The organism is Dyadobacter sp. HNCC25DJ186, assembly GCF_056895235.1.
Genome location: NZ_JBXHAS010000004.1, coordinates 115,344 through 230,686, shown reverse-complemented (window position 1 = coordinate 230,686; position 115,343 = coordinate 115,344). Strand labels below are relative to the sequence as shown.

At 41.0% G+C, this 115,343-nt stretch carries 111 protein-coding genes (1 of these 111 only partly in view); 71 read left to right on the top strand and 40 right to left on the bottom strand.

Annotation, left to right across the window (positions count from 1 at the left end; all coding sequences use genetic code 11):
* Positions 1-162: 162 nt before the first annotated feature.
* Together AC1XUO_RS14800 and AC1XUO_RS14795 are read left to right on the top strand one after the other, a co-directional pair.
* Positions 163-714, top strand: a complete 552-nt coding sequence (locus AC1XUO_RS14800) for a GNAT family N-acetyltransferase (RefSeq protein ID WP_483330567.1) — start codon at positions 163-165, stop codon at positions 712-714.
* 87 nt (positions 715-801) lie between these two features.
* The gene (locus tag AC1XUO_RS14795; RefSeq protein WP_483330566.1) at positions 802-2,073 is read left to right on the top strand and encodes an acyltransferase family protein; all 1,272 of its coding nucleotides are present in this window, start codon (positions 802-804) and stop codon (positions 2,071-2,073) included.
* 106 nt (positions 2,074-2,179) lie between these two features.
* Here AC1XUO_RS14795 and AC1XUO_RS14790 read toward each other — a convergent pair whose 3' ends face one another.
* Entirely contained in the window at positions 2,180-3,040 is an 861-nt protein-coding gene (locus tag AC1XUO_RS14790; protein WP_483330565.1) for a pirin family protein, read from the bottom strand.
* A 56-nt stretch (positions 3,041-3,096) separates the two neighbouring features.
* Between AC1XUO_RS14790 and AC1XUO_RS14785 the strand changes: the two genes are divergently transcribed.
* On the top strand, positions 3,097-3,315 hold the full coding sequence (locus tag AC1XUO_RS14785; RefSeq protein WP_483330564.1) for a hypothetical protein: 219 nt from the start codon (positions 3,097-3,099) through the stop codon (positions 3,313-3,315).
* 14 nt (positions 3,316-3,329) lie between these two features.
* Here the strand turns inward: AC1XUO_RS14785 and AC1XUO_RS14780 are convergent, their stop codons facing one another.
* On the bottom strand, positions 3,330-4,175 hold the full coding sequence (locus AC1XUO_RS14780) for a sugar phosphate isomerase/epimerase family protein (protein WP_483330563.1): 846 nt from the start codon (positions 4,173-4,175) through the stop codon (positions 3,330-3,332).
* Between the two features lie 153 nt (positions 4,176-4,328).
* On the opposite strand from AC1XUO_RS14780, the gene AC1XUO_RS14775 reads away from it, so the two are divergent.
* Positions 4,329-5,189 (top strand): AraC family transcriptional regulator, encoded by an 861-nt coding sequence (locus AC1XUO_RS14775; RefSeq protein WP_483330562.1) that lies wholly within the window; start codon positions 4,329-4,331, stop codon positions 5,187-5,189.
* Between the two features lie 37 nt (positions 5,190-5,226).
* On the opposite strand, the gene AC1XUO_RS14770 is transcribed toward AC1XUO_RS14775, so the two are convergent.
* The 7 genes from AC1XUO_RS14770 to uxuA all read right to left on the bottom strand — a co-directional run bounded on the left by AC1XUO_RS14770 (position 5,227) and on the right by uxuA (position 16,191).
* Positions 5,227-7,035, bottom strand: coding sequence for a hypothetical protein (locus AC1XUO_RS14770; RefSeq protein ID WP_483330561.1), 1,809 nt, complete (start codon positions 7,033-7,035; stop codon positions 5,227-5,229).
* Positions 7,032-9,842 (bottom strand): DEAD/DEAH box helicase, encoded by a 2,811-nt coding sequence (locus AC1XUO_RS14765; RefSeq protein ID WP_483330560.1) that lies wholly within the window; start codon positions 9,840-9,842, stop codon positions 7,032-7,034. The genes AC1XUO_RS14770 and AC1XUO_RS14765 overlap by 4 nt, the downstream gene beginning before the upstream one ends.
* Before the next feature lie 68 nt (positions 9,843-9,910).
* Positions 9,911-11,587 (bottom strand): N-acyl-D-amino-acid deacylase family protein, encoded by a 1,677-nt coding sequence (locus AC1XUO_RS14760; RefSeq protein WP_483330559.1) that lies wholly within the window; start codon positions 11,585-11,587, stop codon positions 9,911-9,913.
* Between the two features lie 147 nt (positions 11,588-11,734).
* A complete protein-coding gene (locus tag AC1XUO_RS14755; protein ID WP_483330558.1) occupies positions 11,735-13,171 on the bottom strand; it encodes a Gfo/Idh/MocA family protein in 1,437 nt (478 codons plus the stop codon).
* An 80-nt stretch (positions 13,172-13,251) separates the two neighbouring features.
* The gene (locus AC1XUO_RS14750; RefSeq protein WP_483330557.1) at positions 13,252-14,091 is read right to left on the bottom strand and encodes a ThuA domain-containing protein; all 840 of its coding nucleotides are present in this window, start codon (positions 14,089-14,091) and stop codon (positions 13,252-13,254) included.
* Between the two features lie 37 nt (positions 14,092-14,128).
* Positions 14,129-14,920: an SDR family NAD(P)-dependent oxidoreductase gene (locus AC1XUO_RS14745; RefSeq protein ID WP_483330556.1), complete on the bottom strand. Its 792-nt coding sequence runs from the start codon at positions 14,918-14,920 to the stop codon at positions 14,129-14,131.
* 68 nt (positions 14,921-14,988) lie between these two features.
* Positions 14,989-16,191 (bottom strand): mannonate dehydratase, encoded by a 1,203-nt coding sequence (gene uxuA / locus AC1XUO_RS14740; RefSeq protein WP_483330555.1) that lies wholly within the window; start codon positions 16,189-16,191, stop codon positions 14,989-14,991.
* Positions 16,192-16,315: 124 nt separating this feature from the next.
* Between uxuA and AC1XUO_RS14735 the strand changes: the two genes are divergently transcribed.
* Positions 16,316-17,344 carry a LacI family DNA-binding transcriptional regulator gene (locus AC1XUO_RS14735; RefSeq protein WP_483330554.1) on the top strand — a complete coding sequence of 343 codons (1,029 nt, stop codon included), beginning with the start codon at positions 16,316-16,318 and terminating at the stop codon, positions 17,342-17,344.
* 20 nt (positions 17,345-17,364) lie between these two features.
* Here AC1XUO_RS14735 and AC1XUO_RS14730 read toward each other — a convergent pair whose 3' ends face one another.
* Positions 17,365-17,622, bottom strand: a complete 258-nt coding sequence (locus AC1XUO_RS14730; protein WP_483330553.1) for a hypothetical protein — start codon at positions 17,620-17,622, stop codon at positions 17,365-17,367.
* A 128-nt stretch (positions 17,623-17,750) separates the two neighbouring features.
* On the opposite strand from AC1XUO_RS14730, the gene AC1XUO_RS14725 reads away from it, so the two are divergent.
* A complete protein-coding gene (locus tag AC1XUO_RS14725; RefSeq protein WP_483330552.1) occupies positions 17,751-18,317 on the top strand; it encodes a Uma2 family endonuclease in 567 nt (188 codons plus the stop codon).
* Here the strand turns inward: AC1XUO_RS14725 and AC1XUO_RS14720 are convergent.
* From AC1XUO_RS14720 to AC1XUO_RS14705, 4 genes are read right to left on the bottom strand one after another with little or no spacing between them, the layout of a single operon-like run.
* Positions 18,314-19,702, bottom strand: coding sequence for a DUF3748 domain-containing protein (locus AC1XUO_RS14720; protein ID WP_483330551.1), 1,389 nt, complete (start codon positions 19,700-19,702; stop codon positions 18,314-18,316). The two genes, AC1XUO_RS14725 and AC1XUO_RS14720, sit on opposite strands and share 4 nt — an antisense overlap.
* 10 nt (positions 19,703-19,712) lie before the next feature.
* Positions 19,713-21,944, bottom strand: a complete 2,232-nt coding sequence (locus tag AC1XUO_RS14715) for a hypothetical protein (protein WP_483330550.1) — start codon at positions 21,942-21,944, stop codon at positions 19,713-19,715.
* Between the two features lie 35 nt (positions 21,945-21,979).
* Positions 21,980-23,161: a sialidase family protein gene (locus tag AC1XUO_RS14710; RefSeq protein WP_483330549.1), complete on the bottom strand. Its 1,182-nt coding sequence runs from the start codon at positions 23,159-23,161 to the stop codon at positions 21,980-21,982.
* 24 nt (positions 23,162-23,185) lie between these two features.
* A complete protein-coding gene (locus AC1XUO_RS14705) occupies positions 23,186-25,108 on the bottom strand; it encodes a PfkB family carbohydrate kinase (protein ID WP_483330548.1) in 1,923 nt (640 codons plus the stop codon).
* Positions 25,109-25,685: 577 nt separating this feature from the next.
* On the opposite strand from AC1XUO_RS14705, the gene AC1XUO_RS14700 reads away from it, so the two are divergent.
* On the top strand, positions 25,686-26,225 hold the full coding sequence (locus AC1XUO_RS14700) for an RNA polymerase sigma factor (RefSeq protein WP_483330547.1): 540 nt from the start codon (positions 25,686-25,688) through the stop codon (positions 26,223-26,225).
* Between the two features lie 105 nt (positions 26,226-26,330).
* Here AC1XUO_RS14700 and AC1XUO_RS14695 read toward each other — a convergent pair whose 3' ends face one another.
* Both AC1XUO_RS14695 and lgt read right to left on the bottom strand, forming a co-directional pair.
* Positions 26,331-26,942 (bottom strand): hypothetical protein, encoded by a 612-nt coding sequence (locus tag AC1XUO_RS14695; protein ID WP_483330546.1) that lies wholly within the window; start codon positions 26,940-26,942, stop codon positions 26,331-26,333.
* A gap of 90 nt (positions 26,943-27,032) precedes the next feature.
* On the bottom strand, positions 27,033-27,863 hold the full coding sequence (gene lgt / locus AC1XUO_RS14690) for a prolipoprotein diacylglyceryl transferase (protein WP_483330545.1): 831 nt from the start codon (positions 27,861-27,863) through the stop codon (positions 27,033-27,035).
* A gap of 50 nt (positions 27,864-27,913) precedes the next feature.
* On the opposite strand from lgt, the gene yidD reads away from it, so the two are divergent.
* Positions 27,914-28,123 (top strand): membrane protein insertion efficiency factor YidD, encoded by a 210-nt coding sequence (gene yidD, locus AC1XUO_RS14685; RefSeq protein WP_137342320.1) that lies wholly within the window; start codon positions 27,914-27,916, stop codon positions 28,121-28,123.
* 14 nt (positions 28,124-28,137) lie between these two features.
* On the opposite strand, the gene AC1XUO_RS14680 is transcribed toward yidD, so the two are convergent.
* Both AC1XUO_RS14680 and prmC read right to left on the bottom strand, forming a co-directional pair.
* On the bottom strand, positions 28,138-29,091 hold the full coding sequence (locus AC1XUO_RS14680; RefSeq protein WP_483330544.1) for an AAA family ATPase: 954 nt from the start codon (positions 29,089-29,091) through the stop codon (positions 28,138-28,140).
* A gap of 70 nt (positions 29,092-29,161) precedes the next feature.
* Entirely contained in the window at positions 29,162-30,022 is an 861-nt protein-coding gene (prmC, locus tag AC1XUO_RS14675) for a peptide chain release factor N(5)-glutamine methyltransferase (RefSeq protein ID WP_483330543.1), read from the bottom strand.
* Between the two features lie 93 nt (positions 30,023-30,115).
* Between prmC and ribD the strand changes: the two genes are divergently transcribed.
* Positions 30,116-31,183, top strand: a complete 1,068-nt coding sequence (gene ribD / locus AC1XUO_RS14670; RefSeq protein WP_483330542.1) for a bifunctional diaminohydroxyphosphoribosylaminopyrimidine deaminase/5-amino-6-(5-phosphoribosylamino)uracil reductase RibD — start codon at positions 30,116-30,118, stop codon at positions 31,181-31,183.
* On the opposite strand, the gene AC1XUO_RS14665 is transcribed toward ribD, so the two are convergent.
* Positions 31,180-31,953: a shikimate dehydrogenase family protein gene (locus tag AC1XUO_RS14665; protein WP_483330541.1), complete on the bottom strand. Its 774-nt coding sequence runs from the start codon at positions 31,951-31,953 to the stop codon at positions 31,180-31,182. The two genes, ribD and AC1XUO_RS14665, sit on opposite strands and share 4 nt — an antisense overlap.
* A gap of 320 nt (positions 31,954-32,273) precedes the next feature.
* On the opposite strand from AC1XUO_RS14665, the gene AC1XUO_RS14660 reads away from it, so the two are divergent.
* Complete coding sequence (locus AC1XUO_RS14660; RefSeq protein WP_483330540.1) at positions 32,274-37,652, top strand: S8 family serine peptidase; 5,379 nt, start codon at positions 32,274-32,276, stop codon at positions 37,650-37,652.
* 120 nt (positions 37,653-37,772) lie between these two features.
* Here the strand turns inward: AC1XUO_RS14660 and AC1XUO_RS14655 are convergent, their stop codons facing one another.
* Complete coding sequence (locus tag AC1XUO_RS14655) at positions 37,773-39,371, bottom strand: amidase (RefSeq protein ID WP_483330539.1); 1,599 nt, start codon at positions 39,369-39,371, stop codon at positions 37,773-37,775.
* 154 nt (positions 39,372-39,525) lie between these two features.
* Here AC1XUO_RS14655 and AC1XUO_RS14650 point away from each other — a divergent pair, with 154 nt between their 5' ends.
* From AC1XUO_RS14650 to AC1XUO_RS14635, 4 genes are all read left to right on the top strand, one after another.
* Positions 39,526-40,509: a nucleoside hydrolase gene (locus AC1XUO_RS14650; RefSeq protein ID WP_483330538.1), complete on the top strand. Its 984-nt coding sequence runs from the start codon at positions 39,526-39,528 to the stop codon at positions 40,507-40,509.
* 124 nt (positions 40,510-40,633) lie between these two features.
* A complete protein-coding gene (locus tag AC1XUO_RS14645; protein ID WP_483330537.1) occupies positions 40,634-43,228 on the top strand; it encodes a family 20 glycosylhydrolase in 2,595 nt (864 codons plus the stop codon).
* A gap of 193 nt (positions 43,229-43,421) precedes the next feature.
* The gene (locus AC1XUO_RS14640) at positions 43,422-44,672 is read left to right on the top strand and encodes a sugar MFS transporter (protein WP_483330536.1); all 1,251 of its coding nucleotides are present in this window, start codon (positions 43,422-43,424) and stop codon (positions 44,670-44,672) included.
* Between the two features lie 36 nt (positions 44,673-44,708).
* Complete coding sequence (locus AC1XUO_RS14635) at positions 44,709-45,887, top strand: XylR family transcriptional regulator (RefSeq protein ID WP_483330535.1); 1,179 nt, start codon at positions 44,709-44,711, stop codon at positions 45,885-45,887.
* Positions 45,888-45,988: 101 nt separating this feature from the next.
* Here the strand turns inward: AC1XUO_RS14635 and AC1XUO_RS14630 are convergent, their stop codons facing one another.
* The 8 genes from AC1XUO_RS14630 to AC1XUO_RS14595 all read right to left on the bottom strand — a co-directional run bounded on the left by AC1XUO_RS14630 (position 45,989) and on the right by AC1XUO_RS14595 (position 56,469).
* On the bottom strand, positions 45,989-48,034 hold the full coding sequence (locus AC1XUO_RS14630; RefSeq protein WP_483330534.1) for a M13 family metallopeptidase: 2,046 nt from the start codon (positions 48,032-48,034) through the stop codon (positions 45,989-45,991).
* A gap of 185 nt (positions 48,035-48,219) precedes the next feature.
* Positions 48,220-49,710 (bottom strand): peptide MFS transporter, encoded by a 1,491-nt coding sequence (locus AC1XUO_RS14625; RefSeq protein WP_483330533.1) that lies wholly within the window; start codon positions 49,708-49,710, stop codon positions 48,220-48,222.
* A 236-nt stretch (positions 49,711-49,946) separates the two neighbouring features.
* Positions 49,947-50,855: a hypothetical protein gene (locus tag AC1XUO_RS14620; RefSeq protein WP_483330532.1), complete on the bottom strand. Its 909-nt coding sequence runs from the start codon at positions 50,853-50,855 to the stop codon at positions 49,947-49,949.
* A 181-nt stretch (positions 50,856-51,036) separates the two neighbouring features.
* Complete coding sequence (locus AC1XUO_RS14615; RefSeq protein ID WP_483330531.1) at positions 51,037-51,825, bottom strand: TPM domain-containing protein; 789 nt, start codon at positions 51,823-51,825, stop codon at positions 51,037-51,039.
* Positions 51,826-51,833: 8 nt separating this feature from the next.
* Positions 51,834-52,274: a TPM domain-containing protein gene (locus tag AC1XUO_RS14610; RefSeq protein WP_483330530.1), complete on the bottom strand. Its 441-nt coding sequence runs from the start codon at positions 52,272-52,274 to the stop codon at positions 51,834-51,836.
* Positions 52,275-52,367: 93 nt separating this feature from the next.
* The gene (locus tag AC1XUO_RS14605) at positions 52,368-52,949 is read right to left on the bottom strand and encodes a LemA family protein (protein ID WP_483330529.1); all 582 of its coding nucleotides are present in this window, start codon (positions 52,947-52,949) and stop codon (positions 52,368-52,370) included.
* 123 nt (positions 52,950-53,072) lie between these two features.
* On the bottom strand, positions 53,073-54,269 hold the full coding sequence (locus tag AC1XUO_RS14600; RefSeq protein WP_483330528.1) for a deoxyribodipyrimidine photo-lyase: 1,197 nt from the start codon (positions 54,267-54,269) through the stop codon (positions 53,073-53,075).
* A gap of 178 nt (positions 54,270-54,447) precedes the next feature.
* Positions 54,448-56,469, bottom strand: coding sequence for a CHU_0125 family OmpA-like outer membrane integrity protein (locus AC1XUO_RS14595; RefSeq protein ID WP_483330527.1), 2,022 nt, complete (start codon positions 56,467-56,469; stop codon positions 54,448-54,450).
* 550 nt (positions 56,470-57,019) lie between these two features.
* On the opposite strand from AC1XUO_RS14595, the gene rpsL reads away from it, so the two are divergent.
* The 35 genes from rpsL to carA all read left to right on the top strand — a co-directional run bounded on the left by rpsL (position 57,020) and on the right by carA (position 79,125).
* Complete coding sequence (rpsL, locus tag AC1XUO_RS14590) at positions 57,020-57,430, top strand: 30S ribosomal protein S12 (protein WP_090341137.1); 411 nt, start codon at positions 57,020-57,022, stop codon at positions 57,428-57,430.
* Positions 57,431-57,553: 123 nt separating this feature from the next.
* On the top strand, positions 57,554-58,021 hold the full coding sequence (rpsG, locus tag AC1XUO_RS14585) for a 30S ribosomal protein S7 (RefSeq protein WP_090341140.1): 468 nt from the start codon (positions 57,554-57,556) through the stop codon (positions 58,019-58,021).
* Positions 58,022-58,209: 188 nt separating this feature from the next.
* Positions 58,210-59,208: a hypothetical protein gene (locus AC1XUO_RS14580; protein ID WP_483330526.1), complete on the top strand. Its 999-nt coding sequence runs from the start codon at positions 58,210-58,212 to the stop codon at positions 59,206-59,208.
* A 547-nt stretch (positions 59,209-59,755) separates the two neighbouring features.
* Positions 59,756-61,876, top strand: a complete 2,121-nt coding sequence (gene fusA / locus AC1XUO_RS14575; protein WP_483330525.1) for an elongation factor G — start codon at positions 59,756-59,758, stop codon at positions 61,874-61,876.
* Positions 61,877-62,013: 137 nt separating this feature from the next.
* Entirely contained in the window at positions 62,014-62,319 is a 306-nt protein-coding gene (gene rpsJ, locus AC1XUO_RS14570; RefSeq protein ID WP_015813787.1) for a 30S ribosomal protein S10, read from the top strand.
* A 282-nt stretch (positions 62,320-62,601) separates the two neighbouring features.
* Positions 62,602-63,222, top strand: a complete 621-nt coding sequence (gene rplC, locus AC1XUO_RS14565) for a 50S ribosomal protein L3 (protein ID WP_234648037.1) — start codon at positions 62,602-62,604, stop codon at positions 63,220-63,222.
* Positions 63,223-63,226: 4 nt separating this feature from the next.
* Complete coding sequence (gene rplD, locus AC1XUO_RS14560; RefSeq protein ID WP_090341152.1) at positions 63,227-63,856, top strand: 50S ribosomal protein L4; 630 nt, start codon at positions 63,227-63,229, stop codon at positions 63,854-63,856.
* A gap of 2 nt (positions 63,857-63,858) precedes the next feature.
* Positions 63,859-64,146, top strand: a complete 288-nt coding sequence (gene rplW, locus AC1XUO_RS14555; protein WP_090341154.1) for a 50S ribosomal protein L23 — start codon at positions 63,859-63,861, stop codon at positions 64,144-64,146.
* A 45-nt stretch (positions 64,147-64,191) separates the two neighbouring features.
* Positions 64,192-65,016: a 50S ribosomal protein L2 gene (gene rplB, locus AC1XUO_RS14550; protein WP_090341157.1), complete on the top strand. Its 825-nt coding sequence runs from the start codon at positions 64,192-64,194 to the stop codon at positions 65,014-65,016.
* Between the two features lie 10 nt (positions 65,017-65,026).
* Positions 65,027-65,305, top strand: coding sequence for a 30S ribosomal protein S19 (gene rpsS, locus AC1XUO_RS14545; protein WP_137342292.1), 279 nt, complete (start codon positions 65,027-65,029; stop codon positions 65,303-65,305).
* A gap of 55 nt (positions 65,306-65,360) precedes the next feature.
* Complete coding sequence (gene rplV / locus AC1XUO_RS14540) at positions 65,361-65,762, top strand: 50S ribosomal protein L22 (RefSeq protein ID WP_090341163.1); 402 nt, start codon at positions 65,361-65,363, stop codon at positions 65,760-65,762.
* 18 nt (positions 65,763-65,780) lie between these two features.
* Positions 65,781-66,608, top strand: coding sequence for a 30S ribosomal protein S3 (rpsC, locus tag AC1XUO_RS14535; protein ID WP_137342291.1), 828 nt, complete (start codon positions 65,781-65,783; stop codon positions 66,606-66,608).
* 47 nt (positions 66,609-66,655) lie between these two features.
* The gene (gene rplP, locus AC1XUO_RS14530) at positions 66,656-67,081 is read left to right on the top strand and encodes a 50S ribosomal protein L16 (RefSeq protein ID WP_090341168.1); all 426 of its coding nucleotides are present in this window, start codon (positions 66,656-66,658) and stop codon (positions 67,079-67,081) included.
* 43 nt (positions 67,082-67,124) lie between these two features.
* Entirely contained in the window at positions 67,125-67,319 is a 195-nt protein-coding gene (gene rpmC, locus AC1XUO_RS14525) for a 50S ribosomal protein L29 (protein ID WP_137342289.1), read from the top strand.
* 16 nt (positions 67,320-67,335) lie between these two features.
* A complete protein-coding gene (gene rpsQ, locus AC1XUO_RS14520; protein WP_090341174.1) occupies positions 67,336-67,599 on the top strand; it encodes a 30S ribosomal protein S17 in 264 nt (87 codons plus the stop codon).
* A gap of 3 nt (positions 67,600-67,602) precedes the next feature.
* On the top strand, positions 67,603-67,971 hold the full coding sequence (gene rplN, locus AC1XUO_RS14515; protein ID WP_090341176.1) for a 50S ribosomal protein L14: 369 nt from the start codon (positions 67,603-67,605) through the stop codon (positions 67,969-67,971).
* 49 nt (positions 67,972-68,020) lie between these two features.
* Positions 68,021-68,362, top strand: coding sequence for a 50S ribosomal protein L24 (gene rplX / locus AC1XUO_RS14510; RefSeq protein WP_234648036.1), 342 nt, complete (start codon positions 68,021-68,023; stop codon positions 68,360-68,362).
* A gap of 79 nt (positions 68,363-68,441) precedes the next feature.
* Positions 68,442-69,002: a 50S ribosomal protein L5 gene (gene rplE, locus AC1XUO_RS14505; protein ID WP_090341178.1), complete on the top strand. Its 561-nt coding sequence runs from the start codon at positions 68,442-68,444 to the stop codon at positions 69,000-69,002.
* A 27-nt stretch (positions 69,003-69,029) separates the two neighbouring features.
* Positions 69,030-69,299, top strand: a complete 270-nt coding sequence (gene rpsN / locus AC1XUO_RS14500; RefSeq protein ID WP_090341179.1) for a 30S ribosomal protein S14 — start codon at positions 69,030-69,032, stop codon at positions 69,297-69,299.
* A gap of 77 nt (positions 69,300-69,376) precedes the next feature.
* The gene (rpsH, locus tag AC1XUO_RS14495) at positions 69,377-69,775 is read left to right on the top strand and encodes a 30S ribosomal protein S8 (RefSeq protein ID WP_090341180.1); all 399 of its coding nucleotides are present in this window, start codon (positions 69,377-69,379) and stop codon (positions 69,773-69,775) included.
* Positions 69,776-69,796: 21 nt separating this feature from the next.
* Complete coding sequence (gene rplF / locus AC1XUO_RS14490) at positions 69,797-70,351, top strand: 50S ribosomal protein L6 (protein WP_234648035.1); 555 nt, start codon at positions 69,797-69,799, stop codon at positions 70,349-70,351.
* A gap of 49 nt (positions 70,352-70,400) precedes the next feature.
* Positions 70,401-70,754: a 50S ribosomal protein L18 gene (gene rplR, locus AC1XUO_RS14485; protein WP_137342285.1), complete on the top strand. Its 354-nt coding sequence runs from the start codon at positions 70,401-70,403 to the stop codon at positions 70,752-70,754.
* A 15-nt stretch (positions 70,755-70,769) separates the two neighbouring features.
* Positions 70,770-71,285 carry a 30S ribosomal protein S5 gene (gene rpsE, locus AC1XUO_RS14480; RefSeq protein ID WP_090341189.1) on the top strand — a complete coding sequence of 172 codons (516 nt, stop codon included), beginning with the start codon at positions 70,770-70,772 and terminating at the stop codon, positions 71,283-71,285.
* Positions 71,286-71,322: 37 nt separating this feature from the next.
* The gene (gene rpmD / locus AC1XUO_RS14475; protein ID WP_159469519.1) at positions 71,323-71,502 is read left to right on the top strand and encodes a 50S ribosomal protein L30; all 180 of its coding nucleotides are present in this window, start codon (positions 71,323-71,325) and stop codon (positions 71,500-71,502) included.
* A 14-nt stretch (positions 71,503-71,516) separates the two neighbouring features.
* A complete protein-coding gene (gene rplO, locus AC1XUO_RS14470) occupies positions 71,517-71,963 on the top strand; it encodes a 50S ribosomal protein L15 (protein WP_483330524.1) in 447 nt (148 codons plus the stop codon).
* 65 nt (positions 71,964-72,028) lie between these two features.
* Positions 72,029-73,342, top strand: a complete 1,314-nt coding sequence (secY, locus tag AC1XUO_RS14465) for a preprotein translocase subunit SecY (RefSeq protein ID WP_483330523.1) — start codon at positions 72,029-72,031, stop codon at positions 73,340-73,342.
* Between the two features lie 6 nt (positions 73,343-73,348).
* Complete coding sequence (map, locus tag AC1XUO_RS14460) at positions 73,349-74,146, top strand: type I methionyl aminopeptidase (RefSeq protein ID WP_235151853.1); 798 nt, start codon at positions 73,349-73,351, stop codon at positions 74,144-74,146.
* 12 nt (positions 74,147-74,158) lie between these two features.
* On the top strand, positions 74,159-74,377 hold the full coding sequence (gene infA, locus AC1XUO_RS14455; RefSeq protein WP_090341195.1) for a translation initiation factor IF-1: 219 nt from the start codon (positions 74,159-74,161) through the stop codon (positions 74,375-74,377).
* A 48-nt stretch (positions 74,378-74,425) separates the two neighbouring features.
* Positions 74,426-74,542 (top strand): 50S ribosomal protein L36, encoded by a 117-nt coding sequence (gene rpmJ / locus AC1XUO_RS14450; protein WP_090341197.1) that lies wholly within the window; start codon positions 74,426-74,428, stop codon positions 74,540-74,542.
* Positions 74,543-74,547: 5 nt separating this feature from the next.
* Positions 74,548-74,925: a 30S ribosomal protein S13 gene (gene rpsM, locus AC1XUO_RS14445; RefSeq protein ID WP_234648033.1), complete on the top strand. Its 378-nt coding sequence runs from the start codon at positions 74,548-74,550 to the stop codon at positions 74,923-74,925.
* A 42-nt stretch (positions 74,926-74,967) separates the two neighbouring features.
* Positions 74,968-75,363, top strand: coding sequence for a 30S ribosomal protein S11 (gene rpsK / locus AC1XUO_RS14440; protein WP_159469528.1), 396 nt, complete (start codon positions 74,968-74,970; stop codon positions 75,361-75,363).
* Between the two features lie 91 nt (positions 75,364-75,454).
* Positions 75,455-76,060: a 30S ribosomal protein S4 gene (gene rpsD / locus AC1XUO_RS14435; protein ID WP_159469530.1), complete on the top strand. Its 606-nt coding sequence runs from the start codon at positions 75,455-75,457 to the stop codon at positions 76,058-76,060.
* A 137-nt stretch (positions 76,061-76,197) separates the two neighbouring features.
* Positions 76,198-77,187, top strand: a complete 990-nt coding sequence (locus AC1XUO_RS14430; RefSeq protein WP_090341206.1) for a DNA-directed RNA polymerase subunit alpha — start codon at positions 76,198-76,200, stop codon at positions 77,185-77,187.
* A gap of 74 nt (positions 77,188-77,261) precedes the next feature.
* Positions 77,262-77,828: a 50S ribosomal protein L17 gene (gene rplQ, locus AC1XUO_RS14425; protein ID WP_483330522.1), complete on the top strand. Its 567-nt coding sequence runs from the start codon at positions 77,262-77,264 to the stop codon at positions 77,826-77,828.
* Positions 77,829-78,021: 193 nt separating this feature from the next.
* Positions 78,022-79,125, top strand: coding sequence for a glutamine-hydrolyzing carbamoyl-phosphate synthase small subunit (gene carA / locus AC1XUO_RS14420; RefSeq protein ID WP_483330521.1), 1,104 nt, complete (start codon positions 78,022-78,024; stop codon positions 79,123-79,125).
* Positions 79,126-79,194: 69 nt separating this feature from the next.
* On the opposite strand, the gene AC1XUO_RS14415 is transcribed toward carA, so the two are convergent.
* Positions 79,195-79,902 (bottom strand): thioredoxin domain-containing protein, encoded by a 708-nt coding sequence (locus tag AC1XUO_RS14415; protein ID WP_483330520.1) that lies wholly within the window; start codon positions 79,900-79,902, stop codon positions 79,195-79,197.
* A 129-nt stretch (positions 79,903-80,031) separates the two neighbouring features.
* Between AC1XUO_RS14415 and eno the strand changes: the two genes are divergently transcribed.
* The 6 genes from eno (at position 80,032) to AC1XUO_RS14385 (ending at position 85,853) form a co-directional block, all read left to right on the top strand.
* Positions 80,032-81,303 carry a phosphopyruvate hydratase gene (gene eno / locus AC1XUO_RS14410; protein ID WP_235151858.1) on the top strand — a complete coding sequence of 424 codons (1,272 nt, stop codon included), beginning with the start codon at positions 80,032-80,034 and terminating at the stop codon, positions 81,301-81,303.
* Between the two features lie 80 nt (positions 81,304-81,383).
* Positions 81,384-81,683 carry an FtsB family cell division protein gene (locus AC1XUO_RS14405; RefSeq protein ID WP_235151859.1) on the top strand — a complete coding sequence of 100 codons (300 nt, stop codon included), beginning with the start codon at positions 81,384-81,386 and terminating at the stop codon, positions 81,681-81,683.
* 96 nt (positions 81,684-81,779) lie between these two features.
* Positions 81,780-82,313 carry a low molecular weight protein-tyrosine-phosphatase gene (locus AC1XUO_RS14400; protein ID WP_483330519.1) on the top strand — a complete coding sequence of 178 codons (534 nt, stop codon included), beginning with the start codon at positions 81,780-81,782 and terminating at the stop codon, positions 82,311-82,313.
* A 26-nt stretch (positions 82,314-82,339) separates the two neighbouring features.
* On the top strand, positions 82,340-83,872 hold the full coding sequence (gene gpmI, locus AC1XUO_RS14395; protein WP_483330518.1) for a 2,3-bisphosphoglycerate-independent phosphoglycerate mutase: 1,533 nt from the start codon (positions 82,340-82,342) through the stop codon (positions 83,870-83,872).
* Between the two features lie 115 nt (positions 83,873-83,987).
* Entirely contained in the window at positions 83,988-84,587 is a 600-nt protein-coding gene (locus AC1XUO_RS14390; RefSeq protein ID WP_483330517.1) for a hypothetical protein, read from the top strand.
* Between the two features lie 309 nt (positions 84,588-84,896).
* The gene (locus AC1XUO_RS14385; RefSeq protein WP_483330516.1) at positions 84,897-85,853 is read left to right on the top strand and encodes a hypothetical protein; all 957 of its coding nucleotides are present in this window, start codon (positions 84,897-84,899) and stop codon (positions 85,851-85,853) included.
* Between the two features lie 86 nt (positions 85,854-85,939).
* Here the strand turns inward: AC1XUO_RS14385 and AC1XUO_RS14380 are convergent, their stop codons facing one another.
* The 4 genes from AC1XUO_RS14380 to AC1XUO_RS14365 all read right to left on the bottom strand — a co-directional run bounded on the left by AC1XUO_RS14380 (position 85,940) and on the right by AC1XUO_RS14365 (position 89,550).
* Entirely contained in the window at positions 85,940-86,830 is an 891-nt protein-coding gene (locus AC1XUO_RS14380; protein WP_483330515.1) for a polyphosphate kinase 2 family protein, read from the bottom strand.
* A gap of 77 nt (positions 86,831-86,907) precedes the next feature.
* On the bottom strand, positions 86,908-87,483 hold the full coding sequence (gene rdgB / locus AC1XUO_RS14375) for an RdgB/HAM1 family non-canonical purine NTP pyrophosphatase (RefSeq protein ID WP_483330514.1): 576 nt from the start codon (positions 87,481-87,483) through the stop codon (positions 86,908-86,910).
* Between the two features lie 80 nt (positions 87,484-87,563).
* A complete protein-coding gene (locus tag AC1XUO_RS14370; protein WP_483330513.1) occupies positions 87,564-88,469 on the bottom strand; it encodes an FKBP-type peptidyl-prolyl cis-trans isomerase in 906 nt (301 codons plus the stop codon).
* A 46-nt stretch (positions 88,470-88,515) separates the two neighbouring features.
* On the bottom strand, positions 88,516-89,550 hold the full coding sequence (locus tag AC1XUO_RS14365) for a DHH family phosphoesterase (RefSeq protein ID WP_483330512.1): 1,035 nt from the start codon (positions 89,548-89,550) through the stop codon (positions 88,516-88,518).
* Between the two features lie 202 nt (positions 89,551-89,752).
* Between AC1XUO_RS14365 and AC1XUO_RS14360 the strand changes: the two genes are divergently transcribed.
* Complete coding sequence (locus AC1XUO_RS14360) at positions 89,753-90,172, top strand: nucleoside-diphosphate kinase (protein ID WP_235151868.1); 420 nt, start codon at positions 89,753-89,755, stop codon at positions 90,170-90,172.
* 75 nt (positions 90,173-90,247) lie between these two features.
* Here the strand turns inward: AC1XUO_RS14360 and AC1XUO_RS14355 are convergent, their stop codons facing one another.
* Entirely contained in the window at positions 90,248-90,778 is a 531-nt protein-coding gene (locus AC1XUO_RS14355; protein ID WP_483330511.1) for a fasciclin domain-containing protein, read from the bottom strand.
* Positions 90,779-90,872: 94 nt separating this feature from the next.
* On the opposite strand from AC1XUO_RS14355, the gene AC1XUO_RS14350 reads away from it, so the two are divergent.
* The 8 genes from AC1XUO_RS14350 (at position 90,873) to AC1XUO_RS14315 (ending at position 100,944) form a co-directional block, all read left to right on the top strand.
* Positions 90,873-91,508, top strand: coding sequence for a 3-keto-disaccharide hydrolase (locus AC1XUO_RS14350; RefSeq protein ID WP_235151870.1), 636 nt, complete (start codon positions 90,873-90,875; stop codon positions 91,506-91,508).
* Positions 91,509-91,732: 224 nt separating this feature from the next.
* Positions 91,733-93,178: a histidine kinase gene (locus AC1XUO_RS14345; RefSeq protein WP_483330510.1), complete on the top strand. Its 1,446-nt coding sequence runs from the start codon at positions 91,733-91,735 to the stop codon at positions 93,176-93,178.
* A 63-nt stretch (positions 93,179-93,241) separates the two neighbouring features.
* Positions 93,242-94,024, top strand: a complete 783-nt coding sequence (locus AC1XUO_RS14340) for a LytR/AlgR family response regulator transcription factor (protein ID WP_483330509.1) — start codon at positions 93,242-93,244, stop codon at positions 94,022-94,024.
* 321 nt (positions 94,025-94,345) lie between these two features.
* Positions 94,346-95,098, top strand: a complete 753-nt coding sequence (locus tag AC1XUO_RS14335; protein WP_483330508.1) for an isoprenyl transferase — start codon at positions 94,346-94,348, stop codon at positions 95,096-95,098.
* Between the two features lie 6 nt (positions 95,099-95,104).
* A complete protein-coding gene (gene bamA / locus AC1XUO_RS14330) occupies positions 95,105-97,696 on the top strand; it encodes an outer membrane protein assembly factor BamA (RefSeq protein ID WP_483330507.1) in 2,592 nt (863 codons plus the stop codon).
* Between the two features lie 50 nt (positions 97,697-97,746).
* A complete protein-coding gene (locus AC1XUO_RS14325; protein WP_483330506.1) occupies positions 97,747-98,367 on the top strand; it encodes an OmpH/Skp family outer membrane protein in 621 nt (206 codons plus the stop codon).
* Between the two features lie 10 nt (positions 98,368-98,377).
* A complete protein-coding gene (locus tag AC1XUO_RS14320; RefSeq protein ID WP_483330505.1) occupies positions 98,378-99,037 on the top strand; it encodes an OmpH/Skp family outer membrane protein in 660 nt (219 codons plus the stop codon).
* 290 nt (positions 99,038-99,327) lie between these two features.
* Entirely contained in the window at positions 99,328-100,944 is a 1,617-nt protein-coding gene (locus AC1XUO_RS14315) for a hypothetical protein (protein ID WP_483330504.1), read from the top strand.
* A 49-nt stretch (positions 100,945-100,993) separates the two neighbouring features.
* Here the strand turns inward: AC1XUO_RS14315 and AC1XUO_RS14310 are convergent, their stop codons facing one another.
* Complete coding sequence (locus AC1XUO_RS14310; RefSeq protein ID WP_483330503.1) at positions 100,994-101,833, bottom strand: lipoprotein signal peptidase; 840 nt, start codon at positions 101,831-101,833, stop codon at positions 100,994-100,996.
* A 51-nt stretch (positions 101,834-101,884) separates the two neighbouring features.
* Entirely contained in the window at positions 101,885-103,087 is a 1,203-nt protein-coding gene (locus AC1XUO_RS14305) for a proline dehydrogenase family protein (protein WP_483330502.1), read from the bottom strand.
* A gap of 185 nt (positions 103,088-103,272) precedes the next feature.
* On the opposite strand from AC1XUO_RS14305, the gene AC1XUO_RS14300 reads away from it, so the two are divergent.
* A complete protein-coding gene (locus AC1XUO_RS14300) occupies positions 103,273-104,367 on the top strand; it encodes a chorismate mutase (RefSeq protein ID WP_235151881.1) in 1,095 nt (364 codons plus the stop codon).
* 130 nt (positions 104,368-104,497) lie between these two features.
* On the opposite strand, the gene AC1XUO_RS14295 is transcribed toward AC1XUO_RS14300, so the two are convergent.
* Entirely contained in the window at positions 104,498-105,130 is a 633-nt protein-coding gene (locus tag AC1XUO_RS14295; protein ID WP_483330501.1) for an SGNH/GDSL hydrolase family protein, read from the bottom strand.
* Positions 105,131-105,170: 40 nt separating this feature from the next.
* Complete coding sequence (locus AC1XUO_RS14290) at positions 105,171-105,773, bottom strand: thymidine kinase (protein WP_483330772.1); 603 nt, start codon at positions 105,771-105,773, stop codon at positions 105,171-105,173.
* 114 nt (positions 105,774-105,887) lie between these two features.
* Here AC1XUO_RS14290 and AC1XUO_RS14285 point away from each other — a divergent pair, with 114 nt between their 5' ends.
* Together AC1XUO_RS14285 and AC1XUO_RS14280 are read left to right on the top strand one after the other, a co-directional pair.
* The gene (locus AC1XUO_RS14285) at positions 105,888-107,024 is read left to right on the top strand and encodes a hypothetical protein (RefSeq protein ID WP_483330500.1); all 1,137 of its coding nucleotides are present in this window, start codon (positions 105,888-105,890) and stop codon (positions 107,022-107,024) included.
* Positions 107,025-107,059: 35 nt separating this feature from the next.
* Positions 107,060-107,932 carry a PorV/PorQ family protein gene (locus tag AC1XUO_RS14280; RefSeq protein ID WP_483330499.1) on the top strand — a complete coding sequence of 291 codons (873 nt, stop codon included), beginning with the start codon at positions 107,060-107,062 and terminating at the stop codon, positions 107,930-107,932.
* Between the two features lie 13 nt (positions 107,933-107,945).
* Here the strand turns inward: AC1XUO_RS14280 and AC1XUO_RS14275 are convergent, their stop codons facing one another.
* Positions 107,946-108,794 carry a beta/alpha barrel domain-containing protein gene (locus tag AC1XUO_RS14275; RefSeq protein WP_483330498.1) on the bottom strand — a complete coding sequence of 283 codons (849 nt, stop codon included), beginning with the start codon at positions 108,792-108,794 and terminating at the stop codon, positions 107,946-107,948.
* Between the two features lie 96 nt (positions 108,795-108,890).
* Positions 108,891-109,952, bottom strand: coding sequence for an NAD-dependent epimerase/dehydratase family protein (locus AC1XUO_RS14270; RefSeq protein ID WP_090341263.1), 1,062 nt, complete (start codon positions 109,950-109,952; stop codon positions 108,891-108,893).
* Between the two features lie 259 nt (positions 109,953-110,211).
* On the opposite strand from AC1XUO_RS14270, the gene AC1XUO_RS14265 reads away from it, so the two are divergent.
* The 4 genes in view from AC1XUO_RS14265 to AC1XUO_RS14250 are tightly spaced (at most 18 nt apart) and all read left to right on the top strand, a layout consistent with a single transcriptional unit that may run on beyond the window.
* A complete protein-coding gene (locus AC1XUO_RS14265; RefSeq protein WP_483330497.1) occupies positions 110,212-110,946 on the top strand; it encodes a hypothetical protein in 735 nt (244 codons plus the stop codon).
* A complete protein-coding gene (locus AC1XUO_RS14260; protein WP_483330496.1) occupies positions 110,943-113,714 on the top strand; it encodes a TonB-dependent receptor in 2,772 nt (923 codons plus the stop codon). The genes AC1XUO_RS14265 and AC1XUO_RS14260 overlap by 4 nt, the downstream gene beginning before the upstream one ends.
* A 6-nt stretch (positions 113,715-113,720) precedes the next feature.
* The gene (locus tag AC1XUO_RS14255; RefSeq protein WP_483330495.1) at positions 113,721-114,827 is read left to right on the top strand and encodes a DUF4249 domain-containing protein; all 1,107 of its coding nucleotides are present in this window, start codon (positions 113,721-113,723) and stop codon (positions 114,825-114,827) included.
* A gap of 18 nt (positions 114,828-114,845) precedes the next feature.
* Positions 114,846-115,343, top strand: the 5' end (the start) of a protein-coding gene (locus tag AC1XUO_RS14250; RefSeq protein WP_483330494.1) for a DUF4249 domain-containing protein. Its footprint extends 633 nt past the window's final position; the window shows 498 of its 1,131 coding nt (coding positions 1-498); the start codon lies at positions 114,846-114,848; its stop codon lies beyond the right edge, outside the window.

Genomic DNA, 115,343 nt, shown 5'->3' with positions numbered 1-115,343 from the left:
ATACAATTTTACAGCAAAATAATGCTAAAAACTTTACGTCTTTTGATTAGTACTAACTGTATTTTGACTTGTTTTTAAATCTGCGCTGTCTTTTGAGCAAAATAAAGCTATACCAAACAAACACTTGCAAAGTTTTTAATTTAAATATTACGCTAAAAAAAGATGATCAGACCAGCAAAACCTGAGGATGCCGAAGTCGTAGCTCCATTAATGATTCTTGCATTGGGCCACATCGCGGGGATTTTTGCCAGGTCAAAAAACCATGATGATGCCATTCCGTTTGTAGAAAATTTTTTCAGGCATGATAAAAACCAATATAGTTACGAGAATACTTTGGTGTATGAAAATGATTTTGGGATCGTAGGAGCTGTCACTGGTTATGATGGAAAATTGCTTCATGAATTACGGCGACCCATCCTGGACGAAATGCATAAATCCGATCCTGATTTTTACCCGAGTGATGAAACAGAAGCGGGCGAATATTACCTCGATTGCGTAAATGTCCATACTTCGGAACAGGGAAAAGGCATAGGTAAAAAGCTAATTGCCGCATTTTGCGACCATGCTATAAAACTCAATTTTCAACGAGTCGGGCTTATTGTGGATACAGAAAATCCATCCGCGAAAAAACTATATGAGAAGCTCGGTTTTTGGGAGGTTGGAAAGAAGGATTTTATGGGCCATCAGTATTTTCATATGGTCAGGGAGTTGTAATAATCGACCACTGATTGCTGCTAAATAGTTTTAGTAACTTTTGAAAAAACAGTACCTTGTGTGTTCCTAACCTTTAAGAAAAAATAAATGAAACCGCGTCTTATTTCATTGGACGTCCTGCGTGGGCTGACTATTATTCTCATGACGATCGTTAACAATCCCGGAGACTGGGGTCATGTTTATTCTCCGTTACTTCATGCAGAATGGCATGGTTGCACGCCGACGGATCTGGTATTTCCAACTTTCCTTTTTATCGTTGGTGTGTCTGTTGTTTTAGCAACTACAAATAAAAATCTGAATGCCAGCTCGATACAGAAAATAGTCACAAGGACGCTGAGGATCTTCTGTCTGGGTCTATTTCTCAGTTTCTTCTCAAAGATTCACGCTTTTGGACTGGAAGGATTGCCGTTGCTTGGTATTCGATTGGTGATAACTGCAATCATCGTGTTGGCACTTTTCAGTGATTATGACCGAAAACTTCAATTTTACGTCGCGTCAGGAATCTTTGGAATGATGATGATCCTTGCTTTCGGCGGGTTTGCTGATTATGAAAACGTGAGGATTCCAGGTGTCTTGCAAAGAATTGCTGTTGTTTATTTCATCGTTTCTTTGCTATATTTTAAAACAAACTGGCAAACACAGACTTTTCTTGGTATTGCTGTTTTGTTGGTCTATTGGGGTTTAATGACATTAATTCCGGTGCCCGGAGTTGGTGAGGCGAATTTTGAAAAAGGAACAAACCTTGCTGCCTGGCTTGATAATTACTTGCTTCCGGGCCACCTTTGGGCAACTTCAAAAACCTGGGACCCGGAAGGGATTCTGAGCACACTCCCGGCGATCGGTACAGGAATTGCCGGACTTTTAGTGGGAACGTTATTAACCAGCCATTTTTCAAAAGATAAAAAGGCTGTTTATCTTTTAACCGGATCGATTCTCGGGATCGTTATAGGTTTGTTATGGAACGTTGCGTTTCCGATCAATAAGGCACTTTGGACAAGTTCCTATGTCTTGTACGCCGCCGGAATCGCGTCTGCTTGCCTGGTGATTTTGTATTATGTTATTGACGTCTTGGGCATTGCTGGCTGGACGAAATTTTTCGTCATATTTGGCGTGAATCCTATGGTCGTATTTTTCTTTTCCGGGATCATTCCCAGGGTTTTAAGCAGCATAACGATTAACTACCCAAACGATCCTACCCGTGATCCAGTCGGGTTACAGGCTTATTTTTATCAATTTATCCTATCTCCATTTTTTCAGGACCCGGCTGATGCTTCATTTGCCTACGCGCTAACCTATCTGACATTATGGTTTGTTATATTGTATATACTCTATCGTAAGAAACTGGTATTCAAGGTCTAGATAGTCCGTTTCAATTTTTTGGTGAAGGTTTATTGAGGTTTGAATATTTAACAAAACGGGCATCGGAATTTATCCCGATGCCCGTTTTGCTAAATATTCTCAAAAATCAATGTCTCCACTTTCCAAATTTTCCTTCCTGATAGTCAGCGTATGCTTCCTGAATTTCCAGCCTTGTGTTCATTACAAAGGGCCCTTGAGCAACTACAGGTTCATTATTCGGTGAGGCATGGCCAATTAATAACAAACTTTTTTCAATAGCTTCGACCTGAATTGTTCCGGCTTTCTCATCGAATTCAACCAGCGTGAGCTTATCAATTTCATCTCCGTTGACATTCAGCTTTCCGTGGATGATATAAAATAAAACCATTTTGTTTTCAGGGATCTCGATCTCAAATTTTCCTCCTGTTTCAAAAGATATTGTCCCCAAATGAACGTCGGCAAGTGATTCGATGGCACCTTTTTGACCTTCCCAAATTCCTGATACAGCATCGATAACGACTTTTCCTCCTTCCTGATTTATATGTGGAATCCGCTCTTTTTGCAGTCCGATATAGGCAGGATCTACATTTTTCAGTCTGGCGGGCAGATTTACCCAAAGTTGCAAAATCTCAACATTTCCTCCGTTTTTGAGAAATTCTTTTGATGAATTTTCAGAGTGGATTATTCCTTTGCCGGCAGTCATCCATTGGATTCCGCCCGCTTCAATTTTGCTATTATAGCCTGTACTGTCCGTGTGAACAATATCTCCATCAATAATAAAGGTGACCGTTTCAAAACCTTTATGAGGATGCGGACCAAAAGGTAATCCCCGATTATTGGCCGGATAAACCTGTGGCCCGTGATGATTCAAAAAAAGAAATGGTTCCAGCGCATCGATGGCAACTTCCTGTGAAGGCATGACGCGATAGGTGTCCAGGCCACTCATATCCGTATATGTTGCCTTATATTTTGCTATGATCTGTTTCATGAAGTATTCTTCTCGTTTTTGTTTAATAATGAAATTTTGGGAAGAATAGTTTTAGAATGGAGGTGTTGGAGGATTTTCTGATGGCAAGAGAATTTCTTATCCGTCCGATGCTGGGAAATTTAGAAACCAAATTTGGGAGCTTGTTTTTTACCCTTCCGACGGCGAAAGATCTGGCAATTATAGTTTGGATCGTATTTTTTATTTACCCGTCCGACGGCGGAAAAGCCGTCGGACGGGCAGCCGGTCGGTCGGCTTTTTCGCCGTCCGACCGGTAAAAAACCAGTATTTATTAAAAAGTAACCGGCCTAATTATTTGCGGACTTTCAATGTTAGTTTTGATAAAGGACAAACCGTCGCGCATTAATTGTTCTTCGGATTCAAACATTTTTCGCCAGATATTGGCAACTGGTAATTTTGGACTAAAAGCTTCAATGCTAATCCATCCATCATAATTCAAATCCCGGATCGCACCAAAAATGCCTTCCCAATCTACATTTCCCTTGCCAGGAGTAGAACGGTCGTTTTCTGAAAGCTGAATAAAAGATATACGGTCGCCCATTTTGCGCATCGTATCGCCTATATTTTTTTCTTCGATATTAGCATGAAAAGTATCAAACATGATCTTGCAATGAGGATGATTTACGTCATCGACAAAACGGATCAGCTCATCGCCGCAGCTGGTAAGATATAATTCAAATCGGTTTAAATATTCAAGTCCCAGTGTAATGTCAAGTTCGCCAGCGTAATCTGCCAACTCTCTGATGCTGTCAACCGCCCATTTCCATTCCTCTGCCGTCGCAGGCTGACCGGTAAAAACGCCCAATGCAGAATGGTAGGGCCCCATTAATTTGGTTGCCCCCAATACAAGCGAGCAATCCAATGCACGTTTCAAATGCTCCAGAGTTCCTTTCCGCATAGCAGGATCTCGGCTGATTAAGTGGTGCTCAGGACCGCAAATCGTGTCGGTTTCGCAGGATAATCCGATGTCATCCAGTTTTTTGCGGAATTTAAACCAGTGATCAGGATTGGTGTTAAATATCGGCACCTCAATACCGTCAAATCCTATTTCTTTAATCAGTTCGAGTGTAGGAAAGAGTTTATCGTCAATTTGATTTCCCCATAGAAGGAGATTCATGCTATACTTCATGCAGATTATTTTTTTTAATACAATTTTACAACAACAAAATACTAAATACTTTCCCTCTTTTGATTAGAACTAGCTGTATTTTGACTTTTGATTAAAAATGTTCATTATTTTTGGCAAAATTCAGATAAGTCAATAAATCCTATGAAAGCGCCGATTCACAAAAATGTTGAAAGTCAGGTAAGGTCAGTTACAGTTCATGAACTGAGGGAACACCATTTTGATCCTAACTGGCATTTTCATCCTCACTATCAGCTTTTTACAGTTTTGGAAGGGACTGGTAAAAGACTTATTGGAGATTCCATACAGACGTTTGAACCGGGCGATACAGTGTTTTTAGGGCCTGATATTCCACATTTATGGAGAAGCGATCCGGCTTATTTTGGAGGTAGCTCAGAGCTTTTCACACATGGTGTTGTTCTTTATTTTCAGGAAGATTTTCTGGGAAAAGAATTTTTTGAAAAATCAGAAATGCTGGCTCTGAAACAGCTTCTGATCGATTCCAAGCGGGGAATTGCATATAAAGGAACACTGCGCGACCACATACGGCAAGAGCTTCTGGAGTTAAGAAGTGCGGAAGGGTTTCAAGGAATATTAAAACTATTGACATTACTAGATAAACTGGCACATGAAGAAGGCGGCACTCCGATAGCCAGTTACGGATACGTCAATACTTACAAAGTTTCGGAAACAGAAAGAATGCAAAAAGTCCATAATTATGTGCTTCAGCATTTCGCACAGGAAATCAGGCTGGGCGATGTTGCTTCACTGGCCGGTATGAGTGAAGCGGCATTTTGCAGATATTTTAAAGCACGTTCCAACAAAACTTTTATTGATTTTGTAAATGAAATACGCGTCGGGCATGCATGCAAATTACTTTTAGAGGATCAATGGACAATTGCGCAGATCGCCTACGACAGTGGTTTCGACTCTTTATCCAATTTTAACAGGAATTTTAAAAGATACATCGGGCACACGCCGCGGGAGTATAAAGGCAATTATTGACATTCATTATCTGTGTAGCTAATCGCCAACAGCTCCTTCAATTTATTACGTAACCCAATTCCTTCATACGATTGGTAAAAGCGGTTAGTTTAGTATTTTCTATTAATATATGGAATTGTTCTGCCTTGATAACGAGTTTTCGTAACACCTCATCCTGCACAACCATACGTTGTAAGGCTTTATTGTCCGACGGAATGGAAAAAACATGGATTTCTGGTTGTCTGTTGATGTTTTTACTATTCGATACAAGTTCCAGTAAATAGCTTTCCCAGAATACAGGCAGCTTTTGTCCGATTGTTTGTTTGAACAATACGATTTTATTCTGGATATCTTTGGTTGACCTACACTCTTTCAGAAATTTTCCCGGGCTGAACTGATATCGGTTTTCACTGACTTTTGTAGTATAGTTGGTTAGCATGGTATCTGCCAGGTCGGTATTGCCTTCAACACGGATGAAGGTACTGTTTTCATCAAAAGAAAGTAATGTTTGAAACTCAGTTGCAACGGGTATATACTCTTTACTTAATCCAAGTACATAAGCGCCTAATGCCGTTATTCTGAATGCAAATAGATTCTGATAGGCTGATTGCAGATTAGGAATAGCAGGATCCAACGCAAGGTCCATAAGGCCAAATGATGCCAGTAAATAAACATGCGCTGCAAGGTATGGCAATATTACAAATTGCTGAGAGTTTCCGGAGTTTACAGAAACCGTCCGTTGCACTATTGAGCCGTCACTGGATATAACTGCATATTCAGCATCAATCCTGTCACGAATCTGCCAGTCGAGCAAAGGAGATATGTTTATAAACCGGCTTTCAACAAAATTCCTCAGATTCTCAAATGTTATCCATTGTCCCGGAACCAGCTTGCGAAATAGGTCGATTACGGTTTCAGTGGTATTAGCTCTGTATTCAGAAAACTGAAAATAATTCAGTCCTTTCAGATGCGTAAGCATGTAAGGAGCGGTCTGTTTCCTGGTAAAGCCTCTGGAGAATAATGTTTTGATCGTTTCATGTGAAGACAGGGAAATCGTCTTCATTTTAAAGTCATCCGAAAGCAAGCCGGCTATGAGCAGCGATCTTACCGGTGTTTCATTTTCGGAACCAAATGACGTAATTTTCAGCGCACGTGCCATTTTTTTTGCAGATGCTATGTTCGGATTCCCTTTTTGGGAATATTTAATGTTTCCCTGGCCATGATAAGAAATGATCCGTGGCAGTTCGGAAGTAATGATACTTTCGGTCAGGTAAGTGACAAAATTTTCACCGGGCTCTGGAATAGGTTTGATATCATAACCCTCTGGTTTTGGAAGGTGTATAGCCAGTAATTTCCGAAGTTCGTGCGGTAGCGTCAGCGAAACGCCCGTATCTCGCAGTTCTCTTCTTCTATCTTCATAATATCCGCTAGGCTCATAAAGCGTAATGTAATCTCCCCAGCGGCTCTGAATTTCAGGTGTTAATTGGACGACCAGATAGCTGCTCCATAGTTTTGTTAAATGCAAAAGAGGTGTTTTTACGAAAATTTCTTCCAGCTCTTTCCGTTCCAATGACTGCTTCCATGTGGCCCTTGTCAGGATAGCTCTGTCAGTTTCAGGCAAATCGGCGAGATATGCCGAAACGATCTCTTCATCATTGTACCAAAGACATACAAGTTCTGCAATTTCATCTTTGCCTGGGATTTTACGAATATCCTGTTTACTATGACTGAGAATACGGCTTTCAAACTTCGTATAGTTACGGATTAGAAATTTTTGTATCGGTGAATAAAAAAACTTCATAAGGAAGTCTTTATTATTCCTCATAAGCTCAGCTTTCAAGACCTGAGATTCTTGCTTCGTCATCATTTCCCTAATATAAATTCAATATCATCCTCACTCAGACTTTTCACAGAGGCACCGTCACTGGAAATAATGGAATCCAGTAGTGCGCTTTTCACTTCCTGGAGTTTCAAGATTTTTTCTTCAATGGTCCCCAGTGTGATCAATTTATAGCTCATTACTTTTTTATTTTGTCCAATCCGGTGTGCACGGTCAATGGCCTGGTTTTCAGCCGACTTGTTCCACCAGGGGTCAAAAATAAATACCATATCCGCCGCTGTAAGATTCAGTCCCGTACCTCCTGTTTTAAGCGTTAATACAAAAACTTTACAATCCGGGTCGTTTTGAAAGCGGTCTACAAGCTGCTGCCGGTTTCTGGTGCTTCCGGTCATGGTCACAAAGTCAATCCCTCTTTTGTTGAGCTCTTCGCCAATATCTTCAACAGCTGCCAGGAAATTGGCAAAAACCAATACCTTGTGTTTGTTGGCGATGGCATCTTCGAGCTGCTCAATAAGAAGTTCTGTCTTGGGAGAATCGATTTTTCCATCCGTTTGGGCTCCCGGAATGGACGCAATCTGGCGCAGTTCGTTCATGGCCTGGAACACAAAAAATTGTGATTGCTGAATCCCTTTCATCGCAACTTGCTGCTCAATGGCCTCTTTGTAATAGATCCGTCTTTGCTCATAATACCGTGCTTGTTCAGGGCTCATTTCCACGAACAAAGTCTGCTCGATTTTGTCAGGCAATTCTTTGAGTACGTCCTTTTTTAAACGTCTTAAAATGAAAGGATAAATCTTCTTTTTTAATTCTATCGTCGCGTCCTTATCGTCATACTTTTGGATCGGCGTGAGATAATATTGGTTAAATCCCTCTGCGCTTCCAAACATAGCCGGGTTAAGAAAACGGAACAATGCGTAAAGCTCGGAAAGATTATTTTCAACCGGCGTACCGCTTAAAGCCAGTCGGTATGTTGCATCGAGAAGTAATACTGCTTTGTGTAACTGACTGTTCAGGTTTTTTACCGCCTGCGATTCATCCAGGATTGTATAAAGGAATTTTTCCTCCTTCCAAAATTCAATATCATTACGTACCATGGCATAGGTCGTCAGAATGATATTTACTTTTTGTACTTCTTCCTTATCACGGTTAGTACCGTACCAGCTATAAAAAGTAAGTTGTGGTGCAAATTTTTTCAGTTCATTTTCCCAATTGAAAAGTAAAGATTTTGGCATGGCGATAATTGAGGGCAAGCCTGTTTTATCTTTTGCATAAACTTCTGCCAACAGCGTGATCGTTTGCAGGGTTTTGCCCAAGCCCATGTCATCGGCCAGGCAGCCGCCCAGCTTGTTCTGGTGAAGATATAGCAGCCATTTATAACCTTGTTCCTGATAGGGACGTAGTTTGGCGTTAATTTCCGGCAGCTTTGTTTTTTTCTCAGCAAGAAGATTAAAGCCTTCGAAGATATTCCTTGCCTTGCTGAATTGTTCTTTTGCTGCGCGTTCCTCTATCAACTCTTCAACCAGCGGCAGATCAAAAAACGAGATTTCAATTTTATCTTTGTCTTTTTTCTTTTTGAACAGGCGCTGGAGTTTCTGCATATACTGCTCGTTGACCAGTGCCTGGCTGCCATCTGCAAGAATAATATAGCGGTTTTTATTGAACTGGTTTATCGCATCAAAAAGTGAAATCTTTTGATCGCCAAATTCCAGTGTTGCTTTTCCTTCGAGAAAGTCAATTCCGTGTCCTACCTGCACATTCAGTTTCGGCGGATTTACATTGATTTTATAGGATTTTAGCTTTTCACTTCCTATCAGCGCATATTCTCCGATCAGGGCAGGTATATCACGGTATATAAATTCAGAGGCAATGTTTTCAGGAATGATCAGCAGGTTTTCTTCCTGGATGATCCCGCCGGAACCTTTCTTCTTTCCTTTTTCTACATGTTTATTAAGAATTTTTTCAATGAACAAAACATGCTGCTCAATGTGTACCTGCTCTATCGGGCGTACAGTAATAGTTTCTTCCATTTCATTGATGACCGCAAAACGGAACAAATCGTACTCGTCAAGAAAATCAACATCGGTATTGGGCATGAGCTGCCCAATGCGTAAGTAAAGCGAATTGTCGGCATCAACTTTTTCAAAAATAAGTGCGGGTCTTGATTTTACGGGTTCTGTATCTCTCTGCACGCTATAATTTTCGTATGACAGGGTTACGTTGTCGAGGTACGAGAAAAATAGCGAAAGAAATTTCTGCAAATCTGAAATCGGTAAATTTTTAAGATTGAAGTTTTCCAGAGAATGAAATAGCGCGCCTACGGGTAGGGTTTCCAGTATCACATTACCTTCGGCCAGCCAGACATGTTCTTCATTGATAAACTGGAATCCGATATAATCAGCATCCGGGGTTATCAATGCAAGTTGAGCGGACAACGATTTCTCGCTTGTTTTGCTGAGCATTAATTTTAGCTGAGCGGTATTGGTTCCGGCTTTAATTACTTCATCCTCAGAATTGATGAAAATACCGCTTTCCAGTAATTGTGGGATCAGGTATGGATGTTCGTGCAGGTATAATCTGCTTTCGGGATTCTCCCAGTCAATTGTAAAATTGCTGCGGTCCCGGATCATGTGAATTGTCTTGGCTATACTACGTAAAACGCCGCTATATTGCCGGTAATCAAAGGTTGCGTCTTTTCCCGTTTTGTCAACGGTTTCAATAAACGCGCCCTGTGTGTCGAACTGAAGAAGAAAAAAAAGTCCGTTATCCTTCTTAGGAGAGATTTCTTTATATTCTGTAAAAGACTTATTCCGCCTTAACTGCTCGAAAATTGACATTTTAAGTTGGTCTAATAAAAGTAAAATAAGCAAAAATCGTTAGGATATGCAAGATTTGCATTATCCTGTTATTTTTGAATATATCCTGGTCCTTTTACAAATCTTCCGGGAGTTGCACCCGTGTGTTCGCCATTTTTTAAAACTGCTACTCCGTTAACGAACACATCAGAAATACCGGTACCAAATTGTTGAGGTTTGTCGTAAGTAGCCAGGTCTTTAACTTTTTCCGGATCGAAAACTATCACATCGGCGTAATATCCAACTTTAAGTTCCCCACGTTTTTTGAGTTTCAAATTTGTCGCCGGTAGTTTGGCCAGCTTGTAGATTGCATTCTCCAAAGGCAACAATTTTTCATCCCTTGAATAATGCCCGATCACACGTATGAAATTTCCATAAGCCCTTGGATGAGGCTGCGATTTAAGAAAAACCCCTTCCGGCGAAAAACTGCCTTCGTCAGATCCAAAACTTACCCACGGTAACGCCACCTGTTTTTTTACATTTTCCTCATTCATTAAAAAGTATGCAGCACCAACCCTAGTACTATCCTGAACGATAAGATCCAACGCAGTTTCCTCGGGAGATTTACCTTTTATTTTGGCAACCGCTGACAAAGTTTTTCCTGTATATTTTTTCAAAGAATCTTGCTTGAAGCCGAGCAATAATACTTTTTCAGCTGATCCAGCGCCGTAGTAGAGGTTTTCCCAATCAGAAGGATTTGTTTTCATTGCTAACGCCATTTTAGCTCTGATAGCGGGATCCTGCAAACGCAGCCATAATTTCCCAAAACCCCCATCCTGCAAAGAAGGCGGAAGTGAAGCGGTAAGTCCGGTGGCACCGGCCAGGTATGTGTACATATCAGCGGTAATATGCAGACCTTCCGCTCTTGCTTTTTCAATACGCTTGATCACACGATCCATTTTCTTCCAATTGTCTTTTCCTGCTGCTTTAAGGTGATAAATTTCGGCAGGGATGTTGGCTTTTTTTGAAATGGTAATCAATTCTTCAACAGCTTCTTCCAGCTTGTTTCCCTCGCTGCGCAAATGCGAAATGTACATACCACCATGTTTTGACGCTTCTTTGCAAAGCGCGATCAGTTCCTGTGTATCTGCGAAAAAATCGGGCGGATAAATTAATGAAGAACCCACACCCATCGCACCTTCTTCCATCGCTTTTTTTACCAGTAATTGCATACGGTCCAATTCGGCCGGCGTGGCTTTGCGGTTATCTTCGCCCACAACATAAGTCCTTACAGTACCGGCTCCGATAAATGACGCAACATTACAACTTATACCTTTCTTTTCGAGAAAATTCAAATATTCTCCGAGCGTATTCCATTCGATTTTATACTTGACATCACCCTGGCCTTTTTGCAGGTCAGATTTCATTTTCGGGTTTAATGGTCCCATGCTGCTACCTTCTCCCATCACTTCCAGAGTTACACCCTGACGAATATCACTTTGGCTTCGTCCATCATGAATCAAAGATTCCGTTGCCCAGCTCAGCATATTTATAAAACCAGGTGAAATAGCTTGTCCTTTTGCATCAATTTCATTTTTAGCCTTTTCATTTTTCAAGTCGCCAATGAAGGCAATAGTATCGGCATGGATGGCAATGTCAGTCATGACAGGTTTTTCTCCATTTCCATCATAGATTGTGCCATTCCGAATGATGGTATCATATTTATTTTTTGAAGAACAAGAAAACAGGCAGGCACAGAGGAGCATTGAGGGAAGCAAATGTTTCATGAAGCTAAGGTTTCGGAGTTAGGTCAGTTTCATCCAATTTAACTCAAATATTTTATCAGAAATCAATCGGTAAAAAATAGATTGAATTCAAACAAATAAATCCCTCCAAACTTCAATTTTGGAGGGATTTATTTGTTTCAGATTGTCTTAACCTTTTACTTTGGTCGTTCCGTAAGGTCCGCGTTGCGGTCTTGACAAAGTGGCACTCGCTTCTTTATCACCAATATAATCTTCTTTTTTAGGATCCCATTTAAGTTTTCTGCCAAGCTTCATTGCAGTGTGTGCCAGAAGACAAGCGGTGCATGAGCGTTGCGCGATTTCTGCATGACTTATCGTTTGTTTGCCATTCTGAATACTTTCAATCCAGTTCTGGTGTTGTTCCGGACTTTCGTATAAATGAATTTCATTCTGGCCGATCACCGATCCAAGAATTTTAGGATCGCTGGCATAAAATGCTTTATTCTCTTTCGCAGCGGCTGCGGCACCCGGATCGGAAGCAGTTACGCCGACGTTTCCACGTGAGACAAATATCCAGCCTTCCGTTCCTTCGAATTTTACGCCGTTCGGGTTTGTGCCACCAATTTCCATTTCAATGCCATTGGCATATTTTGAATTGACTAAAAAGTCACCATGAACATCCCACAACCCAGATCCTTGTGCCGGGAACGTTGCTTTTCCTTCAATTTCAATTGGTCCTGTTAATTCGGTATCCATTCCCCAATGGGCAATATCAATATGGTGTGAACCCCATCCTGTGATCATTCCCGCTCCAAATTGTTCGAGCCGCAACCATCCCGGACGCTCATTCAACATGTCGGTCTGAGAATGGACCCGGTCCAAAGTATAATAAATGTCAGGTGTTGAACCCAGCCACATGTCATAATTCAAGTTGGACGGAACCGGCATTTTTGCTGGATTACCTCCGGCAGGATCGCCCGGCAGACCAACATATACTTTTTTCAGTTTACCGATTCTACCATTTCTTACCAGTTCACAAGTTCTTTTAAATTGCGGCCAGGGATTCATTGATCGTTGTTGACTGCCCAGCTGGAAAATGACTTTTTTCTTAATTACCATGTCAGCCATTTGTCTTCCTTCACGGATCGTAAGCGAAGTGGGCTTTTGCATATAAATATGTTTTCCGGCTACGGCTGCTTCCATGGCTGGTTGTGCATGCCAATGATCCGGCGTACTGATGATGACTGCATCAATATCTTTTCTTGCCAGAATTTCATGATAGTCGTCGTAGGTTTTTACGTCCAGGTATTTTTCCTTTCCGGTACGTTCAGCATATTTTTTTTCGATCCAGATTTTGCCTTGTGCCAGACGGTTTTTGTCAAGATCTGCTACCGCAATAACGTGCGCTGCTTCATTCTTGATCACTTCCGGCAAATCATGGGAAGAGCCAATCCGGCCGAATCCGATTTGTCCGATATTGATTTTGTTACTTGGCGCATTTTTCCCAAAAACACTGGCGGGAACAATGGTTGGGAACATGGATGCGGCAATGATACCTGCGGTACCGGTTCCGGCAGTTTTTAGAAATGATCTTCTGCTTTGATTTTTTTCTTCCGAGCTATTCATTGGATTCAGGATTGGTGGTGATGGAGATGGTAAGCTCCATAGGGCGATGCCCTATGCTAGGATATGCCGGCCTTTCAGGCCTAGTTGGTCTTGACTTCGTCTGTCGGCGTTTTTGCGTAGGCTTTGGTGTAATTCCGTGGTTTTTGTGGTCCGATCGCCCATTCGATTCCTCCAAGGATATGCTTTCGTAAATCATCTTTTAAATAGTCATCTTTTTCATGTCCTATGGAGGTGTAAAATGCACGTCCGCCATCGTATTCATGCCACCAGACCGATGGAAACACCGTTCCAAAAGTATCAAGCGCTTTTCCCGCAGGTTTCTGAATCGTGGTGTGATCGTTGACCGCCAGAACGTTCAGGTTTACGCTCATTTCTTTCAAAAAATAAAATTCATCTTTTTCCCTATCCCATTTTTTTTGTAGATGTGCCAGGGATGGATTCTTTGAGTCAATAATATTTACAGAAAAACTTTGTCCCGGTTCATGCCAGAAAAATGTTCCACCCAGCATATTTTTAAACCATTTCCAGCTCCTTTCCGTACCACAGGCTGAATGTAATCCAACGAAATTTCCACCAGCCTGTATGTAGCGCATCAAGGCAACCCGCTGTGCATCCGTATCAAAAACATCGTTATTGGTATTTGAAAAAACCAGGGCGTCATATTGTTTCAGATTTTCGTCTGTAAATTTTGAAGGATCCTCGCTTACATCAACAACAAAGCCATGCTGTTTTCCCAGAGCCTGAATCGCTTCTACAGAATTGGCGATATTGTCATGTACATAACCTTTTCCATTTTTCGTATAAACCAGTATTTTGACTTTGTTCCATTTTATCTTTTGTGCATGGGCTGGAAAAGTGAAAAAAGTCAATGTTAGTAGCAGAACGAAACATGCTAAATTTTCATAGGTTTTTCTTTTCATTACTAAATTATCAAGTATAGGTTAAGGAATAAAATGTTTAAAAACCTATGGAATTTCCGCCATCCACAGGAAGCGATACACCGGTAATAAATTTTGCTGCGTTGGAAGCCAGAAATACTGTGGCCCATCCGATATCATCCGGTTTTCCCCATGTGCCCATCGGAGTTCTGTCCATCGCTTTGTCCCGGCGGGAAGGATCACCGTTCATCGCGGTCAGCATCATGGGTGTTTCAATAAACCCGGGAGCCACTGCATTGATCCTGACATTATAAGGTGAAAACTCCGTAGTTAAAGCTTTAACCATCCCTCCGACAGCCGATTTGGATGCCGTATAAGCTACAACGCGATCAATGCCATATAATGCAGCCATGGAAGTAATCATAATAATAGACCCGGATTTTCTCTCGATCATGCGTTTTCCACATTCTCTGGTCATGGAGAAAACGGCGTGTAAATTGGTTTGGACAATCCGGTCAAAATCAGCGTCGGTAACTTCCACTGCAAATTTTTTCATATTGATACCTGCGTTATTTACCAGAATATCAATCGGTCCGCATTGTTTTTCAATATCAGCCACCAGTGATGGAATCGTATCAAGCTGTGTGATGTCATTGACGAAATAAGTAGCTTTCTCCCCTAAATTTTTCACAGCTTCCTGTAAAACCGGTTCTCTCCGGCCGGTTAAAACAACCTTTGCACCAGCATTTACCATACATTGTGCAATGTGAAACCCAATACCGCTTCCACCGCCGGTTATCAGGGCAACTTTTCCTTCAAGGGAAAAAACTGAGTGTTGGAACAGATCTTCTTTAAATACTGAATCGGGCATTGTACTAATTGATAATTTGTAAATTTTCCAAAATAAAATTGACTAAACCGGATAGGCGAGGACTATTCTCAAACCATCGAAGGAGATCGGGATATTGCCATTTCTAATCCCCGTAATTCGGCAAGTGCTTTCAAACGACCGATCGCTGAATAACCCGGGTAGGTTTTTTTTTGTAAATCATCCAGCATCTGGAAACCGTGATCAGGTCGCATAGGCAATAGATTATCAGGATATCCAGCAGATATTCTTCTTTTTTCTTCTGTCAATAATGCTTTAACGACTTCGTACATATCGACATCACCGTTTAAATGAGGTGCTTCATGAAAATTTCGCGTTCCTTCTTCACGTTTTGTGGTGCGTAAATGAACAAAATGGATTCTGTCGCCAAATCGTTTGATCATACCAGGCAGGTCATTATCTTCCCTGACACCCAGTGAACCCGTGCAAAATGTGATTCCATTAGCTCTTACATTGGAAGCTTTCATTAATTGTTCCAAGTCAGATTCTGTACTCACTACACGCGGCAGCCCAAGTAGTGACCTTGGAGGGTCATCGGGATGTATACAAAGATTGATACCCACTTCCTGGGCAACCGGAGCAACTTGTGAAATGAAATAATAGAGGTTTTGTCTTAACTGCGCATCGTCTATATCTGCATATTCATCGAGTAAACTCTGAAATATATTTAAGTCAAAAGCCTCCTCAGAGCCGGGTAATCCTAATAAAACGGTGTTTGTCAGGACCGAAAGCTGATAATCGGACATACTCCGGAATTTACTTTCTGCCGCGATCCTTGTTTCCGGTTCGTAATCTGTTTCTGCATTTGGCCTTTTTAATATGAACAAATCAAATATGGCAAAATCAATCCAGACAAAACGAAGCGTTTTTGAACCTTCCGGCATTTGATAATCCAGAGAAGTTCGAGACCAGTCAAGCACGGGCATAAAGTTGTAACAAACGGTTTTGATACCGGCAGCTGCCAGATTTCTCAAAGACTTTTTATAATTGCCAATATATAACTCACGTGATGAAAGTCCTTTTTTTATATCCTCATGTACAGGAAGACTTTCGACAACAAGCCATTTTAAAGCGGAATATTGGTTATTGTGCTCTTCGATAATTTGTTTTCTTCCCTCAATTGCTTGTGAACTCCAGATATCCCCAACCGGAATCTGGTGCAGGGCGCTCACAACTCCGCTGCATCCGGCCTGACGAATATCCATCAATGAAACCGGATCATTTGGGCCGAACCACCGCATTGTATGTATCATACTTCGTATTAGAATTGTTTTTTTCTATAAATATCTAAATAATAATTTGCATTGCAACCGATTGCAATTTTTTTTTAACATCCATTTTTGTTGTTATCTTTCAGGATAAATCGCCCTGACCGCAATGGAAAAAGAAGTTACAATTTATGATATCGCTAAAATTCTGGAAATATCTCCGGCAACAGTCAGCAGAGCTTTGAATGACCATCCCGCTATTAATAGTAAAACCAAAATTTTGATTGCTGCTAAGGCAACTGAATTGGGTTATCGCTCCAATACTTTCGCAAGCAATCTTCGCCGCCGCAGTACCAATACCCTGGGCGTCATTGTTCCCCGGTTGAACAGTCATTTTATGTCAGCGGTGTTGGCGGGAATGGAACAGGAAGCAAACGAATCCGGATACAACTTGCTAATCAGCCAATCTCTGGAGTCTGCCAAAAAAGAAGTTTCTAATGCAAAAACGATGTTTAATAGCCGTGTGGATGGACTGCTGGCTTCTGTCGCTTATGATACGGAAACGTTTGATCATTTTGAGAATTTCATCAAAAAGGGAGTTCCAGTATTGTTTTTCGACAGGATCATCGATCATCCAAAATGCGGCAGTGTTGTTATTGACAATGAGCTTGCAGGATTTACGGCCACTTCTCATTTAATTGATCAGGGATGCAGACGGATCATGCATATAACCGGGAATTTGAAACGAAACGTTTATTCGGGACGTCTGCGCGGATACCAAAATGCATTAATAAAGAATGGTATAGAAGGTGAGGAAGATTTGGTTATGGTCACCGATTTAAGTCAGGAAGCCGGAAAATTTGTTGCTCAAAAAATCAATGAAATGAAAATTCGCCCCGATGGAATTTTTATTTCCAATGATATTTGTGCTGTCAATTGTATGAAAACATTAAAGGAAAATGGATTTAATATTCCGGGTGATATTGCGGTAGTTGGTTTTAATAATGACCCCGTTTCCCAGGTTATAGAACCTAATTTAACAACAGTATATTATCCCGGTCAGCAAATGGGTGAAGCAGCCGTAAGGACTTTGATAAACCATTTAAAAGGGAGAGAGCCAATTGATGTTTCAAACAGAATTGTGCTTGAATCCCGGCTCATTATACGAGCGTCTTCTTTGAAGAGTTTATCTGTTTAGAGTAGTTAAATACTCGCTTTTTACTCATTTTTTATTCTTTCCACAAATTCCGTAGAAACACCAACAAGAGATGCAATTTTATCGGTATCAAAGCTGGTTTCTCTCAAAAGAGACTTTACAAACTCAATGCGGCCATTTTCTTTACCTCGCTCGATTCCTTTTTTTTCAGCCCGGTCCAGCAAAAACTCTTCAATTCCCATAGTACGGTTGTTTTGTGTGATTTCTTCGATTTGCTGATCAAATTTAAAAGATTTCCAAAGCAAGTCATCTCGTTTCATGACTGTAAAGTATATACTTTCCGATAATCCGCAAAGTTCTAAGAATCATTCGATTAAAATATTACCTATGGGAATATTGGCTTAGATTTAATTAATAAAAATGTATTTTTGAAAAAAAGATATCTGTCATGGAAGCAGTAACCGAAAAACTTCACAGCCTGGAAGAATACTTTGAGTTTTGCGAAACGCAAGAAGGGCGTTTCGAATTCGTAAACGGAGAAATAATCGAGATGTCAGGAGAATCGGTCACAGCGAATCAGATTGCTGGAAATATTCATTTCTATTTACGAGGTCTTTTGGAAGATCAACCGTATATTTTTGTTCAAAATTCTGTTAAATTACAGGTAAGCCAGGATAAGATTTTTCGTATTCCCGATTTTCTGATATTTAAGGAGTCTGGAAATAAGATTAAATATGCGACAGAGCCCGTTCTCATCGTAGAAGTTATTTCGGAGAGTACTGAAAAAACAGATAGAATAATTAAACTTAATGAGTATCGGGCAATCGCTTCTTTGCAGTACTATTTGATCATTGAACAGTCCAGTTGTCTTGTTGAAGTTTACATTCGTGAAGAAGAACGCTGGTATGTGGAGTTCTTCGATACTTTGGATGGCATTATTTCGCTCCCATACTTTGGTTTAAAATTGCCACTCTCAACAGTTTACAAAAAGATCACGTTTCATAAAGAGTCTTAGCGTTTCGCCTGATATTTTTTTACAAATATTTGTAACGAGGCATTCTTCCCCGTTTCTGATTCCACCAGCCTGTTGAAGGCAAACATTTTTCCATCAGGCGACCATACTATATTTGTGGGAGCCCGATTCGTAACCTTTGTTAATGTTTCAATCCTGTCTCCGAAAGTTTCTTTTCCTATTTTGCATAATAGAATGGTGCCTTTCCAGATATAACTCAGATGTTTGCCATCCGGATGCCAGCGTAAATTTCCGGATACGTCGGATTCATGTTGGGTTAATTGTTCTGGTTTGCCACCAGCTGGTGAAATTAAAAAAACCTGCTCAATTCCGTTGTCATCCTTCGAAAAAAATGCAAGTAAACTACCATCGGCCGATGAGCGGACAATTCCGGAACATCCCGGATATTTTTGATCGGCGGTAAAAGTCAGCCTTCGCTGAACAGCTCCTTTTGAAGGCATGGGGAAATCAGTGTCCGTTCCTTCCAACGGCCCAAGATCTCCCGGTTTTGTGATGTCTTCGGGAATATCAACGATAAAAACTTCCTGAACACTTTTTTCATTTTTATCAGTGACTGTTCCCAGAAAAGCTCTCGCCATTTGCATCTTACCATCAGGACGTCGATAGCCGTTCAGACCGACCCAACTATCACTTGCCGCATGACTGATTTCGTCACTACCAGGCTTCGGCTGAGGAACTACGCGAACCACCAGTGTGCTGAACCATTCCCCGGAAATGTTTTCCGGATTTTTTTTTACCGAAACCGATTGTATCTTTTTTGAAACACCGATGGTCCGCAGATTTCTCCTGGTTCCGGTGGAGTCTTCAAGTGATTTTAAAATGGCATCGTTATAAGTAAATCCGATCCAATTGCCATCTCCACTCCATTCATGCCGATGCGTCCCCCCCCGCAGGGCTCCCGCAGTAAATGGAGGGATAACATCCCGGGAATCCATAAAAATTGGCACATTTGGATTTATATCTTCAATAATTACACCCGTTCTACGCCATTGCTGATATGGATTCTCTTTGGTACTATTTGCAAGTCCATGGATAAACACGACTGAACTGGTCTGGGGACTGTAGCTGACTGCACCTGCTCCGGGTCCCCAGATTTCGTTGTTTTTTATTTCAAAAAGAGTCTTTACTTCACCAGTTTCAATATTCACCTTTTCAATTCTGGCCGAAGCCGCAATGCCACCTTCGTCAGTTCTGGTATCGTATACGAGCCATTTGCCATCCGGTGAAAAATTGTCGTTATTATCCAGATCGTGATTGTAGGTCAGGTCGTAGGTAATTTGCTTTTCATCGGTTTCTATTTCCGGTTGGCGGGCTGGTGTAGACATAAAAAGTGATAACAGGTACAAAGACAAAGATAAGTTGTTCATTTTTTGCGGGCTATTTTACAGGCGCACTTATCACGCCCAGATACCTCCCCATCCAGTAAGGCAAAAGCCATATATCACCCGCACTTTCCTCAGATGTTCCGCCAACACCAATTCTGTCAAGATCAAAAGTGTTACTGTTATGTCGTTTAATTGGTCTTTCATCGGCAGGCAAAACCTCCTTTGTAGTTTGCCTGCGAAAGTTTGGCTCAATCAAATCAATATCTTTGCGATGACTGTTTTTGATCGACCAGTTGATCATATCAAGCGGATACTCGCGTAAGTACCAGACCGCTTCGTTTAAATCAAATTCATCTGTGCCGGTTAGTGCGGTGAAAATATTCCAGGCTCCTTCTTTTTCCGGACGTTCGGCTTGCCAGTGGTCCAGGATTTGTCTCTTGTAAGCGGCTTTCAGCGTATCGTTAAACGCATAACGGTACAATCCCCAATATCCTACAAAATACATTTCGTCATCCGAATGATTCCAACCCTCCGACATATTTTTAGCATGTTGGTCGGCATCATCCGGTGCTTTTCCAATCGCACTCATCGGGCGCATCATGTTTTCGTAATAACCGAATTTATTCATCAACTCAAACGCCTTCGTTTTATATTTGTCTTTTTTTGTAAAATAGTAAGCGGTTTGTAACATTGAAATGATATTGGAAGAATTCAATTTTCGGTCACCAACATTGGTCGGAAAGGAATTAACATATTTAGGATTCCATTTTCCCCACATGGTTGGTTTTCCATCAAAATCGATCAGGTACATATCATTTTTTACAATATGTGACATGACGGTATCGATCAGCGAAATGGCCCGTGATTTCATGGATACGTCATCAACTAATTCTGCCATGGCACCGAAGGCAAAAATATGCCCGATAATTTCGTCACTGCTTGTGGTAGATTTCCAGTCCCATTCCTTTTCCGGACTGTGTTGCCAGCGTTCCGGGTCGGATAGATTTTTAATGTGCCCGCTGCGTTCGAAAGACCTTGAGGGAAAACCGGGTACAGGATTGACAGTGTATAATCTTTCCATTGCATCCAGAGACTCCCGACAATTTTGAAGTGCGGCTGAATCTTTTGTCACGGCATAGCGAAAAATTTCGCCTCCCAGATACATAGAAGTCCAGAGTCCATCGTTGTCTGAATCGGACATATATCCGGTTGCAAGATTGCCGCGCTCCATATTGTCAAGCGCGGCATTGAATCCATTGCGGATATGCCTTAACCGTACTTGCTCTTCAAAATACACTGCCTTTTCCTGAAGTGTCATTTCTTTGAAAGAAATTTGCCCCAGACCAGCTGTCGTTAATACCAAAACAGAATTCCCGGGCCCTGCTGAAATATGGATCACTTTATTTCCCGGTAGCCATCGTTCTCCATTATAGTAATCAAATTTTCCACTATCACGTAGTGCGAAAGCACCTTCATTTGATCCAAACCAAAGCTTTCCTCCGATTGCCTTAATGGCGGTAATATGTGTGACCGGAAGTTTTTTATTCAATTCACCTACCTGTTTTTTGGTAAGAGGGTCATACACGAGATATCCGTCTGTTGTCCCGATATAGATTTTCTGATCTTTATCAAAGATATCAAAAGAGGTGAAATTTGAGCCTTGGAAGACCAATGAAAGATTATTTCCGGCTGATAGGCTGGCCAGTGTTTTATGGCCAAGAATCCAGAAGGTATCAGATTTCTCGTCGTAGCGTACTCCCAAAATCTCGTCGTTTTGTAAAGAACCGCTCCAAAGTATTCTAGAGTTTTTTATGAGTTGAAGTGATTTTCCATCTGAAATCAGAAAAGAAAAATCTTTTCCGCCTTCAAATATTTTCGCTGCCGGTAAAGTGTGTTTAGAGAATAATGTTCCGGCCCATGCATTACTAAAAACGACGGAATCGCTCAGATATACAAACTGATTTTGATATACACCGGTCGCGGCAATTTTTTTGTCACGCATAAAGCGGTAAGAATTATCCGGCACAATAGAGCCATGATATAAAAACTGACCGTCAAAAGGATGTTGGAGCCCTTCTTTCGAGAGAATTTGTATCGCGCCATTACGATCAGCATAAGCCTGAAGCAAATTTGTTTTGACTGTATCTGCGTAGTATTTTATGCTGAAATCCTGCAAATAAGGCTTGTCCACATAAACAGGCTGTTTTACCGACTGTTTGCTGCATGAAAGAAAGCAGGTTACGGATAAAAGTAATAGGAGTTGAAAAGAAAGAATTTTTCGCATATAGAAGAGGTAAAGGATTTCAGCGGGTTTTATAATTACTTAGTCAGATCTTTTGGATCAACGACAACATATTTAATTGACTTTTTATTTTTTTCAGGATGATAAGAATAGGTCATGTGCAGGCGTCCGTCCGTTGTTTGGATCAGCGACGGATAAGAGTAATTGCCTTTTTTGGATAAATCATTTTCAATAAATGTTTTCCATTTCCAGGTTTGTCCTTCATCATCCGAAATACGAAGGCTTAGCTGATATCTGCCATCGTCGATGTCATTTCCCAGAAAAGCCCATTTCCCGTCCTGCAAAACCAGCAGTTCGACACTTGCCGTATTAGGAATATCCGTCTTGGAAGTTGCAGTCCAGCTTTCGCCATGATCGGCTGATTCACTGATATGAACGCGGTTTGGATAATTACCGCTATCACGCATGAGCGCAACGAGATTACCGTTTTTCTTTTTTGCAAGCGCAGGCTGAATTGGGCCGCGCCCAACTACTGGCTTGCCGGGCCGCCATGATTCACCGTCATCCTCAGAAATTGCCATCATCGAAAGATTAAACCCATCCGAATAAAGCGGTAAAACAATTCTCCCGTTTTCCAGCAAAAGCGGTTTTATACGGGTCATCCAGCCGATACTTCTTTTTACAATATCCTGACTTGCCTCAACAATTAAATCATCATATTTTGGCGCATAACCGGCCCAGCCAGCATTTAAATTGGGCAGTTTTTTAAATTTTTCGGTAACCTCCTCCGGAAATTGTTTATCCGGTTTTAGCAAAATTATATCCTGCCAGTTCCAGACCGGTGCGCCTGATTTATTGTACTCAACTGAAGTTTTAACGCGTAGAATAGATTGCTCCCAAAGATTCGCCTGCACGGCGATCCAGACTAAAAAAAGTTTCCCTTTTGCGTTTAAAAACAAAACCGGATTACAATCAGGAATGAGCGGAGTATCGGCCATAAGAAAAGGTTCTCCCCAGGATTTCTGTCCTTTTTTCAATCGGGCCCCCATTATTTTTACGTCATCGGCTGTTCTTTCTCCGCTGCCCTCAAACCATGCAGCCAGAAAATCTCCATTAGGTAAATGGACCAGGCTGCTCCCATGAACGTGTTTTTCCTGTTGCGGAAAGATAATAGTTTCCTCAACAATGGATTTATTTTGGGCAAACAGCGTCGTTTGGGAAAACAGATAAATAAGGCAAAACGAAGCTAATATTTTCATAGGGTAGGGAATATTTTTACAGAATTATGACGCATAACCGGCGTTTTCCTTAAATAGAGTTGTTATTAATTTTTTGTATTGTGAAAAGTCGGGAATAAGTAATTGTGCACCGGCCCGTACAAGACGAGGTCGCTTGGCCGGATTATGCCCAAAACGTTGTAGTTCATTACTTGTGATGCCAACAGCCAGACCGCCTGCTCGTCGACCTTCTCTTATCTCATCCGGCCCATCACCAAAAACGGCCAGTTCGTTGCCTTTGAGATTATTTTCGTTGATTATTTTTTCAATAATCATTTTTTTTGAAAACTTGGTATAGTCTTTCAAAGCGCCATAAATTCCGCCATCGAACAGATGTGCATACCCCAACATCTTCGCTTCATTGATGACGTCTGCTTCATCTGTACCGCTCGCAAGATATAGTTTGACACCACGCTCTTTAAGTTCGTAAAGAAATGACACAGCGCCTTTCATGGTAAAATCTTCCTGACCCAATTCGCCGGCTTGGAGCTTTTGCATCCTTTGGCTGACCATCGCCATCAACGCGTTATTGTACAATTCTTTATACGCGAATTTGTCAAGAATTTCGCTTTCATGAACGAACCCAAATTCGCGTACCAATTCGACCAGACCCTCCATTTGGTATATCGTTTGTATACCTGTGGTTTTCTGGATAAACTCCTGCACGCGATCCTGAATGCCATGAAATGTTACCAGATCGACGGAATCGTATTGTGAGCCAAGAATTGATTTCATCATCACAGGCTCCATAACTGCTTCCCATCCTTGTCGTAAAGAACTGATCGTGCCGTCGTGATCAAAAACGGCATAACGGATATGTCCTAAATTATTAAGGATCTCCGGACTGCAAATTTCAAACTCGGATTCTGGAAAGTATATAGCCAGACGTTCGTTTTCAGCCAGATCAGCATTGTAGACAAAATCGGGTTCAAGGCTTATTTTTCGGATTTCTTCGGCATTGGCAGTGCCGGTTGTATATAATTTTTGAACAGTTACAGCGGCCGCAAAATTGGCAAATATCGCTGCATCTTCAGCCGGGATACCAGCTGCAAGGCACAGGGTAATCGCGCTGATGGTGGTATCGCCAGCCCCAACCGTATCCAATTTTCCTTTTATTTGTAAACCAGGGATTTCATAAACGCCTTTCGCATCAAATGCCAGTAATCCTCGTTCTCCACAGGTAACGAAAACTGGTTTTTGTGATTTATCAAAAACCGCAGCGCCATACTTTTTAATGTTATTTGTAGAGATTAGTTCGTCCGTTTTTACAGATATGCCTAGTAAGGATGCAGTTTCCCGGTCATTCGCTTTTCGGTAAGTATTCTCAAAACGATTATTGTAATGCCTGGAATCAAGCATCACTATTTTTTGACTATATCTTTCAAACAGGATATTGGCTTCGTCTATAAAAGATTCATTATTTATACTTCCCAAAACCTGCTGATTAAAGATCAGTGCGTCATATTCTTCTAGTGTTTCTTCAATAGACCGTAAAATTTTTCGATCCGTATCCAGGCTTCTTTTGTTGAAAAGACCAAAATCGATTCTGGGTTGTTCTTTCCCGTCGACATGTCTTTTTAGATAACTATATGTATCGAAATATTTATCCTGAACATAAAGAGATGAAGTGTCAGCTCCCAGCTTTTGTAGTTGCAAGTTCAGCTCGCGGCCGTGAATATCATCACCAATTACGCCAATCACCTTTATTTGGGCTGGTTTTAAAGCCGCCAGATTAGCAACGACATTTCCAGCCCCTCCCGGACTGTAATAATGGTGTGAAACAGCCTCAACCTTTAAACCGGTTTCGATTGAAATTTCAGCACTGCCTTTGTCCATAATCCAGTACGAATCCAGACAAAAGTCACCATAGACAGCAATCTTGACAGCTGAAATTTTATTCAGGATATTGTCGATCTGAGTTTGATTCATTGACAGTTTTAATAATATAAGCTAAACCGGCGACTGTGATACTCGTTATCTTTTGGTTTAGGTTATACTCTTTTTTGCCAAAGGTGGGCTATTGAAACAATCCGAATTCTGAAAATTCGAGTCAAATTGACGCGTGTTATTAGTCCTTCGAATCGCTATTAAACATGAATTAAATCTTTGAAGATGTGTGGGATAGCGGGCGTTTACGTATTTAATAAGAATTAATTATTATCATTTTATTAAAAATGGGCACGTTGCGCAAATTGAAGATCTTTTTACGCAAGTTACGATCTGAATTTAAAACCTGATCTGTAAATTTATAATCATATTTCTACTGGCACTGATCAAAACTTAAAAGTTACATCAATTAATAACCGCGATTTATAACATTGATATTGTAACATTTTAATTCCTTTTTATAAAAAAACATAGAATACCGATCATAAATGATGGCCGATTAGTCGTTTTTCTTTAATGCTAATTGTATTAATGACTGAAAAATCACTATCAAATCATGAGATCGGATGTTTGCGAAAAAATAAAAGAACCCTGTTAATTTGACATAACCTTTAGAATCGTGACCCATCCTGACGAAAATATGCTGATTAAAGTTACGCAAGGTGACAGATCGGCGTTTGCAGAGCTCTACAATTTTTATAAAGTACCTGCATTGCGGTTCTCAATTTCATTATTAAAAGATGAAGAAGAGGCTGAAAATATGGTACAGGATGTATTTTTGAAAATATGGATGAAACGGGATCATATCAAGCCAGATCATAATTTCAATTCATACCTTTTCACGTGTCTCCGTAATATGGCTTTTGACCATTTCAAGAAAATGGAAAAAAATGAATATCTCCGTAAGCAGTATATGGAGGTCATGCAGGTTGCAGCTGACGATGAAAAAGAAGAAAAAGAACGGCGTATATACCTTGTCCAGACTGCTATTGATTCCCTCTCAATAAAGAGAAAACAGATCTTGAAGTTAAATGTGGAAGAAGGGAAATCTTACCAGGAAATTGCCGAATTTCTTAGGATTTCAAAAAATACTGTGAAGAATCAACTCGTTAAAGCAAAACAAATATTAAGAGAAAAGGTAGATTTTGCGGCAATTTGAGAAAGACACGCTAACGGATATAAACCCCAATAACGCTGCACTAATATTCCTAAACCCAAAAAGAGGAGCTTACCGGCTCCTCTTTTTTTACAGGTGTCAATTTTATTATTTTAATCCTGACAATTGATCAAGATCAAGGTCTGACAGAATACTTTTTAATTGATCCATGGAAAGATTATCTCCATTGATGTTCACCACGAACCGATCGCCTACCAGCACATTTATTTCTCCGGATTTACTTTCGTTGTTGTACTTTTCGTAACCCTTATATCCGTCGATTTTTGTTGTTTTCTCATAACCATTATCTGTTTCCTTGTCAATATCTGCCATGGTCCATGCAGCAAGAGTCATGGTTCCAACGCCAGCCACACCGCCTGTGTCAAAAATTTCTATGTGTACCGACTCATCGGCTTCACCGGAATATCTGGCCTCTGCTCGGGAAATGGTGAAGCCCATCGCTCCGTTTTTTTCTCCCGAAGCTTCTTTTCTGACCATTCCTTTGATTGATTCCGGCAACAGTTCTTTCAGTTTACGGAAATCAACGGGGTCAACAGGTTCCTTCTTTTGCATTTTCTCTGCCTTTTCAGCGAACTGCTGCAAAGCTTCTACGGTGCTTTTAGGTTCTTCTTTTTCTTCTTCGGCTTCTTTGTTTCCACCACAGCTGGCGTGTAACAAAGCACAAGCAATTGTCAGAGAAAGGATAAGTTTTCTTTTCATGCGGATAGCGTTTAGGTTTAATGGATGAGTGCAATTTACCTAAAATATCATCTGATATATAATCATTTAGTGCATTTCCATTCAACGTATTTACTCCATTCCGGCAACCGATTTATTTCTTGACTGTATAATAAAATAAATACCTAAAAGCACGACAGGAATACTCAATATCTGTCCCATATTTAAAGCATAATTGGCTTCAAAAGCCTCTTGATTCTCTTTCAGGAATTCATAAAGGAATCTCAAAGTGAATACCCAGACAAAGAAAACGCCTACCAAAAGACCACGCGGTGTCTTTTCCTTAAATTTATTCCACAAAGCAAGCAGGATAAAGAATAGCACCAGGCAAGAAATCGATTCGTAAAGTTGGGCCGGGTGTCTTGGTATTTGTAAAAATTCCGTGTTTTTCATAAAAATAAATCCCCAGGCAACATCTGTCGGACGGCCAACAATTTCTGAATTCATCAAATTTCCAAGCCGGATAAAGGAACCGGCAAGTGCTACCAGAATAACCATGCGATCCGCGACCCAGAGAAAGGTTTGACCGGTTGCTTTTCGTGCTCTGGAATAAAGATATAGGCCTGTGACAATTCCAACAACAGCGCCGTGACTGGCGAGTCCGGCATAGGGGGGAAGGATTACTTCGAGCGGATTTTTGAAAAGGACTTCTGGTTCGTAGAATAAAAAGTGGCCGACGCGTGCTCCTATTACCGTTGATATCACCATGTACAACGTCAGCGCATCAATATCGTCTAGCGGCTTTTTCTCTTTTTTGAAAATGTGGATCATGATTTGCTGACCGATTAAAAACCCCGCAGCAAAAAGAAGACCATACCAACGAACAGGAAAAGGGCCGAACCCCAAAAATTCGGGGATTGTAAAAATTTCGGGATTTACGTCCCAAATTATATAGGAAATCATGCGTTTATGATGTTAATTGTCAAAGATAATATTTTACACAACGAAGCAAAATGAAATTTTTACTCATTGGATTGGTCCGGATTTATCAAGGTGTTCTGTCGCCTTATCTGCCTAATTCATGCAGGTATACACCCACTTGTTCGCAATATATGATTCAGGCCATCACAAAATACGGCGTGTTAAAAGGTGTGCCGATGGGTTTAAAAAGGTTTTCCCGTTGCCATCCCTGGGGCGGTCACGGGCATGATCCTGTTCCCTGAACAATTAAGAAAACTTATCCGATTGCAACTTTTCTTAATATTGAATCAATGATTGTTGTGGTTTTTACCCCATCCGCCTCTGCTTCATAATTCAGCATAATCCTGTGATTCATAATATCAGGAGCTAATGCTTTAATATCTTCCGGCAATACATAATCACGGCCTTCAAGGTATGCCAGAGCTTTCGCCGCGCGGTTCAGATAAATCGTTGCCCGGGGAGAAACTCCAAACTGAATATATCTTGCCTCATCACGTAAACCATACTCCAAAGGCCTTCTTGTAGCAAAAACCAACTCGATGATATATCGTTCAAGAGTATCTGAAATATTTACTTTATTGACGTTTTCACGGATAGCAAAAATATCCTGTTTGTTAAGAATAGGCTTGATCTGATAATCAAAAGTGATGTCAGACATACGGCGCATTACTTCGAGTTCTTCCTGCTTATTCAAATAATCGACGTACACTTTCATCATGAAACGGTCGATCTGAGCTTCCGGGAGGGGATATGTACCTTCCTGCTCAACCGGATTTTGAGTAGCCAATACGACAAAAGGTTTATCCAGGTAGTAAGTTTGGTCGCCTATCGTTACCTGTTTTTCCTGCATCGCTTCCAACAAAGCAGATTGTACTTTTGCGGGAGACCTGTTTACTTCATCCGCCAGAATAATATTAGAAAAAATCGGCCCTTTTTTTACTTCATAATCACCGATTTTAGGCTTATAAATCATGGTGCCAATTAAATCGGCAGGCAGCAGATCCGGTGTAAACTGAATACGGCGAAAGTCGAGCTGTAAAACTTTCGCCATAACGTTGATAGTCAGGGTTTTGGCTAGGCCTGGCACGCCCTCCAAAAGAATGTGGCCACCAGTAAAAAGTCCGATAAGCAGGCGGTTGAGCAGTCTGTCCTGTCCAACGACTACCTTTCCCATTTCATCAAGAACTTCTTTTATTTTTTCTAAATACATGAGGCGTTATTTTTAACACGGAATATTCCGGGTTAGCACAGAAATAATTCGAAACCTTTCTGAAAAAAAATTATTTCCAAACGGCTCTGACGAATCGGTCCTTTCCGTGAATATCACGCAGGATTTCAACCTGAGTATAATTTCTTTCTTCAAAAACCTGCTTTGTTCCGGTGCCAAAATGCTCATTTATTTCGACATAACATTTTCCGCCTGGTTTTATATGATGCACACCGAAGTCGGCAATGGCTTTATAGAACAATAAGGGATCACTGTCTTCAACAAAAAGTGCTTCATGCGGCTCAAAACGTAGTACATTCGGGCGCATGTGTTCTGCTTCTGAGTACGTTACGTAAGGCGGATTACTCACCAAACAGTCAAATTTTATAACATTTCCAGGTAACGGAAAAGTTACATTCAGCATATCCTGTTTTGCAAACTGAACGTCCGCAATAAGCTGGCGGGCATTTTCACGTGCTACTGAAAGTGCTTCGTCGGAAACGTCCCAGGCATGAACGGTAACATGCGGAAGGAAACGAGCAAGAACGATTGCAATACAGCCACTTCCCGTACCGATATCCAGGATCGCCACGTCTTTGTCAGGCTCAGCATAGTCGCGAGTTACCATCTGAACCAACTCTTCGGTTTCAGGTCTCGGGATTAAAACAGAGGAAGAAACCCGGAATTCGAGACCACAAAATTCGGTTGTTCCGATGATGTGCTGAACGGGCTCGTTGTTGTTCAGTCTTGAAATAATATTTTCCCAATCCGGGTGCGCGGTATTTTCCGGAATAGGGCGATCTACCAAAACATCTATATTTCTTATCCGCATGTAATGTTCCAGTAGCATAAAGGCTATGGCCTGGGATTCTTTGGGCGGATAGACATTAATTCCACTTACAATATGTTGATATAACTGACGAGCCGAAGTCATTTTTAGTTGATTTTTTATTCTGATGTCGGAAAGTTAGCAAATTATAAGAACTCACGAAAGTTGAGTTTAAAACGAGGTTTGTATTTTTGTCAAATGAACAAGGATAAAGAGTGGATGCAGCGGGCTTTGCAGCTTGCAGAATATGGACGTGGAAGTGTCAGCCCGAACCCTATGGTGGGTTGCGTGATCGTGTGTAATGATGAAATTATTGGTGAAGGCTGGCATCGGAATTATGGTGGTCCGCATGCAGAAGTGCGTGCTGTGGAAGATGTTGAAAAAAGAAATAACGGACACTTGTTTTCCGAAGCAACAGCTTACGTCACGTTGGAACCTTGTTCGCATACGGGAAAAACTCCGCCATGTGCAGATTTGCTGGTAGATAAAGGAATAAAAAAAGTAGTGGTTTGTAACGGCGATCCCAATCCGCTGGTATCCGGACGAGGTATTCGGCGATTGCAGGATGCTGGTATTGAGGTGGTTCAGAATGTGCTTGCTGAGGCAGGAGAGATGCTGAACAAAAGATTTTTTACCAATTTTCTGGAAAAACGTCCTTTTGTAATTTTAAAGTGGGCTGAAACTGCTGATGGATATATCGCGGAGGAAAATGGTAACCCAGTAAAAATAAGTGGTGAATTATCAAGTGTTAATGTGCATAAATGGCGGTCTGAGGAAGATGCCATACTCGTGGGTTATAATACTGCTTTGCATGATAATCCAAAATTAGATGTCCGTCAGTGGGAGGGGCGAAATCCGGTCCGCATCGTATTGGATCGAAATCTTTTGCTTCCTGATACCCTAAATTTATTTGATAGTTCTCAGAAAACGTTTGTAGTAAATTATTTAAAACAAACTGATTTGGAAAGTTTTTCCGGACGATATGCGGATCATGGAAAAACTGCTTACATCAAAATAAATCCTGGTACCGACGAGATCAATCAGCTTTTGCAGGAGCTTTCTAAAAGAGGAATTCAATCGGTGTTGGTTGAGGGAGGAGCTCTGGTATTAGGTTCATTTTTGAAAGTTGGATTGTGGGATGAAATAAGAAGGTGCCAGAGTTTAAAAAAAATGGGCAGCGGCATCAAAGCACCACTGCCACAAGGCGTTTTTACAGGTTCTGAACAAATTGAAGAAGATTCTTGGAGTTTTTATTCCAGGGTTTAAACACTCCACATATCTTCTTCTGAATTCCAGATTTCCCAGGCTTTCTCCGCCTGCATTTCAAGCATTTTTAATCCATTATGGACCGCAGCACCCTGATCAAATCCCTTTTGCATAAATAAGGTTGTGGTAGGATTGTACACCAGATCGTACAAGAAATGCCCTTTTGCCAGCCACTGATAGGGAATCTCAGGACAAGCATCTACGTTTGGATGCGTGCCAAGTGGTGTTGTATTGATGATCAAGAGGTGGCTTTCCATAATCTCCTGCGTAAGATCTTCGTATAAAAGTGAATCGTTGCCTTTCTGGCGGGATACAATTTTATATTCTGTCTTCATATCGTCTAATGCCGTTTTTACGGCCTGTGCAGCTCCTCCGTTTCCTAATACCAATGCCTTAAAATTACAGCAGGCTTCGCCGCGACGATCCATCCATTCGGATATGGATTGGCGAAAACCATAATAGTCTGTATTGTAACCTTTCGTGCTTCCATCGGCGAAAATCTTAATCGTATTCACTGCTCCGATGCGCTCCGCAGAAGCATCGTCAAGATCGTCCAGGTATTTTATGACTTCCTGTTTATATGGAATCGTCACATTTAGCCCCTTCAAATCAGGATGTTTTTTTAACAAAGCGGGAAGATTGTCGAGCGACTGCATTTCAAAAAGGTCGTAGCCGCAATTATGTATTTTCTCACGGATAAATTTTTCGGTGAAATAACGCTTCGAAAAAGAATGCGTAAGTGGATAACCTATCAGGCCGTATAAGTTCATAACAATTTCAATGATGTTCACAGCCTGAATTTAATAGCAAGGCAGTGAAGTGGAAAACGAGTCGAAGCTCAAACAAAATCATGTTAAAGGCAACGAAGTTAGCTGACTCTTTTTTTATTAACAAAAAATTGAAATCTGGCGGCGTTAAGTGACTTGTAGAACAGTCTCAGAATCTTCAAAGTAGTTAAAAGAATTTGTAGAAGAGATTAATTTTTATTTTTTGTGATATTAAAAGATTTCCTGTGATTATGCATTATTTTTAATTATAATTAGAAGTAATTCTCTAATATTGGGATAAAGTAATTCTACCCGGCTATCATATGAAATGGAAAAATCTCTACCTATTTATCGCATTTTTTGCAATTTGTTCGACCACGACTTTTGGACAGTATAGAATTTTTTTACGTGAAGGATCCTTTACTCCGGAAAGTAATATCTCCACCCAGCAAATAGGAGAGTTTAATAGAAAGCTCAGGTCGCTAAATCGTAAATCATTTGTTGTCATCCAATTCGAAAATGTTCCGGGCGAGGCAGAAAAGAAACAACTGCGCAGCGAGGGTATCGAATTATTAGATTACATTCCTGATAACGCCTACACTGCAACGGTGAACACGGCATTGAATGCTGGTTCTTTGAGAAATGCGAAGGTAAGGTCGGTCATGGAGCTCAGTGTTAACCAAAAATTGCACGCTGCGTTAGCCAATGGTAAATTTCCATTGTATGCTGTTAAAACGCCTGGAATGGTAGACGTTTGGATTAGCTTTCCCAAAACTTTTACATTCCAGGAAATCAGTGAGGAATTAGTTAATAAAAACTTCGTGATCACCGGTGAGACCTTTAAAGCTTACGGTGTGCTGGAATTGCGTATACCGGTGACACGTATCGCTGAACTGGCTACATTCCCGTTTGTACAATATGTACAACCTATCCCGGCTCCGGATCAAGCTTTTAATGATCATAGTGAGGAAAATTCCAGAGCAAATGTGCTAAGCTCATCGGTTTCAGGAAATCGTAATTTACATGGTGAAGGCGTTGTGGTTGGTATTGGAGACAACGCAAACCCGATGTTGCATATCGATTTTAATAATCGTGTCATTAACCGTTTCGCGTCAGAAACAAGTGAGTCACATGGACTGCATGTAATGGGAACGATGGCCGGTGCAGGTATTATCGATGAGCGCTACAAAGGATATGCACCAAAGGCCAAAATTATCGCGCATCACTTTTCTAATTTGCTGATCAATCTACCAAATTATGTGAAAGACTATGGGATGGTGGTTACCAACAATTCCTATGGCAACGATGTGACGAGCTGTACTTCTTTCGGTGCTTATGATTTGTATTCCCAGATTTTAGATCAGCAGGCATTTGATATGCCCTTTCTGGAAAATGTTTTTGCCGTTGGCAACAGCGGTGCTGTTCCGTGCAGCCCATTCCCTGCCGGATTCGGGACATCATTGGGGGGATATCAGGCTTCAAAAAATATAATTTCAGTAGGAAATACACAGATGGATGGTCAGATTTCGATTTATTCAAGCAGAGGACCGGCCAAGGATGGAAGGATAAAACCTGAGATTGTTGTGCAGGGGACTACGATCAGATCGACTACACCTGTGAATAATTACGGATTAGGATCAGGGACGAGTATGGCCTCTCCGGCAGTTTCAGGGAGTCTGGCGCTTTTATATCAACAATACAGAAAACTGAATGGCGGAGCGAATCCTAAAAATGCGCTTATGAAGGCGTTGATCTGTAATAGCGGGATGGATAAAGGGAATGCCGGGCCGGATTTTAAGTATGGATTTGGTTGGCTGAATCTTGTCCGTTCAGTTAAAATGTTGGAAAGCGGAAGTTACATCAATGGAACGGTGTCAAATAAGGCATCTAAAAATCACACCATCAACATTCCGGAAAATACTGCACAGCTGAAAGTGATGTTATACTGGAATGATCCGGCAGCGGCAATTCAGGCAAGCCAGACTTTGGTTAATGACCTGGATTTGGAGTTATTCAATCCTTCACAAACCAAAACCTTACCCAAAATTCTGGACGCAGCTCCGTTAAATGTTGATAATCCTGCAACAACTGGTGCGGATCATATCAATAATATCGAACAGGTTGTTATTGATAGTCCGGTAGCGGGTAGTTATAATATTGTAATCAAAGGTACAGCAATCAACAAAAATCCTGAACAGGAGTATTTTGTAGTCTATGATGCAATTCCTGTTGAAACGACAATTACATATCCAATCGGTACTGAGCGGGTGCAGCAGGGCGATGTGATTAACGTTAGTTGGGATTCTTTTGGAAATGATGGAAACGGTTTTACCATTCAATATTCGATAGATAATGGCGGTTCCTGGATTGATATCAATGCATCGGTAGCAGCAAATCTTCGCCAGTTGAGCTGGACAATCCCGAACATTACTACCTCTCAGGCGAGAGTTAAAATTTCTCAGAATGGAACTGGAAATGTGAGCATAAGTGAACCTTTTACCATATTGGGAGTTCCTAATGTTACGCTTTCTCCGATTCAATGCGAGGGATATGCAGCCATTCAATGGGATGCCGTTGCTGGCGCTACGGACTATGAAGTGATGATGTTGCAGGGTGAGGAAATGATTTCCGTTGCTACAACTACTTCAACAAACTATAATTTAACCGGCTTGTCGAAAGACCTGACGTATTGGATAACTGTGCGTGCAAGATTGAATGGTAATCCAGGTAGGAGAGCTACCGCCCTTTCCCGAAAACCAGACAACGGAAATTGCAGCGGAACAATATCCGATAATGACTTCAAGGTTGATGCCATAGTAACGCCTGCCTCTTCCGGAAGGAAATTTACAGGAACTGAGTTGTCTGCCACCTCAGCGATCAAGGTGAGAATTAAAAATCTTGACGATGTCAGTTCTTCCGGAAATTTTGCTGTCAGGTATTTTATAAATGATGTTTTAAAAGGGGAAGAAACAGTAGGCACATCGATTCCAGGTGGAGGTACGCATGAGGTTACTTTTTCATCACTTGCAGATCTGTCAGAGGTCAGATCATATACTGTAAAAGTTGAAGTTGATAAACCCGGTGATGTCGTTGCTGCAAACAATAGTATTACATCAGTTTTCAAACAGCTGGGTAATAATCCTGTTGCGATGCCGTTTTTGGACGATATGGAATCGCTTCCAAAGCAAGAATTTCTCGAAAACCAGACCGGTCTTGATGCGTCTGACCGATATGACTTTTCAAGTAATACTGCTTTCGGCCGCATCAGAACTTTTGCCAGCTCCGGAGCGGCTGGCTCAGGTGAGCGCGCACTGGTCCTGGATGCGGACAGATATATAGAAAATGGGAATACCAATTTTTTGGTAGCAACCTTTAATCTTTCAGCATTTAATGCAGCTAACGATGATATCAGGTTAAACTTCAGATATAAAAATCATGGACAGTCCAGCAATTCCAATAACCGCGTCTGGATCCGTGGAACAGACAGCGATCCGTGGATTGAAGTTTATAATCTTTATACAAATCAAAATGGCGTTACAGGATCATATAAATTAACTTCCGATATCGAGATCAGCAAAGTTTTAAATGCTAATGCTAAAAATTTCTCGTCGAGTTTTCAGGTTCGTTTTGGTCAGTATGGAAAAGTCATGGTAGCCGATTCTTACAGCGGAGCTGGTTACAGTTTTGATGATATCAGGTTGACAGCAATTGCAAATGACGTGCAGGCCGTAAGCTTAACCAGCCCTGCGCTATCAGGATGTGGAATAGGAAGTAATGAAATTGTGAGCGTGTTGGTGCGTAACAATTCGCCCTCGGCGCTTACTAACATTCCTGTAAAATTTCAGGTTGACAATGGAGCTGTTTTTGTTGAAAATATCGCATCGATTGGAGGAAACGCTACCAGTGAATATACTTTCCAAACCAGGGCAGATCTGTCAGTGCCTGGAACGCATACGTTAAAGGTATGGGTTGATTTGCCTTCTGATTCAAATCTTTCGAACAATACTGTTCTTGCAGAAATTTTCAATTCGCCGCTGATTTCTTCTTTTCCTTACCTGGAAAATTTTGAAAACGGAACCAGCTTCTGGTATAGCAGCGGTACCAACAATTCCTGGAAATTCGGAACGCCGAATGCAACCAAAATAAACAGGGCCGCGAGTGGCAACAAAGCCTGGAAAACCAGTTTGACTGGAAAGTATAATGCAAATGAAGTATCGTATTTATATTCGCCATGTTTTGATTTGCGCGAAATGCTGGTACCGACGATCAGTTTCAATGTGGCACTGGATATTGAAGATTGCGGAAGAAATATCTGTGACATCGCGTATATGGAATACTCAACCGACGGGTCAGCATGGAGGCGTTTGGGAGCGAACGGTCAGGGGACAAACTGGTATAATAAGTCCAACACCAACGACAACGGATGGAGCGCACAGGATTATACCCGCTGGCATGTGGCCACCATGGCTTTACCGGCAGGTAGCGCCAGTATTCGTTTACGATTTGTATTGCGGACGGACGAAACCGAAATGCGCGAAGGAATTGCTATTGATGATATTCACGTGTACGATAACCGGAACGGGATCTATGACGGGAATAGCATGTCCGCCGCTGCACAGGGTTCCGATGCCGGGAAACAATGGACAAATTATACAAACAACGGCGCGTTGGTAGCGTCTGTTTACAGTAATAACCAGGATCTGGGAAATACGGATGTTCGTATTTATGTCAATTCAGGTGCTGTTCGTAATACAAACGGACAATATTATTTAAACCGAAATGCGACGATAAAACCGACCAATTATAATTTTACAGACTCCGTAACCGTTCGTTTGTTTTTCCTGGATTCTGATGTTGAAAGGCTCATTGCTGCCACTGGCTGTGGTTCCTGTGCAAAACCTTCGTCCGTGGCGGAACTGGGAATTTCCAAGTACAGTGATTCAAACGATGTCAACGAAGATGGAACTGTGGTAAATAACAGTACTACTGGCTGGCTGTTTATTCCGGCTGATAAGACGAAAAAGGTGCCGTTTGATAAGGGATATTATGCTGAATTTAAAGTGAAAAACTTATCAGAATTCTGGCTTAGCCGGGATGCGATGGGTGCTGCAACGCCTCTTCCTGTTGAACTTCTTAGTTTTACGGCAAAAAGAAAGGAGGGCACAGAAGCTTCTCCTGATGTTATAACGGAATGGGTAACAACATCTGAGGTAAATTTCAGTCATTTTGAACTTGAAGTAGCCAGGGGTAACGATGCTTTGAAAAGGGGGCAGTTTGAAAAAATTGGCGAGATATTGGCAGATGGCAGCACGGGTAAAGGCCAGCGTTATTTTTTTATCGATTATGAAAAAGACAAAACAGACATCCGTTACTATCGTCTGAAAATGGTTGATCTGGATGATACCTTCGAATATTCCATAATCCGCCCGGTTGAATTTCGTGATAAAACAGATTGGCAGATTTACCCGAACCCGTCGAAAGATATTTTCAACATGGTATACCAGGCAAATGCAGGCGAAGAGGTCCGGGTTAATATTATGGACCTGACCGGTAGAACATCAGTTAAGGGGAAATTCTCGGGATCGGGATCAGTTCAGAAATATCAGATCGACCTCGGTGGTGCTACTTTCGCGCCTGGCTTGTATATGGTCGAAGTGGTTGCTGGAAGCAGGAGAGAAGTTTTTCGATTGGTTAAACTTTAAAGCAATTGGTCAAGGAAATCAGGAAGTCCACACGGTTATGGCTGTGTGGACTTCCTATTTTTTTTGGTAAAATAATCCTGAGACTTTGGCATTTTTTTCAGCCGGCTTTCAGCTTGATAACTAAATGCTTTTGATAAATTTCGGTGCTCTTCTTTTTTTCGAAACCTGTTCGTAAGCATAGCCAATTGTAATTAATTTTCCTTCGTCATAAGCTCTCCCCAAAAAGGATAACCCAACCGGAATTTCACTTACAAATCCCATCGGCACAGTCAGAGACGGATATCCGGCTAAAGCTGCCGGTCCATAAGATCCATAGCCAGTCCAGAAATCACCGTTGACGGGATCGATGCACCAGGATGGCCCGGTTGCCGGTCCGCAAAGGGCGTCGAGGTTTTGTTCGTTCAACAAATCATCGATCATTTTTCTGACGCCGGTTACTATGGCATAAGCCTCCAGATATCCCGGACTTTTCAAATCGCCTCTTTTTTGGGAGCTTTCCAAAAGTTCTTGTTGAAAAATCGGCATCGCCCTTGCAGCATTATCACTATTAAACTTAATCAGTTCTTCCAAAGATTTTACTTTGCCATTTGCCTTGCTCAGATAAGCGTTTAAACCGTCCTTGAATTCATATTCGAGCACCTGGCCGGTACTGTTGCCCAGGCTTCTAAATTTTATGAAGTCCACCTCGACAATTGTTGCACCTTTACTTTTCATCACCTCAATTGCTTCCTTAAAAAGCGAATCCATTCCCTCATGTTTATTGAGAAAACTTTTTTCGATACCAATTCGCTTGCCAGTCAATCCGTCTGTTTTGAGGAAAGAGGTATAATCTGAAAGTGCTTTTCCCTGGCTCGCTGCTGTCGCCTCGTCTTCCTGGTCAACCCCTGTCATTCCTCCTAAAAGCAATGCCGCATCTTTTACTGTTCTGCCCAAAGGTCCGGCGGTATCCTGCGTTTTCGAAATGGGGATAATGCCTGTTCTGCTTACAACACCGACCGTAGGTTTTATTCCCACAACATTATTCATCGAAGCAGGGCAAGCGATGGAGCCATTTGTTTCAGTTCCAACCGAAACCGCGCATAAATTGGCCGCTACGGAAACGCCTGAACCTGAACTCGATCCGCAGGGCGAGCGATCAAGCACGTATGGATTTCTGGTTTGTCCGCCGCGGCTGCTCCATCCGCTCGAAGACCTGGTCGAACGGAAATTTGCCCATTCACTCATGTTGGTTTTTCCAAGAATAACTACGCCCGCTTTTCTTAATTGTTTTACTACAAAAGAATCGGTTTTTGCGATATTCCCTTCCATAGCAATCGAGCCGGCTGTCGTCTGCATTTTGTCAGCCGTATCAATATTGTCTTTGATCAGAATCGGAATTCCGTGCAAAGGTCCCCGGATTTTACCCGCAGCCCGTTCTTTGTCAAGTTCTGCGGCAATTTTCAGAGCGTCCGGGTTAAGTTCAATAATAGAATTAATAAGAGGTCCTTTTTTATCGATTTCACTGATGCGGTCGAGGTATAATTTCACGATTTGCTGTGAACTCGCTCCGCCGCTTTTCATCATTTTTTGCAAGTCGTCGATACCTAACTCATCCAGTTTAAAACCATTTTCCAGTTTAGAAAAACCATTTTCGGATTTTAGATTAAAACCCAGTGCTGAGATTCCAAATAATGATAAACCCGCCAATGATCCTGTATGAATAAATTTTCTGCGATGCATAAGTTGTTAGTAATATGAGTGATGCTAAATATAACTTTACAGCGCGGATTAATCATGAAACTTGCAACAAAAAATCTTTGTATTTCGAAGATGTAATCAGTGAATTTCGGCTTACAGCACAAGTGCTTTACAAACCCTACAAAATCATCACCCTATGAAATACATGCTATCAGCTTTTTTGCTTTTTTTTAGTTTATATACCTCTGCACAAATTTCCCGTACAAGGCAGGTCGCTTTAATTTTGGATACGGATATTGGTCCGGATTATGACGACGTAGGCGCGATGGCGGTCATGCATGCATTGGCCGACAGAGGAGAGGTAAGGCCGCTGGCGGTTATTGCCAGCAATAAAAATGCACTTGTTGCGCCGACGATCGAAATCATTAATAATTATTTTAGCCGTCCGGACTTGCCGATTGCTGCACCGAAAGGAAAAGCTCCGGATATGGGAGCTTCTCAAAAATGGCCGGAAATGCTTGTGCAGAAATATCCTCACAAAATTAAGTCAACGGAGGAAGTTCCGGATGCGGTTCAGACTTACAGGAAAATTCTGGCTGCACAGCCGGATCAGAGTGTAACGATCGTCACAATCGGTTTTCTAACCAATCTTTCCAATTTACTAGAATCCGGACCTGACGAAATATCTAAATTATCAGGAATGGATCTGATCAAAAGAAAAGTAAAAGAAGTTGTTTCCATGGCGGGCGGATTTCCTAAGGGGCGCGAGTTTAATGTTTTGATTGATTCAGTTGCCTCGGAAAATGTGTTCACAAAGTGGCCGACACAAATAACTTTCAGTGGTTTCGAAATAGGGAATGGTATCAAAACAGGTTTGAAAGTTATCGCTAATAAAAATCTTGAAAGTCCGGTAAAAGATGTTTACGCCTTGGCCATCCCGTTGAGTAAAGATGATCAGGAAGGACGAATGAGCTGGGATCAAACGGCCGTGTTGGTAGCCGTTCGGGGAGCGCAACATTATTTTGATTTAAAACGGGGGAAAATAATTATTAACGGAGGCAATAATGAGTGGCGCGATGATCCTATGGGGCAACATGCCTACTTGACTGAGGAAATGTCTTTCAAAGATTTATCCATGATCATCGAAACGCTGATGATGCATAGGGGCGAAGATAAATGACATCTCCTTTCTTTAAATGGTATGTTTTAACCATCTTGCAGTACTATAAATACAGATAGTCAGGATGTTTTTATTTCTTGAAAACAACTTCGAAAACTCTTAAAAAATCCAATTATTGTTCCTGATGAAGAAATCCATTTTATTATTGATTGCCTCGTTTTTTGTGCTTGCAGCATGCAGTCCTTCCGGCAAATTTTCGAAAGAAGAAGCGCAGAAGATTGGTGTTTCCTGGAAACTGATGACCAACTTTACAGAAGTTGACGGTACGTTTAAGGCGAAATTTACACTTAAAAATGGCGGTGATATCGCACTAAATGACAAAAACTGGACCCTGTTTTTCAATATGTCCCCCCGTCCGATCCAGGCGAATAAATCTCCTGAACCTGCGAAGGTTGAACATATCAACGGAGATTGGTATAAGTTGGTGCCGGAAAAAGATTTCAAGCTCAATGCTGGTGATTCAATCACGATTAACTACTTCGGAACAAGTGGTGTGATCAAAGAAACGGATGCGCCGCTTGGGTTATATTTTGTTTTTTATGATGAAGAAGGTAAAGAAAAGGATATCGTTCAGGTAGCAAATTATACGATCGAGCCTTTTACAACAAAAGAGCAGATCTTACGTGGAAAAGGAGATTTGGAACCTATTCAAACGGCTGAATTGCGATATAAACAAAATCTGGTTATGTCGCCGGTTGATTCTGGTCAGCTCCAGAAGATTATTCCTGCACCCGTAAAAATTACGAACAGCCCCGGGACTTTCACACTGAACAATGAAACTGCTATTTACTACGAAGCAGGACTGGAAGGTGAAGCGAAATATCTTAGTGAAAAATTAAAAACGGTTACCGGAAAGGCATATCAAGCAAAAAGCGGTTTACCTGAGGCAGCAACTGCGAATAGTATCATCCTGAAATCAGGCAAAGTCCAGGTCAACGGTGTTTCCAAAGAAGCATATTCGCTTGGCATTAATGGTAATGGAGTTATAATTACCGGAAGTGATGCAGCAGGCGTATTTTATGGTGTGCAAAGCCTGATGGCACTTGTTCCATTGGGAGCATTTCAGAAACCATCTGCTACAATCTCATTAGGTTTTACACAAATTGAAGACGCTCCAAGATTTTATTTCCGTGGTCTGCACCTGGATGTGGCCAGAAATTTCCAGACCAAAGAATCTGTAAAACGCATCATTGATTTGCTTGCTACCTATAAAATTAACCACCTTTTGTTTTACACAGCAGAAGATGAAGGCTGGCGTGTTGAAATTGATGGTTTGCCGGAATTGACGAAAGTAGGTGCACAGCGCCAACATACCAGCAATATGAATAATTCGGTTTTGCATCCTTCCTATGGATCCGGTCCGATCGCTAACGATGAAGGAAAATTTGGCGCTGGGTATTATACCAAAGCAGATTTTATTGAGATACTGAAATATGCGAAGGAAAGACATGTCAACGTCATTCCTGAGCTCAATTTTCCAGGTCACGCGCGTGCTGCGATCAAATCAATGGAAGCGCGTTACGATCGTTTGATGAAGGAAGGAAAAGAAACAGAAGCGAATGAATACCGTCTGATTGATCCTGACGACAAATCCGTATACATTTCCGCACAGGGATATAAAGACAACGTGGTTAGTGTTGCGCGTGAATCTACCTATCATTTCTTTGAAAAAGTGGTAGATGAAATGGCGAAAATGTATAAAGAGGCAGGTCTGACGATGGATACTTTCCATACCGGCGGCGACGAGGTTGCGGACGGGGTTTGGGAAAAATCACCCATGGCAGCGAAATTGCTGAAAGATAACCCTGAAATTAGAAGTGTTAAAAATCTTCAGTCTTATTTTTTCCGCAGGCTGGTTCCAAGACTTGAAAAACGTAACCTGAAAATTCATGGTTGGGAAGAAGTCGCCCTTACAAAAACTCCGCAGGGGAAATACCTGCCAAACCCGGAATTTATCGGAAAACAGGTCGTGCCTTATATCTGGAACAACGTATTTGATGTGGATTTGGGGAACCGGATGGCCAATGCAGGTTATCAGGTTATTCTTTGTAACGTCACGAATTTGTATTTTGATATGTCCTACAACAATGATCCGAAAGAACCGGGTCTGTATTGGGGAGGGTTTGTGAATACCTGGGACAACTGGGCTTTCGCGCCGTTTGATATGTTTAAAACAACTTATACCACCGCGATGGGAAAACCGATGGTGGAAGAATTTGTTGGAAAAGAAAAATTAAAACCAGAAGCACGGAAAAATATTCTTGGTCTGGAAGCTGAACTGTGGAGTGAAACGGTTAAGGGGCGTGACATGATGGAATATATGATCCTCCCAAAACTTTTCGGTTTCGCGGAAAGTGCCTGGTCACCGCAAAGAAGCTGGGAAACAATTGAAGACAAAACCGCAAGAGATAAGTCGATCGCCGTTGGCTGGAATGTATTTGCAAATTCTATCGCGCAAAAAGAAATTCCAAGATTGAGTTATCTCAACGGAGGTTACAACTACCGCCTTCCATTACCTGGCGCCATTGTTGAAAACGGTATGCTGAAAGCCAATGTTGATATGCCGGGACTAGCGATTCGTTACACGACAGACGGCTCTGAACCGACCGTTCAATCTGCGTTATATGCTAATCCGGTAAAAGTTTCAGGTACTGTCAAATTGAAAACTTTTGATAAAGCTGGAAAATCCAGCCGGACGAGTATTGTGGAAGGTAAATAATTGTCACATCGATTGCATTAGAAATCAAAATTCAAATTGTTTTACCTGGCGAGCACAGTTTGAGGCTCGCCAGGAAATATAAATTTGTTTTGGTAAATAAAGCCTTGATGAAATTATGATCCTTTAAAAGTTGCTTTTGGGAATTCGCTAATTAACGAATCAATCTAGATATACCCGCCCTCTAAACCCTCTCATGAAACGAAACATTTTTATCGTAATCCTGATATTACTGATCTTTTTTGTAATATCCTTTTTGACCAATATCCTCGGTCCGATTATCCCTGACATTGTCCAAAGTTTTGATCTTAGTATCGGCCTGGCCGGTTTTCTGCCTTTTTCATTCTTTGTTGCCTATGGCGTCATGTCAATTCCAGCGGGATTGATGGTAGAGAAATATGGTGAAAAAACGGTTTTGTTGATCGCATTTTTTCTTGCTTTCGCAGGTGCTTTGCTTTTTGCTGTAAATCCCGGATTTAAGATTGCCCTGCTTTCTTTATTTTTGATAGGCGTGGGAATGGCCATGTTACAGGTTGTCATCAATCCATTGCTGCGTGTTGCAGGAGGAGAGGAAAAATTTGCATTTAATTCGGTACTCGCACAATTATTTTTTGGTGCGGCGTCATTTCTTAGCCCGCTGCTGTATAGTTATCTCGTATTAAATGTCCACTCCGGACATTCAGGGTTTTTAATTGAAACACTCAACAAACTGGTACCGGAAAACCTGAAATGGGTTTCTTTATACTGGGTATTTGCAGTGATCTCAGTCCTGATGGTAGTCGTCATAACCTTGGTAAAATTTCCAAAAGTCGAATTAAAAGAAGAAGAGAAAATTGATGTAGGCGAAGCGTTCAAAGAACTTTCTGTAAACCGGTCAGTCTGGTTATTTTTTCTGGGAATTTTCGCATACGTTGGAACCGAGCAAGGGATAGCCAACTGGATTTCAAAGTTTCTTCAAACTTATCACAACGTAGATCCTGCTACAACCGGAGCCTCCGTGATCTCCTACTTTTGGGGTTTACTCACGATCGGCTGCTTTCTGGGTCTTATACTTTTAAAGTTGATCGATAGTAAAAAAGTACTTCTCGTTTTTACAATGGGTGCTATTGTCTCATTATTGGTGGCTTTATTCGGATCGAAAGAAATAAGCTTGTATGCCTTTCCATTAACCGGTTTTTTCGCGTCCGTTATGTATTCGGTCATTTTTTCTCTGGCGTTGAATTCGGTACCGAACCACCATGGAACATTTTCAGGAATCCTATGCGCAGGTATCGCCGGAGGCGCCGTTGTGCCTTTGATTATTGGGGGTTTGGGAGAATTAGTTGGCTTGAAATTAGCGATGTTATTCCTTTTGATAACGCTGGGTTATATTCTGAGTATTGGTATTTGGGCCAAACCGCTGGTCAATAATGATACGGTAAAAAACCTCAGGGAATTGTTTGCCTGACAATCTGTTTACTATTCTAATCCTCGCAATTTTGTCATGGCCCGGTCAGATACGTATAAAATAATTCTACTAATCGATTTTGCCGAAGAGTATAGTAAGGCACTTCTCAAAGGTATTGCTAAATATTCCAGAGAACACGGGCCGTGGATATTTTGTCGTATGCCTTTGTTCCATCGTGAAACGGTCGGTATTGAAGGTATTTTGAAATGGGCGTTAGAGTGGGGTGCTGACGGGATTATCGGACAGTTTTATAATGACCCTAATATTGGAAAAATCATAAATGCGGGTATACCTGTGATCGCCCAGGATTTTAAAAAACGCTTTGACGAAATACCTAATATTACCGGAGCACACCGCGAGGCGGGAGAAATGGGCGCGGATTATTTTTTAAAAAAGGGCTTCAAGCATTTCGCCTTTTATGGCTTTAAAGATATCGTCTGGTCGCAGGAAAGGGCAGAAGGTTTTGAGGATCGCGTCACACAAGCAGGTTATAAAGTGCATTATTTTGAACATAAAATGGCGCGTCAGTCTGAGTTATGGTATTACCGGCCCGCTTCCATAGGGAAATGGTTGAAGTCGCTGCCAAAACCCATTGCCCTGATGGCCTGTGATGATAATCAGGGACAGCATATTACCGAAGCCTGCCGGCTTTATGGTATCCGGATACCGGAGGAAATGGCTGTTCTGGGTGTTGATAATGACGAAATGATCTGCGAGTTTTCAGATCCTCCTTTGTCAAGTATTAGTCAGGATGCCGAAAAGGGAGGATATGATGCAGCCAGATTATTGGATCACCTGATTAAGAACGGGATGCATGATTTCCATGATATTATCGTTAAGCCAACGCAGGTGATCACCAGGCATTCGACAGACATTTATGCTACCAATGATGATCATATTGCGACTTCGCTAAAATATATTCATCAAAATATTGATAAAAACCTGCATGTAGACGAAGTGGTAAAACAGGTGCCTTTGTCGAGAAGAGCACTCGAAAAGCGTTTTCTTGAAGTGATGGGTTATCCGATTTACAAATACATTTATAATCTTCGGATTGAAAAATTCACGCAGAAACTTCTGGATACCGATATGTCCGTTTTTGAAATTGCCCTGGATATGGGTTTATCGGATAGTAAAAATATTGCCCGTCAGTTTCGGCAGGTTAAAGGTTGTAGTCCAAGTGAATATCGAAATCAGCATTTGGCAGGTAAATAATTTTAGACACAATTAAAGTGATCATATATAAAAATAGGAGTCAGGGTTAAGTCTGACTCCTATTTTTATATTGAAAAACAATTGTAACGATTCCTAAGATCTTACCAGATTACTACTCTTGAAGCTTCCGGTAAAGCCATTTTACTTCCTGCGCCACAGCTCCATGCATCCTGAAATTCTTTCAAATGTGGAAGCGGACCATTGATACGGTCTTTTGCTGGTGCATGCGGATCTGTTTGCACCTGGTTGCGCAAAGCTTCATCCGTTGTATTCATATGCCAAACCTGCGCCCAACCCAGGAAGAAACGTTGTTTCCAGTTGAAGCCATCGATCGGTGCGGGTTCAGGTTTTCCTTTAAGGGATTTTTCCAAAGCGTAATACGCCAGGGTTAATCCTCCCAAATCCGCAACATTTTCTCCGATTGTCAATGCCCCATTAATTTTGAACCCTGGCAATGCTTCAATTCCGCTGAAATAATCAATGTATCTTTTAGTCAGCTTGTCAAAATTGGCACGGTCTGCGGCAGTCCACCAGTTTTTAAGGTTTCCCTCTTCATCAAACTGCGAACCCTGATCATCGAATCCATGGGTAAATTCATGACCGATTACAGCGATAATCCCTCCGTAATTAATAGCGTCATCAGCATTACGGTTGTAGAAAGGAGGTTGCAAAATACCGGCAGGGAATACTACTTCATTGTTAAGTGGATTATAATAGGCATTTACCGTTTGAGGTGTCATGTGCCATTCGCTTTTGTCAACCGGCTTGCCGATTTTTTTGATATTTTCTTCATTCTGGAACAAAGAAGCAGCAATCACATTTTCAAATAACTTATCACCTTCAATTTTAATCGAAGAATAATCTTTCCACTTGTCAGGATAACCGATTTTATAGGTGAAAGCTTTCAATTTCTTATGTGCTCTTGCCTTTGTCGAATCGCTCATCCAGGTAAGTTTGTCAATTCTTTCGCCATAAACCGTGCGCACGTTTTCGATCATTTCAGACACCTTTTTCTTGTCGTCTTCCGGGAAATATTTTTTAGAGAAAAGTTTTCCCAGCGGCATACCCAACAAACCGTCTGTCGAACGAATCGCTCTTTCTACACGTGCTCTTTGTTGTTTTGTTCCGCGCATCACAGTACTGAAAAAGCGAAAATCTTCTTGATCAAAACTTTTCGGCAGGTAACCTGCGAAAGTTGAAAGCAGCTGCCAGCGGGTGTAAAGTTTCAAAGTCGCAAGCGGTGTTGCTTTAAGCAACGCATTCATATTTTTAACATACGCAACATTCTGAACAATGACGGTATCTGTTTTGATATCCTGTTTGTCTGCAAATGTTTTCAGGTCAAAGTCGGGAGCCAGTTTTGTAAAATCGGCAAACGATGTTTTGTTATACGTTTTATTCGGATCACGCAGCTCGACATTCGTCAATTGCAGTTTGGCAAGTTTTGTTTCAAAATCCAAAACCGTTTTTCCTGGATTTGCATCTTTAAAATTTGCAAAGCCAAACATGTTATCCACATGTTTTACAAACTCATTACGAACTTTAACTGTGCTGGAATCGGTTCGTTCGTAATAACTTTTCTCACCAAGACTCAAACCATCCTGCCCTTCATACAGGACATTTATTTTACTGTTTTTTAAATCGCCTTCAACGCCAAATCCGATAACACTCGAAACGCCTACTTTCTGTAATTCACCTGCTACGGAAGCAAGTTCTTTAAGCGACTGAACCGACTCGATTTTGTCCAGATATGGTTTTAAAGGTTCAATGCCACGTTTTTCAACCGTGGTTGTATCCAAAAATGATTTGTAATAATCAGCGATCTGCTGTTCTTCACTACCGTTTTTACGGTCTTTCAGATTCGTGATCTCTTCGATAATTCCTTTCAGACGAACTTCTTTGTTCTCTTTATCCAAAATTCCAAATGCGCCCCAGCGACTTTCTGTGCCGGGAATCGGATTTTTCTTTTTCCATCCGCCATTGGCATAGCTGTCAAAATCGTCGCATGCCTTGGATGTCGAATCGAGTGAGCTTAAGTCGAAGCCTGGTACTTTTTCTGCGGAGGAGGTACTCTCTTTTTCGCTGTTGCAGGAGGTGATCACAACAACGGATGCCATCAGGGACCACTTTAAAAAAGCTGATTTCATAGGTGATGATTAATAGTTTTGGTGTTCTAGATAAACAAATGTAATTATTTACACAAACATGTTTGTCAACTTCGTGACGATCGGTTGGGGAAGTATTTGTAAAAATAAAAAAGAGCCAACTTCCAAAAGTTGACTCTTCTTTAAAACTCAAACGTTTGATCAGAAATTTTTAAGCCGACAGCTAACTACTGAATTCCACCCATCCAATTTTTAACAGGTTTCCAGAATATCAATAACAATACCCCAAAGCCCATCGAGAACAAAGTTACCTGCTGAAACAAGGCTGGCATTTGCTGTAAATTTTCTTCATCAAAACCGCCGGCAAACAAACCTGCAATAAGATTTCCCAGTGACGCAGCTACAAACCAGATTCCCATTAACTGACTTACATAGCGTTTTGGAGCCAGCTTGGTATAGGAGCTTAGCCCAACTGGACTTAGACAAAGCTCACCGATGGTGTGAACCATGTATGTAAATGTAAGGAATAGGGGAGAAGCCAGTTGCCCGGTAACCGCGACTTTTGATGCCATTTCCATGATGAAAAAGCCGGTTCCGACTAAGATCAGCGCGATCGCAAACTTAACAGGCGTTGACGGATTGTAGCCTTTTGTAGATAAGAATATCCATAAACTTGCCATAATCGGAGCGAAAATCAGAATGAACGTTCCATTAAAGTTTTGGAACCAGCTCGAAGGCATTTCCCAGCCGCCAAAGGTGCGCTGCGTATAACGTTCAGCAAAGATTTGAAGTGATGATCCCGCTTGTTCAAAACCAGACCAGAATATGGCAGCTGCCAGGAAGAAAACGATCAGAACATAAATTCTTTTCTTTTCAACAGGCGTCAGCCCGCCGGCTACCAAAATATAAATGAAGTAAAAAATACATACAGTAACAATAATGATCCCGGCTCCCTGGGCAAGTCCCTGGGCGGTGGTCATATCAATAAAACCTTGTAATTGTAGAACCGAGAGAAATAAGACCAGCATGGCAACAAGACCGTAACCCAGTTTTCTTTCCGAACCAGACTTTGCAACGGATTCTGCTGTGCTGATTTTCGCAGGTGGAACTTCGCCATATCCCTGCAGGTATTTTTTACTTCCAAAATGAAACACGATTAAACCGAGTAACATACCAATGGCCGCCGCGCCGAAGCCCATGTGCCAGTTGATTTTTTGGCCAAGAAATCCTACAATCGTAATACCTAAAACAGAGCCGAGGTTAATCCCCATATAAAAAATGGAAAAAGCCGCGTCACGTCTGGCTCCGCCTTCCGGGTATAGTTCTCCAACAATCGAGCTGATATTCGCTTTTAATAAACCTGTCCCAACGGCTACCGTGACTAGTCCTATGAAAAACGTTGAAGTTACACCCGGAATGGCCAGGATTATATGACCGATCATAATCACAATGCCACCATACCAGATTGCTTTCTTTTGTCCGAGAATATTATCGGCCAGCCAGCCTCCGGGAAGGGTTAACAAATAAACAGATGATGTGTAAAGACCATATACTGCGGCTGCTTCTGCTGCTTCAAGTCCCATTCCTCCTCTGACATTGTCCAAAAGGAAAAGAAGTAAAATGGCCCGCATACCATAGTAGCTGAAACGCTCCCACATTTCAGCAAAAAACAAAACATACAGACCACGAGGGTGCTTCTGGGATACTGTTGAGGTCATAAGAGCAAAAAGAAGTGTTTTATTTGGCTATAACGTTCCGCCAGGTGATTTTCATGGTGCAAGATAAGGTAATATGCCTGAATTTGAAATAATACTTTGTTTAAACAATTATTTCTGAAAACGTCGCCTATTGTTATTCCTGATCCCATTTATTGCATATTTGTTCAAGAAAAAAGCCGGATAATCAGGCATGTACCTGATTATCCGGCTTGTAATCTAAAAACGCTGTCTGTTGTTTATTTTACAGAAAAAGATCCTTCTCCAACTTTAAATCCTTCTGCATACAATTCAATCGAATAGGTACCTGACTTGAATGGACTATTTTTGTCATAAAGAATACTTACATCCTGATTATTATTGCTGTAAGACACATCCTGGCTGATCGTATAACCTTGTTCCTGTCCTTCGTACTGGAATTTACCTGAACCAGTAGCATCGTCAGAAATCGTTGCGCCGCTTGGATCAATTACACGTAAATAAATCGTCTTGTTATCATTTTGTGTAAGTGGGTTTTTCTCCAAAATAAAGTCGACACGCACTTTATCAATTCTCTTAGCCTTCACATTTTCACCTTCACGTATTTTTCCTTTTGATGAAATAGCGTATACTTTAACACTGCGTGCTCGTAGGGCGGCCGCCATGGTTACCTTGGATTCAAGTTCTGCGTTTTTGGTAACAACACCTGAAAGTGAGTCTGATACTGCCTGTTTGCTTGTTTCAAGCTCTGCTTTTTCTTGCGTTAATGTTTCTGTTTTGCTGATCAGCTGTTGGTTTTCCTCACGCAGCTGTGCTATTTCCTGATCTTTTTGAGTCAGGAAGCTCTCATACTCTTTGATCTTATTTCCTAATGTGATTGTGCCTCTGCGAAGTGCAGCACGGTCCTTTACCAAATCAGCTTTCGCTTTTTCGAGTTCTTCGATGTTACCGCCAAGCCCTTTTACTTCTATAATTTTAGCATCTAATTGTTTGGCGATTGAATCAAGTTTGATCTCGTTCATCGCTAATTCATTCACCCTTACTTCCAGATCGCTCCCTTGTTTTGTTGTGATGCCGCGCTCCTGATAATAAAGATATCCAAAAACAGCTGCTACGACAGTCATGATAATTAATCCTATTACCAGGCCAGTATTATTCTTATTCTCCATAACGGTTAATTTAGGTTAAACTTAATCTTGTTTCTGTTACATTAAAGAACTGTGCCATGCTATACGTTTTTGATTTTTGGAGGATTAAAATCGAAAAACCCGTTCAAGCAGGACACTTAAACGGGTTTTTATACAAAACGGGAACGTTTTATCTCAGACAGAATGCCGAAAAATTCCTCAATTAATAATCTCCACCGGCACCTCCACCGCCAAAACTACCTCCTCCAAAACCGCCGAATCCGCCGCCATCTCCACCTCCAAAACCACCTCCACCCCAATTACCGGATGAGCTTCCACCGCTTGAATGCGTAGTGTAAGGCCAGAAAATTGGCCCCATTCCGCCTCCGGCACTGCGGTATCCACCACCACCTCCGCCGCCGCCTCTGTTACGGGCGATAATGACTATTATAATGATAAAAACGATTATCACGATAGCTATAGATGACATACCTCCTCCTCCGTCTTCTTCTTTTGGATCGGCTTTATATTCTCCGGTCGCATACTTGAAAATCACATCGACACCTTTATCCAGGCCGCGATAGTACATTCCATTTTTGAAATCGGGAGTAATTTCCTGTGTGATAATTCGCTTGGCTATGGCATCCGGGATGGCTCCTTCCATTCCGTAACCTGTGCTGATATACACCTTTCTGTCTGTAGAAGCCCAGAGGATAACAATACCATTATTTTTAGCTTTCCCGCCAACACCCCATTCTCTGCCAAGTTTTAGTGCATAATCAGCGATTGGATATTCGCCAGTTGTTGGCACAACCACAATGACAATTTGTGTAGATGTTGAGTCATTGTAGGCAACCAGTTTTTTTTCAAGTGCACTGATTTCGGTCGGGTTCAGCTGTTTGGCAAAATCATTCACCAGACGAGGCGGATTAGGCTTCGCTGGTATATCCTGAGCCGTAACACGACAAAGGATCAGTAAGAACAGCCAGGAAAAAATAATGTATTTTTTCATAAGAATATTTACCCGAACGAAATATCGTCAGGTAGTTCATTGACATCGTCGGAACGATATGGGAAATGTGTTTTTAATTGCAGGCCAGCTTCCTTAATTCCTGCACAAAGCCCTTCTGCGTATTTGCTTTGCGAAAAATAGGAGCGGAGTAAATTTTTTGTACTGTTCCAGAAATCGGCCGGTACTTTCTCATTTATTCCCTTATCTCCCAATACAGCAAATTTTCTGTCTTCATAAGCAAGATAGAAAAGTACGCCGTTTTGCTTTTCCGTAGCGTGCATCCCCAAAAGTCCAAAAACTTCTTTGGCTCTTTCCAGTGCGTCTCCCGAAGTGCATTTCTTTTCTATATGCACTTTGACCTCGCCGGAAGTTTGTCTCTCAGCTTCCTTAATGGCGGCAATAATTTGCTTTTGTTCCTCTTCTCCAAAAAAAAGTGAATCAGTAGGCATAGGGAGTTGAAAGTTGAAAAGTTGAGAGTTTAAGGTGCGCAGCGAAAATCGAAAAGAAACAGTATTGACTAGTGCCAATACTGCATTCCTTATCTAGAATTGTACCGTTGGAGCTTTTTCTGAACCTGCTGTCGCAGTGAAATAACCTTTCTGAGCAAACCCGAATATACCTGCAAACAGGTTTGTCGGGAAAGTTCTAACTTCCTGATTATAATCTTTCACAACCGTGTTGAAGTCGTTACGGGCAACTGTAATACGGTTTTCAGTTCCTTCCAATTGCGCCTGAAGTTCCAGGAAGTTCTGGTTCGCTTTTAGTTCAGGATATCTTTCCACAGATACCAACAAACGGGAAAGTGCTCCGCTCAACTGGTCTTGCGCTCCCTGGAATTTTGCAATATTTTCAGGTGTAAGCTGATCCGCGTTGATTGTTGTTGAAGTTGCTTTCGCACGTGCTTCGATAACACCGGTTAAAGTGCTTTTCTCAAATTCTGCGGCACCTTTTACCGTGTTGACAAGGTTTGGAATAAGATCTGCGCGACGCTGGTACTGGCTCTCAACCTTCGCCCACGATTCTTTTACAACCTCGTCCTTGCCTACCATTCCATTATATTTGCCACATCCTACAAATCCGAAAATTAGAAGTATGACAACCACTGCGATTAGTCCTTTTGACATTGTATTGTTTGATTTAATGTTATTAATTCGGTTCAAAGTTGGCCAAAGCTAGTAAAATCTTGAAGAAAAACTACACAATCGGTAGCTTGGCCTTATATAACGTTCCTAGCTTGGATGACAGGCTCAAATACTGCCAACACCAGCGATATGATTCCACCTTGACCAGTTGCCTGAGACATTGTAATCGGTTAAGAAACTTTCGTAGTACATAGCTCCCCAGGTCCAGTTTATACCCAACTCGTTAGCCAGATAATCCGCGGCCAGTGTTCTTTCTGCAGCTGTTAAATTTCCTGTAGAAACCAGTTTATTGATTACTGCATTCACATGATTATTCTCAGTTGCTCCACTGGTCCATTTTTCAAATATAGCCAGTTCATTATGCCAGCGTTTGTTTACCTCATGTTTGATTCCCCCCGGTTTGAAAAGTCTTGAACCATGACGAAGTAAAGTCCAGTGAGAAAAGTCTCTTTGTTGAAGCTCGGTAATTACTTTCTGTACTACGGTATTTTCGCGGTATGGCAATAATGCCGAATAGATCGATTTTGGCGACAGGCAACCCAAAGAAAGCCAGGGAGACAGGCCATGATCAACGAGAGGCTCCTCTGAATTTAAGGTATTTCCTGGTTTGATTATTTCTTCAATAAATTGATCAAGCCGTAACAGCGCAGTTGTTTCCCCACCCTTTAAATTAAAGTTAGCAGGTTGACTGTTTGTATTGATTTCCAGAGGATCAATTGAAAGCATCGGTAACGACGGTATCAGGCCGGCCTCATATCCTTGTGGTAAAATGACTTTTTCAGGTGATGCGATAGCTGGCTTAACTTTAAAATGCGCCTGGACTTGTTCATGAAAGTCAGGGAAGTCCAGGGGAAGTTTAGCAATAGAAAATGGAAGATCCAGCACACCTCCCAAGGTTGACATCCAGAATAGCTTGATATCAACATTCATTACCTTGATATTTTTGCTGAGAGAAGTTTCCACACTAGTCTCGTCAGGCGCAATTTCTTTGCTGGTATAAATGTATTGGGCACCATATTCTTCTGCAAGAGCCGCAACCACTTTTTCTGGTTCACCAACACGAATCAACAAATCTCCTCCTTTTTCCCGTAAACGATTTCTCAAATCCAAAACAGATTCAAGAAGAAACTGAGCTCTCAACGCGCCTGCACGACGAAAACCAAATTTTGTTTTTTCAAATTGACGTGGGTCAAAAACATAAACCGGAACAACTTCCTGCGCAATTTCTGTGGCCGCAAGAAATGCCTCATTATCCTGAAGTCGAAGATCATTACGGAACCAATAAATAATACGGTGAATCATTGGGGGAAATAATAGAAAAGAATTTAAACCTTTGTTCTTACAAGTATACTAAATTTTGTCCTGGCGAACCGTGGTCACATTAACAACGCGTTTCAGGCAGGACAATAAAACAACGAATCCAACAAAATAGTCGTTCAAACTAATTTGCTGGATTCGAAAATGTCTCGATCTGTTCGTCTTAGTAACTCAAAATCGTAAATTCTGTACGACGATTACGCTGATGTTCTTCTTCTGTTTTTGCATTTGGAATAATAAGCTGGCGTTCACCGTATCCTTTTGCTGTTAATCTTTCCGCGTCAATTCCTTTTAAATTCAGGTATTTTATGGCAGACTCAGCCCGGTTTTGCGAAAGTGTCATGTTATAGGCATCCGTAGCACGCGCATCCGTATGAGAGCTCAGCTCAATATTCATCGTTGGATTGTCTTTCAGGATCTGAACTAATTTGTCAAGTTCCACTGCCGCATCCGGACGAATATTGTATTTATTTAAATCGTAATAAATGTTATCCAGCACAAAAGTTTTGTTCAATTCCAGTCTGTCAAGCTTGATAGAAACCTGAAAGGTGGTATCAGTTACTGCTTTTGTGAGGAAAATTGGAGGAATGCTTCTGCCATTCATCGAGAAAGGTTCTCTTTTGCTGATAAATCCTTTGCGTTCCACCAGCAGGACATAAGACCTGCCTTCCTCAACTGGCTGTGTTCCAAATTTGCCCGCTGCATTGGTTTTAAGCTGGGCAATTTGTGTATCCGAAGTATCAGGTAAAATATGCACAATAGCAGAATCGATAGGCGTCGGGTTTGTGGCGTTGTCATATACATCTCCGGCCAGGAAGTAACGAACAGATTTCAATTTCCCTTCGATATAATTTGGGTTTTGCGGATTCAATGGATCCATCGGATCTTTCTGGGCGATAGTACTGTCCGGTGCTTCCGGTTTGAAGAAATAATAAATGTCATCATCTCCTTTACCACCTTCCCGGTTAGAAGCGAAAAATCCCTGTTCTTTATTTTTATAAAAAACCAGTCCGAAATCATCCTGCGGGCTATTAAAAGGGAGTCCGAGATTTTCGATCGTGATAATACCCTGTGTACGTGTTGCTGAAAATAAATCCAGTTTCCCTAATCCGGGATGTCCGTCAGAAGCAAAATAAAGAACTCCGCCTTCCGCAACATACGGGAACATATCGTCGCCGGCCGTATTGATGTCGCGGCCCATATTCACAGGTTTGCTGAAACGGCCGGAAGCGTCAATATTTGTTCTGTATAAATCAATTCCACCTGCACCCCCCGCACGGTTTGATGCAAAATATAATGTTTTTCCATCACGGGAAAAAGAGGGAGAGCCGTCCCAGGCAAGAGAATCATTGATCGGTAAAATGGCTGGCGCTGTCCATTGTCCGTTGACATTGCGGCTCTGATATAAATCAACATCAGCTGTTCCTTTTTTCTTGCCCGTGTTTCCCCGTGCAAAGATCAACGTTTTGCCATCCGGGCTAAAAGCCGGAGAACCTTCGTTGGCCTCAGGGTCTAAAATTTCTTTGCTGAATAATTCTGTTGTTCCCTGAGTCTCACCAGCATCTTTTCCAATCGCAATTTTATAAAGGCCCAACATCGGCTGGCCGTTATTTTTGTATATTTTTTCTTTTTTGGAAGAAGAAAAAACCAGCTCATTTCCAAGTACCGTCGGGGAGAATTCTGAACCAGGTCCATTAAATGGAATATCTTTCAACTGGACGTCCGGCATTTTTTCAATGCGAAGCTTATCTGTAATTTTCAGAATTTCAATTTCACGAAGGGCACGTTCCTGTAATATTTTAGGGCTCGTCGGAGCCTTTGCAAACAGGGCAAACTGATTGGAAGCCTCCTGATATTGTCCGGTCGTTTTTAAAGCATACGCATATTGAAACTGTGCTTCCGGATTAGCGATTCCGCCATCCAATGCTTTTTTGTAATATGGAATCGACTCTTTAAAGCGGTTTGAAAGGCGATAAGATTCTGCAATCAGGAAACTTGTTTGCAAAGGTTCGTAGTTGGCCTGTTCTGATTTTTGCAAACCCTTAATAGCGAGATCATATTCACCATTATCAAACTTCTTCAGACCATCCTTATAAGCCTGCATAGCAGAATTACAGCCAGTCAGGAATGCTCCCAGTATCAGGATACTAATAACGAGGGTAAAATTACACCGCAATATTTTCATATAATTAAGTATAAATGCTAACGAATTGATAGGCGTTTATGGGTTACAAAAGACAATACTACTAAAACAACGTTTGGAAATAAAATTCTGGATATAGACGGCAAAATTTTTTATTCTTACACATAATTAGTGCTCCCAAAATAGTCATTCATTGTCATAAAATAGTTATGATGTGTTAAATTATTGACTAATGATAATCTTTTATCCTGAGTTTATCTATAACCGAGTTCAGTTCTGCTTTCAATTTTGTACTGCTTGTTTGCAGTCTAAGGGCAGTACATCAGAATAATTATTTTTGTTGCATCGAAATAATTTGAGGCGTTCTGAAACACGGCTGATCAGCTCTATACGTTTATATTGCAGGTAATGAGCCGAAAAAATCAATATAAAAACATTAATTCTGAACGCATTAATTTAACAATCTGTAAAAAAAAGAATTAACATTTTGAAAATCAGTCTTAGTCTGTTACTTTTGCAGTCCGATTTTTCGGGAAAACCGTTTGTAAAACAATCGATTAGTTGATTAACTAGATTAAAATCAATTCATTAAATGCCAACTATTTCACAATTAGTCCGTAAAGGTAGAGAGACCATTACATGGAAATCCAAGTCACCGGCTTTGGATTCTTGCCCTCAGCGTCGTGGAGTATGTACTCGTGTATATACTACAACGCCAAAGAAACCGAACTCAGCACTTCGTAAAGTTGCGCGTGTTCGTCTTTCTAACAACAAAGAAGTGAATGCCTACATCCCGGGTGAAGGCCACAACTTGCAAGAGCACTCGATCGTTTTGATCCGTGGTGGTCGTGTTAAAGATTTACCAGGTGTGCGTTACCACATTATCCGTGGTGCATTGGATACAGCTGGTGTTAACGGACGTAAACAACGTCGTTCTAAATACGGTGCAAAACGCCCTAAACCAGGACAAGTTGCAGCACCGGTAAAAGGTAAGAAAAAATAAAAAGTAACTCTCTCTGCTTTTATTAAAGAACTATTCTGATAAATAAAAGGGAAGTAATCCTGGATTCTGTTCAGGGTGAATAAGTTGCAAAACGAAACCTCGTGTAAAACATTAAGTACAAAAATGAGAAAGTCCAAACCAAAGAAAAGATATATCCTGCCTGATCCTAAGTTCAGAGATGTACAGGTTACAAAATTTGTAAACAACCTGATGCTTCAAGGCAAGAAAAGCATTGCTTTCACAATTTTTTATGACGCATTAGAAGTGGTTGAGAAAAAAACCAGCGAAAGTGGTCTTGAAACATGGAAAAAAGCATTGAACAATGTAACTCCATCTGTTGAAGTAAAAAGCCGTCGCGTTGGTGGTGCAACTTTCCAGGTTCCAACTGAAGTACGTCCGGAACGTAAGCAAGCTTTAGGTATGAAATGGTTGATCAACTACGCTCGTAAGCGTGGAGAAAAAACTATGGTAGACCGTTTGGCTGGCGAAATCGTTGCTGCTGCTAAAGGTGAAGGAGCTGCTGTTAAGAAAAAAGATGATACGCACCGTATGGCGGATGCGAACAAAGCATTCTCGCATTTCCGTTTCTAGGAAATCTCCTTCGGGAAGAATATTTGAAAAAGGGTTCTGGTTTTATACCGGGACCCTTTTTTCGTTTAATGCCAGAGTTGCAATTATTTATGTAAATATTTTTTGAATTAAATGAAATTTACTTTAACTTTTCAATCGGTTACTTAAAATGCCTGAATGTCAGTTTTACTCATCTCAATGTTATAGCCATGAAGTTCCTCTATCTCTATTTAAGTCTTTTAATTTTGGTAGTTTCATCCTGTAAAAAGGATAAGATCACGGTAGACCCGCCGGTTGAGGAAGCCGTTAATGTTGTCTTCACTGATACCTCGAAGGTAGCACTTTACCCAAATTTTGAAAAATATTTGATTGAGAAGGGAATTGACCCGGAAAAAGAGCCAAACGGTTTCGTCTTATATAAATTTATCAAAGAAATTGACTCATTAAGGTTTGAAGGGCCTATTGGTAGCAGTACTTCTTTAAAAGGAATTGAAGGATTTACAAATCTTCGCTATTTTAAAAGTGAAGGCTTGACTGTTGACACTTTAAATTTTGCCGGAAATACCAGGTTAGAACATTTTGAATATCTCCCATATCCACACTGCATGACTTGTGCTTCTCTTCAGGTTTTGAATTTTGGTATGATTGAAAGTGTAAAAGATTTTCAATTACAAGGCAGCAATGTTGGGTCATTAGATTTGACACACTTCAAGAAGCTTCGAGCCTTCAGTATTTATAATAACATGGGTCTAAAGAAGCTGGATCTTTCTGCATCTGAGTTACTGGAAGAAGCTTATGTTATGGAAAAGGTGGATGTAAAACTTGGTATTCATCCGAAACTAACAGAATTGACAAGTTCTTATACCACAAATGTCAGTAATTCCCCTGCTTTGGAAAAATGGTATTTAGGAAGTGTTGGATTAAAAGGAGTTGACGTTTCACATAATCCGGCACTTAAATCATTATTCATTGGCGAAATAATCTCACCGTCATTAGATTTAACCTCATGTCCAAAACTGGAAAGTCTTATCGTGTATGGGAGAGGAAACTGGGAAACGATTAAGTTGGATTTAAGTAAAAATACGATGCTCAAAAACTGCAAGCTATTGGGTACTAGTCTTAGAACAATTTGCGTTAGTTCGCTAACGGATATTGATTTTACGAACTGGGAGAAGGATTCTGGGGCGGCCTATGTTAAATGTAATTAATTATCAGTCGTTAAAAGGCAAACCGTCCCAAACATACCCCAGGACCTATTTTGCTGGTTGCTTTCTTTTGCTAATGAAATATTCAGACATACCGATTCCGTCAGCCTTCATTTCTAAAACAGGTTCATCGTGTTTAGCAGGGGGTTCTTTGACTCGGATTGTTGTTAGTTATTTACTATCAAATCAATTTCCAGTTCCGATAATTTTCGGGACATTTTTATGTGACTGAACGGGTTGTTATTGATTATTTGTAGATGCTAATTACAAATAATCATACTTTTTGGCAGATATTATTTTCAATAATTCTGTTTTTAAACCTCTCTCCTTATTTCTTGACTTGTAAAAATTTGAGGAAGTTGTTCCGGAGTATCACGTTATTTTTCAATTTTTCTTCAAAAAATAATCCATACTCATTGTTTTTATAATCAACTATTTATACTTTTGCACTCTGAATTTTTTGCAGTGGTGTGAAAATGCCCTAATAATATTCAGAGCTTCCTGTAAGAATTGAATTGCACAACGAATATAAATAACAGCACCATTTGCCATGGCACGTGATCTAAGATTAACAAGAAATATTGGTATTGCTGCGCACATTGATGCGGGTAAAACTACAACCACCGAGCGTATCCTTTATTACGCAGGAGTAAGCCACAAAATTGGAGAAGTACATGATGGTGCTGCTACAATGGACTGGATGGAGCAGGAGCAGGAGCGTGGTATTACCATTACTTCGGCGGCTACAACAGTTGATTGGACTTACCGTAATGAAAAATACCATATCAACATTATCGATACACCGGGTCACGTTGACTTTACTGTTGAGGTAAACCGTTCCCTTCGTGTATTGGATGGATTGGTTTTCTTGTTCAGTGCGGTTGATGGTGTTGAGCCTCAGTCGGAAACAAACTGGCGTTTGGCTAACAACTATAACGTAGCACGTATCGGTTTCGTAAACAAAATGGACCGTTCTGGTGCAGACTTCCTTAAAGTTTGTGCGCAGGTGAAAGAAATGCTTGGTAGCTACGCTGTACCTCTTCAATTGCCAATCGGTGCTGAAGATACGTTCAGAGGAGTAGTTGACCTGGTTAACTTCCGTGGTATTGAATGGAATGAAGAAGATAAAGGAATGACTTTCAGAGAAGTTCCTATTCCTGAAGATATGTTGGAAGAAGCAACTGAATGGAGAGAAAAACTTCTTGAAGCTGTTGCTGAATTCGATGACACTTTGATGGAAAAATATTTTGAAGATCCTACTTCAATCTCAGAAGACGAAATTCTTGCAGCTTTGCGCGCAGCGACAATCAGCATGAAAATCGTTCCTATGGTTTGTGGTTCTTCTTTCAAAAACAAAGGTGTTCAAACGATGCTTGACTACGTGATGGCAATTTTGCCTTCTCCTCAGGATCGTGAAAGCATTATCGGAACTGATCCACGTACTGGTCTTGAAATTTCTCGCCAGCCAACGGATGCAGATCCTTTCTGTGCACTAGCGTTTAAAATTGCAACGGATCCTTATGTAGGACGTCTTTGCTTTATCCGCTCTTACTCAGGATATCTGGATTCTGGTTCTTATGTATTGAACAACCGTTCAGGAAATAAGGAGCGTATCTCCCGTATCTTCCAAATGCATGCTAACAAGCAAAATCAGATTGATCGTCTTGAAGCGGGTGATATTGGAGCGGTAGTAGGTTTCAAAGATATTAAAACGGGTGATACATTATCTGACGAAAAGAACCCAATCGTTCTTGAATCAATGGTATTCCCTGAGCCGGTAATTGGTTACGCAATCGAGCCTAAGAAAGCGGCGGATAGCGATAACTTCTCTAAGGCAATCACGAAGTTGATCGAAGAAGATCCTACGTTACAAGTTGAAAGTAACGAAGAAACTGGTCAGACGATCATCAAAGGAATGGGAGAGCTTCACCTTGAAATTATCATCGACCGTATGCGTCGTGAATTTAAAGTGGAAGTAAACCAGGGTGCGCCTCAGGTTGCTTACAAAGAGATTCTTACGAAGAACTATGAGCACCGTGAAGTTTACAAGAAACAGACAGGTGGTCGTGGTAAATTTGCCGATATCCTTTTTGAAATCGGACCGAGAGACGACAACGAAGAAGGACAAGAGCCAAAAACTGGTTTACAGTTCGTTAACCAGATTGTAGGTGGTACTATTCCTCGTGAATTTATCGCACCAATCCAGAAAGGTTTCGAAGCATCTATGTCAAATGGTGCTCTTGCAGGATATCCTTTGGATTCGATGAAAGTGCGTTTGTACCACGGTTCATTCCACGATGTCGATTCAGATGCGCTATCTTTTGAATTGGCAGCTAAGATTGGTTTCAGAGAATCAGCACGTCACGCAGGTTCAAAATTGATGGAGCCTATCATGCACGTTGAAGTACTTACGCCTGATGAATACACCGGACCAATCACAGGTGACCTTAACCGTCGTCGTGGTATCATGAGAGGTATGGATTCACGTAATGGTGCTCAGGTTATCAAAGCGGACGTTCCTTTGTCAGAATTGTTCGGTTATGTTACGGATCTTCGTACGATGTCATCAGGACGCGCTACTGCTTCTCTGACATTCGCTTACTACGAAGTTGTACCTCAGCATATCTCTGATACAGTAATTGAAAAAGCAAAAGGCTTAGTTAAAGCTTAATAAAAATATTAGCCACTGCTCTGAAAAGGGCAGTGGCTAAAAATATTTAAGCCAGTGAAGTAAATGGTTCTTTCGCTGGTGGATTGTCGGGATTAGTTCCCATCAAGTTTTTCAAGAACCGGAAATAAGCAAATAAGATGAATCAAAAAATTCGTATCAAATTGCGGTCGTTCGATCACAACTTAGTTGACAAATCAGCTGAGAAAATCGTTAAGGCTGTTAAGGCAACAGGTGCCGTTGTTAGTGGTCCAATCCCATTGCCAACTAAAACAGAAAAATTCACTGTTTTACGTTCTCCTCACGTGAACAAAAAGTCTCGTGAACAATTCCAGCTTTGTACTTACAAACGTCTGGTAGATATTTTCTCTACAAGTGCAAAAACTGTTGATGCACTGATGAAGCTTGAATTGCCAAGCGGTGTTGATGTAGAGATCAAAGTTTAGTGATTCTTACAGGTTTATTTATTTAAACCTATTACATAATTGGATGAAGGTCCGGAATTCTGGAAACCACATCTGAGCTCATTCAGGTAATAATTCGAATGTTTTTTTGTGTTCGATCATTACCAGGAATTAACTGAGGTCAGATGTTTACTACATCTGACCTTTTTTGCTGATTATCAGTGATAATAAAGAAAATACTGCTTTGATATGCAAATTCAAATTTCTATCTTTGCAGTCCGTTTTAAGGAATAGGTTTTTACCTGCTAATTTAAATTAATTACGATGTCTGGTTTAATAGGTAAAAAAATCGGAATGACTAGTTTGTACAATGCTGACGGGCAGGCTCTGGCATGTACTGTGATTCAAGCTGGTCCTTGTGTTGTTACACAAGTTAGGTCCGAGGAAAAGGATGGGTATAAGGCCCTCCAATTAGGTTTTGGCGAGAGAAAAGAGAAAAACTCTACTCAGCCGTTAATAGGTCACTTCAAAAAGGCCGGTACAACTCCAAAGCATAAGCTTGTTGAGTTCAAGGAATTTGAAGTGGAGCATGAACTTGGAACTTCACTATCAGTGCAAGATATCTTTGCAGAAGGTGAATTCGTAGATGTAGTTGGTTCTGCCAAAGGCCGCGGTTTTCAGGGTGTTGTAAAACGCCATGGTTTCGCAGGGGTTGGTGGACAAACACACGGTCAGCATAACCGTGCACGTCACCCAGGTTCGATTGGTGCTTGTTCGTTCCCTTCACGCGTATTTAAAGGCATTCGTATGGGTGGGCGCATGGGTAACAATCGTGTAAAAATTCAGAATTTGCGTATTCTGAAAGTGATACCTGAGCAAAACTTGCTAGTTGTAAGTGGCTCAGTACCGGGTTCAAAGAATTCATTTCTAATCATTGAGAAATAGTACCATGGAACTGTCCGTATTAAATATAAAAGGAGAAGATACCGGCAAGAAGGTAAGTGTGTCTGAAGAAATTTTCGGAATCGAACCTAACGAGCATGCGATCTATCTCGACGTGAAATTGTACCTGGCCAATCAGCGTCAGGGTACACACAAGTCAAAAGAACGTGCTGAGATCAATCACTCAACACGTAAGATCAAGAAACAAAAAGGTACAGGTGGAGCACGTGCAGGTAGCATTAAATCCCCGGTATTCGTAGGTGGTGGTCGTATATTCGGTCCTCGCCCTCGTAACTATACTTTCAAGATCAACAGAAAAGTGAAAACGTTAGCGCGTATTTCTGCTCTTTCTGCGAAAGCGAAAATTGACGCAATATCTGTTTTGGAGTCATTTACTTTTGACGCCCCAAAAACAAAGTCATATCTGACTGTACTTAATTCACTTTCATTAGTGAACACAAAAACATTGTTGATCCTTCCTGAGGTTGATAGCAATGTGTACCTGTCAAGCAGAAACATTCCTAAAGCGAAAGTTACTACTGTTGATTTGGTAAATACATATGATCTGATGAATGCAGACCGCCTTTTAATAAGTGAATCTGCTCTGTCTAATTTGGAAACCCTATTAAACAAATAGTGATGAGTGTACTGAAACGACCGATTATAACAGAAAAGGTAACGGCTCAGGGTGGTCAGGGAAAGTATGCCTTTGAAGTAACACTTACTTCAAACAAGGTAGAAATCAAAAAGGCTATCGAGAAACTGTTTGGGGTTACCGTAGAGAGCGTTCATACAATGCGCAGCATTGGTAAAAGCAAATCCCGTACATCGGGTGGAAAGTTTGTAAGTGGAAAAACGTCAACCATTAAGAAAGCTATTGTAACAGTAGCTGAAGGTGAGATCATCGACATTTACGGTGAAGCTTAGAATTTTGGTTGATCTATTCAAATCTTAGAAGAGTTAAGTATAGCAATGGCAGTTAAAAAATTAAAACCGACAAGTGCTGGTCAACGTTTTCGCATGGCTCCTGCTTTTGAGGAGATCACAGCGTCAAAACCTGAAAAGAGCCTATTAGAGCCTGTTAAAAGAACAGGTGGTCGTAATAGCTCCGGACATCGTACCATGCGTCATATAGGTGGTGGTCACAAACGCAGATACCGTGTTATCGATTTCAAAAGAAATCGTTTTGATGCACCAGCAACAGTTCTTACAATTGAATACGATCCAAACCGCTCAGCACGTATCGCTCTGGTACAATATGCTGATGACGAAAAAAGATATGTAATCGCTCCAAACGGATTGAAAGTAGGACAAGTAATTGTTTCAGGAAGTTCAGTAGCACCAGAAATGGGTAATGCGCTTCCACTAGGTTCAATGCCAATTGGTACAATTGTTCACAATATTGAATTGACACCTGGTAAAGGCGGTCAGTTTGCAAGAAGCGCAGGAGCTTATGCTCAGCTTGTAGCGCGTGAAGGTAAATACGCAGTAATTAAAATGCCATCTGGCGAAATGCGTATGATTCTTTCAACTTGTATCGCAACGGTTGGAACAGTTTCCAATTCAAGTCACATGAATGTGAATTACGGTAAAGCAGGCCGTAAACGTTGGTTAGGTCGTCGCCCAAGAGTTCGTGGTGTTGCTATGAACCCAGTCGATCACCCAATGGGTGGTGGTGAAGGCCGCTCATCAGGAGGCCAGCCTAGATCAAGAAACGGACAGTTCTCAAAAGGACTTAAGACTCGTGATCGCAATAAGCATTCTGAGAAATTGATTATCAGCCGTCGTAAAAAATAATTAAAATAATATGGCACGCTCATTAAAAAAAGGACCATACATCGACTTTCGTCTGGACATCAAGATTCAGACGATGAACAGCGCAGCACGTAAGTCGGTAATAAAGACATGGTCAAGACGCTCAATGATCTCTCCGGATTTTATTGGACATACATTCGCAGTTCACAACGGTAACAAGTTCATACCGGTTTATGTAACTGAAAACATGGTAGGACACAAATTAGGAGAGTTTTCGCCAACGCGTAACTTCCGTGGTCACACCGCCAAAAAAGATAAAGGTAGAAAATAATTAGTCGACGATAGCTGGGTTTCGTCAATCGGAACCAGCCTATATCTGAAAGAACATGGAAGCAAGAGCTATATTAAGAAATGTGCCTACTTCTCCTCGTAAGATGAGATTAGTAGCCGACATGATTCGCGGACAAAAGGTCAGCAAAGCGTTGGCGCTGTTAAAGTTTCAACCAAGAGCTTCTTCACCAATTTTGCACAAAGTTTTACTTTCTGCAGTTGCCAACTGGCAACAATTGAATGAAGATGCTAAGCTGGAAGACGCTGATCTTTATGTTAAAACCGTATTTATTGACGGTGGACGTATGTTGAAGCGTTTGCGCCCTGCACCGCAAGGAAGAGCACACAGAATCCGTAAGCGTTCAAACCACATTACACTTGTGGTTGATGACAAAGCGGAAGTTGCCACAACGGATGTTGCCGCAAGCGTTGAAAACAAAGTAATCACCGAATCATAAGTAAACGATCTATTTCGAATGGGACAAAAGGTTAATCCTATAGGTCTGAGACTAGGAATTGTTAGAGGCTGGGACTCTAGCTGGTATGGAGGAAAAGATTTTTCTGACAAACTAGTTGAAGACGAAAAAATTCGTAACTATATAAAAGCACGTATCCCAAAAGGATCAATCTCTAAAGTAGTTATCGAGCGTACACTGAAACGTATCACGCTTACAATTCACACGGCTCGTCCGGGTATCGTAATTGGTAAAGGTGGTAGTGAAGTTGACAAGATCAAAGAAGAGCTTAAAAAAATCACTGGAAAAGACGTTCAGATTAACATTTACGAAATCAAACGTCCTGAGATTGATGCAAAATTAGTTGGAGAAGCAATCGCACAACAACTACAGGCTCGTATCTCTTACCGTCGTGCCATGAAGCAATCAATCGCTTCTGCTATGCGTGTAGGAACTCAAGGTATCAAAATCCGTCTTGCGGGACGTTTGGGTGGAGCTGAAATGGCTCGTACTGAAGAGTATAAAGAAGGACGTATTCCTCTACATACATTGAGAGCGGATATTGACTATGCAATCTCGGAAGCACAAACAATCTATGGTAAAATAGGTATCAAAGTTTGGATCTTCAAAGGTGAATTGTACGGAAAGCGTGATTTGACTCCAAGTGCTGCAACAGCTGCTGCTGACAGAAGCGACAGAGGAACAGGATCAGGCGGTGGAAACGACCGTAACAAGGACAGAAGAGGTGGTCGTGGCGGAAACGATAGTAACCGTGGCGGTGGTAGTGAAGGCGGTGGCGGCGGAAGCGAAGCTGATCGTCGTAAGAGAAGTAGAAATAAGAAGAAGTAATCAGACATTTTCCGATTTTGTGAAATCGGTTCAAATAGATTAGAATCATGTTACAGCCGAAAAGAACAAAATTTCGCAAGCAACAAAAAAACAAAGGTTCAGAAAAGGGACTAGCCACTCGTGGTGCTGAAATCGCTTTCGGATCTTTCGCGATCAAGTCGCTTGAGCCAGGCTGGCTAACAGCACGTCAAATAGAAGCAGCGCGTATTTCAGTTACACGTGCTATGAAACGTGAAGGCCAGGTATGGATTCGTGTGTTCCCTGACAAGCCTATTACAAAGAAACCTGCAGAGGTTCGTATGGGTAAAGGTAAAGGAGCTCCTGAGTATTGGGTTGCACCAATCAAGCCGGGAACAATCATCTTCGAAGCAACCGGTGTTCCACTGGAAACTGCTAACGAAGCATTGCGTCTGGCTGCACAAAAGCTGCCAGTTAAAACAAAGTTCGTGGTACGTCGGGATTATCAAGAATAGACCAACCCCGAACGTTATCTAAGAACGCTAATTATTAAAAGCAATGACTAGTAAAGAAATACAAGACCTGTCGCAGGATCAGCTGAAAGAACAGATCGCACAAGAAAGAGAGCGCCTACTTCGTTTGAAATTCGCGCACGCTATTTCGCCGATCGAAAACCCTTTGCGTATTCGCGCCTCGCGTAAGGAAATTGCAAAACTATTGACCGAACTGTCGGCTAAAACTAACCAACAGTAAATCAGTTTAAGAAATTATGGAGGCAACAGAAAGAAATTTACGGAAAGAAAGAGTCGGTAAAGTAGTGAGCAACAAAATGGAGAAATCCTGCGTGATCACTGTTGAACGTAAAGTTAAGCACGAGAAATACGGTAAGTTTATGACTAAAACTACCAAACTAATGGTGCATGACGAAAATAACCAGGTTGGTATCGGTGATACGATCAAAGTTATGGAAACCCGTCCGCTTAGTAAGAATAAGCGTTGGAGATTAATTGAAATCCTTGAAAAAGCTAAGTAACAAATGGTACAGCAAGAATCAAGACTGTCGGTAGCAGACAACAGTGGAGCGAAGGAAGTACTCGTAATCAGAGTACTTGGTGGAACTGGCAAACGCTATGCTTCAGTAGGCGATAAGATCGTCGTAACAGTAAAGTCTGCTCTTTCTTCGAGCAGCATGAAAAAAGGAACGGTTTCAAAAGCCGTGGTTGTACGGACTAAAAAGGAAGTACGCCGCAAGGATGGTACATACATTCGCTTTGAGGATAATGCAGCCGTTTTACTTAACAACAACGACGAACCACGTGGCTCACGTATCTTCGGTCCAGTAGCGCGTGAACTGCGTGAAAAACAATTTATGAAGATTGTTTCCCTGGCACCGGAAGTGTTGTAAGAAATAAAGACAAAAGTATTTCTTCAGAACCGATTAGAGAATACCTCAAATGGAAAGCAAAAATAAAAACGTACCTGCAAAATTGCATATCCGCAAAGGAGATACTGTAAAAGTAATCTCCGGAAACGCGAAAGGTGAAACAGGGGTTATCAAAACTGTGCTTATTGAGAAATCAAGAGCAACTGTGGAAGGTGTTAATTTGATTACGAAACACGTAAAACCAAATGCACAGAACCCACAGGGAAGCATCGAAAAACGTGAAGGTACTATTCATATCAGTAACCTGATGGTAGTAGATCCTAAAACTGGCGAAGCGACTCGTACGGGCCGTAAAGCAAACGATAAAGGAAAGTTACAACGGTTCTCTAAAAAATCAGGAGACTTTTTATAAGTCTCTTGGTTTCCGGACCAGTTGTTAGTTTTATATACGAAGCGCGTGGGTCGGCAATCCACATAATTAACTCAGAAAAATGGCACAGCCAAGATTAAAAGAAAAGTACGTTAGCGAAGTAGTTTCGCAACTGAAAGAAAAGTTTGAGTACAAGTCTGTAATGCAGGTACCTCGCTTGACTAAAATCGTTATCAACAAAGGTATCGGCGCAGCCGTATCTGACAAGAAATTGGTTGATACAGGAGTTGAAGAGCTTGGATTGATTACAGGACAGAAAGCAATTGCTACCATTTCTAAAAAGGCGGTTTCCAACTTTAAGTTGCGTGAAAACATGCCTATTGGAGCAAAAGTTACACTACGCGGAGACCGTATGTACGAATTTCTTGACCGTCTGACTTCTATCGCGATGCCTCGTGTACGTGATTTCAAAGGAATCAGCGACAAAGGATTTGATGGTCGTGGAAATTATACTTTTGGTGTGAAAGAACAAATCATCTTCCCTGAGATCTCTATCGAAAAGGTAAACAAGATCACAGGTATGGATATCACATTTGTTACTTCAACGAATTCTGACGAAGAAAGTTACGAATTGTTGAAAGCACTTGGTATGCCTTTCACTAATGCGAACAAACAAGGATAATTCTTAAGATTAAGATATTTACCGACAATGGCAAAAGAATCAGTAAAAGCACGGGAAAGAAAAAGACAAGCTTTAGTAGCTCGTTATGCTGAAAAGCGTAAAACATTAAAGGCTGCTGAGGATTGGGTTGGCCTAGATAAATTACCCCGTAACTCATCGCCTGTACGTCTGCACAATCGTTGCAAGATCACAGGAAGACCTCGTGGATATATGCGCAAATTCGGAATCTCAAGAGTTCTGTTCCGGGAAATGGCCTCTGATGGTAAAATTCCGGGTGTTACAAAATCAAGTTGGTAGGAATACTTTCAATTCTGATTTCAATTACTTAACTTTGCACTCCCGTTTTAAGGGAGTGTTTAAACTAGGCATAAAAAATGTTAACGGATCCCATAGCAGATTATCTGACGAGACTCAGAAACGCCATCAAAGCGAAGCACAGGGTTGTTGAGATACCTGCATCCAACATAAAAAAAGAAATAACGAAGGTACTTTTTGATAAAGGGTATATCCAGAGTTATAAATTTGACGAAGTCGGCCCTCAGGGTGTGATCAAGATAGCCTTGAAATACAATCCTGTTACGAAACAGAATGCAATTGTGAAATTGCAGCGTGTTAGTAAGCCAGGGTTACGCAAGTACTCCGGGACATCTACACTACCTCGCGTTTTGGGTGGTCTTGGAACTGTAATTATCTCTACATCGAAAGGTGTTATGACAGATAAGGAAGCCAAAACACTGAATGTAGGTGGAGAGGTGTTATGTTTCGTGTACTAATATTTTAAAGTTATTCAGGAAATGTCACGAATAGGAAATAAATTAATCACTATACCAGCAGGCGTTACGATCTCTGTATCTGACGATAACCTGGTATCAGTTAAGGGTCCAAAAGGAACGCTTACTCAGTCTGTTGACACCGATATCGCAATCGAAATCGAAGGAAACGAATTGAAAGTAAAACGTCCTAGCGAACAAAAGCGCCACAAAGCGTTGCACGGTTTGTACCGCTCACTAATTAACAACATGGTTATTGGTGTTGAAGCAGGATACAAAAAGGAAATGGAAATCATCGGTGTGGGTTACAAAGCCAGCGCCGTTGGTAACGTTTTAGAGTTGCAATTGGGATATTCACATAATATTTTTATGTCTATTCCTGATGAACTAAAAATTACAACCACTTCCGAAAAGGGTCAGAATCCAAAAGTAATTTTGGAAGGTATTGACAAGGAATTGATAGGTTCTGTTGCTGCTAAAATTAAGTCTCTACGTAAAGTAGAACCTTACAAAGGCAAGGGTATCCGTTTTGTTGGTGAAATCGTTCGCCGCAAAGCTGGTAAGTCTGCTAAGAAATAGTGCGTAGCCACAGGATGATTTTGTTAACTAAGTTTAGATAAGATTTAAAATGGCTACCTCAAAAGTAGATAGAAGACAACGCCTTAAATATCACATTCGTAAGAAAGTGAAAGGTAGTGCTGAACGTCCCCGTCTTTCGGTTTTCCGTTCAAACACTAGCATCTATGCTCAAATCATTGATGATATTCAAGGTATAACCCTGGTAAGTGCTTCGACGCTTGACCTTGGTGAGAGAAAAGAAAGTTCTAACGTAGAGGCAGCTCTTGCAGTTGGAAAGAAGATTGCCGAAAAGGCGCAGGCAGCAGGTATTCTTGCGGTAGTATTTGACCGTAACGGATATTTGTACCATGGTAAAGTTAAAGCATTGGCCGAAGGAGCTCGCGAGGGTGGCCTGAAATTCTAAGAATAAGCAAAGACTATGTCTACAAATACAAAACCTTCAAAGGTTAACGAATCGGATCTGAAAGAACGCGTTGTTGCGATCAATCGGGTAGCAAAAGTAGTAAAAGGCGGTCGTCGTTTTAGTTTCTCTGCCATCGTGGTTGTGGGTGACGGAAAAGGTGTGGTAGGTCATGGACTAGGTAAGGCAAATGAAGTAACAGATGCTATTGCCAAAGGAATTGACGATGCTAAAAAGAATTTGATTCAAATTCCTATGCTGAAAAATACTGTTCCTCATGCGATGGAAGGTAAATTCAGCGGTGGATTTGTTTTGATCAAACCAGCAGCTCCTGGTACAGGAGTTCTTGCGGGTGGCCCAATGCGCGCCGTTCTTGAAAGTGCCGGTATCAAAGACGTCCTTGCTAAATCAAAAGGTTCTTCGAATCCGCACAACGTTATCAAAGCTACAATTGACGCTCTTTTGAAAATGAGAGCACCTCATCAGGTTGCTTTCCAACGTGGAGTTAAATTGGACAAAGTATTCAACGGATAATCCTTACAAGGGATTATCCTTTTATCTGAGAGTAATTATGTCAAAAGTACGTATTACACAAATTAAAAGTGTTATCGATCGTCCGGAAAGACAAAAGTTAACTATCAAAGCGTTAGGCTTGGGTAAGATTAACCGTTCGGTTGAGCAGGAAAATACCGACGCCATTGCGGGTATGATCCGTAAGGTAAGTCACTTAGTTTTAGTTGAAGAAATCTAATAAATACTAAAAGTATGAATCTTAGTTCATTAAAACCGGCAGCTGGATCCGTTAAAGTCGGAAAACGTGTCGGACGTGGTCAGGGATCCGGTTTAGGCGGAACTTCTGCACGTGGACATAATGGAGCACAGTCTCGTTCAGGTTACAGCCGTAAATTGGGTTTTGAAGGTGGCCAGATGCCTCTTCAAAGACGTTTGCCGAAATTCGGTTTTAACAACATTAACAGAGTAGAATACAAAGCATTAAATCTTGATGCAATTCAGGCTCTTGTTGAGAAAACAAATGCTACTGTAATTACGCTTGACTTGATTCGTGAAAACGGACTTTGTGCGAAAAAAGACCTTGTGAAAATCCTTAACCGTGGAGAGATTACATCTGCTGTTGAAGTTCAGGCAAATGGTTTTTCTGCATCGGCCATCGAAGCGATTGAAAAAGCAGGTGGTAAGGCAGTTAAATTGTAACCTTGTTGGTTCAGTTCTAAACCGTGTATGTTTGATTATCGAACAGATAATGTAAGCCCCATAACATGAAACGATTTTTTGAGACGATAAAACATATATTTTCGATTGAGGAGTTGAGAACCAGAATTCTCAACACTCTTTTGTTTATAACAATATTCCGTTTAGGGTCTTATGTAGCTTTGCCTGGTGTAGAACCGGATCAGATGAATTTTTCATCACAGGGTTTATTAGGTCTTCTTGATACTTTCTTAGGTGGAGCTTTTAGTAAAGCTTCCATCTTTGCGCTTGGTATCATGCCTTACATTTCTGCTTCCATTGCAATCCAGCTTTTGACTATGGCCTTGCCGTATTTCCAGAAGATGCAAAAAGAAGGTGAGTCGGGGCGTAAGAAGTTAAATCAAATTACAAGGGTTCTTACGATTATTGTGACGTTGGTACAAGGAACTGCGTATTTAAATACAACTGTTCCTGATGAAGCATTGCTAGTTTCCCGCAGCTTATTTTCTATATCCTCAGTTTTTGTTCTTGCAGCCGGAACTATGTTCTGTATGTGGTTGGGAGAGCGTATTACGGATAAAGGTGTAGGAAATGGAATCTCTATGTTGATTATGATTGGTATTGTTTCTCGTTTTCCGGGTGCAATTCTTAAAGAGTTTCAATCAAGAGGAACGGGTGGAATTTTGCTTTTCGTTCTTGAAATTGTCGCCTTGTACTTCGTAATTATGGGTGCTGTAATGTTAACCCAGGCAGTACGTCGTATTCCGATACAATATGCAAAACAGGTAGTTGGTAACCGGGTTATGGGTGGCCAGCGTCAGTATCTGCCGTTGAAATTGAATGCAGCTGGTGTTATGCCAATTATTTTCGCTCAGGCGTTAATGTTCATTCCTTCTCTCGGAGCATCGTATTTTGCTGAAAAGAGTGATTTTGCAAGTAACGTTGCTACGATTTTTGCAAACTATACAACCTGGCAGTATAATTTATTGTTTGCGTTCCTTATCATCGTTTTCACTTTCTTCTATACTGCTATCTCGGTAAATCCGCAGCAAATTGCAGATGATATGAAAAGAGGCGGCGGTTTTATCCCTGGTGTTAAGCCAGGTCAGCAGACTTCTGAATACATCAGTTCTATCCTTGACCGCATCACTTTCCCTGGTTCACTTATGTTGGCTCTTGTAGCTATTCTGCCTGCTTTTGCGAGTATGGCTGGTGTATCAACGGACTTCGCGCATTTCTTCGGGGGAACATCTTTACTTATTATGGTAGGTGTTGTTTTGGATACTTTGCAACAAGTTGAAAGTTACTTGCTGATGAGAAGATATGAAGGACTAATGAAGTCAGGACGTGTAAAAGGTAGGACTGAAAGCGTTGCTATCTGATTTGGAATGATCTATTTGAAAACAGAGGAGGAAATAAACCTCATTAAGGAAAGTGCACAGGTTTTAGGTAAGGCTCACGCCGAGGTGGCACAATGGATTAAACCGGGTATCACTACAAAAAAACTTGACACAGTCGCTGAGGATTATATCAGAAGTTATGGAGGAATACCTTCATTTAAAGGCTTCAACAATTTCCCTGCTTCACTTTGTATGTCCGTAAATGAAGTAGTAGTTCACGGAATTCCCGGGAGTTATGAACTAAAAGACGGAGACATTGTTTCAATTGATTGCGGTGTTAAGTTAAATGGATTCCACAGCGACAGTGCTTATACCTATCCTGTGGGCGAAGTATCAAAAGAAGTGATGGATCTTTTAACTGCCACAAAAAAATCTCTTTATAAGGGAATTGAACAAGCAGTTGACGGATTAAGAATAGGTGATATCGGATTTGCAGTACAACATTATTGTGAACAAAGAGGTTACACCGTAGTTCGTGAACTTGTAGGGCATGGTGTGGGAAGAGAACTTCACGAAAGCCCGGAAGTTCCTAATTACGGAAAAAGAGGAAAAGGATTACGTTTGAAAGAGGGAATGGTCCTGGCAATCGAACCGATGATTAACTTAGGTACTAAGTCAGTTATGCAGGAAAAAGACGGCTGGACAATCAGGACAACGGATCGTAAATACTCAGCTCACTTTGAACATACGGTTGTGGTGCGTAAAGGTAAAGCTGAGATTCTTACCACTTTTGATTATATAGAACAAGTCACGGCGAATACCAGCCTAATGGTTGAAGTAAAGTAATAAAAGCTACGAATGGCAAAACAAGCATCAATTGAACAAGACGGGGTCATTTTAGAAGCGCTCTCGAATGCAATGTTTCGTGTAGTATTGGAAAATAAGCACGAAGTAATAGCACACATCTCTGGTAAAATGAGGATGCACTATATTAAAATTTTACCCGGTGACCGTGTAAAGCTTGAAATGTCTCCATACGACTTATCAAAAGCGAGAATTGTATACCGATACAAATAAGCTGAGAATTTGAATAGATTAGTTTAGGAAATAACTATTGTAAGTAACATGAAAGTTAAAGCATCAGTAAAAAAGCGCAGTGTAGACTGCAAAGTCATACGCCGGAAGGGTAAGGTCTACGTAATAAATAAGAAGAACCCACGGTATAAACAAAGACAAGGTTAATAATTATGGCACGTATTTCAGGAGTTGATATCCCCGACCGTAAAAGAGGCGAAATCGCCTTAACTTACATTTTTGGAATTGGTCGCAGTACTGCGAAGAAAATTCTGGACAAAGCAGGTGTGGATCTGGATAAAAAGGTACTTGACTGGTCAGATGAAGAGTCAGGGGCTATTCGTTCTGTTATTACAGGCGAATATAAAGTAGAGGGAGCACTAAAGTCGGAGGTTCAATTGAGTATCAAACGCTTAATGGATATTGCTTGTTACCGTGGCCTTCGTCATCGTAAGGGATTGCCATTGCGCGGACAGAGAACCAAGAATAACTCTCGTACTCGTAAGGGTAAACGCAAGACAATCGCGAACAAGAAAAAGGCTACTAAATAAACAATGAGTGTGGCATCACAGCCACATCTTATTCCATAAGCAATGGCACAAAATAAAAGAAAAGACAAGGCAAAGAAGAGAGTTGTTGTAGTAGAATCGGTGGGTCAGGTACACATCAGAGCTTCTTTCAACAACATCATCATCTCTATCACTAACAGCAATGGACAGGTGATCTCATGGGCTTCGGCTGGTAAAATGGGATTCCGTGGTTCTAAGAAAAACACTCCTTACGCAGCTCAGACTGCAGCACAAAACTGTGCTCAGGTTGCGTTTGATCTTGGAATGCGTAAAGCTGAAATTTTTGTTAAAGGACCTGGTTCAGGTCGTGAGTCGGCGATCCGTACGATTCAAAATGCAGGCATTGAAGTAACCACGATCCGTGATATTACTCCACTTCCTCACAACGGATGTCGTCCTCCGAAAAGAAGAAGAGTTTAGTTTATTTTTTATCCAATGATTCCTTCATTCGTAATTTGGACACTGGGGTTACAGAATGGTTATCATTAACATTACAAACAATTAGTATCAAATGGCTCGTTACACAGGTCCCAAATCCAAAATTGCAAGACGCTACGGAGAACCAATTTTAGGCCCTAGCAAAGCACTTGCAAAGAAAAATTACCCACCCGGAGTACACGGAAAGGGTCGTCGTTCCAAAAAATCGGAATACGCTTTACAATTAATGGAAAAGCAAAAAGTTAAGTTTATCTACGGTATTCTTGAAAGACAGTTTCGTAATCTATTCGAAAAAGCGTCTGTAAAAGAAGGTCTTACCGGTGAAAACTTACTTCGTTTCTGCGAAGCCCGTCTTGATAACACAGTTTATCGTTTAGGTATTGCTCCTACAAGACGTGCAGCTCGTCAGTTGGTTTCTCACAAACACATTCTTGTTGATGGAGAGATCGTAAACATTCCTTCATATTCTTTACGTCCTGGACAAACTGTTACAGTGCGTGAAAAATCTAAATCTCTTGAAGCTGTTTCGGAAAGCTTAGCTGGCCACAGTTCAAAAGGATTCAACTGGTTGGAATGGAACGGACAAGAGCTTTCAGGTAAATTCATAACTTTCCCTGACCGCGAGCAGATTCCTGAAAACATCAACGAGCAACTTATCGTTGAGTTGTACTCGAAATAATAAGTAATCTTCAAAATTTTATGAGCACGCTTCATTCTTGGAGCGTGCTTGTAGCCGAAAAACGGCAATATTTGCGATCGCAAAGGTAACGGTAGCGTGATCAACTATCATTTACTACTATAAAAGGAGCAAGGACTATGTCAATATTAGCTTTCCAAATGCCTGATAAGGTCGTCATGGAAAAAGCAGACGACTTTCACGGGTTGTTTGAATTTAAGCCTTTAGAGAAAGGGTATGGCGTAACAATCGGTAATGCGTTACGCAGGATTCTTCTTTCATCTTTGGAAGGCTATGCCATCACGAGCGTGAAGTTCCCTGGCGTGCTTCATGAATTTTCGTCCATTGAAGGTATTGTTGAGGATGTAACAGAAATCATCCTGAACCTTAAGATGGTTCGATTTAAAAAAGTATCGGATTTAAACGAAAGCAGAATAGTTGTTAATCTTAAAAATGTTTCGGTTATTACAGCCGGTGACATCAGCAAGTTTACCAGCGCTTTCGAAGTTTTAAATCCTGATCAAGTAATTTGTCATATTGACGACAACAAGGAGTTCGAAATGGAACTTTTGTTGGATAAAGGAAGAGGATACGTTCCTGCTGATGAGCCAAGAGCAAATGAATTGCCTTTCGGATACATCGCAATGGACTCGATCTATACGCCGATTAAAAATGTTAAATACAGCGTTGAAAATACGCGTGTTGAACAACGTACCGATTACGAACGTCTTTTAATTGATATTCAAACGGACGGGTCAATCCACCCGGAAGATGCTCTTAAAGGAGCTGCGAATATTTTGATTCAACACTTTATGCTGTTCTCTGATCAAACGATGACGTTTGAGAAACAGAAAGCTGAGGAAGATAATCAGGTTGATGAAGAAATGTTGCGTATGAGGAAGTTGCTTAAAACTTCACTTTCGGAGTTGGATCTTTCAGTTCGTGCATACAACTGTTTGAAATCAGCTGACGTGAAATCTTTGGGCGATTTAGTAAGACTTGAAATTTCGGACATGATGAAGTTCCGCAACTTCGGTAAAAAATCTCTGACTGAGTTGGAGCAACTTGTTGCTGACAAACAACTCGTATTTGGAATGGATGTTGCCAAATATCGTTTGGACGAAGAATAAAATAAATTCCATAATAAGTATGTATTCTGTAGCGCGTAGCAATGCGCAGCTCGAAGCAACTAAACAAAAACAAAATGAGACACGGAAGAAAAGTAAATCACCTGGGAAGAACGCATTCACACAGAAAAGCAATGCTTGCGAATATGGCTTCCTCGTTGATTCTTCACAAAAGAATTGAGACAACGCTTGCAAAAGCGAAAGAACTTAAAAAGTTTGTAGAGCCTTTGTTGACTCGCGCGAAAGAAGATACGACTCACAATCGTCGTGTGATCTTTGGTTATTTGAACGACAAAGAATCAGTTAAAGAACTTTTTGGTACTATTTCTGATAAAATTGCTGACCGTCCGGGCGGATACACACGTATCATCAAATTGGGTAACCGTTTGGGTGATGCTGCTGAAATGTCTTTGATGGAACTTGTTGATTTCAACGACGCATTACTACTTGCTAACGCAGACAAACCTGTGAAAACTCGTCGTAGCCGTCGTGGTGGTAAGAAAGAAGGCGGATCAGAAACACCAGCAGTAGAAGCGGCACCAGCTGCACCGAAAGCTGATTTCCCGATCGTAGCTGAAGATGAAACACCAGAAGCTCCAAAAGCTAAGTCTGATGAATCTCAGGAAGATGCTAAAAGCGAATAATTTAGTGGAAAGCATCCGATAAATATTAATTAAAAGGGTTAAACGTTTTCGTTTAACCCTTTTTTTTGACTAAAAATATATACTTTTGCAGCGCCAAATTTAATAGCAAGATGGTGCTTTGTTTCTTACTGTGCATGAATTGAACTGCTTTAACAGTAAGAGCGTTATAATTAGCAAATCGATTTAACCATATATGAATCAAAAGAAAGAGGCTTTATTACTGCTGGAAGACGGAACAGCATATAGAGGGTTAGCTTTAGGGATAGACGGCACAACCGGTGGCGAGATCTGCTTTAACACGGGAATGACGGGGTATCAGGAAATTTATACTGACCCTTCCTATTTTGGACAAATCATAGTGAACACCAATTCCCATATAGGAAATTATGGTGTTCAGCTGGAAGATGAAGAAGAGTCGAATTCTGTGAAGATTAAGGGAATGGTATGTAATACTTTTTCAACAGTCTACTCACGCGATACGGCAGATTTTTCTTTGCAGGAATATTTTGAAAGGGCGAAAATTGTTGGTGTGAGTAATGTTGACACAAGACATATTGTGCGCCACGTTCGTGAAAAAGGAGTAATGAATGCCATCATTTCATCTCAGATCCTGGATGAAAAAGAATTGATGGACGAATTGCATAAAGTACCTTCCATGGATGGTCTTGAATTATCGTCCCTTGTAACCACTGATACGGCTTATTTTATGGGCACAGAAGCGGGAAGCAAGTGGAGAATTGCGGTAATGGATTACGGTATCAAGAAGAGTATTCTGAATAATCTTACGCAACGTGGATGTTACTGCAAGGTTTTTCCAGCACAAGCGTCTTTTGAAGAAGTAATGAGCTGGAATCCGGACGGATTTTTTATCTCCAACGGACCTGGTGACCCATCAGCGATGCCTTACGCGATTAAGACGGTGGATGAAATGGTGAAAACAGGCAAGCCCTTATTCGGTATTTGCCTTGGACACCAGTTGCTGGCCCTTTCAAGCGGAATTAATACATATAAAATGCACCACGGACACCGTGGTTTAAATCATCCGGTTAAAAACCTGATCACGGGTATGTGCGAAATCACATCTCAAAATCATGGTTTTGCGGTTAATCCTGACGAAATCCAAAGTCATCCGGACGTTGAGATTACACATGTCAACCTAAATGATAAAACGATTGAAGGTATTCGTCGTAAAGATTATCCAGCTTTCTCGGTACAATATCACCCTGAAGCTTCACCAGGACCGCATGATTCGCGTTACTTGTTTGACGAGTTTGCTAAGCTTTTGTCAGAGGTTTAGGATTAAGATAGAAATACAACAAAAAATCCCGCCGAATTTCGACGGGATTTTTTGTTGGTAAAAAGTTATCTAAATATTTTCTTCAATCACCTTTTTGAACTCTGCTTCTTCCATTAACCCATTTCTCCGAAGAATCAATTTTCCTTTTTTGTAAAAAAGGAAAGCAGGAATTTCATCAATACCAAGCTCCTTTGCCAGTGCTTTATTCTGGTCGTAATGGATTGTTTCAATATTGGCTTTTGACTTATATTCTTCGGCCAGCTTGTGGACTGTTGGAAGCATTTTGATACATGGAGCACACCAGGGCGCATAAAAATCAACCATAACCAGCTTTTCAGAACTTATTAGTTTTTTGAAATCAGCTGTACTCATGCCCTTATTCATGGCACCAGCTCCTTTTGGCGCATCGATCAATTTTCCGGAAGAAGTCCATTTCATAAAACCGCCCTGCATTTCATAAACATCGGTAAAGCCTTTTTCATGAAGGACTTTCGCCGCTGCTGAACTGCGCCCGCCGGAGAGACAGTAAACAAATACAGGTTTATTTTTATCAAGTTTTTCGACCTGCTCTTTGAATGCAGCATTTTTGTAATCGATATTTTCTGCTTTTTCCAGATGGCCCTGACTAAATTCCTCAGGCGTTCTTACATCCAGTAACTGCGCTTGTTTGGTTGCATTCAGCTTATTTTGAAAATCATTAGTGCTCAACTGAGTCTGTGCCACTACCGCTGAGGCCGTTAGCAATATGCCCAGAAATGTTATGAGAATACTTTTCATCTTGTAAAATTTAATTCTGTGATCATGTAAATTTACCTTAAAATAGATTAGCGGCTCACGTATGACATTTTTTTTGTGTTATTTTGTACTGTTAATATATCCAATTTCAAATCAAACCCAAAGCTGCAAATGAGTACGATTCAGTCAGTACATGCAAGACAAATTCTGGATTCAAGAGGAAACCCTACAGTAGAAGTAGATATTCGTACCGAAAATGGTTATTTAGGACGCGCTGCGGTGCCGTCCGGAGCATCAACCGGTAAACACGAAGCAGTAGAACTTCGCGATGACGACAAGAGCGTTTACGTTGGAAAAGGAGTTTTGAAGGCTGTTGAAAATGTTAACGATATCATTTTCCCTGAATTGATCGGCGCTTCTGTTTTCGAACAAAACCTGATTGATAAAATAATGCTTGAATTGGATGGTACGCCAAACAAAAGCAAGCTGGGTGCTAACGCAATCCTTGGTGTTTCTCTGGCGGTTGCCAAAGCTGCCGCACAGGAAGCTGGTCTTCCTTTATACCGTTACATCGGTGGTGTTAATGCCAATACACTTCCTGTTCCGATGATGAATATTTTGAATGGTGGTAGCCACGCAGATAACTCAATCGATTTTCAGGAATTTATGATCCTTCCTGCGAAAGCTGATACTTTCTCTGAGTCTCTTCGTATGGGTGTTGAAGTTTTCCACACTTTGAAAACTGTATTGAAAAGCAAAGGATATTCTACTAACGTTGGTGACGAAGGTGGTTTTGCTCCAAACATTAAATCAAACGAAGAAGCGATCGAAATCGTTATTCAGGCGATCGAAAAAGCAGGTTACAAACCAGGCGAGGATATTTTCATCGCGATGGATGCTGCCGTTTCTGAATTCTACGAAGATGGTTTCTACCACTTCAAAAAATCAGATGGCCGTAAACTGACTTCTCCTGAAATGGCTGACTACTGGACTCAGTGGGTTGCGAAATATCCAATTATCTCGATCGAAGATGGTATGGACGAAGATGACTGGGCTGGGTGGAAAACACTTACCGAATCAGTTGGTTCTAAATGTCAGTTAGTAGGAGATGATTTGTTCGTAACAAACGTAACACGTTTACAACAAGGAATCGAATCTCAGATCGCGAACTCAATTTTGGTTAAAGTAAACCAGATCGGTTCTTTGACTGAAACAATTGATACTGTTAATCTTGCTAAAAGAAACAGTTACAAAACGATCATGTCTCACCGTTCTGGTGAAACTGAGGATTCTACAATTGCTGACCTTGCAGTAGCGTTGAACACAGGACAGATCAAAACTGGTTCTGCTTCTCGTTCTGATCGTATGGCGAAATACAACCAGCTTCTTCGTATTGAAGAGGAATTGGGAGAAAGCGCTTACTTCCCAGGATTGAAATTCTAATTTGAGTATAATAAAACCGGAGCTCGGCTCCGGTTTTCTCTTTTCCCGGCATGATCGATTTTAAAAGGCTTATACCGCACATGCGTAAATTCTATACCGCAACATTTGTGGTATGGCTCGTCTGGATTTTGTTTTTAGATAACAATAATCTCAAAGTAGTTTTGTCAAACCGTGTCAAAATGAAAGAGCTGGAAAAGGAAAAAGCGATCTTGCAGGATAAAATAAAGCAGGTAGTTCGTGAACGCAACGAGGTTTTCGGAAACCCGAAAATGCTGGAAAAATGGGCACGGGAAAAATACTACATGCGAAAACCTCACGAAGATGTTTACGTCATCGTGGATGAAAATAATCAACCAATTGAAAGCCGGAAGGAGGAATAAAAGTTCTGTCCGAGCCAATCGGCAGCGCTTATAACAGTAACAAACAGACTCGCCGGTATCGCTGTTCACTCTTAAACTGTTTATTACCGCCTCACTTTGATTAACGTACTTTTTGTTTGTTTAGGTAATATTTGCCGTTCCCCGATTGCGGAAGGCGTTTTTAAAGATCTTGTCAAAGAAAAAGGACTGGATCATCTGATTCACTGCGATTCCGCAGGAACAGGAGCCTACCATATCGGAAGCTTGGCCGATAAACGTATGCGAACCGTTGCTTCGGCTAACGGTGTCACGCTTACACACAAGGCAAGACAATTATCCTTCGAGGATTTTATCAATTTCAATTATATTGTTGCCATGGACGAGACCAATTTCGAAAATATTCGGAAGGAAAGCTTTCGTGCGCACGGATTTTATTTGCCCGAAGATCAGTTATATTTATACAGAATGTTTGATCCCGAGCGCGGAGAAGCAGTTATTGTTCCGGATCCTTATTACGAGGACCTTTTTGCATTTGATAATGTATTCGAAATTGTAAAAAGATGCGGTACTACGTTTCTGGATTTTTTGATTGAAAAACACAATCTGGCTGACAGGCTCATACCCGTGTCGGATTCAGATTTAGAAATATAAAGGTTGAATTTTAAACAAGTAATACATTGGGAAAGAAAGTAATTCTTATCATCATGGACGGCTGGGGAATTGCCAAAGCCGGAGAGGAAAATCGTTCAGCAATTCTGGCTGCCAGTACTCCGTTTTATGACAGCCTCTTAACAAAATATCCGCATAGCAAACTGGAAGCAAGCGGCCTTGCCGTGGGTCTGCCGGACGGGCAAATGGGAAACTCGGAAGTAGGTCATACCAATCTTGGAGCCGGGCGTGTGGTATACCAGGATCTTGTAAAAATAAATTTAGCTGTTTCGTCGGGAACATTAGCCAACGAACCGGTATTAGCGGAGGCGTTGACCTTTGCAAAAGAAAATAACAGAAAGGTACACTTCATCGGACTGGTTTCTGATGGTGGTGTGCATTCACATATTGACCACGTAAAAGGTCTTTGTAAAATCGCCGCGGATAAAGGTTTAAGCAATGTTTTTGTTCATGCTTTTACCGATGGCCGTGATACTGATCCAAAAAGCGGTTTGGCTTTCCTAACGGAATTGCAGGAAACAATGGCAGTTACTACCGGAAAAATTGCCAGTGTGACCGGGCGCTATTACGCTATGGACCGGGATAAGCGTTGGGAGCGTGTCAAGCTCGCTTATGATGCCATGGTTCATGGTGAAGGAAAACACGTAAATGCTGGCGGGATACTCAGCGCGATTGAAGAATCCTACGAAGAAGGCGTTACCGACGAATTTATTCAGCCGATTATTGCAACAAATGCTGACGGTACGCCGCTGGCTTTGATTGAAGAAAATGACGTTGTTTTGTGTTTTAATTTCCGTACCGACCGTGGTCGTGAAATTACGGAAGCCCTTACGCAGCAGGATTTCCACGAGCAGAATATGCATAAGTTGAACCTGCGTTACATTACGATGACAAATTACGACGACACTTTTAAAGGTGTTTCTGTCATTTTTGATAAAGACAATCTGAACAACACTTTGGGAGAAGTTTTGGAAGGTGCCGGTAAAAAACAAATCCGTATTGCTGAAACTGAAAAATATCCACACGTAACATTCTTCTTTTCGGGTGGACGTGAAAAGCCGTTTGAAGGAGAAAGTCGTCTGTTAAGCCCTTCTCCAAAAGTAGCAACTTACGATCTTCAACCGGAAATGTCCGCGTATGGTCTTCGAGATCTGATCGTTCCTGAATTGGTTAAAGAAGAGGTAGATTTTGTTTGTCTGAATTTTGCTAATGCTGATATGGTGGGTCATACAGGTGTTTTTGAAGCGGCTGTAAAAGCATGTGAAACCGTTGATCAGTGTGTTCGGTCTGTGGTTACAACAGGTTTGGAACATGGATATACTTCGATCATCATCGCGGATCATGGAAATTCTGACTATATGGCCAATGATGATGGATCACCAAACACAGCCCACTCGCTAAATCTGGTTCCATGTATTTTGGTTGATAATGATTACCAAAAGCCAATTAAAAACGGGAAATTGGCCGATATGGCTCCAACGATCCTGGAACTGATGGGTATCGCAAAACCAGCAGAAATGACTGGTGAAAGCATTTTGTAAACTATACAAGTACAAAAGGTGTTAGTTTTGTCAGAGAGTCTGGTTCAGACTCTCTGATTTTTTATAAGGGTTTCCCTATCGTAATCCATCACGGTCTAATGCTGTTGTTAAAAATATGAATACCAGGTATAAATGCGCTGTTTTATTGTCTTCTGTCAAAATCTTTTCTTTCCTGTTCTTTTTATTTCTGATGGGATGTGATCAGCCCGAGGAAAAATCGACTGAGATAAAAGTTTATTATGATTTGAAAGGTTTTATTGAAACAAAAATTAGCTCTCTTTCCATACAAAAACCGACAGTAGATAAAACAATGCGCGTTTCTGGCAATAATGAAAGCCGGTCGACCCGTCAAATTGACTGGAAAAAGGAGCTGGAATTATTTGTTCAGGCTGATATTAATAAACCCGCTTACAGCAAAAGTTACGCAATTAGTAAACCTGATTCTCTTACTACGGTATATACATTGAAAACGGAGGAGAATATTCCGGTAAAATGTGTCATGATTCGGATGGATAAGAACACCGGAGATCCTGTTTTAATCAAAGCGTTACTGCGATCAGAGAATAAGTTGTATCAATCTGAAAAAAATATTGAACTTCATTGCAGCGGTAGTGCCGAGTCATGGCAGTTAACGTCTTATTCTATAAGCGGATATCAAAAATTGGCAACGATGGATAAAAAGGACTTCTACATCAATGCGAACGTGAGATACTAAGAATTTTCAGGCGTAACATTTTGTCCTATTTTGCCCTACTTTGTGTATGGGCACCACAAATTTTTGAAGTATAATTTAGTGACATATTTGATGTCTAAGAATTCTAAATATTATTGTCAGAATGTACGATATCTCTTAAAATACGCTATTTCAGCGTATTTTTTATTTTTGTAGAACTAGCTTTTAAGGATTTGTAACGTTTAAAGCAGACACTTCCTCGATGAGGAATGATATTGGTGAGTTTTATATTAGAGTTTAACTGAAATCTAGATAAATCAAACTTTACACAATTTAATAAACCTATTCTCAATGCAATCACAACCAGAACAACAAAAAAACAAGCAGACTATAGCATGGGCAATGGTCGTTGTCCTAGGTCTTGCGACAGCCATGTTTGGCTATCTTTTCACCACACAAAAAAATGAATTGACCCAGCAGGAATCAATGGTCGTAGAAAAAGCCAGGGAATTGGCACTTACTAAAACCAAACTTGATTCTATTTCAACTGTACTTGATGCGAAAATCGCAGAGATTGAAAAATTAGGCGGAGATGTGTCAGAACTTACGAAGGTTAAAGAACAACTTGAAAAAGATAAACTGGCATTCGGAAGAAGCAACAAGGTCGAAACACGTAAATACCTAGCGAAAATCAAAGAATACGAGAAGTTCCTTGCTGAAAAAGATGAGGTTATCGCGCAGCTAAGATTGGAAAACGAGCAATTGACTGCTTCAAATGACTCGCTTAGCACACATGTCGGAACATTGACAAATGAGCGTCAGAGATTGGTACAGCGTCAGGCTGAGTTAACGGATTCAGTTGTAACTTTTACAGCTGCCAACAGAGAACTTTCTGCGAAGGTTAGTCAGGCTGCGGCTTTAAAAGCACAAAATATCAAAGTTCTTACTGTAAATTCAAGAGGTAAAACGAAGGATAAAGAAGAATATAAAGCGAAACGTGTTGATAAATTAAAACTAACTTTCAACCTTCCTGAAAACGCGCTTACTGCACAAGAATCAAAAGATATTTACTTAAGAGTTCTTGATCCTCAGGGAGCAGTCGTTGCTGACGATGCAACAGGTTCGGGCGAGTTTGAAGTTGACGGAGCTCCATCGAAGTTCACAGCACGTGAATCGATTGCTTACCAAAACAACAATCAAAAAGTAGAGATGCTTTATGATAATGCTCAGCTTCGTCCGGGAAAATATAGTGTTGAACTTTTTTCAGAAGGATATAAAATCGGTGGAACTAACTTCACTATCAAGTAATAACTCTGACAGTGTTTTAGCTTAACAATAAAAAATGGAGTTTGACAATGGTCAGACTCCATTTTTTATTGATTCAAACACCACATTTATTTTTCATTTTGATCCCTGATGATCTGAATGAAGCGCTGCAACTCTGCTGCCCGTTCAGGACTTACCTCAGGATAATTCATATCCATTTTCTTCAGTTCTTCGACAATAATTTCACCAACAATCAGCCTCGTATTCTTTTTATCGTCAGCGGGAATAACAAACCAGGGCGATTTTTTCGTCGCAGTCTCATTAATAGCATCCTGATAGGCTTGTTGATACTCATCCCATTTGTCCCTAACCTTCACGTCCTGCTCTTCAAATTTCCAGTTTTTATTCGGATCCTCAATACGCTCTATTAACCGATCAGCCTGTTCTTTTTTTGAAACGTTTAAAAAGAACTTGATCACCCGGATCCCGTTTCTGTATAGATACTTTTCAAGGTTTTTGATATCAGTATAACGTTTTTCCCAAACCTTGTCAAGGTCCTGGGTAAGTTCAGCGGGTAGTCGTTGTGAAGTGGTCAGGATTTCAGGATCAACTTTGACAACCAGCACTTCCTCATAATAACTCCGGTTAAAAATTGTAATCGTCCCACGCTGCGGCAGTACGTTATTTGTTCTCCACAGGAAATCATGGCTCAGCTCAGTCTCTGTCGGGCGTTTGAATGAGTGAATTTTGACGCCTACGGGATTAACGCCTGAAAGAACGTGTTTGATGGTTCCGTCTTTTCCGGCGGCGTCCATAGCCTGAAAAATTATAAGCAACCCATATCGGTTATGAGCGTACATTTTACTTTGAAGTTCATCAAGTTGCTTGACAAACTCTGCCAGCATTGATTCATATTCAGCTTTGTCATCATAAATATCTTTGAAAGTTGTAACGGCTTTCTTGATATCGAATTTTTCGGTACCGTCAATACGGAATGTCCCCGATTTGAAATTAGACATGTTCCTGGATTTAGTTAATGAAATGACTTATAAATAAGACTCTCAATTTACGATTTTTCGCTTCCAGGTCAAGAGATCTATAAATTTAGCAGATACTGTTTCAATTTTTCAAATGCTCGCCCTCTATGGCTTAACTCGCTTTTTTCCTGCATTGTCATTTCTGCAAAAGTTCTGGTATGGCCTTCCGGAATAAAAATAGGGTTGTAACCAAAACCATGATTTCCTCTTTTCTCCATCGAGATCGAACCTTCGATAATCCCCTCAAACTGACGAAATTCTCCATCCAGCACAAGCGTAATTACGCAGATAAATCGTGCAGCCAAATTTTCTTTACCTTCCAGATTTCTTAAAAGCATATCCATATTGGCATTTGCATCCCGCGCTGGTCCGCCATAATAGGCTGAATGAACACCCGGTTCTCCGTCAAGTGCGTCCACTTCAAGTCCCGAATCATCTGCGAAACAATTGATGTGATAATTTTTCCAAACGTATTCAGCTTTCTCAAAAGAATTTTCAGGAATTGTGTCATGCGTTTCCGGAATTTCTTCGTCACATCCAATTTCCCGAAGTGTTGTCAATGAAAATGAATCGCCCAGCAGATCCTGAATCTCTTCTAATTTGTGGGCGTTATTGGTTGCAAAACAAAGTTTCATAATCCGTAAAGTTTTTGATAATCAACAAAAAACGGCTACATCCAGAAGAGGCAGCCGTTTTTTTAATTTATTTTTTAAAATTATCTTGCTGGTGCCGGTGTTGGAGCAGCAGCTGGTTTAGCACCTTTTGTAAAGTCTAACAATTCAACGTCAAACAACAACACTGAGTTGCCAGGAATCGCTCCCGGAGAACCATCAACACCGTAAGCCAATCCTGATGGAATGATCAAAGTACGTTTTCCGCCTTTTTTCATCAACATAATTCCTTCTTCCCAGCCTGGAATAACCATACCAACACCAACCTGGAAATCGATTGGTTTGCCTTGCGTTTTCGAACTGTCAAATACTTTTCCGTCCAAAAGTTTACCGGTGTAGTGAACTTTCACATTATCGCCTTGTGATGGATTTTCACCTGTGCCAACAACATCGTCGATATAATAAAGACCTGATGCAGTATGTTGTGCTTTTGCCGTCAGGTTATTTTTTGTAAGATATTCCTGAATTACTTTTTCGTCGATTGCTTTTTGTTTCACGCCAGCTTCTGACTGTTGTTTCTGGAATTCCTCAGAAGTAAGAACGCTCAAAACCTTCACAGTAAAAGTGATTTCTGAACCTTTTTTAATCATCGGAGGCAACGGCTGCATCATTTTTGCAAACAAAGTATCTGCATTGATGAAGAATTTAGCACTGTCGCCTGTTGCAAGCATAGCCAAACCTTCTTCGAAACTTCCTTTGAAAGGAGGCGCCTGAAGAACAAGTTTCACCGGCGTCTTTTCCTTGTAAGTATCACGAAGTGTCGAGTCAGCTCCGTTTTTAAGCACCAGATGAAATGACATAATATCACCAAGTTTTGCTTTACGTGCCTCGTCGTCGTGTTCAAAAATCTGATATTTCAAACCCGTATCAGTCACTTTTGTCTTATACTTGTCGCAGGCTGTTGCGAGAATAGTTATGCCTAGTACACAACCGATTGTTTTAAGATTCATTGGAATGTATTAATTAAAAAATATTTATGTGAATATTATAATAGGATTAGTCAACCTGTAAAAGTTCGTCCTTATATTTTGGAAGAATGGATAAAAATAATTCAACAGTTTCATTGATCGACGTTTCAGTTCTCCCGCCGGAAGCATTTCTGTGTCCGCCGCCATTGAAATAAGTACTGGAAACATCCCTGACAGAAAATTCACCGACTGATCGGAAAGATATTTTCACCTCACCTTTTCTTTCAATAAATAAAGCTGACATCACGACATTTTCCACTTGCAAACCATAGTTTACGATGCCTTCTGTTTCGCCGGTGCTGGAATTGAACCGTTGTAATTCCGCCTCGGTAAGTACCATATAGGCAGTACGATATTCTGGCAATACAGTTAGTTTCTGCGACAAAACATATCCCAAAAACTGTAATCGGGAAAGTGGCGAATTATCATAAATTAATCTGTGAACTCTGCTTGAATCAAATCCCGTACGCATCAGATCGGCAACAGCCAAATGCACAGCAGAAGTTACATTTCCATGTCGAAAAGAACCTGTATCCGTCATAATGCCGGCATAAAGACATTCTGCCATTGGAATATCAAAAATATCCGTCGTTGGGACATCTCCTTCAATTTCCTTTATTAACGCATAAACGAGCTGAGCTGTTGCGGCTGCGCCGGTATCCCAGATCATCCATTTTGCAAAATGTTCAGGCTCTAAATGATGATCAATCATTAATTTTGGAGCCTTCGCCTCCTGAACAACTTTTCCAAGATCTTTTAAACGGGACAATGCGGAAAAATCAAGACAGCAAATTAGCGTAGCTTCGTCAATTTTTCTTTTTGCTTTTCCCATCTCACCAGATTTTTCATACACCATTACCTCGCTCATTCCGGGAAGCCAGCGAAGATTTGCGGCATAATCGGTTGGGCTGATAACAGTGACAGAATGGCCTTTTCTGGATAAATAACTTCCCCACCCAAGCGAAGAACCCAACGCGTCAGCGTCAGGATCCCTATGCATCGTGATGACGATTTTTTGAGGAGTAGACAGAAAAGCGACAAGCTCTTCAATGGTTTGATTCACAGTTATTTAATTCAAAAAGAAAATTTGGACCGGGCATTTAGATGACAAAATTAACAAAACTGTTGGGATTTGTTTAATGTTGGGTACGAAAGGCTTATTCTGCGATCAATGTTTTTAGGATGAAACGAGGTTCCCGGCAGAATTGATGGCTATATAAAATGAAAATTGTAGTTTTGCATCCAAATAAATTATAGCAAACTGTATGTCAACCAATAAAACCTTCACGATGATCAAACCTGATGCCGTATTAGACGGAAATTCGGGTGCAATTATCAAAATGATTGAAGCTGCCGGATTCCGCGTGGTAGCTTTGAAGAAAACGCAATTGACTCCGGAGCGTGCGGGAGAATTTTATGCAGTACATAAAGAAAGACCTTTTTATAACGATTTATGTGCATACATGTCGTCAGGACCCATCGTTCCGATGATTCTTGAAAAAGAAAATGCTGTGGCGGATTTCCGTACTTTGATCGGTGCAACCAATCCTGCAAATGCTGAGGATGGAACGATCCGTAAATTGTTTGCAAAATCAATTGAAGCCAACGCAATTCATGGTTCTGATTCTGATGAAAACGCTCAAATTGAAGGAAACTTCTTTTTCGCACATACAGAACAGTTCTAAAAATCGAATTGTTAAAAAAGTAAATAGCCTTGTGTCATCGACATAAGGCTATTTACTTTTTTAACAGAACAAAATTTATTTTATCGTTGCCAGTGGCTTGTTCACGACCTGAATGGTCCCGTTATCTGCATTGACATTTTTTGTGATGATGTTAATGCTTTGATTATTGTTGAAATATACGGTAGAGTCGGAAGTTGGGCTCTTTCTAATCGTTATAGTATAACGGCTGTCAAAGCTTTTATTAATACCCATTGGGAGTGATGTATATTGATAGTTTGCACCAAGCAAATGTCTGAAAACAAAAGCTCTGGCAGAGTCGGCCTTAAGAGCTAAAACTGCCGAACTTGTTACTCCTGATGCTACAAATGCCGCGTTATTAGGAGCGAAAAGTGTAAGATTTTCAGTTCTTAACGCATCACCCATATCTAGTCCAAGAATTATTTCGCTAAGCGTTGAAAACTCGCTGTTTTGCATGATAACATCCGTGATTGTTTTCGGCTTAACGATATCTTCATCATTTTCTTTGCAGCATGTTACGATGCTGGTAAATACGATAACGGACAAAAAAATTGCCATGTAACGCCCTATAAAGTTGATTTTTTTCATAGCTTCGAATCGGTTTAATTTTTGTAAAACTAATTGAAAATGTAGTTTGGTGAATTTTTAAACTGAAATTTTTTAATCCTAACCCCAAGACAACATGTTAAAGTTTAAGTTTTTGGCCGCATGCTGTGCGGTAATTCTGTTCACAAGTTCTGCCTTTCTCGTTATTCGGGAAGACAGAAATGTAACTAAAAAGAAGACGGTAAAATTGTTCAACGGTAAAGATTTAACCGGTTGGAAAATCAATGGTACTGAAAAATGGTATGCCGAAAAAGGCGAGCTGATCTGTGAAAGTGGCCCTGATAAAGAATATGGCTACCTGACTACGGACAAATTTTACAAAGATTTTGACCTGTCTCTGAAATTCAAGCAGGAGGCAAACGGAAACAGCGGCGTATTTTTCCGGTCAACAGTTGAAGGAACAAAGGTAGCCGGATGGCAGGTTGAGGTTGCGCCGCCGAATCATGATACGGGTGGTGTTTACGAATCTTATGGCCGCGAATGGCTGGTGAAAATTCCTGACGAAAAAGAAGGCTTCCTTAAAATGGGCGAATGGAATACATTGAGAATCCGTGTGGTTGGTCCAAAAGTGCAAACCTGGTTAAACGGAAACGCAATGGTTGATTTTGATGATGCAAAAATTGGTGCTGCAAATGGCTCAATCGCGCTACAGATTCACTCAGGCGGCGGTATCAAAGTTCGTTGGAAAGATTTAATCCTGGAAGAATTGTAGCATTCTGATTATACATTCATTTTCATAGTTCCGAAGTTCATGCTGCATTATAATGCAGTTCGTCGGAATTCAATAACATAAGGGCTTCATGGCTGATAGATTTGTGTCAACAAAGACATATTGTATCAGCTATGAAGTTTTTTATTATATGTATTTTCTGATAATGGAAAAACGACAGATGCTTTCTAAGTAAATTAATTTTGACCGAGCGTTGGTAATCATTTATGGAAGACAAAAAAAAGCCTTTGCGGATGACGGGCACTTCGCTTGAAGGAAGAGATTTTAGTAATATGGATCTGGAAGGAGCTGATTTTAGCTTTTCCAGTCTGGAAGGAATAAATTTTGACGGATCGAATTTGCGTAACGCGAAAATTCGTTTTTCCACACTTGAAAAAGCCACGTTTCGAAATGCCGACCTAAGGAACGCTGATATGAGTTTCAGCAGTCTGACAGACACTGACATGACCGGTGCGCAAATTGAAGGTGCAAATTTCAGTTTTTCTTCCCAAGGCAAATCTTTTAACTGGCAGGATTTGAAACTGATCGGTATGATCCAGAGCCAGAGTTGGGTCGGAACGCTCGTTGCGGTGATCATTGGCGCACTGATGTTATACGGAACAAGCGCGATTTTATATTTCACGCTAGAAATCGCATATACTTCGGATCCTGTACGTGTTCAGCTCAACCAGTATATCATCGCTCAAAATATTATTGGCGGCATATTTACTGTCCTGATCGTTCAGCACATGGGTGGTTGGCTTGATACAATGACGGAGAAAATTTTTCTGCGCCATCTGACACTTAGTTTAATTATTTTGTGTAGCTATTTGGGGTTATCGGCCGGGATGTATTATGGTATTGGACATAAGATATTTGGAGCACTGAGTATTCAATATCCAATGGAAGTTGCTCAGAATAGCGCCTGGTATTGGTATACGATTGGGCCCATTATTGTTGCAAATGTGTTTTATTATATCGCCCGGCAGGGAAGCCAGTTGTCCCGGAAAATATCAGATCAGGAATTTCAGCTCCTGAACCTTGAAAAGATGAAAACCCGTGCTGAGCTGGACGCATTGCAAGCGAGGATTAATCCTCACTTTTTATATAATGCGCTCAACAGTATCGCCAGCCTCGTGCATGAGGATCCTGACAGAGCCGAGGAAATGACGCTGCTGTTATCCAAACTTTTCCGCTATACCACGGGTCGGAAAAACCGGGATTATTTTGACACGATCGACAATGAACTGGAAATGGTACAAACGTATCTGCAAGTTGAAAAGGTACGATTTGGAGACAGGTTGCAATTTGAAGTAGCAGTGACAAATCCCGAACTGAAAAATCTTCAGGTACCGAAATTTATTTTGCAACCTATTGTTGAAAATGCGATTAAACACGGAATCGCAAAACTGGCGGATCAGGGAAAAATCGTTGTGAAAATATATGAGGAGGAGGGTTGGCTGCATCTTTGTGTTCATGACAATGGCCCGTTGTTTGCCGATACCATGGGAGCAGGGTACGGAATACGCAGCATTCAGGAAAAGCTAAAACTCTTATATGCTGACGACGCCAAACTTGAACTGCATAACGAACCTGGCAAATCAGTCAATATTTCAATCTTGAAAGCTGTTATCGAAAAAGCCGCAGAGCACACTGAACAGACCGGAATTTAGGGTTCAGCATGTAAAATAATTGTTAATTCCACACATCGTTTTGTTACGAAATATTACTAGAAAATGAATTTCCCTCTTAAAACAATTTTGATCGACGACGAGCCTTTGGCACTAAGTCGGCTTAAACGATTGCTTGTAAAACACGAGGATACTTTTGTCATTGTGGCCGAAGCAAAAAACGGTGCAGAAGGTTTGCTGGAAATTGATAAACACAATCCGGATGTGATCTTTCTGGATATTGAAATGCCTCTTTTGAATGGTTTTGAAATGTTATCAAAATTAACCAAAATGCCACTGGTCGTATTTTCAACTGCTTACGACCAGTATGCGATCAGGGCTTTTGAGGAAAATTCGGTTGATTATTTATTGAAGCCGGTTGAAAATGATCGCCTTTTAAAAACAATCGAAAAGATCAGGAACATTCTTCATGCAGGTTTCAAAACCGGAGAAAGCCATAATCCTTATTCCGACAATCTTTTACGTCTGCTGGAAGAGATGAAACCTAAAAAGGAAATATTTTCCTTATCGGTTAAATCGGGTGACAAAATTTTGCTTATTCCGCTTACGGAGATTACACATTTCGAGGCTGAGGAAAAGTATGTTTTCCTGAATACCCTGGACGGGCAAAAATATCTCCTCAACTACACATTGACTTCGCTGGAAGAAAAACTGCCTGCTCATTATCTGCGCATCAGCCGGGCAGGCATTGTCAATTCGCATCACATCAAGGAAATTCAGAAACATTTTAATGGCAAATACGTCGTTGTCATGCGGGATAAGAAGGTATCCCAACTGCAAAGCGGAAGTACTTACGGTGAAGTAATTCGCCATCTTCTTGATAATTAATAACCTTGCAACCGGGTGAGCTGTTTAAATATTGATTTTGAAGACGGCCTACTTATTCCTAAATTGCGCCCTTGTTAAAATCCGACGTTTGAGTTATTGCTTTAATGTGCTGTTTATCAGTATATTTATGTTCTTAACTGAAAATTTTGTTGTTGAATATTAATATTTTTCGACACAATCGTGTGAGAATCTGCGTACCGGAAGGGAGCAGATAGGATACAATGCACGTCGAATTTGAAAAAACATCAAATAGAATTTATAAGATCGGCGTATAATGGTTCGTTTGTTTTTGTTAAAAAAGGTTAAAAGAGTTCAGATATAATGAAAGAACTCATTGATTCGGGCAATCTGCCGAAGCACATAGCCGTTATCATGGATGGTAACGGCCGGTGGGCACAGAACCAGGGAGCCGCACGTGTTTTCGGTCATCGTAACGCGATAAAGGCAGTAAGAGAGGTTACCGAAGGTTGCGCAGAGCTCGGAGTTTCCTATCTGACGCTTTACGCATTTTCAACGGAAAACTGGGCTCGTCCTCAGTTTGAAGTTCGCGCTTTAATGGAATTACTGGTACAGTCTATCCGAAATGAGCTTCCAACCATGCAGAAAAACAATGTGCGTTTGGATACCATTGGTGATATGGCAAGCTTGCCGGGGAGTTGTCAGAATCAACTTGCCGAAGCGATCGAAGCTACCCGTCAAAATACAGGGCTTAACCTTATTCTCGCACTGGGTTACAGTGGAAAATGGGACATTTTGCAGGCGACAAGAAAAATCGCGGCGGAAGTACAAAACGGAAATATTAAGCCGGAAGACATCAACGAAACTTTGTTGAATAAAAATCTTTCCACAGAAGACAGGCCGGAAGTGGATCTGATGTTACGGACTGGTGGCGACCACCGGATAAGTAATTTCCTGTTGTGGCAGCTCGCATATGCGGAGTTGTATTTTTATGAAGACCTTTTTTGGCCCGATTTCCGCAAGGATCATCTTTATCAGGCAATTTTGGCATACCAGAAAACGGAGCGACGTTTTGGTAAAACCGGTGAACAAGTAAAAGCGAATGGAGCTAAGTAGAATTATATGAACCTGGTGAGAAACTTTATTAAAACATTCGTACAGAGGAATTGGGCATTAACAGGGTTATTGTTATGCTGGTGTTTTTCGGTTGAGGCGCAAAAAATAGGATTAGGAAGTAACGCAAAACCTATTCCATCATCAGCCAATTTGGGGATCGATCCTGCCAATCCAAAAGAATATACTATTGCAGAAGTAACGGTTTCAGGAACGCAGTTTCTGGATCCTAATTCTATGGTTTCTATCTCAGGATTAAAACCTGGTGATAAAATCCGCGTTCCGGGTCCTGCAATTCCTTCTTCGATCAAAAGAATGATGGATTTTGGTACTTTGGATGACGTGGAAATTGCGGCAACCAAAGTAGAAGGCGAAAAAATCTGGCTGAATATTCATATCAAGGAACGCCCGAGACTTTATAAAGTATCTTTTTCAGGAGTTCGTAAAGGAGAAAGAGAGACACTGAACGATAAAGTGAAGCTGATCAAGGGGCGTGTGATTACACCTACGGTTATTAAAAATACGCAGCTTGTTATCAAAAAATATTATATGGACAAAGGTTTTTACAACACCAAGGTCAAGGTGGTGCAAATTCCTGATTCTACGCGTGGACAGGCAACGCTTAACTTTACAATCAATAAAGGAAGTAAGGTTAAAATTGAAAAGATTAATATTGAGGGAAATACGGATATCAGCAGTACAACCCTGAAACGCAAAATGAAGGGAACCAAACAGAAACGTATTGGTCGTTTGTTTAATCCTTCAAAATATATTCCTAAAAAATACGACGAGGATAAGGAAAAACTTATCGCTTACTACCGTAAAAACGGATACCGCGATGCAACGATTGAATTCGATACGATTAAAAGTAACGGAGAAACAATCAGCATTAATATGAAGATTGATGAAGGTAAAAAATATTATTACCGGAATATTACCTGGACAGGTAACTATTTATATCCTTCAAAAGCACTTGGAGAAAAGTTAGGTATCAACAAAGGCGATGTTTACAATCCGGAAGAACTTGACAAGAAAATTAACGGGATTCCGGGTAATGATATCAGCTCAATATACATGGATGACGGTTATTTATATTTCCGTATCGAGCAAACTGAAAAAGCTGTAGAAGGTGATTCCATTGATATTGAACTTCGAATGTTCGAAGGTAAGCAGGCAACGATTAACCGCATTATTCTGAATGGTAATACTAAAACGAGTGACCGTGTAGTTTTGCGTGAACTTTTCACTTTGCCTGGTCAGAAATTCAGTAAAACAGAGATTATCAACACGCAGCGTCAGTTATCTCAGATGGGTTATTTCAACCCTGAAAAAATTGCTCCAAACCCGATTCCAAATCCTCAGGATGGAACAGTGGATATCGAATGGAATGTGGAAGAAAAACCGTCTGATCAGATCGAACTTTCCGGAGGTTGGGGTGGATATATTGGTTTTGTAGGTACGCTGGGTCTTGTTTTCAATAACTTCTCGTTGCGTAACATTCCTAACAGAGAAACTTGGAGACCACTTCCATCAGGTGACGGACAGAAATTATCGCTTCGTTTTCAGGCAAATGGTAAACAATACCAAACCTATTCGATGTCGTTTAGTGAGCCATGGCTTGGAGGGAAAAAACCAATCAACTTTGGTGTTTCTTTGCAGCACACGGTTTATCGGGTAGCCAATTTTAACAGTATTTATTCATCTGGCGGAAATGGAAATGTAAGTTACCGCGGAGGTTATTATAATACGGGTATTACATTCTCTCTGGGGCGCCGTCTGAAAGAGCCGGATCGTAACCTTGTTTTGACGCACTCTTTGTCATATCAGCGTTATCGTCTGGACAGTTTGGATATCTTCCGAATCGGTTATAACAACGGGGTTTCGAACAACGTGTCATTCAATACAACGATTTCAAGAAATACATTGAGTGATTTCCAATTCCCGAGAAGCGGGTCGAATATTTCTTTAAGTATGACCTTGACGCCTCCGTATTCTGCACTTCGCAAGAATGATTACAAGGATATCAGCGATACATACCGCTGGGTAGAATACCACAAATGGATGTTTGACGCGACGTATTATGCTACCATTACCGGTAAATTGGTACTGAGCGCAAGAACGCACATGGGGTATTTAGGTAGATATAACAAAAAACTTGATTATAGTAAGTTCGGACGTTTTATTGTCGGTGGTTCAGGTTTGGCGGGACAAGGCTCGTTCTCGCTGGCTGACCAGGATATTATCGGTCTTCGTGGTTATGAGGATCAGAAAGTTGGTCCGTTAACTTCAAATGGTTTTCCAGCGTCAGGTGGAGGTATTGTTTATAACAAATACGTAATGGAGCTTCGTTATCCCGTTTCACTAAATCCACAGGCGACAATTTTCATCCTTGGTTTTGCAGAAGGAGGTAATAACTGGGGAGATTATAAAGAATTTAATCCTTTTGATCTGAAAAGATCTGCTGGTGTGGGTGCCCGTATCTTTATGCCTGCTTTCGGTCTGTTAGGTATCGACTGGGGTTACGGATTTGATACTATTCAAGGATCAACGCAGAAAAGTGGTGCGCAATTCCACTTTACAATCGGTCAGCAGATCAGATAATATTATCGATCCCTTTTCGTTAAAACTGTTTAAATTATTAGCGGCTTGGCATGAAGAACATTATAATTTTACTAGTTTTGTCCGTTCTTTCGATTGGACAGGGGATGGCTCAGAAATTCGGTTATACCGATATGGAGTATATTACCAGTAAAATGCCCGAATATCAGCAGGCACAAACGGAAATGAAAAAGTTTTCTGAAAAGTGGGCCAAGGAAATTCAGGACAAGTTTGCAGAGGTTAGCAGAATGCAGCGTGCTTATATGGCCGAAGAAGTTTTGCTGACGGATGATCTGAAAAGAAAACGCCAGTCTGAGATCAAAGAAAAAGAGCTGGAAGCAAGAGAATACAACAGTAAGATATTTGGCATGGAAGGTTTACTTTTCCAGAAAAAGAAGGAGCTGATGAAACCGGTGATGGAAAAAGTGCAAAGGGCAGTTTCAAAGATTTGTATGCAAAAAAGGCTTGACTTTATGTTTGACAAATCCAGCGATGTCGGTATGATTTATTCAAATCCCAAGCATGATTATTCTGACTACATTATGGAGGAATTGGGAATTGACGCCCAGCCTGCAAAAGGTATTGCGAAGGAAAAGACAGTGAAAGAAGAATCCACGGTAGCGCCAAAAGAGAGCTCCCCTAAACAAAAAAGTACAACCAATAAACTTAAATAGTAACAAAACAATGAAACAAAAATTAATAGTGTTTATGGTCGCAATGGCCATGCTTAGTACGCCTCTTTTAGCACAAACAACTCCTGCTGCAAGCGGTCTTACTAAAATTGGATATACCAATGTAGACTACGTGATCAGCAAACTGCCTGAGAGCAAAGTAATGCAAAACCAGATTGAAGTAACAAAAGCACAGCTTGACAAAGCGATTGGCGAAACCTATAAAGAAGCGCAGGAAAAATACGAGGCTTATCAGAAAAACGGAGCTCAGATGACTGACGTGATCCGCGCTGACAAAGAAAAAGAGTTGCAAAACTTACAGACTCGTATTCAGGAAATGCAAACCAATGCACAGCAGTCTTTGCAAACCAAACAACAGCAGTTGCTTGAGCCAATTTTGACGAAAGTTAACACGGCAATACAGGATGTAGGTAAAGAAAATGGATTCCTTTATATCCTGAATATGGATGCAGGACAAGGAACAACACCTATCATTTTGTTCGCTGCTTCTGAAGAAAACAATGCAACGAATTTGATCCTAAGAAAATTAGGAGTTGATCCTGACAAAGTAGAAGCTGCTGCTCCTGCTGCTAAACCAGCGACAACTACGGCAACACCTGCGGCTACTAAGCCAGCTGCAACAACGCCTGCGACTACTCCTAAAAAGAAATAGTTTTTAGAGGTTTTTAAAATTTTTGCTACCGGGGAATAGTCTTATATGGATTGTTCCCCGGTATTTGTTTTAACAGGCTTTACTTTTTTAATTCTGTTTAGTCTGAGGGAATAAAACTATCATTTTTGATCGTATTCAAAAAATACAAAACGGATACAAAGAAGAATACCTAAAAAACACCCTTTTAAAAAAACATAAGTATTCAGAACGTTAAGCATACAGGATTTGTTAATTTTGCGTTATGGAATCTACATCCCTAAGCTCATAAAATAAATTATATTTCTGCAATTATGGTTTTTAAAAATATCCTTTACTTTCTCATACTCTCGTTGGCTGCGTTTTCTACTTATCCGGTTGTAGCACAAGATAATGCACAGAATAGCGGAGGCGGTTCGTCATTCCAACTGGTTTTTCCACAGGATGCCGAGTGGAACACTTTGGAGGAAGGCAAGGAGATAAACTTTCATTTACAGGTCAAAGGAGGGAAGAACGATTCTATTCGTTACAGTATTCTGAGCGGGTATAGAAAAGATATGAAATTTGATTCCCTGGGCCATTTTGTATGGACGCCAACTTACGAAATGGCGGATCGTATTAACACAGTTAAACTTTGGCCAGTTGTTTTTGAAGCAACCAATCAGGCGGGCGAAGCGGTTTCTCAGCAAGTCGCTTTCAAAATCATGCATGTGAACCGTGCGCCGGAAGTGGATGAATTGAAACCCTTTTACGTTCAATACAAAACCCAAAATACATATCAGATTGATATGAACTCTATTCGTGATCTGGATGGGGACCCGGTTGTGTTTATACCTGTTTTGGATGGTATGCCGGAAACAATGAAAATGACAGCGGGAGGTGAAATTATTTGGGATCCTTCCATAACACAGTTTAATTTATTAAAAAGAGGGCCGAGATATATTGAATTTTATGTGGAAGATCAGCCTTCAAAAGCCCGCACAAAAGGTCGCTTGAAGCTTGAAGTGACACAGATGGATTTAGAGCCTGATTTTAAAATTGTACCGCAGAATCAACTGGTCCGAAGCAAAGAAAACAATCGTATCAATTTGAAATTTACACTATCAGATCCAAATGGTGATGATGATATCGCGGAGTTTGGTTTTGTGTCAGAAAATAAAAATGTTCCGTCTTCCGCTCTTGTTAAAAATGCTCCGACGAGTTATGAGTTTATCTGGGAACCTGGTTATGATTTTGTAAAAGATCCTTTCGATTCACTTGCCTTCAACGTTACATTTTATGTGTTGGACAAGGCACAGAATAAAAAGGAAAGAACTTTGAGATTTCTGATTGAGAACACCGTAAACGAGGCTGAGCGTGATGCATACGTTTATGGGCTCTACCGTGGTGGATTGATTAATGCCTGGAGTTTGCTGGAACAGATGAAAGAAAAGGAAGGCGAGCTGAAAAAAGCCTATGGAAGAGCTAAGAAAGGAAAGAGGAGCCGGTCATTGATTAATGCGTCTCTTGGAGCGACAACTGGACTTGCGCCGGTAATTGCCAAAACAAATCAGGATACAAGAGGATATATCACAACATTGGGCGGAACAACAGTTGCGACGCTCGGAACGCTGGAAGCGACTGAAGTTATCGGTAAATCGACTAATGGCTTGTTAGACCGCTTTAATTATGTAATGCAAAAGAAGAACGAACTGCAGAATAAGGGTGATGTTTTTGCGAGAGAATACGCGCAAAAATCAGCCAGGCGTTCCCCGGATTTTGTTCGTAAGCTGGATGAATTTAAAGCACTGATGAATCTTAGCGGTTTGGTAGCATTAGAACTTGACGCAAACTGGGAAAACAAAAAGGCAGCTGGTTATGATGAAAAGAAAATAGACGCTGCAATCAAAAAGGCATTCAAAGATTTTATGCCGTTGGAGAAGGATGAATAATTTTTCAGGCAGAAAAAAATATCGTTACTGATAAAACAAAAAAGAGAGCTTAAAGGCTCTCTTTTTTGTTTTCCTCCTTCCGGAGATCCGTATCAAGAGGTTCAATGTGTGGTGGAGAAGTATCTTGTAAATCGCTTTCTCTGCGTGTGTTGGATACAGTAACATCTTCCGGATTATCTGATTGATGTTGTGGTGTTATCTGCGCCGGAACCGTCAGTTCAGTATCAATTGGTAAATGTGGTTCAGGATTATTATCAGGATCTATGGAATCGTCGGTTTTATGCGCTGTCTGATGTGTATCATCTTCGAGATTGTAAAAATGCCCCTGGAAGATTAAAATACTGCAAACCCCTACGAATATGCACGAATCAGCAATATTAAAGATAGGAGTGGAATAATACTGCCCGCCCCAAAGAGGAACCCACTCCGGAATAAATCCTTCCCAGAAATCTACAAAAATCATATCAATAACCTGACCGTGAAACCAGGGCGTTGGTGAGCCATAAGGAGCGTTGTCGAGAAATACGCCGTAAAACGTACTGTCAATAACATTTCCTACCGCACCTGCAAGAATCATGGAAAGAGCCCATAACAACCCGCTTGAAGCACCACTGCGCGCTAAATGGACAAGATACCATCCGATAGCACACATGGCCAGAAGACGAAACAAGGTCAAAAATAATTTTCCATATTCATGACCAAGCTGCATGCCAAAAGCCATGCCGGGGTTCAGTACATAATGCAGTTTCAGCCAGTTTCCTATCAGCGGGATCTGTCCCGAAAAACCTGGTTGCATATATTTATAGACCAAAAGTTTTGACACTTGATCCACTACAATTAATAAAACACTGAACAATAGATACCGACTAGGATTTTTTGTTTGATTCATTCCGGAATTATTACAATTAATATCGATGCGAATGCAAAAGTATGAAGTTCCTTACAAAGAACTCAATCCTCTTCTCTGCATTTCACTTTTTACCAGAAGGTATTCTCTGCTGCTTTGGCCTGCAATGGAAGTGTTTTCTTCCGCACGGCGAATCAAATACGGCATTACCGCATCAATAGGGCCATAAGGAACGTACTTCGCAACGTTGTATCCAACTTTTGCAAGGTTGTAAGAAATATTGTCACTCATCCCTAAAAGTTGGGCAAACCAGATACGGTTGTCGTCATTTTTTATGCCAAGCTTTTTCATCTTGCAAGTACAGTATTGAGAGCTGTACTCATTATGCGTTCCAAGACAAATTGATATATGCTCCACATTTTCAAGACAAAAGTCAATGGAAGCATTGTAATCTTTGTCTGTAGCCTCTTTTGAAGTATGAATCGGATTAAAATACTCCTGCTCACGCGCGCGAATACGTTCCTTTTCCATGTATGCACCGCGAACAAGTTTACCACCTAAAACATATCCTCTTTGTCTTGCCGTCAGGTAGGCGCTTTTCAAAGCTGCCAGCGTTTCGTGTCTGTAAAACTGATACGTATTATAAACAATGGCTCCTTCCTTGTTGTACTTTTCCATCATTTCATACGCCAGATCATCAATAACGCCCTGAACCCAGCTTTCTTCGGCATCGACGAAAATGCGGACATTGAGTTTATTTGCAAGCGAACAAAGTTTTTCAAGACGTTGTTTTACACGTACATAGGCTGCGGTTTCTGATTCTGACAATTCGTCTTTGCGCTGTACTTTTTCCAGAAGATCCGTAGAAGCAATTCCGGTCACCTTAAAAACCGAGAAGGGAATGGTTTTCGACTCAGAAGCTTTTTGAATTGTCCGTAATATCTCGTCTGCCGTTGAATCAAAACTTTTTTCATCGTCTTCTCCCTCAACAGAGTAATCCAGTATCGTTCCGACGCCAGAATTGGCCAATGTAGAAATCGTATGCTGGCAGTCACTAATCGTCTCACCGCCACAGAATTGTTCGAAAATGGTGGCCCGAATAAGATTTTTTATAGGTAAGTGAAGCTTTAGAGCGATCTTTATAAAAAAAGTGCCTAAATTTACCATCCGAGCTTGATTCATTAAGCTGAATAGCCAGTATGTTTTCCTGAGTTGAGCATTGGATTTTGAAGCAAATGCAATCGAAGTGTCTTCAAAAAATACAGGTATTTGATCTTTTTGTGACGCGTAAGCCATTTTTAAAGTTTATCATAAGTGGGTTTCCGCATGGTTTTTAGTAAACCTAATTGGACAAAAGTAATACAAACATTGTGCCGCTTGCTTTTGGAGCACCAAATGTACGGCAATCCGTTAAATACGCATAATACCAAGTCGAAATATTATAGTTATCTTATTGTTTTATTAAGGACAAGTTTTTGAATATGAATGCTTCTCTAGATATCCTTCCGCTAAGTAGTTGGATTAATACTGAAGGGAAACCTTTGGTAATCGCCGGACCTTGCAGTGCAGAGACCGAGGAACAAATGTTGGAAACCGCAAGCCAGATCAAGAAAGAAGGATTTGCACACGTACTTCGTGCCGGAATATGGAAGCCAAGAACTCGTCCGGGAAGTTTTGAAGGGATGGGCGAAGCGGCTTTGCCATGGTTGCAGGCTGCGAAAAAAGAAACTGGATTACCTGTTGCTATTGAGGTTGCAAACCCTCAGCATATAGAATTGGCATTGAAATATGGTGTAGACATTCTTTGGGTAGGTGCCCGTACTACGGTAAATCCATTCAATGTTCAGGAATTGGCAGAAGCACTGAGAGGTGTTGACGTTCCTGTTCTTGTAAAAAATCCTGTAAATCCGGATCTTCAGTTGTGGATCGGTGCTCTGGAACGTTTGAACCAGGCAGGCGTTAAGAAACTGGGTGCTATTCACCGTGGTTTCTCTAATGCGCAGGAAACAAAATATCGTAACTCTCCGATGTGGAATATTGCGATCGAACTGAAAACTTTGTTCCCTGAACTTCCAGTGATCGGTGATCCTAGCCACATGGCTGGAAAGCGTTCATTGTTGTTTGAAATTGCACAGCGTGCGCTTGACTTAAACTACGACGGCTTGATCATTGAATCTCACCGTGACCCGGATAAGGCATGGTCTGATGCTTCTCAGCAATTGACTCCTCCTGCTTTGGCGGAAATGTTGCATGAACTTCACGTGCGCAAGGAATCTTACCCAACAGACTACCAGTCTCAACTGGAAGTGGTTCGTGGTAAAATCGATAATCTTGACCGTGAATTGCTTGAAAATCTTGCAAACCGGATGTCATTGGTTGAAAAACTTGCTGAGTACAAACGTGATAACAACGTTGCGGCTTATCAGGTAGACCGTTTCCGTGAGGTATTGGATACACGTGCGGCATGGGGAAAAAGTTTAAATCTTTACCCGGCCCTTGTTGACGAACTTTTCAAGCTGGTTCACATGGAGTCGATCCGTAAACAAACAGAAGTGATGAATCAGATCAACGCTTAGTTGTTGATAGATTTTTTGAAAATATAAAACGGGGCACTTTCTTGATGAAGGTGCCCCATTTTTTGTGTGATTTACACGAATGGCTTTTGAGCTACTTATCCTTTGCTAAATAAAATCTTAATAAAACTTTTCAAATGCTTTTCTTCGCCAGCACCTGAGCAATTTCTCTTGCCCAAATTTGGTATGCTTCTTTATTTAAATGTGTCTTGTCGACTGCAAATTCATTTTTGAGACCCCTGGAATCTGATAAGTATTGATTTAAATCCAGATAATCTATTTTCTTTTGCTGACAATACCTGATCAGAAAATCATTTAATTTTATTACTTCTGCTTTACTGTCGGGATCGTTTTGCTCGAATAAAGTTAGCGTGACAACGGGTATTATATTATTTTTCAAAAGCGTCTCCAAAATAGCCTGATAGTTTTTTTGAATCTTTTCTTGCGACACACCCACGGTGATATCGTTGATCCCCGCTTCAACGAAACAAATTTCAGGATGTCTGTCGATGACATTTGTCTGTAACAGACCTAAAAAATGATAGGTACATAGTCCCGGAAAACCGCTGTTGAGCACATCTGTTCTTCTCAATAATTCAACCCATTTGCCCTGTGCAGTCAGAGAGTTTCCGAACATAACGATTTTTGAATCACCTTTCATGGATACGAACTTTTGAACCAGCTTGTCCCGGAAAATATAGGTGCAGGTGAACAGGAAGACAATATTGAACAACAATGAAATTAAAAGTGTAAGTTTGATTTTCATCGGTTCGTTTTATTTGCTTTGCCAGACTGAAAACATTTTTTTAACAAGGCTGATCGTATGCCTCCTCTCCCAGATTAAAACACCTTCGGCATCTTGCTTCGTAAAGATCGGTTTCTCCTAAAAGTACCTTTTCGTTGGAAGCAGAAAGTCGGTAGGAGTGGGAAGCAACTTCTCCGCAAACCATACATATCGCGTGCACTTTTGTGACATATTCTGCAAGGGCCATCAGTTGCGGCATGTAACCGAAAGGTTTACCCAAATAATCCATATCAAGGCCGGCAATGATCACGCGCTTTCCTGAATTTGCCAGCGCATCACATACAGACATGATTGATTCATCGAAAAATTGTGCTTCATCCAGCCCGATAACCTCGGCGTTTTCAGATAGTAAAATAATTTCAGAAGATGAATTTACCGGAATAGCTTCAATCGAATTCTCGTTGTGCGAAACAATGTTCTCAACATGATAGCGTTTATCCAAAGCAGGTTTGAATATCTTTATTTTTTGGCGGGCAATTTTGGCGCGGGTGAGTCTGCGAATTAATTCTTCGGTTTTACCGGAGAACATGGATCCGCAGATAACCTCAATCCATCCGGCACGAGGATATTGGTGGTTTCTTGTATGAGAAGGCTCAATGAACATGATAGCCGTGAAATAAGTGAATCTATACTCGACTGCCTGAACAGCCATTTTTTAATTATCTTTACAAAACAAACACATTTTTTAAACACTCTTGTTACAAAGCTCTTATTCGTTATGCCGAATAGTTTGAACACAAATGCACTCAACCAATATGCAGCGCGATTTACGGCTACCGTCCTGAATGAAGCGTATCGTAACCAAGCTGTTATAAAAGGTCCTGAATTACTTAAACTTACACCCGTTCGTCAGGTAAATCTTGGTATCCTGAACCGTCTGTTTGACCAATGGAAAAATTCAGCCTTGGCTTTTCGAAGCATATATTTTGATTTTGAAAACGAAGAAGTAAAAACGTCGCTTCAAAATTTTATGAATACGGTATCGCAGCATATCGCCGTCAAACGCAACGATCTGGAACCGCTTTTTATTGAATCGGTGAAAGATACGATTACACTTTTGTATACGCCTGAAAGCTATTTTGAAGAAAAGCTCAGAGCGATGCCGGAGTCAACTTTTACAGCGGAAAAGGCCCAGCAGTTGATCAAATATACCCAAATTCATAATGGGATTGCCCAGGCATTATCGCAGAGGCTTGAAGACAGTGGTTCCGATTCTGTCTATATGACGCAGGTTATCGGTTGGTTATATGAAATAAAAAATAATTCTGAGTTGATGGACGATGTAACACCGTTTGTCAGCCAGTTTTCGGAAGTGCTAACTTTGGAATCCTCTGAGTTGCTTCCTGTAACCCCGACAGCAGGTTTTGCGTCGCAGGCAACAGGTAAAAATGAGCCGAAATCTTTCTTTGATTCGGCATTTTCAGAGATCGATGCTAAAAAGCCGGTGTCAATTCCAACTGCGCCGTCCGTTCCTCAGCGTGCTGAACCCGGATTAGCCATTCTTTCAGAAATTGTCTCAAAAACAAATTCGACGGAAAAAGAAACGCTGAACAACAGGTTCAAAGTTGACATGCCAAAAGCTGCTGAGGAAAATCGTTATGGAAATGTTCAGGTAAAAGTTGAAAACATTGCAGGTTCTATTCCTTTGGGACAACGTTTTATGTTTGTCAATCAGCTTTTCAGTAAAAATGCCGAGCATTTTGATAAGGCAATTTATGAGCTGGACCTTGTGAAAAGTTACGAAGAAGCTGAAAACCTGATCTGGCATCGTTACGCCTCGAAATATGCCTGGGATGTAAATGGTGAAGCGGTTCAGGCTTTGCTGGCGATTGTCAAACGCAAATTCACATCGTGAGTTAAAATTTTGAAATAAAACATACTGGCGGTTAAATGAAAGAGCAATCTGGACATTTATCTCGACAGAAAAACTTCCTTCGATCTTTCGTTATCTTTCTGGTCATATCATCCAAGAGCTTCGCCGACGGGTCTCCGTTTCCCGTCGGCGCAAGAACCTGGGGCCTGGCAAATGCCACCGTTGCACGTTTTGATTATTACGCAATTGGCAATAATGTTGCAGGATTGGGTGGAATAAAAACACCTGCGATTTTCTCTACATATAGTTCTCATTATAATTTTGATGGAATCAATACTTTGGGTATCGGTGCCGCAATGCCGGTAACTGATGATTTGGGTATAGGTTTTACAATTCAGCGTTTTGGTGATAAGGTCTTTAATCAGATATCGTTAGGAACGGGCGCCGGACACAGGATCGGGAGATTTAGTCTTGGATTAAAACTCAACTATCTGCAGACAGCTGTGCATTCTTCCGCTATCATTTTTAGTAAAAAAGCGCTTGTTTTTGAATTTGGAGGAATTGTCACAATATCTTCAAAACTCTATTTTGGCGCGCATATGTACAACGTTACGCAGTCCTCTTATTCAGACGCCTCTCGTGAAACTGTTGATACCTCTTTGCGGGCGGGATTTCTATATAAACCTTCAAAAACCGTTGAATTGAATGTTGAAGTTGAGAAAATAACCGCATATCCAATGACGCTTAGAGTGGGACTGGAATATGAGATTGTGAAAAGATTTTTCGTTCGCACCGGAATAAATTCAAAACCTCAGACTAATCATTTCGGCGTAGGTTTTAAAGGGAATAAATTCCATCTCGATTATTCGATGCATACACATCCGCAATTAGGATGGTCGCATCATATTTCTCTCGGTTATATCTTTTGGGATAAAAAGAAAAACGATTGAAATAAAAATACTTTCAATTTTGGATAAGGTTTAGAAACATTGCTTTTGCCGCGCTAAGAGCATCCATATCCAGAAAAGTCAGTTGTTTTTTTTCTTTTGCAAAATCAATCAGTTTTTCCACAGGCATATTTCCAACCAAGTCGTCCTGCGCCATTGGGCAACCGCCATATCCTAATAAAGCACCGTCGAACCGGCGGCAACCTGCATCATAAGCTGCATCAATTTTGGCTCTCCATTCCTCAGGTTTGGTATGAAAATGCGCTCCTAATTCCAGGTCAGGATATGCTGGAATTAGACATTCGAAAAGCGATTTGACATCTTCAATTTTCGCCAGACCTACGGTATCCGATAACGAAAATATTTTTACCCCTGACTCAGATAATTTCTTTACCCAGTACAAAACAAGCTCAGGGCTCCATAAGTCACCGTAAGGATTCCCAAATCCCATAGAGATGTAAATAACCAGCTCCTTATTGTTTTTCATGCACAAAGACTGAATGGCATTTACGCGTTTCAGTGATTCCTCAATCGTTGCATTCGTATTTCTTAGCTGGAATGTTTCAGAGATAGAAAACGGGTAACCTAAATAGGTGATCTGCTCAAAGGCACAAGCCTCTTCTGCCCCGCGCTCGTTGGCAATGATCGCTAATAATTTTGTTGAAGTTGAGGAAAGATCGAGTTTGGGAATCAGCGAAGCGGTGTCGCTGACTTGTGGCATCGCCTTGGCTGAAACAAAACTTCCGAAATCAAGTGTGTCAAAACCGACCCGAAGCAGTTTATTCAGATAATCAATTTTCTGGTTAGTTGGGATAAACGGATGATGGCCTTGCCAGGCATCGCGGGGGCATTCGATGATTTTCATAGGCAATTGGATTACAAAAAGCTATGAGTGGAGATATGAAAACAGAGCTTACCAAATAATTTTCTGTTGAATATTATCCGGTAAGCTCTGATTAATTTACTTTAAAATCGGAGCTAGATCCTTTTCGTTTTCAGCAAGCCACGCAGTAATATCTTCAACAATCTGGCGGATACCAATTTTTGGCTCCCATCCGGTCATTGCCGTAACTTTCGTATTGTCTGTCAAATAAAGACGTATATCCGCCGTGCGTGTTTCCGGAACAACTTTAATAGGAATTGTTTTCCCAGTTACTTCCTGGCAAATTTTTGTCAATTCCTGTAACGAAGCGCTGCTTTGCAAACCACCGCCGGCATTCAGAATTTCTCCGTTTACTTTGTCAAGGTTGTGAAGCTGCCAGTCGATCAAACGATAAAGGTCTGCAACATGCAGCATATCGCGCATTTGCTTCCCTGTTCCGCCATATCCAAAGTAGCCCAATTGCTGCTCAAAATAGTGTTTAGCAATCCAAAGCACCATAACACCCTGGTCTACCTTGCCCATTTGCCAAGGACCGGTGATCACGCCGCAACGATTGATAACCGTGCGTAAATTGTAAAATTCATTGTATTCCTGGATGATCAGTTCAGAAGCAAGTTTCGTAGTTCCATACAACGAACGAGCGCCGTTTAATGGGAAATCCTCAGCAATTCCTTTTGACGATACACCTGGAACTGGTTGATCATCAGCCAGTGAGAAACGGGTTTCTTCTTCAACGAAATTAAGTGTTTCAATTGTTTTTATAGGATAAACACGACTCGTTGAAAGAAAAATAAAACCGGCTTTATGCTTCAAAGCATAGTTCAAACAATTTACAGTCCCGACAAGGTTTGTATTGATCAGATAATCCGGCGTTCCGTCCAGACCTGCCAATACAGACGGTTCCGCCGAAGCTTCAATGACCGTATCAACCGCAGGAAATGCATCAAAATCTTCTTTATTTCTGATATCACCATGAACGAATTCAACCCCAGCTTCTTTTAAACGGCTCAGGTTCAGTTCAGAACCGCGACGTTTCAGGTTGTCTAATGCAAAAATCTGGTAATCAGGATAATTTAATTTTAGTGAGATCGCCAACGCCGATCCGACAAATCCGGCACCACCGGTAATAAGAATTTTCATGGATAAATTTGAGTATATGAAAGATTGAGTGAATGTGTGTCTTTTTCAAACCTCAAAGTTAGGATCATTCAGCAAATTTGAAGGGATAACTTGTTGTTTTTTAACGTTGGGGGGTAAAATCACCAAACACGAACTATTTAGTAAAATAAAATTTACAAGTATATAGTAAGTAACTAAAATTGGTAACTTTAACACTTGGTAGATTCTTTGCAACGAACACTTGTGTTTGTTCGTACAGCGTTTAAATCCTGAATCATATATGAGATTTTTTACTCCCTGTCTTTTTCTTTTTGCAGGTATCGTGGGCAATAGTTTCGGGCAGGTCGCTGATGCGAAAGCTACCGTTCCTGACAATGTTCCCGAATATCCGTTTTCTCTCTACAAAGCAGCCACCGTTGACGCGCAGAATCTATACAACGGAAGGCTGTATCACGTCTACGATTCCCGTGATGAAGAGTTTCAATTTTTTGATAGCCGGAAGCTTGTAAAAGGTACCGTTTACTATGACGGACAGCGTTATGAAAATATTCCGATGATGTACGACATAGTCTTTGACGAATTGGTGATAACGCATGCAAACGGTTATGAAAATATCTTGCTGCAATCTCCTAAGGTAAAATATTTCTCGCTTCACGATCATAATTTCAAGCGTTTTGAGTCTGGCCGGGAAATTAATGCTGACATGAAAACAGGGTTTTATGATGAGGTATATACCGGAAAAACGAAAATACTGGTGCGACGTATCAAACAGCGGCAGGAGAAAATAGTTGAGAAAAAAGTTATAGCGTTGTTTCCCGGGAAAAATTTTTACTATGTCAAAAAGGACGAGAGGTACTATTCGGTACACTCTAAAAAGTCGTTTTTTGCACTGTTCCCTGGGCAGAAAAAAGAATTGCGTAAAGAATTGCGTGAAAACAGGATCAAGTTCCGCAAGAATCGTGAAGCTGCTATTATTACCATGGTTGCCCGTTATGATGAACTAACTAAACAATGAAAATATTCAGAAACTTTACGCTCTTACTTTCTTTCGTTCTTTTATCACAGCTCAGCTGGGGACAATCGGTCACGGAACCACGTATTTCCATGCGCCTGGATTCTACACGTTTCAATGATTTCGTGAAGGACGTAGAAAGGCAAACCGGTTATTTCTTCTATTACGACGCCGCAAGATTTGACAGCCTGACCATCGATCTGGAAGTGAAGGATCAAACAATCCGTACCGTCTTAGAGCAAGTTTTCAGAGGTTCGGATTTTACGTATGCCATAGATGCGCATAAGCGTGTATACATTACAGAAGGGCAAAAAATTATTACACAATTTCAACCCGGATTATTTAATCCAAACATCAGCGACGGAAATGAAGCCATAACGTATGCTACTCCGGATAATTCGGCGCAAGAGAAATTGCTTTCTACAGCAGAAAGTAAGGTCCATGACATTGGGATAAAACGATATAAGATTGCGCCAGGAAATTCTACGATCACAGGTTATATCCGAAGTGCTGTTACAGGTGAGCCGGTTGTAGGTGCTGCTATTTTTATTGAGTCACCGTCTATCGGCGTAACTACCGATGCGCTGGGTTTTTACTCGTTAACGATTCCTAGGGGAAAGCAAAAGCTGAAAATCAAAAGTTTCGGTATGCGGGAGACCCAACGTCAGATCGTACTTTATTCTGATGGCAAACTGGATATTGAGATGCGTGAAAGTGTGATCGCATTGAAAGAAGTTTCCGTGAAAGCCGGTATGGATAAAAACGTTGTAGGCACGCAGATGGGGCAGGTAAAGTTAACGATCAAAGATTTGAAACAGGTGCCAACGGTTTTTGGAGAAACTGATTTATTGAGAACGGTATTGACGCTTCCTGGTGTGAAATCTGTCGGGGAAAATAGCACAGGATTAAATGTTCGCGGAGGTTCGACGGATCAAAATCTTATCCAGTTCAATGATGCAGTCATTTATAATCCATCCCACCTGTTTGGATTTTTCTCCGCTTTTAATCCTGATATCCTGAAAGATGTTGAGTTATATAAAAGTACCATTCCTTCTAAATTTGGCGGCAGATTGTCATCCGTTCTGGATATAAACAGCCGGGACGGAAATAAAAAGAAATTCGTTGCGTCTGGCGGTATCGGACTTGTCACGGGTAGGCTCACGGTGGAAGGTCCGATTATCAAAGACAAAACTTCCTTCATTATCGGAGGGCGCTCAACCTATTCAAGCTGGCTTCTGGGCCGGCTGGACGATGCTAAATACAATAATAGTTCGGCGTCGTTTTATGATGTTAATGCGAATATTAGCCACGAGATTAATGAGAAGAACAGCATATACCTGACAGGTTATATGAGCAAAGACAGATTCAAATTGTTTGGTGATACCACTTATTCCTATCAAAACCAGCTCGCTTCGATTAAATGGAAACATACATTCAACGCCAAGTTATATGGAGAGTTTACAGCATCTCATAGTAAATATAACTACCAGATGGAAAGCCAGGGACTTCCGTTGAATGCTTTTGATTTGAAATTTGATATTAACCAGTCGCAGTTCAAAGCGGATTTTAACTATGTTCTGCACCCAAAACATACGCTCGATTTTGGAGTAAGCTCAATTTATTACCAACTACACCCAGGACTTTTTTCACCAAAAGGCGAAGGATCGCTCGTGATCCAGGAAGAATTACAGCAGGAACAGGCACTTGAAAGCGCAATTTACCTGGAAGATAAATTTGAAGTAAACCCCAGACTTTCCATTACTGCGGGTTTGCGTTATTCATTTTACCAATACCTGGGGCCGAGAACGGTAAATAAATATGTGCCTGGTTTTCCGATTGATAAAATATATGAGGACGGAACACAGGAATATGCCGCGGGGAAAAAGATCAAAGGTTATGGCGGACCGGAATATCGGCTTTCCCTTCGTTATACCATTTATGATAACCTGGCCCTTAAAGTCAGTTACAATACATTGCGGCAATACATTCACTTGCTGACCAATACGATGACGGTGTCTCCAACCGATATCTGGAAGTTGAGCGATCAGTTTATAAAGCCTCAAACAGGCGATCAGATTTCAGTCGGATTGTATAAAAATCTTCGTGGAAATAAAATTGAGGTTTCACTGGAAGGTTATTATAAAAACATCCAAAATTTCCTTGACTACAAAGGAGGCGACTCGCTTATCATGAATCCGCGTATTGAAGCTGCCGTTTTAGGGACCAGAGGCAAAGCCTATGGTGTGGAATTTATGGTTAAAAAGTTGACTGGAAAACTGAACGGCTGGCTCGGATATACCTATTCGCGGACACTTCTTCGCGCGCTTGACCGGGAATCTCCTGACGCGCCTAACAAAGGTAATTATTATCCGAGCAATTATGATAAGCCGCATGACTTCACGATGATCACAAATTATCGCTTGTCGCATCGATTCAGCGTTTCTTTCAATTTTACTTACAGTACTGGCCGCCCATATACGCCGCCGATTGGCAAATATATCATCGATGGTGCGCAACGGGTTTATTATGCAGACCGGAATCAGTTTAGAATTCCGGATTATTACCGGACTGATTTAGCAGTTAATTTAGAAGGAAATCACAGGGTTAAAAAACTGGCGCATAGTTCCTGGACTTTCGCAGTATATAATCTTCTGGGGCGAAAAAATCCGTCATCAGTATATTTTCAGACGCAGAACGGAATGGTGAACGGTTACCAGCTTTCTATTTTCGGACGGCCTATACCAACAATCACTTATAATTTTAGATTTTAAAATAAGATGAGAAACGGGTTCCGTTCTTTGGTGCTTAGTTGTTTCGCTTTGTCATTTTTACTTTATGCTTGCGTTGAACCGTTTTCGCCGCCAGAAGTAAATTCAGATGAAGGATACCTGGTTGTTGATGGATTTTTGAATATGGGTTCTGATACCAGTACGATCGTACTAAGTCGAACCCAAAGCGCCAGTGTTAAAACAAGTGTTGTCATGGAGGCGGGTGCGAAAATTACTGTTGAGCAGGAAAACGGGGCCGTTTTAACATTCACCGAAAAGGGAAATGGTTCTTACTTTTTGCCACCCGTTACGTTAAATATGTCGGGAAAATACCGGCTAAAAATTAAGACAACAAATGGAAAAGAGTATCTTTCTGATTTTGTAGAAGCCAAAAATACACCTCCGATTGATAGCGTGGCACTCGTTCTGGATACTCGGCAGGAAGCAGCGATGATGCAGGTCAATGCGCATGATCCGCAAAATAAAACCCGGTTTTACAGGTGGAAATTTGAAGAAACCTGGGAGTACCGGGCCGCGTTATATTCTTCTCTTGAGTTGGTTAATGGCCAGATCGTATCCCGAAAAGAAGACATCAACACCTGTTATCGAACAGTCAAATCGAGTAATATTTTGCTAGGTTCAACGATCAAACTGACGCAGGATGTTATTAAGGATTTGCCTTTGACAACCGTTCAGTATAGTACCGGAAAGCTGCGTATTAGATACAGCTTATTGGTAAAGCAATACGGATTGACACAGGATGCTTTTGAATACTGGACAAGCCTTTCCAAAACAACAGAAGGAACGGGAGGGCTTTTTGATCCGCTGCCTTCGCAGGTAACAGGCAATATCAAATGTGTGACTGACAATCAGGAATTAGTTTTTGGGTATTTCAGTGCTGCGGTAGAACAAAAAAAACGCGTGTTCTTTACCCCTGGTTTAGGCTCTTTTCCTTATTGTGAATCGCAAAAGCTTAGTTTATCTGATGCTATGAAGACGTCAGCTATTCTACTAAATTTCTCTGGTGAAAGACCGGATTCGGTTTTTGTTGCCAGTGAGTCCTGCGCCGATTGCCGGGCACAGGGAGGCGTTCTTAAACGTCCTTCTTTTTGGTAGTGATTTAATAGAAATATTATGAAACGATATTATTTAATAATAGCCGGGTTTTTAGGTTTCGCGTTTTTTATAAACGCGTGCGTAGAACCATTTTCTCCGCCCGAAGTTAATACGGACGAAGGTTATCTTGTTATTGACGGCTTTCTAAACATTGGTACAGATACGAGCAGAATCGAACTGAGCCACACGCAAAATGCAAATGCCACAACACCAGTGACAAGAGAGTCGTCAGCAGCGGTAAGTGTTGAGGAGGATAATGGAGTGATTTATAACTTTACAGAAAGCGGAAACGGATCTTACTTTTTGCCGCCTCAGCAATTTAATAAGACTTCAAAATACCGCCTCAGGGTAAAGACAGCTTTTGGAAAAGAATATCTTTCTGATTACGTAGAAGTCAAAGATACTCCGCCAATCGATAGCATTGAAGGAAAAATAGATCCTCGGCAAGATGCTATGGTTATGCAGGTAAATACCCATGACCCGGCAAATCAGACGCGTTTTTACCGCTGGAAATTT

Excerpts from the sequence above, each read along its gene's own strand:
- AC1XUO_RS14800 (WP_483330567.1), top strand. The coding sequence starts at position 163 with ATGATCAGACCAGCAAAACCTGAGGATGCCGAAGTCGTAGCTCCATTA.
- AC1XUO_RS14795 (WP_483330566.1), top strand. The coding sequence starts at position 802 with ATGAAACCGCGTCTTATTTCATTGGACGTCCTGCGTGGGCTGACTATT.
- AC1XUO_RS14790 (WP_483330565.1), bottom strand. The coding sequence starts at position 3,040 with ATGAAACAGATCATAGCAAAATATAAGGCAACATATACGGATATGAGT.
- AC1XUO_RS14785 (WP_483330564.1), top strand. The coding sequence starts at position 3,097 with ATGGAGGTGTTGGAGGATTTTCTGATGGCAAGAGAATTTCTTATCCGT.
- AC1XUO_RS14780 (WP_483330563.1), bottom strand. The coding sequence starts at position 4,175 with ATGAATCTCCTTCTATGGGGAAATCAAATTGACGATAAACTCTTTCCT.
- AC1XUO_RS14775 (WP_483330562.1), top strand. The coding sequence starts at position 4,329 with ATGAAAGCGCCGATTCACAAAAATGTTGAAAGTCAGGTAAGGTCAGTT.
- AC1XUO_RS14770 (WP_483330561.1), bottom strand. The coding sequence starts at position 7,035 with ATGATGACGAAGCAAGAATCTCAGGTCTTGAAAGCTGAGCTTATGAGG.
- AC1XUO_RS14765 (WP_483330560.1), bottom strand. The coding sequence starts at position 9,842 with ATGTCAATTTTCGAGCAGTTAAGGCGGAATAAGTCTTTTACAGAATAT.
- AC1XUO_RS14760 (WP_483330559.1), bottom strand. The coding sequence starts at position 11,587 with ATGAAACATTTGCTTCCCTCAATGCTCCTCTGTGCCTGCCTGTTTTCT.
- AC1XUO_RS14755 (WP_483330558.1), bottom strand. The coding sequence starts at position 13,171 with ATGAATAGCTCGGAAGAAAAAAATCAAAGCAGAAGATCATTTCTAAAA.
- AC1XUO_RS14750 (WP_483330557.1), bottom strand. The coding sequence starts at position 14,091 with ATGAAAAGAAAAACCTATGAAAATTTAGCATGTTTCGTTCTGCTACTA.
- AC1XUO_RS14745 (WP_483330556.1), bottom strand. The coding sequence starts at position 14,920 with ATGCCCGATTCAGTATTTAAAGAAGATCTGTTCCAACACTCAGTTTTT.
- uxuA (WP_483330555.1), bottom strand. The coding sequence starts at position 16,191 with ATGATACATACAATGCGGTGGTTCGGCCCAAATGATCCGGTTTCATTG.
- AC1XUO_RS14735 (WP_483330554.1), top strand. The coding sequence starts at position 16,316 with ATGGAAAAAGAAGTTACAATTTATGATATCGCTAAAATTCTGGAAATA.
- AC1XUO_RS14730 (WP_483330553.1), bottom strand. The coding sequence starts at position 17,622 with ATGAAACGAGATGACTTGCTTTGGAAATCTTTTAAATTTGATCAGCAA.
- AC1XUO_RS14725 (WP_483330552.1), top strand. The coding sequence starts at position 17,751 with ATGGAAGCAGTAACCGAAAAACTTCACAGCCTGGAAGAATACTTTGAG.
- AC1XUO_RS14720 (WP_483330551.1), bottom strand. The coding sequence starts at position 19,702 with ATGAACAACTTATCTTTGTCTTTGTACCTGTTATCACTTTTTATGTCT.
- AC1XUO_RS14715 (WP_483330550.1), bottom strand. The coding sequence starts at position 21,944 with ATGCGAAAAATTCTTTCTTTTCAACTCCTATTACTTTTATCCGTAACC.
- AC1XUO_RS14710 (WP_483330549.1), bottom strand. The coding sequence starts at position 23,161 with ATGAAAATATTAGCTTCGTTTTGCCTTATTTATCTGTTTTCCCAAACG.
- AC1XUO_RS14705 (WP_483330548.1), bottom strand. The coding sequence starts at position 25,108 with ATGAATCAAACTCAGATCGACAATATCCTGAATAAAATTTCAGCTGTC.
- AC1XUO_RS14695 (WP_483330546.1), bottom strand. The coding sequence starts at position 26,942 with ATGAAAAGAAAACTTATCCTTTCTCTGACAATTGCTTGTGCTTTGTTA.
- lgt (WP_483330545.1), bottom strand. The coding sequence starts at position 27,863 with ATGATTTCCTATATAATTTGGGACGTAAATCCCGAAATTTTTACAATC.
- yidD (WP_137342320.1), top strand. The coding sequence starts at position 27,914 with ATGAAATTTTTACTCATTGGATTGGTCCGGATTTATCAAGGTGTTCTG.
- AC1XUO_RS14680 (WP_483330544.1), bottom strand. The coding sequence starts at position 29,091 with ATGTATTTAGAAAAAATAAAAGAAGTTCTTGATGAAATGGGAAAGGTA.
- prmC (WP_483330543.1), bottom strand. The coding sequence starts at position 30,022 with ATGACTTCGGCTCGTCAGTTATATCAACATATTGTAAGTGGAATTAAT.
- ribD (WP_483330542.1), top strand. The coding sequence starts at position 30,116 with ATGAACAAGGATAAAGAGTGGATGCAGCGGGCTTTGCAGCTTGCAGAA.
- AC1XUO_RS14665 (WP_483330541.1), bottom strand. The coding sequence starts at position 31,953 with ATGAACTTATACGGCCTGATAGGTTATCCACTTACGCATTCTTTTTCG.
- AC1XUO_RS14660 (WP_483330540.1), top strand. The coding sequence starts at position 32,274 with ATGAAATGGAAAAATCTCTACCTATTTATCGCATTTTTTGCAATTTGT.
- AC1XUO_RS14655 (WP_483330539.1), bottom strand. The coding sequence starts at position 39,371 with ATGCATCGCAGAAAATTTATTCATACAGGATCATTGGCGGGTTTATCA.
- AC1XUO_RS14650 (WP_483330538.1), top strand. The coding sequence starts at position 39,526 with ATGAAATACATGCTATCAGCTTTTTTGCTTTTTTTTAGTTTATATACC.
- AC1XUO_RS14645 (WP_483330537.1), top strand. The coding sequence starts at position 40,634 with ATGAAGAAATCCATTTTATTATTGATTGCCTCGTTTTTTGTGCTTGCA.
- AC1XUO_RS14640 (WP_483330536.1), top strand. The coding sequence starts at position 43,422 with ATGAAACGAAACATTTTTATCGTAATCCTGATATTACTGATCTTTTTT.
- AC1XUO_RS14635 (WP_483330535.1), top strand. The coding sequence starts at position 44,709 with ATGGCCCGGTCAGATACGTATAAAATAATTCTACTAATCGATTTTGCC.
- AC1XUO_RS14630 (WP_483330534.1), bottom strand. The coding sequence starts at position 48,034 with ATGAAATCAGCTTTTTTAAAGTGGTCCCTGATGGCATCCGTTGTTGTG.
- AC1XUO_RS14625 (WP_483330533.1), bottom strand. The coding sequence starts at position 49,710 with ATGACCTCAACAGTATCCCAGAAGCACCCTCGTGGTCTGTATGTTTTG.
- AC1XUO_RS14620 (WP_483330532.1), bottom strand. The coding sequence starts at position 50,855 with ATGGAGAATAAGAATAATACTGGCCTGGTAATAGGATTAATTATCATG.
- AC1XUO_RS14615 (WP_483330531.1), bottom strand. The coding sequence starts at position 51,825 with ATGAAAAAATACATTATTTTTTCCTGGCTGTTCTTACTGATCCTTTGT.
- AC1XUO_RS14610 (WP_483330530.1), bottom strand. The coding sequence starts at position 52,274 with ATGCCTACTGATTCACTTTTTTTTGGAGAAGAGGAACAAAAGCAAATT.
- AC1XUO_RS14605 (WP_483330529.1), bottom strand. The coding sequence starts at position 52,949 with ATGTCAAAAGGACTAATCGCAGTGGTTGTCATACTTCTAATTTTCGGA.
- AC1XUO_RS14600 (WP_483330528.1), bottom strand. The coding sequence starts at position 54,269 with ATGATTCACCGTATTATTTATTGGTTCCGTAATGATCTTCGACTTCAG.
- AC1XUO_RS14595 (WP_483330527.1), bottom strand. The coding sequence starts at position 56,469 with ATGAAAATATTGCGGTGTAATTTTACCCTCGTTATTAGTATCCTGATA.
- rpsL (WP_090341137.1), top strand. The coding sequence starts at position 57,020 with ATGCCAACTATTTCACAATTAGTCCGTAAAGGTAGAGAGACCATTACA.
- rpsG (WP_090341140.1), top strand. The coding sequence starts at position 57,554 with ATGAGAAAGTCCAAACCAAAGAAAAGATATATCCTGCCTGATCCTAAG.
- AC1XUO_RS14580 (WP_483330526.1), top strand. The coding sequence starts at position 58,210 with ATGAAGTTCCTCTATCTCTATTTAAGTCTTTTAATTTTGGTAGTTTCA.
- fusA (WP_483330525.1), top strand. The coding sequence starts at position 59,756 with ATGGCACGTGATCTAAGATTAACAAGAAATATTGGTATTGCTGCGCAC.
- rpsJ (WP_015813787.1), top strand. The coding sequence starts at position 62,014 with ATGAATCAAAAAATTCGTATCAAATTGCGGTCGTTCGATCACAACTTA.
- rplC (WP_234648037.1), top strand. The coding sequence starts at position 62,602 with ATGTCTGGTTTAATAGGTAAAAAAATCGGAATGACTAGTTTGTACAAT.
- rplD (WP_090341152.1), top strand. The coding sequence starts at position 63,227 with ATGGAACTGTCCGTATTAAATATAAAAGGAGAAGATACCGGCAAGAAG.
- rplW (WP_090341154.1), top strand. The coding sequence starts at position 63,859 with ATGAGTGTACTGAAACGACCGATTATAACAGAAAAGGTAACGGCTCAG.
- rplB (WP_090341157.1), top strand. The coding sequence starts at position 64,192 with ATGGCAGTTAAAAAATTAAAACCGACAAGTGCTGGTCAACGTTTTCGC.
- rpsS (WP_137342292.1), top strand. The coding sequence starts at position 65,027 with ATGGCACGCTCATTAAAAAAAGGACCATACATCGACTTTCGTCTGGAC.
- rplV (WP_090341163.1), top strand. The coding sequence starts at position 65,361 with ATGGAAGCAAGAGCTATATTAAGAAATGTGCCTACTTCTCCTCGTAAG.
- rpsC (WP_137342291.1), top strand. The coding sequence starts at position 65,781 with ATGGGACAAAAGGTTAATCCTATAGGTCTGAGACTAGGAATTGTTAGA.
- rplP (WP_090341168.1), top strand. The coding sequence starts at position 66,656 with ATGTTACAGCCGAAAAGAACAAAATTTCGCAAGCAACAAAAAAACAAA.
- rpmC (WP_137342289.1), top strand. The coding sequence starts at position 67,125 with ATGACTAGTAAAGAAATACAAGACCTGTCGCAGGATCAGCTGAAAGAA.
- rpsQ (WP_090341174.1), top strand. The coding sequence starts at position 67,336 with ATGGAGGCAACAGAAAGAAATTTACGGAAAGAAAGAGTCGGTAAAGTA.
- rplN (WP_090341176.1), top strand. The coding sequence starts at position 67,603 with ATGGTACAGCAAGAATCAAGACTGTCGGTAGCAGACAACAGTGGAGCG.
- rplX (WP_234648036.1), top strand. The coding sequence starts at position 68,021 with ATGGAAAGCAAAAATAAAAACGTACCTGCAAAATTGCATATCCGCAAA.
- rplE (WP_090341178.1), top strand. The coding sequence starts at position 68,442 with ATGGCACAGCCAAGATTAAAAGAAAAGTACGTTAGCGAAGTAGTTTCG.
- rpsN (WP_090341179.1), top strand. The coding sequence starts at position 69,030 with ATGGCAAAAGAATCAGTAAAAGCACGGGAAAGAAAAAGACAAGCTTTA.
- rpsH (WP_090341180.1), top strand. The coding sequence starts at position 69,377 with ATGTTAACGGATCCCATAGCAGATTATCTGACGAGACTCAGAAACGCC.
- rplF (WP_234648035.1), top strand. The coding sequence starts at position 69,797 with ATGTCACGAATAGGAAATAAATTAATCACTATACCAGCAGGCGTTACG.
- rplR (WP_137342285.1), top strand. The coding sequence starts at position 70,401 with ATGGCTACCTCAAAAGTAGATAGAAGACAACGCCTTAAATATCACATT.
- rpsE (WP_090341189.1), top strand. The coding sequence starts at position 70,770 with ATGTCTACAAATACAAAACCTTCAAAGGTTAACGAATCGGATCTGAAA.
- rpmD (WP_159469519.1), top strand. The coding sequence starts at position 71,323 with ATGTCAAAAGTACGTATTACACAAATTAAAAGTGTTATCGATCGTCCG.
- rplO (WP_483330524.1), top strand. The coding sequence starts at position 71,517 with ATGAATCTTAGTTCATTAAAACCGGCAGCTGGATCCGTTAAAGTCGGA.
- secY (WP_483330523.1), top strand. The coding sequence starts at position 72,029 with ATGAAACGATTTTTTGAGACGATAAAACATATATTTTCGATTGAGGAG.
- map (WP_235151853.1), top strand. The coding sequence starts at position 73,349 with ATGATCTATTTGAAAACAGAGGAGGAAATAAACCTCATTAAGGAAAGT.
- infA (WP_090341195.1), top strand. The coding sequence starts at position 74,159 with ATGGCAAAACAAGCATCAATTGAACAAGACGGGGTCATTTTAGAAGCG.
- rpmJ (WP_090341197.1), top strand. The coding sequence starts at position 74,426 with ATGAAAGTTAAAGCATCAGTAAAAAAGCGCAGTGTAGACTGCAAAGTC.
- rpsM (WP_234648033.1), top strand. The coding sequence starts at position 74,548 with ATGGCACGTATTTCAGGAGTTGATATCCCCGACCGTAAAAGAGGCGAA.
- rpsK (WP_159469528.1), top strand. The coding sequence starts at position 74,968 with ATGGCACAAAATAAAAGAAAAGACAAGGCAAAGAAGAGAGTTGTTGTA.
- rpsD (WP_159469530.1), top strand. The coding sequence starts at position 75,455 with ATGGCTCGTTACACAGGTCCCAAATCCAAAATTGCAAGACGCTACGGA.
- AC1XUO_RS14430 (WP_090341206.1), top strand. The coding sequence starts at position 76,198 with ATGTCAATATTAGCTTTCCAAATGCCTGATAAGGTCGTCATGGAAAAA.
- rplQ (WP_483330522.1), top strand. The coding sequence starts at position 77,262 with ATGAGACACGGAAGAAAAGTAAATCACCTGGGAAGAACGCATTCACAC.
- carA (WP_483330521.1), top strand. The coding sequence starts at position 78,022 with ATGAATCAAAAGAAAGAGGCTTTATTACTGCTGGAAGACGGAACAGCA.
- AC1XUO_RS14415 (WP_483330520.1), bottom strand. The coding sequence starts at position 79,902 with ATGAAAAGTATTCTCATAACATTTCTGGGCATATTGCTAACGGCCTCA.
- eno (WP_235151858.1), top strand. The coding sequence starts at position 80,032 with ATGAGTACGATTCAGTCAGTACATGCAAGACAAATTCTGGATTCAAGA.
- AC1XUO_RS14405 (WP_235151859.1), top strand. The coding sequence starts at position 81,384 with ATGCGTAAATTCTATACCGCAACATTTGTGGTATGGCTCGTCTGGATT.
- AC1XUO_RS14390 (WP_483330517.1), top strand. The coding sequence starts at position 83,988 with ATGAATACCAGGTATAAATGCGCTGTTTTATTGTCTTCTGTCAAAATC.
- AC1XUO_RS14385 (WP_483330516.1), top strand. The coding sequence starts at position 84,897 with ATGCAATCACAACCAGAACAACAAAAAAACAAGCAGACTATAGCATGG.
- AC1XUO_RS14380 (WP_483330515.1), bottom strand. The coding sequence starts at position 86,830 with ATGTCTAATTTCAAATCGGGGACATTCCGTATTGACGGTACCGAAAAA.
- rdgB (WP_483330514.1), bottom strand. The coding sequence starts at position 87,483 with ATGAAACTTTGTTTTGCAACCAATAACGCCCACAAATTAGAAGAGATT.
- AC1XUO_RS14370 (WP_483330513.1), bottom strand. The coding sequence starts at position 88,469 with ATGAATCTTAAAACAATCGGTTGTGTACTAGGCATAACTATTCTCGCA.
- AC1XUO_RS14360 (WP_235151868.1), top strand. The coding sequence starts at position 89,753 with ATGTCAACCAATAAAACCTTCACGATGATCAAACCTGATGCCGTATTA.
- AC1XUO_RS14355 (WP_483330511.1), bottom strand. The coding sequence starts at position 90,778 with ATGAAAAAAATCAACTTTATAGGGCGTTACATGGCAATTTTTTTGTCC.
- AC1XUO_RS14350 (WP_235151870.1), top strand. The coding sequence starts at position 90,873 with ATGTTAAAGTTTAAGTTTTTGGCCGCATGCTGTGCGGTAATTCTGTTC.
- AC1XUO_RS14345 (WP_483330510.1), top strand. The coding sequence starts at position 91,733 with ATGGAAGACAAAAAAAAGCCTTTGCGGATGACGGGCACTTCGCTTGAA.
- AC1XUO_RS14340 (WP_483330509.1), top strand. The coding sequence starts at position 93,242 with ATGAATTTCCCTCTTAAAACAATTTTGATCGACGACGAGCCTTTGGCA.
- AC1XUO_RS14335 (WP_483330508.1), top strand. The coding sequence starts at position 94,346 with ATGAAAGAACTCATTGATTCGGGCAATCTGCCGAAGCACATAGCCGTT.
- bamA (WP_483330507.1), top strand. The coding sequence starts at position 95,105 with ATGAACCTGGTGAGAAACTTTATTAAAACATTCGTACAGAGGAATTGG.
- AC1XUO_RS14325 (WP_483330506.1), top strand. The coding sequence starts at position 97,747 with ATGAAGAACATTATAATTTTACTAGTTTTGTCCGTTCTTTCGATTGGA.
- AC1XUO_RS14320 (WP_483330505.1), top strand. The coding sequence starts at position 98,378 with ATGAAACAAAAATTAATAGTGTTTATGGTCGCAATGGCCATGCTTAGT.
- AC1XUO_RS14315 (WP_483330504.1), top strand. The coding sequence starts at position 99,328 with ATGGTTTTTAAAAATATCCTTTACTTTCTCATACTCTCGTTGGCTGCG.
- AC1XUO_RS14310 (WP_483330503.1), bottom strand. The coding sequence starts at position 101,833 with ATGAATCAAACAAAAAATCCTAGTCGGTATCTATTGTTCAGTGTTTTA.
- AC1XUO_RS14305 (WP_483330502.1), bottom strand. The coding sequence starts at position 103,087 with ATGGCTTACGCGTCACAAAAAGATCAAATACCTGTATTTTTTGAAGAC.
- AC1XUO_RS14300 (WP_235151881.1), top strand. The coding sequence starts at position 103,273 with ATGAATGCTTCTCTAGATATCCTTCCGCTAAGTAGTTGGATTAATACT.
- AC1XUO_RS14295 (WP_483330501.1), bottom strand. The coding sequence starts at position 105,130 with ATGAAAATCAAACTTACACTTTTAATTTCATTGTTGTTCAATATTGTC.
- AC1XUO_RS14290 (WP_483330772.1), bottom strand. The coding sequence starts at position 105,773 with ATGTTCATTGAGCCTTCTCATACAAGAAACCACCAATATCCTCGTGCC.
- AC1XUO_RS14285 (WP_483330500.1), top strand. The coding sequence starts at position 105,888 with ATGCCGAATAGTTTGAACACAAATGCACTCAACCAATATGCAGCGCGA.
- AC1XUO_RS14280 (WP_483330499.1), top strand. The coding sequence starts at position 107,060 with ATGAAAGAGCAATCTGGACATTTATCTCGACAGAAAAACTTCCTTCGA.
- AC1XUO_RS14275 (WP_483330498.1), bottom strand. The coding sequence starts at position 108,794 with ATGAAAATCATCGAATGCCCCCGCGATGCCTGGCAAGGCCATCATCCG.
- AC1XUO_RS14270 (WP_090341263.1), bottom strand. The coding sequence starts at position 109,952 with ATGAAAATTCTTATTACCGGTGGTGCCGGATTTGTCGGATCGGCGTTG.
- AC1XUO_RS14265 (WP_483330497.1), top strand. The coding sequence starts at position 110,212 with ATGAGATTTTTTACTCCCTGTCTTTTTCTTTTTGCAGGTATCGTGGGC.
- AC1XUO_RS14260 (WP_483330496.1), top strand. The coding sequence starts at position 110,943 with ATGAAAATATTCAGAAACTTTACGCTCTTACTTTCTTTCGTTCTTTTA.
- AC1XUO_RS14255 (WP_483330495.1), top strand. The coding sequence starts at position 113,721 with ATGAGAAACGGGTTCCGTTCTTTGGTGCTTAGTTGTTTCGCTTTGTCA.